Origin of the sequence: Dactylosporangium cerinum (genome assembly GCF_042653625.1) — a bacterium.
GTDB lineage: Bacteria > Actinomycetota > Actinomycetes > Mycobacteriales > Micromonosporaceae > Dactylosporangium > Dactylosporangium cerinum.
In genome coordinates this window covers 115,343-225,692 of sequence record NZ_JBHSIU010000131.1, presented here as the reverse complement: position 1 = coordinate 225,692, position 110,350 = coordinate 115,343, and the positions used below count along the sequence as shown (strand labels likewise).

General features: G+C 71.6%; 120 protein-coding genes and 2 pseudogenes (2 of these 122 cut by a window edge). 48 read left to right on the top strand and 74 right to left on the bottom strand.

Going from position 1 to position 110,350, the window contains the following annotated elements; genetic code table 11:
- The 6 genes from ACFPIJ_RS63070 to ACFPIJ_RS63045 all read right to left on the bottom strand — a co-directional run.
- Positions 1–222 carry the 5' end (the start) of an amidohydrolase family protein gene (locus tag ACFPIJ_RS63070; RefSeq protein ID WP_380129179.1) on the bottom strand. The gene continues 648 nt to the left of window position 1, outside the view, so 222 of the gene's 870 nt are visible here — the first part of the coding sequence; its start codon is at positions 220–222; the stop codon falls past the left edge of the window.
- A complete protein-coding gene (locus ACFPIJ_RS63065) occupies positions 219–1,145 on the bottom strand; it encodes an aldo/keto reductase (RefSeq protein WP_380129178.1) in 927 nt (308 codons plus the stop codon). The genes ACFPIJ_RS63070 and ACFPIJ_RS63065 overlap by 4 nt, the downstream gene beginning before the upstream one ends.
- Positions 1,142–1,897, bottom strand: a complete 756-nt coding sequence (locus ACFPIJ_RS63060) for an SDR family NAD(P)-dependent oxidoreductase (RefSeq protein WP_380129177.1) — start codon at positions 1,895–1,897, stop codon at positions 1,142–1,144. Before ACFPIJ_RS63060 ends, ACFPIJ_RS63065 begins: the two co-directional genes overlap by 4 nt.
- Positions 1,898–1,972: 75 nt before the next feature.
- Positions 1,973–3,232: an RNA polymerase sigma factor gene (locus ACFPIJ_RS63055; RefSeq protein ID WP_380129176.1), complete on the bottom strand. Its 1,260-nt coding sequence runs from the start codon at positions 3,230–3,232 to the stop codon at positions 1,973–1,975.
- A 9-nt stretch (positions 3,233–3,241) separates the two neighbouring features.
- Complete coding sequence (locus tag ACFPIJ_RS63050) at positions 3,242–4,702, bottom strand: diguanylate cyclase domain-containing protein (protein WP_380129175.1); 1,461 nt, start codon at positions 4,700–4,702, stop codon at positions 3,242–3,244.
- Between the two features lie 158 nt (positions 4,703–4,860).
- A complete protein-coding gene (locus tag ACFPIJ_RS63045) occupies positions 4,861–5,532 on the bottom strand; it encodes a siderophore-interacting protein (protein ID WP_380129174.1) in 672 nt (223 codons plus the stop codon).
- 83 nt (positions 5,533–5,615) lie between these two features.
- On the opposite strand from ACFPIJ_RS63045, the gene ACFPIJ_RS63040 reads away from it, so the two are divergent.
- From ACFPIJ_RS63040 to ACFPIJ_RS63030, 3 genes are read left to right on the top strand one after another with little or no spacing between them, the layout of a single operon-like run.
- Positions 5,616–6,878, top strand: coding sequence for a glycosyltransferase 87 family protein (locus ACFPIJ_RS63040; protein ID WP_380129173.1), 1,263 nt, complete (start codon positions 5,616–5,618; stop codon positions 6,876–6,878).
- Positions 6,875–7,693, top strand: a complete 819-nt coding sequence (locus ACFPIJ_RS63035; RefSeq protein ID WP_380129172.1) for a class I SAM-dependent methyltransferase — start codon at positions 6,875–6,877, stop codon at positions 7,691–7,693. The genes ACFPIJ_RS63040 and ACFPIJ_RS63035 overlap by 4 nt, the downstream gene beginning before the upstream one ends.
- Positions 7,694–7,734: 41 nt before the next feature.
- Positions 7,735–9,000, top strand: coding sequence for an aldehyde dehydrogenase family protein (locus tag ACFPIJ_RS63030; protein WP_380129171.1), 1,266 nt, complete (start codon positions 7,735–7,737; stop codon positions 8,998–9,000).
- A 680-nt stretch (positions 9,001–9,680) separates the two neighbouring features.
- On the opposite strand, the gene ACFPIJ_RS63025 is transcribed toward ACFPIJ_RS63030, so the two are convergent.
- Positions 9,681–10,544 (bottom strand): aldo/keto reductase, encoded by an 864-nt coding sequence (locus ACFPIJ_RS63025; protein ID WP_380129170.1) that lies wholly within the window; start codon positions 10,542–10,544, stop codon positions 9,681–9,683.
- A 171-nt stretch (positions 10,545–10,715) separates the two neighbouring features.
- On the opposite strand from ACFPIJ_RS63025, the gene ACFPIJ_RS63020 reads away from it, so the two are divergent.
- Entirely contained in the window at positions 10,716–10,919 is a 204-nt protein-coding gene (locus tag ACFPIJ_RS63020) for a hypothetical protein (RefSeq protein ID WP_380129169.1), read from the top strand.
- Here the strand turns inward: ACFPIJ_RS63020 and ACFPIJ_RS63015 are convergent.
- The 3 genes from ACFPIJ_RS63015 to ACFPIJ_RS63005 are packed head-to-tail and all read right to left on the bottom strand — an operon-like array spanning position 10,898 to position 15,032.
- Positions 10,898–12,706 carry a diguanylate cyclase domain-containing protein gene (locus ACFPIJ_RS63015; RefSeq protein WP_380129168.1) on the bottom strand — a complete coding sequence of 603 codons (1,809 nt, stop codon included), beginning with the start codon at positions 12,704–12,706 and terminating at the stop codon, positions 10,898–10,900. The two genes, ACFPIJ_RS63020 and ACFPIJ_RS63015, sit on opposite strands and share 22 nt — an antisense overlap.
- Positions 12,703–13,932 (bottom strand): putative bifunctional diguanylate cyclase/phosphodiesterase, encoded by a 1,230-nt coding sequence (locus ACFPIJ_RS63010; protein WP_380129167.1) that lies wholly within the window; start codon positions 13,930–13,932, stop codon positions 12,703–12,705. The genes ACFPIJ_RS63015 and ACFPIJ_RS63010 overlap by 4 nt, the downstream gene beginning before the upstream one ends.
- On the bottom strand, positions 13,890–15,032 hold the full coding sequence (locus tag ACFPIJ_RS63005) for a hypothetical protein (RefSeq protein WP_380129166.1): 1,143 nt from the start codon (positions 15,030–15,032) through the stop codon (positions 13,890–13,892). Before ACFPIJ_RS63005 ends, ACFPIJ_RS63010 begins: the two co-directional genes overlap by 43 nt.
- Positions 15,033–15,140: 108 nt before the next feature.
- On the opposite strand from ACFPIJ_RS63005, the gene ACFPIJ_RS63000 reads away from it, so the two are divergent.
- Positions 15,141–16,028, top strand: coding sequence for a serine/threonine-protein kinase (locus ACFPIJ_RS63000; RefSeq protein ID WP_380129165.1), 888 nt, complete (start codon positions 15,141–15,143; stop codon positions 16,026–16,028).
- Positions 16,029–16,115: 87 nt separating this feature from the next.
- Here ACFPIJ_RS63000 and ACFPIJ_RS62995 read toward each other — a convergent pair whose 3' ends face one another.
- Both ACFPIJ_RS62995 and ACFPIJ_RS62990 read right to left on the bottom strand, forming a co-directional pair.
- The gene (locus tag ACFPIJ_RS62995) at positions 16,116–16,817 is read right to left on the bottom strand and encodes a hypothetical protein (RefSeq protein ID WP_380129164.1); all 702 of its coding nucleotides are present in this window, start codon (positions 16,815–16,817) and stop codon (positions 16,116–16,118) included.
- A gap of 50 nt (positions 16,818–16,867) precedes the next feature.
- On the bottom strand, positions 16,868–17,293 hold the full coding sequence (locus ACFPIJ_RS62990) for a MarR family winged helix-turn-helix transcriptional regulator (RefSeq protein WP_380129163.1): 426 nt from the start codon (positions 17,291–17,293) through the stop codon (positions 16,868–16,870).
- A 101-nt stretch (positions 17,294–17,394) separates the two neighbouring features.
- Between ACFPIJ_RS62990 and ACFPIJ_RS62985 the strand changes: the two genes are divergently transcribed.
- Together ACFPIJ_RS62985 and ACFPIJ_RS62980 are read left to right on the top strand one after the other, a co-directional pair.
- Entirely contained in the window at positions 17,395–19,182 is a 1,788-nt protein-coding gene (locus ACFPIJ_RS62985) for an ABC transporter ATP-binding protein (RefSeq protein WP_380129378.1), read from the top strand.
- A gap of 52 nt (positions 19,183–19,234) precedes the next feature.
- A complete protein-coding gene (locus ACFPIJ_RS62980) occupies positions 19,235–19,474 on the top strand; it encodes a hypothetical protein (protein WP_380129162.1) in 240 nt (79 codons plus the stop codon).
- Positions 19,475–19,544: 70 nt separating this feature from the next.
- Here ACFPIJ_RS62980 and ACFPIJ_RS62975 read toward each other — a convergent pair whose 3' ends face one another.
- The 3 genes from ACFPIJ_RS62975 to ACFPIJ_RS62965 all read right to left on the bottom strand — a co-directional run bounded on the left by ACFPIJ_RS62975 (position 19,545) and on the right by ACFPIJ_RS62965 (position 21,531).
- Positions 19,545–20,183 (bottom strand): TetR/AcrR family transcriptional regulator, encoded by a 639-nt coding sequence (locus tag ACFPIJ_RS62975; RefSeq protein WP_380129161.1) that lies wholly within the window; start codon positions 20,181–20,183, stop codon positions 19,545–19,547.
- Between the two features lie 165 nt (positions 20,184–20,348).
- Entirely contained in the window at positions 20,349–20,711 is a 363-nt protein-coding gene (locus ACFPIJ_RS62970; protein WP_203851238.1) for a DoxX family protein, read from the bottom strand.
- Position 20,712: 1 nt separating this feature from the next.
- Entirely contained in the window at positions 20,713–21,531 is an 819-nt protein-coding gene (locus ACFPIJ_RS62965) for an SDR family oxidoreductase (protein ID WP_380129160.1), read from the bottom strand.
- 83 nt (positions 21,532–21,614) lie between these two features.
- Here ACFPIJ_RS62965 and ACFPIJ_RS62960 point away from each other — a divergent pair, with 83 nt between their 5' ends.
- Positions 21,615–22,112: a MarR family winged helix-turn-helix transcriptional regulator gene (locus ACFPIJ_RS62960; RefSeq protein ID WP_380129159.1), complete on the top strand. Its 498-nt coding sequence runs from the start codon at positions 21,615–21,617 to the stop codon at positions 22,110–22,112.
- A 5-nt stretch (positions 22,113–22,117) separates the two neighbouring features.
- Here ACFPIJ_RS62960 and ACFPIJ_RS62955 read toward each other — a convergent pair whose 3' ends face one another.
- From ACFPIJ_RS62955 to ACFPIJ_RS62945, 3 genes are read right to left on the bottom strand one after another with little or no spacing between them, the layout of a single operon-like run.
- Positions 22,118–23,029 (bottom strand): glycoside hydrolase family 88 protein, encoded by a 912-nt coding sequence (locus tag ACFPIJ_RS62955; RefSeq protein ID WP_380129158.1) that lies wholly within the window; start codon positions 23,027–23,029, stop codon positions 22,118–22,120.
- Between the two features lies 1 nt (position 23,030).
- The gene (locus tag ACFPIJ_RS62950; protein ID WP_380129157.1) at positions 23,031–23,468 is read right to left on the bottom strand and encodes a nitroreductase family deazaflavin-dependent oxidoreductase; all 438 of its coding nucleotides are present in this window, start codon (positions 23,466–23,468) and stop codon (positions 23,031–23,033) included.
- A 40-nt stretch (positions 23,469–23,508) separates the two neighbouring features.
- Positions 23,509–24,837: an AI-2E family transporter gene (locus ACFPIJ_RS62945; protein WP_380129156.1), complete on the bottom strand. Its 1,329-nt coding sequence runs from the start codon at positions 24,835–24,837 to the stop codon at positions 23,509–23,511.
- Positions 24,838–25,744: 907 nt separating this feature from the next.
- Here ACFPIJ_RS62945 and ACFPIJ_RS62940 point away from each other — a divergent pair.
- On the top strand, positions 25,745–26,026 hold the full coding sequence (locus tag ACFPIJ_RS62940) for a DUF3040 domain-containing protein (RefSeq protein WP_380129155.1): 282 nt from the start codon (positions 25,745–25,747) through the stop codon (positions 26,024–26,026).
- An 84-nt stretch (positions 26,027–26,110) separates the two neighbouring features.
- The gene (locus tag ACFPIJ_RS62935) at positions 26,111–26,842 is read left to right on the top strand and encodes a 3-keto-5-aminohexanoate cleavage protein (RefSeq protein WP_380129154.1); all 732 of its coding nucleotides are present in this window, start codon (positions 26,111–26,113) and stop codon (positions 26,840–26,842) included.
- A 24-nt stretch (positions 26,843–26,866) separates the two neighbouring features.
- On the opposite strand, the gene ACFPIJ_RS62930 is transcribed toward ACFPIJ_RS62935, so the two are convergent.
- The gene (locus tag ACFPIJ_RS62930; RefSeq protein WP_380129153.1) at positions 26,867–27,676 is read right to left on the bottom strand and encodes an NAD-dependent protein deacetylase; all 810 of its coding nucleotides are present in this window, start codon (positions 27,674–27,676) and stop codon (positions 26,867–26,869) included.
- Between the two features lie 91 nt (positions 27,677–27,767).
- On the opposite strand from ACFPIJ_RS62930, the gene secA2 reads away from it, so the two are divergent.
- Positions 27,768–30,095: an accessory Sec system translocase SecA2 gene (secA2, locus tag ACFPIJ_RS62925; protein ID WP_380129152.1), complete on the top strand. Its 2,328-nt coding sequence runs from the start codon at positions 27,768–27,770 to the stop codon at positions 30,093–30,095.
- Positions 30,096–30,267: 172 nt separating this feature from the next.
- Here secA2 and ACFPIJ_RS62920 read toward each other — a convergent pair whose 3' ends face one another.
- A complete protein-coding gene (locus ACFPIJ_RS62920; RefSeq protein WP_380129151.1) occupies positions 30,268–33,477 on the bottom strand; it encodes an AfsR/SARP family transcriptional regulator in 3,210 nt (1,069 codons plus the stop codon).
- Between the two features lie 93 nt (positions 33,478–33,570).
- Here ACFPIJ_RS62920 and ACFPIJ_RS62915 point away from each other — a divergent pair, with 93 nt between their 5' ends.
- The 3 genes from ACFPIJ_RS62915 (at position 33,571) to ACFPIJ_RS62905 (ending at position 36,657) form a co-directional block, all read left to right on the top strand.
- On the top strand, positions 33,571–34,656 hold the full coding sequence (locus ACFPIJ_RS62915) for a class I SAM-dependent methyltransferase (protein WP_380129150.1): 1,086 nt from the start codon (positions 33,571–33,573) through the stop codon (positions 34,654–34,656).
- Between the two features lie 187 nt (positions 34,657–34,843).
- Positions 34,844–36,145: a ferredoxin reductase family protein gene (locus tag ACFPIJ_RS62910; RefSeq protein ID WP_380129149.1), complete on the top strand. Its 1,302-nt coding sequence runs from the start codon at positions 34,844–34,846 to the stop codon at positions 36,143–36,145.
- A complete protein-coding gene (locus ACFPIJ_RS62905) occupies positions 36,145–36,657 on the top strand; it encodes an FMN-binding protein (protein ID WP_380129148.1) in 513 nt (170 codons plus the stop codon). The genes ACFPIJ_RS62910 and ACFPIJ_RS62905 overlap by 1 nt, the downstream gene beginning before the upstream one ends.
- Before the next feature lie 37 nt (positions 36,658–36,694).
- Here the strand turns inward: ACFPIJ_RS62905 and ACFPIJ_RS62900 are convergent, their stop codons facing one another.
- From ACFPIJ_RS62900 to ACFPIJ_RS62890, 3 genes and pseudogenes are all read right to left on the bottom strand, one after another.
- Positions 36,695–37,174 (bottom strand): GNAT family N-acetyltransferase, encoded by a 480-nt coding sequence (locus ACFPIJ_RS62900; protein WP_380129147.1) that lies wholly within the window; start codon positions 37,172–37,174, stop codon positions 36,695–36,697.
- Between the two features lie 13 nt (positions 37,175–37,187).
- A pseudogene (locus ACFPIJ_RS62895) lies at positions 37,188–37,610 on the bottom strand (ATP-binding cassette domain-containing protein); the annotation flags it as partial.
- The gene (locus ACFPIJ_RS62890) at positions 37,610–37,774 is read right to left on the bottom strand and encodes a hypothetical protein (protein ID WP_380129387.1); all 165 of its coding nucleotides are present in this window, start codon (positions 37,772–37,774) and stop codon (positions 37,610–37,612) included. The pseudogene ACFPIJ_RS62895 and the gene ACFPIJ_RS62890, both read right to left, overlap by 1 nt.
- 174 nt (positions 37,775–37,948) lie before the next feature.
- On the opposite strand from ACFPIJ_RS62890, the gene ACFPIJ_RS62885 reads away from it, so the two are divergent.
- Both ACFPIJ_RS62885 and ACFPIJ_RS62880 read left to right on the top strand, forming a co-directional pair.
- Positions 37,949–38,443 (top strand): type 1 glutamine amidotransferase domain-containing protein, encoded by a 495-nt coding sequence (locus ACFPIJ_RS62885; RefSeq protein ID WP_380129377.1) that lies wholly within the window; start codon positions 37,949–37,951, stop codon positions 38,441–38,443.
- 190 nt (positions 38,444–38,633) lie between these two features.
- On the top strand, positions 38,634–39,662 hold the full coding sequence (locus tag ACFPIJ_RS62880; RefSeq protein WP_380129146.1) for a hypothetical protein: 1,029 nt from the start codon (positions 38,634–38,636) through the stop codon (positions 39,660–39,662).
- Here ACFPIJ_RS62880 and ACFPIJ_RS62875 read toward each other — a convergent pair.
- Positions 39,652–40,314, bottom strand: coding sequence for an SDR family NAD(P)-dependent oxidoreductase (locus tag ACFPIJ_RS62875; RefSeq protein ID WP_380129145.1), 663 nt, complete (start codon positions 40,312–40,314; stop codon positions 39,652–39,654). The genes ACFPIJ_RS62880 and ACFPIJ_RS62875 overlap by 11 nt on opposite strands.
- A gap of 121 nt (positions 40,315–40,435) precedes the next feature.
- On the opposite strand from ACFPIJ_RS62875, the gene ACFPIJ_RS62870 reads away from it, so the two are divergent.
- Positions 40,436–41,407, top strand: a complete 972-nt coding sequence (locus tag ACFPIJ_RS62870) for a dipeptidase (protein ID WP_380129144.1) — start codon at positions 40,436–40,438, stop codon at positions 41,405–41,407.
- A gap of 98 nt (positions 41,408–41,505) precedes the next feature.
- Positions 41,506–43,032 (top strand): alkaline phosphatase D family protein, encoded by a 1,527-nt coding sequence (locus ACFPIJ_RS62865; protein WP_380129143.1) that lies wholly within the window; start codon positions 41,506–41,508, stop codon positions 43,030–43,032.
- Positions 43,033–43,069: 37 nt separating this feature from the next.
- On the opposite strand, the gene ACFPIJ_RS62860 is transcribed toward ACFPIJ_RS62865, so the two are convergent.
- The 11 genes from ACFPIJ_RS62860 to uraD form a co-directional block, all read right to left on the bottom strand.
- Positions 43,070–43,573 carry a flavin reductase family protein gene (locus ACFPIJ_RS62860; RefSeq protein WP_380129142.1) on the bottom strand — a complete coding sequence of 168 codons (504 nt, stop codon included), beginning with the start codon at positions 43,571–43,573 and terminating at the stop codon, positions 43,070–43,072.
- Between the two features lie 74 nt (positions 43,574–43,647).
- Positions 43,648–44,604, bottom strand: coding sequence for an allantoicase (gene alc, locus ACFPIJ_RS62855; RefSeq protein ID WP_380129141.1), 957 nt, complete (start codon positions 44,602–44,604; stop codon positions 43,648–43,650).
- Positions 44,601–45,908 (bottom strand): allantoinase AllB, encoded by a 1,308-nt coding sequence (gene allB / locus ACFPIJ_RS62850; protein ID WP_380129140.1) that lies wholly within the window; start codon positions 45,906–45,908, stop codon positions 44,601–44,603. The genes alc and allB overlap by 4 nt, the downstream gene beginning before the upstream one ends.
- Positions 45,905–47,068: a DUF6986 family protein gene (locus ACFPIJ_RS62845; protein ID WP_380129139.1), complete on the bottom strand. Its 1,164-nt coding sequence runs from the start codon at positions 47,066–47,068 to the stop codon at positions 45,905–45,907. Before ACFPIJ_RS62845 ends, allB begins: the two co-directional genes overlap by 4 nt.
- Positions 47,069–47,070: 2 nt before the next feature.
- Positions 47,071–49,323, bottom strand: coding sequence for a xanthine dehydrogenase subunit D (gene pucD, locus ACFPIJ_RS62840; protein WP_380129138.1), 2,253 nt, complete (start codon positions 49,321–49,323; stop codon positions 47,071–47,073).
- Positions 49,324–49,393: 70 nt separating this feature from the next.
- Positions 49,394–50,740, bottom strand: coding sequence for an 8-oxoguanine deaminase (locus ACFPIJ_RS62835; RefSeq protein WP_380129137.1), 1,347 nt, complete (start codon positions 50,738–50,740; stop codon positions 49,394–49,396).
- Positions 50,737–51,195 carry a (2Fe-2S)-binding protein gene (locus ACFPIJ_RS62830; protein ID WP_380129136.1) on the bottom strand — a complete coding sequence of 153 codons (459 nt, stop codon included), beginning with the start codon at positions 51,193–51,195 and terminating at the stop codon, positions 50,737–50,739. The genes ACFPIJ_RS62835 and ACFPIJ_RS62830 overlap by 4 nt, the downstream gene beginning before the upstream one ends.
- Positions 51,186–52,034 carry an FAD binding domain-containing protein gene (locus ACFPIJ_RS62825; RefSeq protein ID WP_380129135.1) on the bottom strand — a complete coding sequence of 283 codons (849 nt, stop codon included), beginning with the start codon at positions 52,032–52,034 and terminating at the stop codon, positions 51,186–51,188. Before ACFPIJ_RS62825 ends, ACFPIJ_RS62830 begins: the two co-directional genes overlap by 10 nt.
- Positions 52,022–52,879: a factor-independent urate hydroxylase gene (gene pucL, locus ACFPIJ_RS62820; RefSeq protein ID WP_380129134.1), complete on the bottom strand. Its 858-nt coding sequence runs from the start codon at positions 52,877–52,879 to the stop codon at positions 52,022–52,024. The genes ACFPIJ_RS62825 and pucL overlap by 13 nt, the downstream gene beginning before the upstream one ends.
- 3 nt (positions 52,880–52,882) lie before the next feature.
- Positions 52,883–53,173: a hydroxyisourate hydrolase gene (locus ACFPIJ_RS62815; protein ID WP_380129133.1), complete on the bottom strand. Its 291-nt coding sequence runs from the start codon at positions 53,171–53,173 to the stop codon at positions 52,883–52,885.
- 64 nt (positions 53,174–53,237) lie between these two features.
- Entirely contained in the window at positions 53,238–53,717 is a 480-nt protein-coding gene (gene uraD / locus ACFPIJ_RS62810; protein WP_380129132.1) for a 2-oxo-4-hydroxy-4-carboxy-5-ureidoimidazoline decarboxylase, read from the bottom strand.
- Positions 53,718–53,858: 141 nt separating this feature from the next.
- On the opposite strand from uraD, the gene ACFPIJ_RS62805 reads away from it, so the two are divergent.
- On the top strand, positions 53,859–55,148 hold the full coding sequence (locus ACFPIJ_RS62805) for an ATP-binding protein (RefSeq protein ID WP_380129131.1): 1,290 nt from the start codon (positions 53,859–53,861) through the stop codon (positions 55,146–55,148).
- Positions 55,149–55,354: 206 nt separating this feature from the next.
- Here ACFPIJ_RS62805 and ACFPIJ_RS62800 read toward each other — a convergent pair whose 3' ends face one another.
- Together ACFPIJ_RS62800 and ACFPIJ_RS62795 are read right to left on the bottom strand one after the other, a co-directional pair.
- Positions 55,355–56,074, bottom strand: a complete 720-nt coding sequence (locus tag ACFPIJ_RS62800; protein WP_380129130.1) for a GNAT family N-acetyltransferase — start codon at positions 56,072–56,074, stop codon at positions 55,355–55,357.
- 2,067 nt (positions 56,075–58,141) lie between these two features.
- Entirely contained in the window at positions 58,142–58,639 is a 498-nt protein-coding gene (locus ACFPIJ_RS62795) for a hypothetical protein (RefSeq protein WP_380129129.1), read from the bottom strand.
- An 888-nt stretch (positions 58,640–59,527) separates the two neighbouring features.
- Here ACFPIJ_RS62795 and ACFPIJ_RS62790 point away from each other — a divergent pair.
- The 3 genes from ACFPIJ_RS62790 (at position 59,528) to ACFPIJ_RS62780 (ending at position 62,290) form a co-directional block, all read left to right on the top strand.
- Positions 59,528–60,121, top strand: coding sequence for a hypothetical protein (locus tag ACFPIJ_RS62790; protein WP_380129128.1), 594 nt, complete (start codon positions 59,528–59,530; stop codon positions 60,119–60,121).
- A 238-nt stretch (positions 60,122–60,359) separates the two neighbouring features.
- On the top strand, positions 60,360–61,637 hold the full coding sequence (locus tag ACFPIJ_RS62785) for an AAA family ATPase (protein WP_380129127.1): 1,278 nt from the start codon (positions 60,360–60,362) through the stop codon (positions 61,635–61,637).
- A complete protein-coding gene (locus ACFPIJ_RS62780; RefSeq protein ID WP_380129126.1) occupies positions 61,637–62,290 on the top strand; it encodes an RloB family protein in 654 nt (217 codons plus the stop codon). Before ACFPIJ_RS62785 ends, ACFPIJ_RS62780 begins: the two co-directional genes overlap by 1 nt.
- Positions 62,291–62,903: 613 nt before the next feature.
- On the opposite strand, the gene ACFPIJ_RS62775 is transcribed toward ACFPIJ_RS62780, so the two are convergent.
- The 6 genes from ACFPIJ_RS62775 to ACFPIJ_RS62750 form a co-directional block, all read right to left on the bottom strand.
- Positions 62,904–63,410: a hypothetical protein gene (locus tag ACFPIJ_RS62775; RefSeq protein ID WP_380129125.1), complete on the bottom strand. Its 507-nt coding sequence runs from the start codon at positions 63,408–63,410 to the stop codon at positions 62,904–62,906.
- A 118-nt stretch (positions 63,411–63,528) separates the two neighbouring features.
- Positions 63,529–64,026, bottom strand: a complete 498-nt coding sequence (locus ACFPIJ_RS62770; protein WP_380129124.1) for a hypothetical protein — start codon at positions 64,024–64,026, stop codon at positions 63,529–63,531.
- 173 nt (positions 64,027–64,199) lie between these two features.
- A complete protein-coding gene (locus ACFPIJ_RS62765) occupies positions 64,200–64,796 on the bottom strand; it encodes a DUF6368 family protein (RefSeq protein ID WP_380129123.1) in 597 nt (198 codons plus the stop codon).
- 211 nt (positions 64,797–65,007) lie between these two features.
- Positions 65,008–65,457 carry an NUDIX hydrolase gene (locus ACFPIJ_RS62760; protein ID WP_380129122.1) on the bottom strand — a complete coding sequence of 150 codons (450 nt, stop codon included), beginning with the start codon at positions 65,455–65,457 and terminating at the stop codon, positions 65,008–65,010.
- Complete coding sequence (locus ACFPIJ_RS62755) at positions 65,454–66,302, bottom strand: hypothetical protein (RefSeq protein WP_380129121.1); 849 nt, start codon at positions 66,300–66,302, stop codon at positions 65,454–65,456. Before ACFPIJ_RS62755 ends, ACFPIJ_RS62760 begins: the two co-directional genes overlap by 4 nt.
- Positions 66,302–67,090 carry a GntR family transcriptional regulator gene (locus ACFPIJ_RS62750; protein WP_380129120.1) on the bottom strand — a complete coding sequence of 263 codons (789 nt, stop codon included), beginning with the start codon at positions 67,088–67,090 and terminating at the stop codon, positions 66,302–66,304. Before ACFPIJ_RS62750 ends, ACFPIJ_RS62755 begins: the two co-directional genes overlap by 1 nt.
- A gap of 187 nt (positions 67,091–67,277) precedes the next feature.
- Between ACFPIJ_RS62750 and ACFPIJ_RS62745 the strand changes: the two genes are divergently transcribed.
- The 15 genes from ACFPIJ_RS62745 to ACFPIJ_RS62675 all read left to right on the top strand — a co-directional run bounded on the left by ACFPIJ_RS62745 (position 67,278) and on the right by ACFPIJ_RS62675 (position 77,568).
- A complete protein-coding gene (locus ACFPIJ_RS62745; RefSeq protein ID WP_380129119.1) occupies positions 67,278–67,604 on the top strand; it encodes a hypothetical protein in 327 nt (108 codons plus the stop codon).
- Between the two features lie 208 nt (positions 67,605–67,812).
- Positions 67,813–68,679 (top strand): hypothetical protein, encoded by an 867-nt coding sequence (locus tag ACFPIJ_RS62740; RefSeq protein WP_380129118.1) that lies wholly within the window; start codon positions 67,813–67,815, stop codon positions 68,677–68,679.
- 76 nt (positions 68,680–68,755) lie between these two features.
- Complete coding sequence (locus ACFPIJ_RS62735) at positions 68,756–69,604, top strand: FtsK/SpoIIIE domain-containing protein (protein WP_380129116.1); 849 nt, start codon at positions 68,756–68,758, stop codon at positions 69,602–69,604.
- The gene (locus tag ACFPIJ_RS62730) at positions 69,601–69,876 is read left to right on the top strand and encodes a hypothetical protein (protein WP_380129115.1); all 276 of its coding nucleotides are present in this window, start codon (positions 69,601–69,603) and stop codon (positions 69,874–69,876) included. The genes ACFPIJ_RS62735 and ACFPIJ_RS62730 overlap by 4 nt, the downstream gene beginning before the upstream one ends.
- 114 nt (positions 69,877–69,990) lie before the next feature.
- Entirely contained in the window at positions 69,991–70,644 is a 654-nt protein-coding gene (locus tag ACFPIJ_RS62725; RefSeq protein ID WP_380129114.1) for a DUF6197 family protein, read from the top strand.
- Positions 70,645–71,435: 791 nt separating this feature from the next.
- The gene (locus tag ACFPIJ_RS62720) at positions 71,436–71,786 is read left to right on the top strand and encodes an RRQRL motif-containing zinc-binding protein (RefSeq protein WP_380129376.1); all 351 of its coding nucleotides are present in this window, start codon (positions 71,436–71,438) and stop codon (positions 71,784–71,786) included.
- Positions 71,783–72,205, top strand: a complete 423-nt coding sequence (locus ACFPIJ_RS62715; protein WP_380129112.1) for a hypothetical protein — start codon at positions 71,783–71,785, stop codon at positions 72,203–72,205. The genes ACFPIJ_RS62720 and ACFPIJ_RS62715 overlap by 4 nt, the downstream gene beginning before the upstream one ends.
- Before the next feature lie 32 nt (positions 72,206–72,237).
- Positions 72,238–72,474 carry a hypothetical protein gene (locus ACFPIJ_RS62710; RefSeq protein WP_380129111.1) on the top strand — a complete coding sequence of 79 codons (237 nt, stop codon included), beginning with the start codon at positions 72,238–72,240 and terminating at the stop codon, positions 72,472–72,474.
- A complete protein-coding gene (locus tag ACFPIJ_RS62705) occupies positions 72,471–72,767 on the top strand; it encodes a hypothetical protein (protein WP_380129110.1) in 297 nt (98 codons plus the stop codon). Before ACFPIJ_RS62710 ends, ACFPIJ_RS62705 begins: the two co-directional genes overlap by 4 nt.
- Positions 72,764–73,192: a DUF3307 domain-containing protein gene (locus ACFPIJ_RS62700; protein WP_380129108.1), complete on the top strand. Its 429-nt coding sequence runs from the start codon at positions 72,764–72,766 to the stop codon at positions 73,190–73,192. The genes ACFPIJ_RS62705 and ACFPIJ_RS62700 overlap by 4 nt, the downstream gene beginning before the upstream one ends.
- A gap of 14 nt (positions 73,193–73,206) precedes the next feature.
- On the top strand, positions 73,207–73,392 hold the full coding sequence (locus tag ACFPIJ_RS62695) for a hypothetical protein (RefSeq protein ID WP_380129107.1): 186 nt from the start codon (positions 73,207–73,209) through the stop codon (positions 73,390–73,392).
- Between the two features lie 5 nt (positions 73,393–73,397).
- Positions 73,398–74,282, top strand: a complete 885-nt coding sequence (locus ACFPIJ_RS62690) for a hypothetical protein (protein WP_380129106.1) — start codon at positions 73,398–73,400, stop codon at positions 74,280–74,282.
- Positions 74,283–74,448: 166 nt separating this feature from the next.
- Positions 74,449–75,984, top strand: a complete 1,536-nt coding sequence (locus tag ACFPIJ_RS62685) for a replication initiator (RefSeq protein ID WP_380129105.1) — start codon at positions 74,449–74,451, stop codon at positions 75,982–75,984.
- 136 nt (positions 75,985–76,120) lie between these two features.
- The gene (locus ACFPIJ_RS62680) at positions 76,121–76,312 is read left to right on the top strand and encodes a helix-turn-helix transcriptional regulator (protein ID WP_380129104.1); all 192 of its coding nucleotides are present in this window, start codon (positions 76,121–76,123) and stop codon (positions 76,310–76,312) included.
- Positions 76,312–77,568, top strand: coding sequence for a tyrosine-type recombinase/integrase (locus tag ACFPIJ_RS62675; protein ID WP_380129102.1), 1,257 nt, complete (start codon positions 76,312–76,314; stop codon positions 77,566–77,568). The genes ACFPIJ_RS62680 and ACFPIJ_RS62675 overlap by 1 nt, the downstream gene beginning before the upstream one ends.
- Here the strand turns inward: ACFPIJ_RS62675 and ACFPIJ_RS62670 are convergent.
- The 3 genes from ACFPIJ_RS62670 to ACFPIJ_RS62660 all read right to left on the bottom strand — a co-directional run bounded on the left by ACFPIJ_RS62670 (position 77,556) and on the right by ACFPIJ_RS62660 (position 80,010).
- Positions 77,556–77,816 (bottom strand): hypothetical protein, encoded by a 261-nt coding sequence (locus tag ACFPIJ_RS62670; protein ID WP_380129101.1) that lies wholly within the window; start codon positions 77,814–77,816, stop codon positions 77,556–77,558. The genes ACFPIJ_RS62675 and ACFPIJ_RS62670 overlap by 13 nt on opposite strands.
- Before the next feature lie 48 nt (positions 77,817–77,864).
- Positions 77,865–78,233 (bottom strand): hypothetical protein, encoded by a 369-nt coding sequence (locus tag ACFPIJ_RS62665; protein WP_380129375.1) that lies wholly within the window; start codon positions 78,231–78,233, stop codon positions 77,865–77,867.
- A gap of 346 nt (positions 78,234–78,579) precedes the next feature.
- On the bottom strand, positions 78,580–80,010 hold the full coding sequence (locus tag ACFPIJ_RS62660; RefSeq protein ID WP_380129099.1) for an MFS transporter: 1,431 nt from the start codon (positions 80,008–80,010) through the stop codon (positions 78,580–78,582).
- Positions 80,011–80,113: 103 nt separating this feature from the next.
- Here ACFPIJ_RS62660 and ACFPIJ_RS62655 point away from each other — a divergent pair, with 103 nt between their 5' ends.
- Complete coding sequence (locus ACFPIJ_RS62655; protein WP_380129098.1) at positions 80,114–80,503, top strand: MarR family winged helix-turn-helix transcriptional regulator; 390 nt, start codon at positions 80,114–80,116, stop codon at positions 80,501–80,503.
- Here ACFPIJ_RS62655 and ACFPIJ_RS62650 read toward each other — a convergent pair.
- From ACFPIJ_RS62650 to ACFPIJ_RS62635, 4 genes are all read right to left on the bottom strand, one after another.
- Positions 80,485–81,183: a class I SAM-dependent methyltransferase gene (locus ACFPIJ_RS62650; protein WP_380129097.1), complete on the bottom strand. Its 699-nt coding sequence runs from the start codon at positions 81,181–81,183 to the stop codon at positions 80,485–80,487. The genes ACFPIJ_RS62655 and ACFPIJ_RS62650 overlap by 19 nt on opposite strands.
- 336 nt (positions 81,184–81,519) lie before the next feature.
- Positions 81,520–81,957, bottom strand: coding sequence for a hypothetical protein (locus tag ACFPIJ_RS62645; protein ID WP_380129096.1), 438 nt, complete (start codon positions 81,955–81,957; stop codon positions 81,520–81,522).
- A gap of 80 nt (positions 81,958–82,037) precedes the next feature.
- The gene (locus ACFPIJ_RS62640) at positions 82,038–83,300 is read right to left on the bottom strand and encodes a sensor histidine kinase (RefSeq protein WP_380129095.1); all 1,263 of its coding nucleotides are present in this window, start codon (positions 83,298–83,300) and stop codon (positions 82,038–82,040) included.
- Positions 83,297–83,989: a response regulator transcription factor gene (locus tag ACFPIJ_RS62635; RefSeq protein WP_380129094.1), complete on the bottom strand. Its 693-nt coding sequence runs from the start codon at positions 83,987–83,989 to the stop codon at positions 83,297–83,299. The genes ACFPIJ_RS62640 and ACFPIJ_RS62635 overlap by 4 nt, the downstream gene beginning before the upstream one ends.
- Before the next feature lie 49 nt (positions 83,990–84,038).
- Here ACFPIJ_RS62635 and ACFPIJ_RS62630 point away from each other — a divergent pair, with 49 nt between their 5' ends.
- Positions 84,039–84,512, top strand: coding sequence for a hypothetical protein (locus tag ACFPIJ_RS62630; protein ID WP_380129093.1), 474 nt, complete (start codon positions 84,039–84,041; stop codon positions 84,510–84,512).
- A gap of 38 nt (positions 84,513–84,550) precedes the next feature.
- On the opposite strand, the gene ACFPIJ_RS62625 is transcribed toward ACFPIJ_RS62630, so the two are convergent.
- Positions 84,551–85,423 carry a LysR family transcriptional regulator gene (locus ACFPIJ_RS62625; RefSeq protein WP_380129092.1) on the bottom strand — a complete coding sequence of 291 codons (873 nt, stop codon included), beginning with the start codon at positions 85,421–85,423 and terminating at the stop codon, positions 84,551–84,553.
- 76 nt (positions 85,424–85,499) lie between these two features.
- Between ACFPIJ_RS62625 and ACFPIJ_RS62620 the strand changes: the two genes are divergently transcribed.
- Positions 85,500–86,243 (top strand): CTP synthase C-terminal region-related (seleno)protein, encoded by a 744-nt coding sequence (locus ACFPIJ_RS62620; protein WP_380129091.1) that lies wholly within the window; start codon positions 85,500–85,502, stop codon positions 86,241–86,243.
- Positions 86,244–86,467: 224 nt separating this feature from the next.
- Here ACFPIJ_RS62620 and ACFPIJ_RS62615 read toward each other — a convergent pair whose 3' ends face one another.
- The 10 genes from ACFPIJ_RS62615 to ACFPIJ_RS62570 form a co-directional block, all read right to left on the bottom strand.
- Positions 86,468–87,208, bottom strand: a complete 741-nt coding sequence (locus ACFPIJ_RS62615) for a metallophosphoesterase (RefSeq protein ID WP_380129090.1) — start codon at positions 87,206–87,208, stop codon at positions 86,468–86,470.
- Positions 87,209–87,381: 173 nt separating this feature from the next.
- Complete coding sequence (locus tag ACFPIJ_RS62610) at positions 87,382–88,167, bottom strand: endonuclease/exonuclease/phosphatase family protein (protein WP_380129374.1); 786 nt, start codon at positions 88,165–88,167, stop codon at positions 87,382–87,384.
- Between the two features lie 201 nt (positions 88,168–88,368).
- Positions 88,369–89,085: an alpha/beta fold hydrolase gene (locus tag ACFPIJ_RS62605; RefSeq protein ID WP_380129089.1), complete on the bottom strand. Its 717-nt coding sequence runs from the start codon at positions 89,083–89,085 to the stop codon at positions 88,369–88,371.
- Positions 89,086–89,295: 210 nt separating this feature from the next.
- Positions 89,296–89,928, bottom strand: a complete 633-nt coding sequence (locus ACFPIJ_RS62600; RefSeq protein WP_380129087.1) for a CG0192-related protein — start codon at positions 89,926–89,928, stop codon at positions 89,296–89,298.
- 16 nt (positions 89,929–89,944) lie between these two features.
- Complete coding sequence (locus ACFPIJ_RS62595) at positions 89,945–90,397, bottom strand: GNAT family N-acetyltransferase (protein ID WP_380129086.1); 453 nt, start codon at positions 90,395–90,397, stop codon at positions 89,945–89,947.
- Position 90,398: 1 nt separating this feature from the next.
- Positions 90,399–91,421, bottom strand: coding sequence for a hypothetical protein (locus ACFPIJ_RS62590; RefSeq protein ID WP_380129084.1), 1,023 nt, complete (start codon positions 91,419–91,421; stop codon positions 90,399–90,401).
- A gap of 65 nt (positions 91,422–91,486) precedes the next feature.
- Positions 91,487–92,593, bottom strand: coding sequence for an amidase family protein (locus ACFPIJ_RS62585; protein ID WP_380129083.1), 1,107 nt, complete (start codon positions 92,591–92,593; stop codon positions 91,487–91,489).
- 79 nt (positions 92,594–92,672) lie between these two features.
- On the bottom strand, positions 92,673–93,485 hold the full coding sequence (locus ACFPIJ_RS62580) for a GDSL-type esterase/lipase family protein (RefSeq protein ID WP_380129082.1): 813 nt from the start codon (positions 93,483–93,485) through the stop codon (positions 92,673–92,675).
- 1 nt (position 93,486) lies between these two features.
- Positions 93,487–94,002, bottom strand: a complete 516-nt coding sequence (locus ACFPIJ_RS62575; RefSeq protein WP_380129081.1) for a hypothetical protein — start codon at positions 94,000–94,002, stop codon at positions 93,487–93,489.
- Positions 93,989–94,498 carry a GNAT family N-acetyltransferase gene (locus tag ACFPIJ_RS62570; protein WP_380129080.1) on the bottom strand — a complete coding sequence of 170 codons (510 nt, stop codon included), beginning with the start codon at positions 94,496–94,498 and terminating at the stop codon, positions 93,989–93,991. Before ACFPIJ_RS62570 ends, ACFPIJ_RS62575 begins: the two co-directional genes overlap by 14 nt.
- Positions 94,499–94,693: 195 nt before the next feature.
- Here ACFPIJ_RS62570 and ACFPIJ_RS62565 point away from each other — a divergent pair, with 195 nt between their 5' ends.
- Entirely contained in the window at positions 94,694–95,119 is a 426-nt protein-coding gene (locus tag ACFPIJ_RS62565) for an SRPBCC family protein (protein WP_380129079.1), read from the top strand.
- Here ACFPIJ_RS62565 and ACFPIJ_RS62560 read toward each other — a convergent pair.
- On the bottom strand, positions 95,116–96,123 hold the full coding sequence (locus ACFPIJ_RS62560; RefSeq protein ID WP_380129077.1) for an LLM class flavin-dependent oxidoreductase: 1,008 nt from the start codon (positions 96,121–96,123) through the stop codon (positions 95,116–95,118). The two genes, ACFPIJ_RS62565 and ACFPIJ_RS62560, sit on opposite strands and share 4 nt — an antisense overlap.
- 92 nt (positions 96,124–96,215) lie before the next feature.
- Entirely contained in the window at positions 96,216–96,572 is a 357-nt protein-coding gene (locus tag ACFPIJ_RS62555; RefSeq protein ID WP_380129386.1) for a choice-of-anchor P family protein, read from the bottom strand.
- Between the two features lie 143 nt (positions 96,573–96,715).
- On the opposite strand from ACFPIJ_RS62555, the gene ACFPIJ_RS62550 reads away from it, so the two are divergent.
- Positions 96,716–96,997 carry a hypothetical protein gene (locus ACFPIJ_RS62550; RefSeq protein ID WP_380129385.1) on the top strand — a complete coding sequence of 94 codons (282 nt, stop codon included), beginning with the start codon at positions 96,716–96,718 and terminating at the stop codon, positions 96,995–96,997.
- Here the strand turns inward: ACFPIJ_RS62550 and ACFPIJ_RS62545 are convergent.
- Positions 96,937–97,548 (bottom strand): annotated as a pseudogene (locus ACFPIJ_RS62545) (VWA domain-containing protein); the annotation flags it as partial. The gene ACFPIJ_RS62550 and the pseudogene ACFPIJ_RS62545 overlap by 61 nt on opposite strands.
- Before the next feature lie 416 nt (positions 97,549–97,964).
- Positions 97,965–99,551 (bottom strand): methyl-accepting chemotaxis protein, encoded by a 1,587-nt coding sequence (locus ACFPIJ_RS62540; RefSeq protein ID WP_380129076.1) that lies wholly within the window; start codon positions 99,549–99,551, stop codon positions 97,965–97,967.
- 109 nt (positions 99,552–99,660) lie between these two features.
- Here ACFPIJ_RS62540 and ACFPIJ_RS62535 point away from each other — a divergent pair, with 109 nt between their 5' ends.
- Positions 99,661–100,425: a VWA domain-containing protein gene (locus ACFPIJ_RS62535; RefSeq protein WP_380129075.1), complete on the top strand. Its 765-nt coding sequence runs from the start codon at positions 99,661–99,663 to the stop codon at positions 100,423–100,425.
- 91 nt (positions 100,426–100,516) lie between these two features.
- Here the strand turns inward: ACFPIJ_RS62535 and ACFPIJ_RS62530 are convergent, their stop codons facing one another.
- Complete coding sequence (locus ACFPIJ_RS62530) at positions 100,517–100,807, bottom strand: hypothetical protein (RefSeq protein WP_380129074.1); 291 nt, start codon at positions 100,805–100,807, stop codon at positions 100,517–100,519.
- An 86-nt stretch (positions 100,808–100,893) separates the two neighbouring features.
- On the opposite strand from ACFPIJ_RS62530, the gene ACFPIJ_RS62525 reads away from it, so the two are divergent.
- On the top strand, positions 100,894–101,049 hold the full coding sequence (locus ACFPIJ_RS62525) for a hypothetical protein (protein ID WP_380129073.1): 156 nt from the start codon (positions 100,894–100,896) through the stop codon (positions 101,047–101,049).
- 432 nt (positions 101,050–101,481) lie between these two features.
- Here the strand turns inward: ACFPIJ_RS62525 and ACFPIJ_RS62520 are convergent, their stop codons facing one another.
- Complete coding sequence (locus tag ACFPIJ_RS62520; RefSeq protein ID WP_380129072.1) at positions 101,482–102,630, bottom strand: carbohydrate ABC transporter permease; 1,149 nt, start codon at positions 102,628–102,630, stop codon at positions 101,482–101,484.
- On the bottom strand, positions 102,627–102,977 hold the full coding sequence (locus ACFPIJ_RS62515) for a hypothetical protein (protein WP_380129071.1): 351 nt from the start codon (positions 102,975–102,977) through the stop codon (positions 102,627–102,629). The genes ACFPIJ_RS62520 and ACFPIJ_RS62515 overlap by 4 nt, the downstream gene beginning before the upstream one ends.
- A 16-nt stretch (positions 102,978–102,993) precedes the next feature.
- Here ACFPIJ_RS62515 and ACFPIJ_RS62510 point away from each other — a divergent pair, with 16 nt between their 5' ends.
- Positions 102,994–103,449: a DeoR/GlpR family DNA-binding transcription regulator gene (locus tag ACFPIJ_RS62510; RefSeq protein ID WP_380129070.1), complete on the top strand. Its 456-nt coding sequence runs from the start codon at positions 102,994–102,996 to the stop codon at positions 103,447–103,449.
- 12 nt (positions 103,450–103,461) lie between these two features.
- On the opposite strand, the gene ACFPIJ_RS62505 is transcribed toward ACFPIJ_RS62510, so the two are convergent.
- The 3 genes from ACFPIJ_RS62505 to ACFPIJ_RS62495 all read right to left on the bottom strand — a co-directional run bounded on the left by ACFPIJ_RS62505 (position 103,462) and on the right by ACFPIJ_RS62495 (position 105,236).
- Complete coding sequence (locus tag ACFPIJ_RS62505; RefSeq protein ID WP_380129069.1) at positions 103,462–103,980, bottom strand: gluconokinase; 519 nt, start codon at positions 103,978–103,980, stop codon at positions 103,462–103,464.
- An 85-nt stretch (positions 103,981–104,065) separates the two neighbouring features.
- Positions 104,066–104,818, bottom strand: coding sequence for an SDR family NAD(P)-dependent oxidoreductase (locus ACFPIJ_RS62500; protein WP_380129068.1), 753 nt, complete (start codon positions 104,816–104,818; stop codon positions 104,066–104,068).
- A 58-nt stretch (positions 104,819–104,876) separates the two neighbouring features.
- Positions 104,877–105,236, bottom strand: coding sequence for a hypothetical protein (locus tag ACFPIJ_RS62495; protein WP_380129067.1), 360 nt, complete (start codon positions 105,234–105,236; stop codon positions 104,877–104,879).
- 124 nt (positions 105,237–105,360) lie between these two features.
- On the opposite strand from ACFPIJ_RS62495, the gene ACFPIJ_RS62490 reads away from it, so the two are divergent.
- The gene (locus ACFPIJ_RS62490; protein ID WP_380129066.1) at positions 105,361–106,359 is read left to right on the top strand and encodes a GNAT family N-acetyltransferase; all 999 of its coding nucleotides are present in this window, start codon (positions 105,361–105,363) and stop codon (positions 106,357–106,359) included.
- 12 nt (positions 106,360–106,371) lie between these two features.
- Here the strand turns inward: ACFPIJ_RS62490 and ACFPIJ_RS62485 are convergent, their stop codons facing one another.
- Entirely contained in the window at positions 106,372–106,701 is a 330-nt protein-coding gene (locus ACFPIJ_RS62485; protein WP_380129065.1) for a DUF952 domain-containing protein, read from the bottom strand.
- A 96-nt stretch (positions 106,702–106,797) separates the two neighbouring features.
- Here ACFPIJ_RS62485 and ACFPIJ_RS62480 point away from each other — a divergent pair, with 96 nt between their 5' ends.
- Positions 106,798–107,127: a hypothetical protein gene (locus ACFPIJ_RS62480; RefSeq protein ID WP_380129064.1), complete on the top strand. Its 330-nt coding sequence runs from the start codon at positions 106,798–106,800 to the stop codon at positions 107,125–107,127.
- On the opposite strand, the gene ACFPIJ_RS62475 is transcribed toward ACFPIJ_RS62480, so the two are convergent.
- A complete protein-coding gene (locus ACFPIJ_RS62475) occupies positions 107,114–108,877 on the bottom strand; it encodes a thiamine pyrophosphate-dependent enzyme (protein ID WP_380129062.1) in 1,764 nt (587 codons plus the stop codon). The two genes, ACFPIJ_RS62480 and ACFPIJ_RS62475, sit on opposite strands and share 14 nt — an antisense overlap.
- A gap of 63 nt (positions 108,878–108,940) precedes the next feature.
- On the opposite strand from ACFPIJ_RS62475, the gene ACFPIJ_RS62470 reads away from it, so the two are divergent.
- Positions 108,941–110,122: a DUF1444 domain-containing protein gene (locus tag ACFPIJ_RS62470; protein ID WP_380129060.1), complete on the top strand. Its 1,182-nt coding sequence runs from the start codon at positions 108,941–108,943 to the stop codon at positions 110,120–110,122.
- On the opposite strand, the gene ACFPIJ_RS62465 is transcribed toward ACFPIJ_RS62470, so the two are convergent.
- A protein-coding gene (locus ACFPIJ_RS62465; RefSeq protein ID WP_380129059.1) for an SDR family NAD(P)-dependent oxidoreductase crosses the window boundary here: on the bottom strand, positions 110,112–110,350 show its final stretch. The gene runs 538 nt beyond the window's last position; only the last 239 of its 777 coding nucleotides appear in the window; the start codon falls outside the window, past its right edge; it ends in the stop codon at positions 110,112–110,114. The two genes, ACFPIJ_RS62470 and ACFPIJ_RS62465, sit on opposite strands and share 11 nt — an antisense overlap.

The following is a 110,350-nucleotide window of genomic DNA, read 5'->3' as shown; positions in this document are numbered from 1 at the left end:
CTGCGGCACCGCGGCCGCGTGCCGGAACAGCAGTGCGGCCTCCCCCTCGTCACACCGGCCGCCCTCGACGAGGACCGTGTGCGTGACGCCCGCCGCGTCGAGCTCGGCCCGCAGGTCGTCCGGAGTGAACGTGCGGCGGATCGGGGCGAGGGCGGGTTCGTCGAGCCAGTCGTAGCCGCCGCCCAGCTGCCACAGGTGGTGGTGCGCGTCGACCACGGTCACAGCAGGCCGGCTTCCCGCAGCGCCGGCCACAGCGCGCCGGGCGGCGGTGCGATCGCCAGGGCCGCGTTGCGGCGCACCTGCTCCGGCGAGTCGGCGCCGACGACGACCGCGGTGATCGCCGGGTGGCCGGCCGCGAACGCGAGCGCCGCCGCCGGCAGCGTCGTGCCGTGCCGGTCGCAGACGCCGGCGATCGCGCGGGCCTTCGCGACCAGGGCGGCCGGTGCGGCGCCGTACTCGTAGGGCAGGTCGGCGCCGGGGTCGTCGACGGCGAGCAGGCCGCTGTTGAACACCCCGACGTTGAACACCTCGACGCCGGCCGCCGCGCACGCGGGCAGCAGCGTCTCCCGCGCCGGCTGTTCGAGCAGGGTGAACCGGCCCGCGACCATCACCACGTCGGGCGCGTACTCGGTGACCAGGCGGGTCAGGATCGCGGCGTCCTTCGACCCGGCGCCGATCGCGCCGACCAGCCCCTCGTCGCGCAGCTCCGCCAGGGCCGGGAACCCGGTGCGCAGCGCCACTTCGGAATGCTCCTCCGGGTCGTGCAGCAGCGCCACGTCGACCCGGTCGAGGCCCAGCCGCGCCAGGCTCGCCTCCAGGGACCGCCGGATGCCGTCGCGGCTGAAGTCCCAGACCCGCCGGTGGGTGGCCGGCACCACGAACCCCTCGGTGTCCATGCCGCCGGCATAGGACGGGTCGCCGACCAGGAGCCTGCCGACCTTGGTGCTGATGGTGTACTGGTCGCGCCGGCGTCCCCGCAGCGCTTCGCCGAGTCGCCGCTCCGAGAGCCCGAGGCCGTAGTGCGGCGCGGTGTCGAAATACCGCACACCGGCGTCCCACGCGGCGTCGACGGTCGCGTGGGCCCGCTCGTCGTCGATCTCGTGATACAGGTTGCCCAGCTGCGCGCAGCCCAGCCCGAGTCTCATGCCGGCGGCCTGACCCGCAGCCCGTGCATGCCGCCGTCGACGGCCAGGACGGTCCCGGTCGTGGCGCCGGCGAGCGGGCTGGCGAGATACGCGATGGCGGCCGCCACCTCCTCGGCGCTGACCAGGCGGCCGGTCGGCTGCCGTGCCTTGAGCGCGGCGAGCTCCGCGTCCGGGTCCGCCGCCTGGGCGAGCAGCCGGCGCACCCACGGCGTGTCGACGGTGCCGGGGTTGACGCAGCAGACCCGGATACCCTCCCGCACGTGGTCGGCGGCCATCGCGGCGGTCAGCGCCTGCACGGCACCCTTGCTGGCGCTGTACAGCGCCCGGTTGGGCAGCCCGGCGTGGGCGGCGATGGAGCAGGTGTTGACGATCGCGGGATGCGCGGACCGGCGCAGGTGCGGCAGCGCGGCCCGGCTCACCCGGACCAGCCCGACGACGTTGACGTCGAGGACGCGGTGCCACTCGTCGTCGGCGTTGGTCTCCACGGTGCCGATGGCGCCGATGCCCGCGTTGTTGACCAGGATGTCCAGCCCGCCGAGGTGTTCGGCGGCGGCCTCGATCCCGGCCCGCACGGTGCCGTCGTCGGACACGTCGGCGGCGATCCCGTGCAGCGGCTCGGGCAGCCCGTCCGGGCGCAGGTCGAGGCACGCGACGCGGGCGCCACGGGCGGCCAGGTGCAGGGCCGTGGCCAGACCGATCCCGGAGGCACCGCCGGTGACGACGGCCGCGAGACCGTCGAATTCTCCTTGCACAACTCCCCCAATACATCGGAGGTCTGTTGTCTACCAGTCCTCACCTACGAAACACAAGCGCCGAAGGTCCAACATTCATCCGACCACTCCCCCATCCGGATCTTGGGGAGGGGCGGCGGCGCGGGCGCGGAACAGGTCCCGCTCCCGCTCGTTGCCGGTCAGCGCCGCGGCCCGGGCGAACTCGGCCCGGGCCTCGTCCCGCCGGCCGAGCCGGTCGAGCAGGTCACCGCGGGCCGCCGGCAGGTACGGGTAGGACGGCAGGGCACCGGCGGCCGTGAGCTCGTCGAGCAGTTCCAGGCCCGCCGCCGGCCCGGACGCCATCCCGACCGCGACCGCCAGGTTCAGCCGCACCACCGCCGACGGCGCGACGTGCGCCAGCAGCCGGTACAGGGCGGCGATCCGCGCCCAGTCGGTGTCGCCAGGGTGCAGCGCCCGGGCGTGGCAGGCGGCGATGGCGGCCTGCAGCCCGTAGGGCCCGAGTGTGCCGAGGGTCTCCGCCGCGGCGAGCGCCGCCAGGCCACGGCGGATCAGCAGCCGGTCCCACAGCCGCCGGTCCTGATCCATGAGCAGCACCGGCGCGCCGTCCGGGGCGGTCCGGGCCCGGATCCGGGCGGCCTGCAGCTCCATCAGCGCGCACAGCCCGTGCACTTCCGGCTCCGACGGAAGCAGTCCGGCCAGGACCCGGCCGAGACGGATCGCTTCCTCGCAGAGTTGCGGGCGGGCCCAGTCGTCGCCGGCGGAGGCCGAGTACCCCTCGTTGAAGATCAGGTACACGACGCCGAGCACGGCCGACAGGCGCACCGGCAGCTGCGCCGGGGGTGGCAGCTCGAACTGGACCCGCTCCGCCGCGAGGGTGCGTTTCGCCCGCAGGATGCGCTGCGACACCGTCGCCTCCGTGGTCAGGAACGCGCGGGCGATGGCGCCGGTGCCGAGGCCGCCCAGGGTCCGCAGGACCAGCGCCACCTGGGACTCGGTGCTCAGCGCGGGATGGCAGGCGGTGAAGATCAGGCGCAGCAGGTCGTCCTGGATGTGGTCGTCGAGGTCGGGCTCCTCGTCCACGACCGGCTCGGCCGCGGCGCCGAGGACCGCCAGCTTGCGGTCGTAGGTGGCACGGCGGCGCAGCACGTCGACGGCCCGGTGCTTCGCGGTCGCCATCAGCCACGGGCCGGGGTCGTCCGGGACCCCCTTGACCGGCCACTGTTCGAGGGCGATGACCAGGGCGTCCTGGGCCAGCTCCTCGGCGAGGCCGACGTCGCGCACGATCCGGGCCAGCCCGGCGACCAACCGGGCCGACTCGATCCGGAAGACCGCCTCGACCGTGTCGCGAACGTCCACAACCGGTGATTATGCGGCCATCGGCGACGCTGACTCCAGCTCGGCGGTGAACGCGACCGCGCGGCTGCGGCCACGCAGCTTCGCCGCGTACATGGCGAGGTCGGCGTGGCGCATCAGGTCACCGGCGCGGAACCCGCCGCCCCTGCCGCCGTTTCCAGGGTGCCGGGCGATGCCGACGCTGGCCCCGACGACGACCACGGCGCCCCGGACCGGGACGGGTCCGGCGACCGCGGCGATGATCCGCCACGCCACGTCCTCGGCGGTGCCGGGCGGCGTGAGCACCGCGAACTCGTCGCCGCCCAGCCTGGCGACGAGGTCGCCGCCGCACGCCTCGAGCCGGCCCGCGATCGTGGTCAGGACCCGGTCGCCGGCCTCGTGGCCGTGACTGTCGTTGACCGGTTTGAAGCCGTCGAGGTCCACGTACAGCAGCGCGACGGGCCGGCCGGCGTCGAGGCGCCGCTCGAGGGTGTCCAGCAGCAGCGCCCGGTTGGGCAGGCCGGTCAGCGGGTCGTGGTAGGCGCGGTGGCGCAGGTCGGCGACGACCTCGGCGAGCCGCCCGTTGAGCAGCCGGTTGTCGCGCAGGGCGAGCAGCTGCCGGACCAGGATCAGCACCGTCATCAGGATCATGAGCAGGAACAGCACCCCGTCGACCCGGCCGCCCTGCACGGTGAACGCGACGACGCCGGTGCACAGCGCCGCGCCGAACGGCAGGTACGGCAGGTGGTCCCAGGTCCGTCCGTCGGTGACCATGGCGGCGCTGCCGGCGATCTCCGCCGGCCGGGGTGCGCCGACGCCGACGATCGCGAACCCGAGGAACCAGCCCAGGTCGGCGACGTGCCCGGCCCGGTAGGTGCCGGCGAACACCTGCGAGGCGTACGCCGTGTCGGCGGCGAACACGAACAGCAGCCCGGTCGCGGCGACCGCCACCGAGCGGCGCCGGGGACCGCGGGTCTCATACAGCATCAGCAGGGTGATGCTGCCGATGAGCACGTCGCCGATCGGATACACGGCGGCACCGAACACGGCCGTCCCGCCGGCGCCGGCGCGGTACAACGGGCCGAGGATCACGACCCAGCTGATGAAGCACAGGCTGGCGGCCATGATGAGCCCGTCGAGGGCGGCGCGGATCGAGCCGAGCCGGCGGGTCGCCGCCATCCACGCCGCGCCGGTCGCCATCAGCACCGCGGCCGCGTTGAACACCACGGTCGCCAGCTGCGGCGGGCCGACCAGCCACGCCAGCTGCCCCATGGACCAGGCCATGAGCCCCGCGCCGAGCAGCCGCAGCCCGACCCGGATCCGGCCCTGCGCCGGGCGGGCGGACTGCAGCCAGCGCAGCCCGACGCCGAGGGTCAGCACGCAGGTGGCCCAGCCGACGAGGGTGCCGCCGGGGTGCCGGAGCACGGCGGCCAGCAGCCCGGCGGTGAGGACCAGGGCGGCCGCGGTCTGGCGGAGGCGTGGCGTCGCGTGCATGTGCTCACCTCCCCGGGTCGTCTGTCGACGGGGTCCTATCGACAGCGCGAGCGCGAACGTGGCGGAACGTGGCACGGGTCACCGGCCTGCTGCACATGTGTCCATACATAACAGTGACCAGGGTGAGCACGGAGGGTGCACTTTATGCTCACCCGCGGCTACTCCATTCCCTTCTTCCCCGGGGTCCAGAACGGCTTCGTCAGCACGGACCGGCGGGGCCAGCCGCGGTCGCGGACCAGGTGCTGCCGGACCGCCTGCACGTCGCGGGCCTCACCGGCGACGTAGGCGAGGCCGGGCCCGTCCGGCAGGGTCAGCGCCTCGACCGCGGCGAGCAGGCCGCCGCGCCCGGCCCAGTCGATGTCGCCCGGCAGCGGCAGCCGGTCGGCGTCCTCGGCGCACTCCACGACGGTGCGGGTCGGGCTGCCCGGCGGCAGCGACCGCAGCATCGCGCCGAACGCGACCGACGCGGTCTCCTCCCCGGCGAAGAGGTGCCACGGCGCCGGCCGGATCACGAAGTCGCCCTTCGGCTTGCTCAGCAGGACCTCGACGCCGGGCGCGGCGGCGGCGAGCCACCGGGCGCCGGGGCCGTCGCCGTGCAGCAGGCCCTGCAGCTCGATCGCGTCGTCCCGCCGGTCCCAGACCGAATAGGTGCGCAGCAGCGGGGCGATCGCGTTGGCCGGTCCGACGTCGACGCGGACCTGCTGGCCCGGCTGCCAGCCGGCGGTGCGCAGCGCCTCGGCGCGCAGCCGGATCCACCGGAACCGCCCGGACGTGGCGACCTCGTCGATGCGCGCGCGGACGAACAGCAGCTCCAGCAACGGGTTCCTCATGGGCCATGACGGTACGGCCGGCCGCCGGATTCCGGCCGTTGGGCTACCGCATCCCGGCATCGCCGCGTGCGACGCTGCGGACCGTGAAGCGGACCCTCCCGGACTGGCTGGTGCTGCCCGGTGCATTGACCTTCATCGTGTCGCTCGGCAGCTACCTGCAGGTGGCCCGGCTCGAAGGGCCGCAGCTCGACGACCCGGACATCGAGGTCTATGTGCAGGCCGGCGCCGCGTTCCGGCACCACGAGCACGTCTACGACCTCGCGTTCACCGCCGGGCACTGGCCGTTCACCTACCCGCCGGTGACGCTGCTCGCCTTCGACCAGCTGTCCCGGCTCGGCAGCACCCACGCCCTCGTCGCGCTCAACGCGCTGACCGTCCTCTCACTCGTCGTGGTCTGCCTGCTCAGCCTCCGGATGGCGGGCCTGCGCGGCCGGCTCGGGCTCACCGGCGCGGCCCTCACCCTCGCCGCCGGCAGCCTGTGGCTCGAACCCGTCCAGGCCAACCTCAACGACGGCCAGATCAACATGATCCTGGTGCTGCTCGTCATGGCCGACTTCGCGCTGCCCGACGGCCACCGGCTGCGCGGCGCCGCGATCGGTGTGGCGACGGCGGCGAAACTGGTCCCCGGCATCTTCATCGTGTACCTGCTGATCACCCGACGGTTCCGCGACGCGCTCACGGCCACCGGGGTGTTCGCCGCCCTCACCCTGCTCGGTTTCGCCGCCGACTGGCGGGACTCGGCCCAGTACTGGTTCACCGGCATGTTCGCCAGCTCCGGCCGGGTCACCCAGGACGCCGCGCTCGGCGGGTCCCTCGACCAGTCGCTGCACACCCTCGCCGCCCGCTGGACCGGCTCCGACGGCGTCTACTATGCCCTGGCGCTGGTCGTCGCCGTGGCCGGGTTCGCCGTCGCCCGCGCCGCCTGGCTGCGCGGCGAGGAACTGCTCGGGGTCGCCTGCACCGCGCTCACCGGCCTGCTCGTCTCGCCGGTGTCGTGGACGTACCACTACGCCTGGATCGTGCCCGTCCTCGTCGCGACCGCCGCGGTCGCCGCGCAGGTCCCGGCCCGGCTGCGCTGGCTCTCCGCCGGCCTGCCCGGCCTGCTCGTCCTGGCCTTCCTCGCCTGGCCGATGCAGGGCCGCGACGAACACGTCGCCGCCCCCCGCGGGCTGCTGTGGCACCTACCCGACATCGAGGACCCGAGCACCTGGCACGGCGTGCAGCGGGTCGTCGGCGACACGTACACCCTGGTCAGCCTGGGGCTGCTGGCCCTGGCCGCACTCTGGCTGTTCCGGGCGAAAACCACTGTCGAGCCGGCGCCGGAGATGGCAACGTCTCCCGTGTGACCTACCTTCAGCTGAACCGCGCGCAGTGGGACGAACGGGCGCCCGCACACGCCGCCTCGCCCGGTTACTCCCGGCAGCGGTTCATCGACGACCCGTCCTACCTGAGCCACGAGGTCCGCTTCGACCTGCCGCGGCTCGGGCCGATCGACGGGCTGCGCACCGTGCACCTGCAGTGCCACATCGGCACCGACACGCTGTCGCTGCACCGGCTCGGCGCCACGGTCACCGGCCTGGACTTCTCCGGCGCGTCCCTGGCCGAGGCCCGCGCCCTGGCCGCCGCGACCGGCGCCCCGATCGACTACGTCGAGGCGGACGTTTACGACGCGCCTTCGGTGCTTCGCGGTCCCTTCGATCTCGTGTACACCGGCATCGGCGCGCTCTGCTGGCTGCCGGACATCAAGCGCTGGGCCGGGGTCGTCGCCGCGCTCCTGCGCCCCGGCGGCCGGCTGTTCATCCGCGAGGGCCACCCGATGCTGTGGGCGATCGACGAGACCCGCGCCGACGGTCTCCTCGCCGTCGACCAGGCCTACTTCGAACGCGTCGAGCCGCTGGTCTGGGACGAGGACGGCACCTACGTCGAGACCGACGTGACGTTCTCGAACACCGTCACCCACCAGTGGAACCACGGCCTCGGCGAGATCGTCACCGCGCTGCTCGAGTCCGGCTTCTCGCTGACCATGCTGCAGGAGCACGACAGCGCGCCGTGGGACGCCCTGCCGGGCCGCACCGTCGAGGACCCGCACGGGGAGCACCGGCTCGCCGACCGTCCCTGGCGGCTGCCGCAGACGTACACCCTGCAGGCGGTGCTCCAATGACGCTCTAGAATCTGGTTTTCCGCCAAGGTTTGGGAGCTCGCGTGTCCGCAGACTCATCTGACGCCGTCGCGGCCGCCGCCCGCGCGGCCCGGGCCGCCGCGCCGTCACTCGCCGCGGCCCCGGCCAAGACGATCGACGAGGCGCTGCGCGGCATGGCCCGCCGCCTGGGCACCGCCCGCGACGCGATCCTCGCCGCGAACCACGAGGACCAGGCCACGGCCGCCGCCGACGGCATGAGCGGTGGCCTGCTCGACCGGCTCAAGCTCGACGAGACGCGCCTGGAGGCGATGGCCGCCCAGCTCGACATCCTCGCCGACGTCGCCGGTGAGCCGGCGCAGCGCACCATCCGCGCCCTCGACGGCGACCTGGTCCTGCAGGAGTGGCGGCGCCCCGTCGGCGTCATCGGCGCCAACTACGAGGCCCGCCCCAACGTCACCGTCGACGTCGCCTCCCAGCTGATCAAGTCGCAGAACGCAGGCGTGCTGCGGACCGGCTCGGCCGCCCTCGCCTCCGCCGTCGCCCTCATGGACACCGTCGTCGCCCCGGCCCTCGCCGAGGCCGGCCTCGACCCCGCCGCCGTCCAGCTCGTGCGCACCCGCGGCCGCGACTCCGCCGAAGCCCTCGTCTCGCAGCCCGGCCTCATCCCCCTCGTCATCCTCCGCGGCAGCGGCGACAGCACCCGCAGCCTCGCCGAACGGGCCGCCCTGCACGGCGTGCGCACCCTCGCCCACGCCGACGGCGGCGGCGTCCTCTACCTCGACGCGGCCGCCGACCCGGCGAAGGCCGCCGCCCTCATCGACGCCGGCCTCGACCGCCTCGGCGTGTGCAACCGGCTCAACCTGCTCCTCGTCCACGAGTCCCTCTGGTCCTCGACCGTGCCGGGGATCGTCTCCGCGCTCGCGGCGCGCACCCCGTCGATCGCCGCCTCGCTGCCGCCGCACAGCCACGCCCTGGGCTACGAGTGGGCGCTGGACTCGGCGGGCGAGGCGACCGTGACGATCGCGCCGGTGCCCTCTGCGTTGGCGGCGGCGCAGTTGGCCAACGACGCAACGTCCGGGCTGGCGGCGGGCATCGTCACCGAGTCCGCGGCCGCGGCGCGGGAGTTCCTGGCCGCGTATGCGGGGACCGGCGCATTCTGGAACGCAACGACCCGGCTGCTGGACGGGTTCAAGCTGCTGGCGCTGCCGGAGACGGGCATCAACATCGACCGGGTGCCTGGGCCGCGGGGGCCGGTGACGTTCCGGGATCTGTCGCTGCGGCAGTACGTGGTGGTGCCGGCGGCCCGGGCTGCTGAGCTCGCCGGGTAGTTCGGGGTTGCGGTTCGCGTAGGGATTCCGACCAGACCTTCAAATATTCACGATCGCGCAAGGGGACTTTGGGGTTCCCGCCCGGCCGCTGGCGCGTCCGTGCGACAGGGTGGCGTGGTCCCGGTCCGTGCCGTCTTGCGGTGATCCCAAGCCAGGTCCGCACTCACATGGTCCAGCGCCGTCGAGGTCGTCATTCGGTGGTGCCACACCGCCGCCGGTCACAAAAGCCGCAAATCTCCCCGCCCCGCCCTCGCCGGACCCGACGTTCGAACTACCTGGTGGATTACTGACCGCCCGCGGTCACTAATCCACCAGGTAGTTCAAGACTGCCGCTCCGGACCCGCAGAACAACCCGGTGCATCCTCGCTACCCGGTGGATCGCTGTTGTCCTACGGGGGGGTAATCCACCGGGTAGTTCAAGATTTCCGTTCCGGAGCGCTGGTACCACCCAGTCCAGTGATCGATGGTTTTCGTTTTTTGGCTGCAGACGGTGTTGTAGCACCGAATGATGACCTCGACGGCGGTAGACCATGCGAGTGCGGACCTGGCTTGGGATCACCGCGAGACGGCTATCAGGGTGACCACGCAACCCTGTCGCACGGACGCGCCAGCGGCCGGGCGGTGCCATCAAGTCCCCGCAACGTTGGGCGAATATTTGAAGGTCTGGACGACCAGAGGAGTCAGGCAGTCGCAGCGGTAATCGTCGCGATCTCAGCCGGAGTCAACGCCACCGAAGCCGCCGCCACGTTCGACTCCAGGTGCGACACCGAGCCGGTCCCCGGAATCGGCAGGATCGCCGAGGAGCGGCCGAGCAGCCACGCCAGCACCAGCTGCCGCGTCGAAACCTCGTAGCGCGCCGCGATGTCCGACACCGCCTGCACCCCGTCGAGGTTCTGGATCGGCGCCCACGGCAGGAACACGATCCCCTCCTGCTCGCAGAGGTCGACGAGCGACTCGGAGCCGCGGTCGTCCACGTTGTAGCGGTTCTGGATCGACACGATCGGCGTCAGGGCCTGCGCGACCCGCAGCTGCGCCTCGGTGAAGTTCGAGACGCCGATGTGGCGGATCTTGCCGGCGTCCTTGGCCTCGACGAGGGCGCCGATCGAGTCCTCCAGAGGCACCCGCGGGTCGGGGCGGTGGAACTGATACAGCGGGATCTGCTCGAGGCGCAGTTTGCGGAGGCTGCCGTCGATGGCCTTGCGCAGGTGGGCGGGGTCGCCGTTGGAACTCCACTCGTTGGGGCCGGACCGCTCCAGGCCGCCCTTCGTGGCGATGACCAGGTCGTCGGCGTAGGGGTACAGCGCCTCCGCGATCAGCTCCTCGCTCGTGTCGGGGCCGTAGGAGTCGGCGGTGTCGATGAAGGTGACACCGAGCTCCACGGCGCGGCGGAGCACCGCCACGGCGTCGGCGCGGCTGGGCGGGTCGCCCCAGATGCCGGCGCCGGTGATGCGCATGGCCCCGAAGCCGAGCCGGTTGACGGTCAGGTCACCGCCGAGGTCGATGGTGCCGGCCGCCCCGGCGTGCGCGCTGATCTGCTGTGACATGCGGCGGGATCTCCTTACAACAAAAAGCAGGTAACCAGCCAAACCTATCCACGGGGCGGCGGTATTCCGGATCCAGTGGGTGGGATGCGTGGTGAATTGCTTATGGATTCGCGGCGGCGGGTGTGGGTATGGTGCGCAGCACGCCAACGCCAACCCGTCTGGAGTGATCCGATGAACGCATTCGACCCGACCGGGGTGGACCCGGACAGCCCGGAGGGCCAGGCCAGGGCAGCCGCGCGGCGCGAGCACGAGCAGGCACAGAGCCGCGCCGTGCACGAGGCCCGCGGTGGACGCATCGACGACGGTGCGGTCGACTCGACCGGTCAGCTGGTGCGTGAGGCGCGCCGCGCGACTCAGCTCGACGAGGACATCTGAGTTTCGCGCTTGGTTGCGTACATGCGGGCGTCGGCGCGTTGCAGCAGTGCCTCGGCGGCCTTCGGGTCGCCGTCGACGACGCCGACGCTCGCCCGCACCAGCAGCTGGTGACCGTCGACGGGCACCGGCACCTCCAGCAGGTCCAGGAACCGGTGGGCGACGGCCTCCGCGGCGCGCACGTCGAGGCCGGGTAGCAGCACCGCGAACTCGTCCCCGCCGATGCGGGCCGCGGTGCCGCCGGACGGGACGCTGGCGGCGAGCCGTTCGGCAACGCCCACCAGCACCGCGTCCCCGGCGTGGTGGCCGTGGGTGTCGTTGACGGCCTTGAAGTCGTCGAGGTCGACCAGCAGGACCGCCGCGACCCGGTGCGACGCGGCGGCGGCGAGCCGCGCGTCGAACAGCGCCCGGTTGGCCAGGCCGGTCAGGCCGTCGTGGGTCGCCTGGTGGCGCAGCTCGTCCTGCAGCAGCCGGGCCTGGGTCGCGTCGCGGGCGTTGCTGACGTATCCGCCGACGCTCGGCAGGTGCAGCAGGTTTCGGCTGACCACGTCCAGCCAGCGCCAGGAGCCGTCGGCGTGCGCGTAGCGGACCTGGTAGCTCACCGACGCGTTCGGGGCGGCCCGCAGGGTGTCCATCGCGGTGGCGAACGCCGGCAGGTCGTCCGGGTGGACGTGGGAGACGACGGTCGTGCCGAGCACCGCCGCGGGCGACTTGCCCAGCAGCCGCTCCGTCGCCGGGGTCACGTAGGTGAGCGCGCCGGAGGCGTCGACGATCGAGGTGATGTCGGTGGAGTGCGCGAGCAGGGACCGGAAGCGTTCCTGCTGCGCGCCGAGCTCCGACAGCAGGGCCGCGTTCTCCCGGAAGGCCAGCAGCTGGCGCACGACGACCAGGGCCGTGGTCGCGGCGAGACCGCCGAGCAGCAGCCACACGTCGGGGCCGAGCCCGTCGCGCAGGACGATCGGGAGGGCCGCGAAGAGCCCGACGAGCGTCGTGTACGGCAGCAGACTGTACGGCCGCCGCGCCGGGCGCACGGAACGCACCGGGTCCAGGCGCACCGAGTGCTCCTGCAGCCGCGGCCCGAACGCCAGCAATGCCGCGGGCAGGACCTGCGCGGCCAGCAGCAGCCGCTGGTGGGTGCTGTCGGCGTTGACCAGGGCACCGACGCCGCCCTGGATGGCGGCGGCGGCCAGCATCGGCGCGGCGGCGAGCACGGTCAGCGGCGCGTTGCCGCTGAGCACCAGTTTCACCGCGGAGAACGCGGTCATGGCGATGATGACGGTGCCGAGCAGCAGCGCCACCGGCGCCCCGCCGACGCCGCCGGCGTGCGGCAGGAGCAGCAGCCAGATGAGCACGCCGGCACCGACGAGGACGGCGCCCGCGTCGAGCCAGAAGCGCACCTTCGCCGCCGTGGACGGCAGGTGCGCGGGGTGGGTGAGCATGACCCAGATCAGCCAGCAGGTGCCGGTGAGGATCGCGCCGGCCTGGAACGAGTTCGGCACCGCCGCGGCGGGTCCGGGGTGCAGCCAGGCGACCGCGGTCTGGCTGAGGTCGCCGACGACGAAGAACACCGCGGCCTGCCCGGATCGGCGCCAGAACCGCCGCGCGTCCGCGGGGACGCCCGGCATCGCCGCGACCCGCCGCGTGAAGATCCACAGCAGCAGGTCGTAGCCGGGCAGGGCGGACCAGAACAGCCGGACGCCGCCCGTGCCGGCGAGCAGCAGCGCGATCAGGAGCACCGACCCGGCGGTCAGTGCGATGAGCACGGGGTCGCGGCGTAACTGGGGTCTCACGGGGTCAGCGCCGGGTTGAGGCGCAGGAAGGCGGCGTCGACCTGGGCGACCGGTCCGGGCCGGGCGAAGTGGTAGCCCTGCGCGAGCCGGCAGCCGAGGTCGTGCAGCAGCTGCGCCTGCTCCTGGGTCTCGATGCCCTCCGCGATCGCGGGCAGCTGCCGGCTGGTGCCCAGCTGCAGCACCGCGCGGGTGAACGCGTGGTCCTCCCCCACCTCCTGGGACGTCGGCACGAACGAGCGGTCGATCTTGAGGATGTCGACGGGGAGCTGGGTCAGGTACGACAGCGACGAGTACCCGGTCCCGAAGTCGTCGATCGCGACCCGGATGCCGTGCGTGCGCAGCCCGTCGAGGGCGGCGAGCAGCGGCGCCGCGTCGTCGGCGACCCCGACGAACACCGACTCGGTGATCTCCAGGACCAGCGCGGCGGCCGGCAGCCCGGTCCGCGCCAGGGTGCGCAGCACCTGGTCGGCGAAGCCGGGTTCGGCCAGCTGCCGCACCGAGACGTTCACCGTCAGCGACGTACCGTGCCGGTCGTGCCAGTCCTTCGCGTCCCGGCACGCCTGTTCGAGGACCCACGCGCCGATCGGGACGATCATCCCGGTCTCCTCGGCGACGGGGATGAAGTCCAGCGGCGGCACCGGGCCGGTCGGCGGCGTCCACCGCAGCAGCGCCTCGACCGCCACGATCCGCGCCGACGGCAGCTCCACCACCGGCTGGTAGTGCACGGTCAGCTCGCCCCGCTCGATCGCGTGCCGCAGGCCGGCGCTGATGCGGGTGAACGTCTCCCGGGCCGCGCGCAGTTCGGGCCGGTAGACGCTGACCCGGTCCCGGCCGGCCCGCTTCGCCGCCCGCAGGGCCAGTTCGGCGTCGGCGACCGCGTCGCGGGGCGCGGCCTTCGGCGTGAGATGCACCAGTGCCAGGCTGGCGGTCAGGTGTACGGTCCGCGTCCCGATCACGATCGGCGCCTTCAGCTCGGCCCGCAGGTGCTCGGCGAGGTGCTGGGCGCGCAGCGGGTCGACGTCCTCGACGAACAGCCCGAACTCGTCGCCGCCGAGCCTGGCCAGGGTGTCGGCGGGCGCGGCGACGCCCCGCAGCCGGTCCGTGACCGCGACGAGGACCTCGTCGCCGAAGCCGTGCCCGTGCGCGTCGTTGACGTCGGTGAAGCGGTCCAGGTCCAGCAGGATCAGCGCGTGCCGGCCTGATCGTCGTTTCTCGTCAGCGCCCACTCCATGCGCTGGATCAGCAGCGCCCGGTTCGCCAGGCCCGTGGTCGGGTCGTGCAGGGCGCCGTGGCGCAACTGGTGCTCCAGTGCCTCCCGCTCGACCAGGGCCTCGGCCAGGTCCCGGCCGCGCCGCTCCAGCTCACCGGCGTGCAGGTCCAGCTCGGCGGAGCGCCGTTGCGCGACCCGGGCGAGCCCGCCGAGGCGCAGGACCAGCAGCAGCGACAGGCTCCCCGACACCGTCGCCGGCACCATCAGGTGGTCGCCGTCGCCGTCGGTGAAGGTCCGCTGGAGGACGAACATGAGCGGGCCGATCACCGCCGCACCCGCGAAGGCCACGATCCGCGCGCGGGACATCGCCTGACCGTCGCCGGACGGCTCCTGCGAGCCGGTCACCGGCAGCTCACGCCGCAGCCCGGCGAGGCCGAGCACCAGGTACGACAGCAGCCACAGCGCGTTGTCGAGCAGGTCGACCGAGCGGGTCGTGCCGGTCGCGGCGTGGGCGAAGAAGATGAAGTTGCCCGCCAGCAGCAGCCCGGCGCCCAGCAGGACGAGGCGGTTGGCCGGGCTGGACCGCGCGTCGGCGAACAGCACCCGCACCCCGGTCGCGAACAGCACCAGGTCGCACATCGGGTAGAGCAGCGCGAGGGCCGTCGCGCCGGGGCCGCCCGGGTCGGCGTGGTGCAGATACGGGTGCACCAGGAACATCCAGTCGACGAGCGCCGGCCCGGCCGCGATGATCGACGCGTCGAGCAGCGCGGTGCGGGCCCGCCCGCCGGCAGCGCGGACCAGGCCGGCCATCAGCAGCCCGTAGGACGCCAGGTAGCCGATGTCGTTCCAGGACGGGAACGGCACCGCGCCGTCGTGCCGCACATCCTCGACGCACCACATGACGTCGGACGCGAGCCGCACCGCGAACCCGAGCACGACCAGTCGCCACGGCGCGGCCACCGTGCCACGGTTTCGCCACACCCGGAGCAGCAGCGGCGACGCACACACGATCGCGGTCAGCAACCAGATCACGTGGCCGAGCCGCCCCGTCGTCAGCGACGAGGCGACGATCCCGGCCGCGCCGAAGGCCAGCAGCACCCGTTTCGTTGTGTGCACACACGCCTCCTGTCAGTGACCTCTGTTGAGTCCACCTCCGGGTGGTTGCGCGCCGGTTGCCCGGCGGGTTGCCGTGTGGTTCGCCGCCGATCCGGGAAGGAGGTGTCCATGCGGTGTCTGAGTGGGAGGTACCGCCTCGGCTCGAAACTCGGCCAGGGCGGCATGGCGAGTGTCTGGCGGGCGCACGACGAGGTCCTCGACCGGGAGGTCGCGGTCAAGCTGCTCACCTCAGAGCACGCCGCCGACCCCGACGCGTTCGACCGCGCCCGCAACGAGGCCCGCTCGGGTGCCCGCTTCGCCCACCCCAACGTCGTGGCCGTCTACGACTTCGGCACGTCCCGCCGCGGCGGGCGCGGCACCGCGTATCTGGTGATGGAGCTCGTCGAAGGGCCGCTGCTGGTCGAGGCGATGCGGGCCGGGCCGCTCGACTGGCAGGTCGCCGGCCGCATCTGCGCCGAGGTCGGCGCCGGGCTCGCCGCCGCGCACGGGCACGGGATCGTGCACCGCGACGTGAAGCCCGCCAACATCGTCCTCACGGCGGCCGGCGCGAAGATCCTCGACTTCGGGGTCGCCGCGCGGGTCGGGCACCCGTCGGAGCGGGTGCTGTTCGGCACTCCCGCCTACCTGGCGCCGGAGCGCCTCGACGGCGGCCCGGCGAGCCCGGCCGCCGACGTGTACGCGGTGGGTGTGCTGCTGTACCAGTGCCTGACCGGCCGGATCCCGTGGCCCGTCGACACCGACGAGCAGGTGCTGCACGCGCACCGGTTCACGCCGCCGGCCGAGCTGCCGCCGATCGACGGGCTGCCACCGGAGATCGCCGAGCTGTGCGCCGCCTGCCTGTCGAAGGTCCCCGAGGTCCGGCCCACGGCGGTCGCCCTGGCGCTGATCCTGGCCGCCGCGGTCGACGTGCCGGTGCACGTCCCGCCGGTCCTGACCCACCGGCCCGCCGCGCCCGCTGCGCATGCCGCGCTCAACGCGCCGACGCTCGCCGTCTGAGCCGGACGCGGTGACCCGCACCGCCCGATCGGGGACCGCCGGCGTCGTCGGCCGACCGTGACCGTCGCCGGCCGACAGTGAGCGTCCTCAGCCGACAGTGAGCAGGGCGATCACGACCAGGAGCAACAGGACCGTGGTGGCGGCCAGCCACCAGCGGCGGCGAATCCGGCGGCGGCGGGCCCGGTCCCGGCGAGCCCGGGCCCGGCGGCGGGCGGCAGTGCGCCGCGCGTCGTGCCTGCGGCGCTCGGCGTCCGCTCGGGCCGGCTCGACCTTCGCGGGCACGGCCTGGGCCGGCTCATCCCGTACCGAATCCACCGACATGGATTCAAGGGGAGCGGGGTCGGGGCGTTGGGCCGGCACGGGCGGGGTGGCCGCTTCGGCGCGGGCGATGAGCTTCGCCACGCGCAGGCTGGCCGCGCGCATCCGGGCCGCCTTCTTCGCGCTCAGCTTGCGGCCCTCGATGATGCTGCAGGCCTGGGCCACGGCGACGACCAGGACCGGATTGCTCACCAGGTCGCGGTGGCCGATGAGCAGCGCCGCGACCATGTTGCGGTCCACCCGCAGCCCAGGGGCGAGCTGGTGGGCGCGGACGACCTCGGCGATGTGGCGGCGGGTGCTCTTCGGGCGACGCTCCGGGCGCGCCCGGCCGCGGGGGCGGCTGCGGCCGCTGTGGTCCGCGGTCCGCGCGGCCGCCGCGACCAGGGCCGCGACGAGCGACTCGACGGCCCGGTCGGCCTCCTGCCAGCGCAGTGCCATCGCCTCGGTCAACTCGGTCGTCTCCTGATGCAAACGTCGATCGGCGGCTGACCGAACCGTACCCGTTCGGCCGCCCGGCGAATCTACGCCTTCAGCGTCCGCAGAATACGCGCCAGGGTCGCCCGGTCGTCGGCGTCGAGGTCGGCGAAGAACCGGTCGGCCTCGGCGGCCCGGGCGGTGCGGATCGCCTCGCCGATGTCCTGCCCCGCCTGGGTCAGCGCGACGAGCGTGGCGCGCCGGTCCGCCGGGTCGGGACGGCGCCCGACGAGCCCGCGCTCCTGCAGCCCGTCGACGACCTCGGTGGTCGAGCGCGGCGCGATGCGCAGGTGGTCGGACAGCTCGCTCAGCCGCATGACGCCGTGCCGCATGAGGACCGCCACCGCGCGGGACTGCCCGGGGGTGATCCCGATCGGCTCGAGCGTCTCGTGGGTCAGGTGCCGCAGCCGGCGGGCGACGCTCCAGAACACCTCGGCGAGACTCTCGTCACGGCCGTCGTCGGCATGCTTCACGGGAATACGGTAGCAGGGGTTAGTGTTGGAGCCTCATAGTGAGGTAACCTCAACAAAACATCCCCTACAGAAGGTGAGTTCCCTTGGAACCCCAACACCCCATGCGCCCCCAGCGCACCCGTGATCTCAGCGCCGCGGACAAGGCCCGCAACAAGGCCCAGGCCAAGGACGTCTCCCTGACCCGCATCGGCCGCCTCTTCACCGCCCACCGCGGCCCGCTGGCCGCCGTCGTCGCGATCATCGTCGTATCCTCCGTGCTCGGCGGGGCGTCACCGTTCCTGCTGCGCGAGGTCATCGACAAGGCCCTGCCCGAGCGCGACACCACACTGCTCTTCTGGCTGGTCGGCGGCATGGTCGCCGTGGCCGCCGTCACCTCGGCGCTCGGCGTCGTGCAGACCTGGATGTCGACCAGGGTCGGCCAGCAGGTCATGCACCGCCTGCGCACCGACGTCTTCACCCACCTGCAGCGCCAGTCCGTCGGGTTCTTCACCCGCACCCGGACCGGCGAGGTGCAGTCCCGCATCACCAACGACATCGGCGGCATGCAGAGCGTCGTCACCTCGACCGCGACCTCCGTCGCGTCCAACCTCACCACCACGATCACCACCGCGGTCGCCATGGCCGCGCTGTCGTGGCGGCTGTCGCTGGTCTCCCTCGTCGTGCTGCCGCCCGCGATCTACCTGACCCGCAAGGTCGCCGGGATGCGCCGCGAGATCACCGCCGCGCGCCAGCGGGAGCTCGCCGACCTCAACGTCACCATCGAGGAGGGCCTCTCGGTCAGCGGCGTGCGCCTGAGCAAGACCATGGGCGCCGGCGCCGCGCTGGTCGAGCGGTTCACCGCGTCCTCGAACCGGCTGATCGACCTGGAGCTGCGCTCCGAGCTCGCCGGACGCTGGCGGATGGCCTCGATGAGCATCATCTTCGCCGCGATCCCGGCCGTCATCTACCTCAGCGCCGGCCTGCCGCCGACCGCGGGCTCGCTGAGCATCGGCACCCTGGTCGCGTTCACCGCGCTGCAGTCCGCGCTGTTCCGGCCGCTGATGGGCCTGCTCGGCGTCGGCGTGTCACTGACCAGCTCGCTCGCCCTGTTCGCGCGGATCTTCGAGTACCTCGATCTGCCCGTCGAGGTCGACGACCCGGCCCACCCGGTGCCCCTGCCCCGCGCCACCACCCGCGGCCACCTGCGCTTCGAGGACGTCACCTTCAGCTACCCGGGCAGCGACGCGGCCGCGGTCGCCGGGGTCAGCCTCGACGTGCCCGCCGGCACCTCCCTCGCCCTCGTCGGCGAGACCGGCTCCGGCAAGAGCACCATCGCCTCGCTCGTCGCCCGCCTGCACGACCCCACCGGCGGCCGGATCACCATCGACGGCATCGACCTGCGCGACGTCCGGCTCGCCGATCTCGCCGCGGTCGTCGGGGTGGTCAGCCAGGAGACGTACCTGCTGCACACCACCATCCGGGAGAACCTGCGCTACGCGAAGCCCGGCGCCAGCGACCTTGAGCTGGTCGAGGCGGCGAAGGCCGCGCAGATCCACGACCTCATCTCCCGCCTCCCCGACGGCTACGACACGATGGTCGGCTCCCGCGGCTACCGCTTCTCCGGCGGTGAGCAGCAGCGCATCGCGATCGCCCGCACCCTGCTGCGCGACCCGCGCATCCTCGTGCTCGACGAGGCGACCAGCGCCCTGGACACCGAGACCGAGCGTGCCGTCCAGCGGGCCTTCGACGCACTGGCCGAGGGACGCACCACGATCACCATCGCGCACCGCCTCTCCACCGTCCGCGACGCCGACCAGATCCTGGTCATCGACCAGGGCCGGGTCATCGAGCGGGGCACCCACGCCACCCTCCTGGCAGCCGCCGGCCCCTACGCGGCGCTGGCCGCCTGAATCGGTGACTTCCCCGATGCGCCCGCCACCGCCGCGGGCGCATATTGGAGGCATGGGTCGAATCCTCGCAGGGATCGCTGCCGCCGTCGTCGGACTGTTCATCGTCGGCGCGATCACCCTCTGGCTGGTCAAGGTGCTCCTGGGCGCCATCGGCTACCTCATCGTCGGCGCGCTCGTCGTCGGCGGCGCCGTCTGGATCTACGGCAGGGCCCGCCGCGGCCTGTCCGGCGGCAGCCGCAACCAGCGCCGCCTCGAAGCCACCCTCGCGACCTGGCGCCAGCGCAACCGCTGACCCCCCGTGATCCGGAAGACCTTGTGCACTCCTGAGTACTCAAGGTCTTCCGGATCACGGGAAGCGGGGATCACGGGAAGCGGAGCAGGACGGCGTCGGCCATGGACTCGGCGAGCCAGCGCTCGTAGCGGTCCAGGGTCCAGCCGCACCGGTGCACGAGGCGGATCGTCACGTCCGGCGCCGTGAGGGTCCACAGCACGTCGGCCGCCTCGGCGACGCTGACCCGCAGGCCGAAGTACTCCTCCAGGTCGGCGGCGATGCCCCTGGTGCCGACCGCGCGCTCGGCCTCGGTCGTGTCGATGAACGTCCGGACCTCACGGTCGCCGGCCGCGCCCTCGCTGAGCACGATCGGCAGCAGCGGCAGGACCCGCTCGACCATGTCGCGGCCCATCTTCGCGTAGAGGGCCAGGGCCGTCCGGCCGTCCGGCGCGGTCCGCAACGCCAGGGCGGCGGGGCGCTGGGCGATCGTCAACGGTTCGGTGTCCCCGGCGAGCATCGTGTCGTAGACCGCCTTGAGGACCGCCGCCTTGCCCCCGATGGTGTTGTAGACCGTCTGGACGCTGCACCCGGCGCGACCGGCGATCGCCTCGACGGTGGCGCCGGTGTACCCGCGGCGCAGGAACAACGCCTGGGCGGCGGCGATCACCCGTTGCCGGGTGGCACGGGTCTGCTCCGCCCGGACCGCGCTGGAGTACCGCCGCTCGGTCATGCCTACAACGCGACCGGCTCGGGCAGCACCGGCACGGCGTCGAGCTCGGCACGCACGAGCCTCTCGGTGATCTCCATGGGGTTCCTCCTCAACGATTCGATAGAACCACGTTCCATCGGAGCCGGCGCCCGGCCCAAGCTCGTTGGAAGGATCGACGGCCGGGTTCTACCCGACGCTGAGTGCGGGATCCAGCGCGAGGGTCGTGGCGGCGAGCGCGAGGAGGCCGATCGCCAGGCCGAACTGTGCCGAGTAGTCGCGGGCCAGCAGGTGCGTGTACACGGCGCAGGCGAAGAACACCACCAGCCCCGCAGCCGCGGCGGTGCCGAGCCCGGACCACGTCACCAGCCCGGCGAGCAGACCGAGGGCACCGGCGAGTTTCAGCACGCCGATCGGGAACGTGAGCCAGGACGTGGGCACCCCGGCGCGGGCCATGCCGGGCAGGATCGGCCGGAAGTGCACCACCGCGCAGGTGCCGGAGAACAGGTTCGCCGCGGCGGTGACCAGCGCGACGACGGTGTAGGCGGCCATGTCAGAACGCGTCCGCGTGGTCGGCGACCCAGGTCGCGAACGGGGTCGCCGGTCGGCCGAGGACCTCTTCCACGACGCCGGTCGGCGGGTGCTGCGGCCGGTCGAGGTGCCGTTCGTAGCGCTCCATCAGCGCCCCCACGAACAGCTCCGGCATGCCGCCGACGGTGAGCTGCCAGGCGGCCACCGCGGCCGGCACCTCCTCGAACGTCAGCGGGCGGCGCAGCACGGCGCCGATGGTCGCGACCTGCTCGCCGTGGGTCAGCGACTGCGGGCCGGTCAGTTCGAGCGCCCGCCCGGCCAGGGCGTCGTCGCGCAGCGCGGCGGCGGCGACCTCGGCGATGTCCCGCTCGTCCACAAGGGACTCCTGGAAGGCGCGGAACGGGTACCGCACGACGTGCCCGGCCCGCAGCTGCGGGCCGAACGCCCGGGCGGTGTTGCCGGCGAACGAGGAGGCGCGCAGGGTGATCCACTCCAGGCCGCTGCCGCGGGCCGCGGCGTCGAGCTCCTTGTTGCGGTCACCGGCGAACCGGGACGGCTGCCGCTCCTCCGGGTCCTCGACGTTCATCGCGGTGAGCGCGACGACCTTGCGGACCCCGGCCGCGCGGGCCACGGCGAGGATCCCGGCGGCGTCCTCGCCGGCCACCCGCGGGTGCAGGAACAGGGCGGAGACGCCGTCGAGGCCGGCCTCGACGGTCCGGACGCTGTCGACGCCTGGCAGCGGGGCGCCGCGGGTGACGGCCCGGACGGGTTCGCCGGCCTCGGTCAGGATTCGCCTGAGGTGGCGGCCGATCGTGCCGGTCGCGCCGGTGAGCAGGATCATCGCGGTCCCTTTCCCAGGTATCGTGTTTTCGACAACCGATATCGTATGGATCTCATAATATATGAGTCAGGGATCGAGATGATATGAGTTCCGTATCACAGGACGGGAAGCAGGACGGCAAGCGGCAGCGGCGGCGCTCCACGACCGCGATCAAGGAGTCGCTGCGGGAGCTGTCGATCCAGCTGTCGCTGCTCAACCACCAGGTCGGCGGCCGGCTCGGGGTCAAGGACGCCGACTTCGACTGCCTCGACCTGATCAACCGGCACGGGCCGATGAGCCCCAGCGCCCTCGCCCGGCGCGCCGGTCAGCACCCGGCGACCATGACCGGCGTCCTGGACCGCCTGGAGCGGGCCGGCTGGATCACCCGCGAACGTGACCCCGCGGACCGCCGGGCCGTCCAGGTGCGCGCGCTCAAGGAGCGCAACACGGAGATCTTCCACCTGTACACCGGGATGAACGCCGCCATGGACGACCTCTGCGCCGGCTACGACGAGACGCAGCTCGAGCTGCTCGCCGAGTTCCTGGACCGGGCCACCGCGGCCGGCCGGCAGGCCACGGACGCCCTGGCCGACCAGGACTGATCACGTCACCCGGTGAGCCGGGCCGCCGCGGCCTTCGCCAGGAGATGGAAGGACTGGGCCTCGGCCGAGGTGCCGGGCCGGTCGAACGTCGGGGCGCCGCAGACCTGCGTCACCAGGCCGTCGGCGGTGACCAGCGGCGCGACCGAGGCCAGCAGCGAGCGGCCGGTCGCCGCGTAGGACGCCGGGAGCCAGCCGTCCGCGACGCCGGTGCAGATGGTGTACGCCAGCATCTGCGCGATGTTCGCCTCCGGGAACGACGCCGGGTCGTCCAGGACGTTGCCGAACAGCCCATCGGGGCGGCGCAGCGCGAGGCACGCGTCGACGACCTCCCGGGCGTGGCCGGCGAGGGCGGGCCGCAGGGACGGGTCGTGCCGCAGCGCCCGGGCGATGCCGGCGGCGACCCAGCCGCTGCCCGTACCCCAGTGCTCGGCGGCGGTGCGGGTCGCGGTGTCCTCGTCCCAGCGGGCCGAGTACAGGCCGCCGGAGCACAACCGCGCCCGGTGGCCGGCGACCTGCCGGGTGGCCTCGTCCGGGTGGCCGGTCGCGGCGAGCAGCGGCACCACCATGTAGACGGTGTCCGCCCAGACCTCGCGGCCACCGACGACGTGGAAGAGGGTGCCGTCCGTGGCCCGGGGCGCGCCGGACAGCAGCCAGTCCAGTTGTGCTTCGAGTTGGGACTCGAACGCCGGGTGACCGATCAGGGCCTCGCCGCAGGCGGCGCCGTTGACCGAACCCGACTCCTCCCCCACCGTGCCGAGCCGGCCGTCGGCGCTCTGGTGCACGACCGCGTCGAGGGCGAGCAGCCGGGCGAGGCCGGGGTGGCCGAGGTCGAGCAGGGCGTGCGAGGCGACGCCCTGCTCCCACGAGTGCCGCTGCATGGCCAGCAGCGCGAGCAGGACCGGGTCTGCGACGGTCACCTCAGCTGACGGGCGTCAGGACGAAGACGGGGATCTCCCGGTCGGTCTTGGTCTGGTAGGACTCGTAGTCGGGCCAGGTCTCGTTGGCGCGCTTCCACCACGCGGCGCGTTCCTCGCCGGTGGCCAGACGGACGCTGTAGTCCTTGCGGACCGGGCCGTCCTGCAGCTCGACCTGCGGGTGGGCGACGAGGTTGTGATACCAGACGGGGTGCTTCTGGGCGCCGCCGTTGGAGGCGACGACCGCATACTCGCCGTCGTGCTCGACCCGCATCAGCGGGTTCTTGCGCAGCTTGCCGGTCTTCGCGCCGAGCGTCGTGAGCAGGATGATCGGGCGGCCGCGCAGCGTGTTGCCCTCCGCGCCGTTCGTCCGCTCGAACAGCACCGCCTGCTCGTTGGCCCAGTCGGCGGCGCCCGGTGCGTACTCTCCGCTCAGTGGCATGACAGCTCCTCACGACGTATGACGGTGCGTTCGATCAACATTACTCGTGGGAGTCGGTGCTGCCGGAGGTGTCCGCGTCCGGCAGATCCTCCCCGGGCGGCGCGGGATCGGCGGCCGGATCCGAGGCGATGGGGCCGCCGTCGGACTCGTCGGAGGGCTGGGTGCCCGGTGGCTCCTTGTCCGGGGTCGGTTCGCCGTCCGGATGGGCGACGAGATACCGGACGGCGGTGTTGCCGACCGCCAGCAGCGGCACCGCGACGAGCCCGCCGACGATGCCGGCGGCGACGACCCCGGTGGTGATCGCCAGGATCACCGCCAGGGGGTGCAGGGAGACCGCGCGGCCCATGATGAGCGGCTGCAGCACGTGCCCCTCCAACTGCTGCACGGCGATGACGATGGCGAGCACCAGCAGGGCGTGCAGCGGGTCCTTGGTGACGAGGGCGACGAGCACCGCGACGGCGCCGGACAGGGTCGCGCCGACGACCGGGATGAACGCGCCGAGGAAGACCAGCGCGGCGAGGGGCAGCGCGAGGGGGATCCGCAGGATCGCCAGGCCGATGCCGATCCCGACGGCGTCGACGAACGCGACCAGGACGGTGGCCCGCACGTAGGACACCAGCGTGAACCACGAGTAGTGGCCGGCGCGGGCGGCGGGCAGGCGGGCCGGGCCGGGCAGCAGGCGGCAGAGGAACTCCCAGATCAGCCCGCCGTCGCGCAGGAAGAAGAACAGCGTGAACAGCACCACGAAGAAGCCGGTGAGGACCTCGGTGATGGTGGTGGCGGTGGTCAGGGCGCCGGAGGTGAGCGCGCCACGGTTCGAGGACAGCTGGCCGCCGATCCCGTCGATGGCGGAGTCGACCTGCTCCTTCGAGATGTGCAGCGGCCCCTTGGCGAGCCAGTCGCGGATCTCGTTGATGCCGCCGGCGACCTGTTCGCTGAGGCTGTCGAACTGGGCGATGAACGTCTGCACGATGACGCCGAGGCCGCCGAAGACGACGATGAGCCCGCCGACGAGGACGAGCCCGGCGGCGAGGGACCGGGGCACGCCCCGCTTGCGCAGGCCGGCCGCGGCCGGTTCGAGCAGTGCCGCGAGCAGCAGCGCGACGACGACCGGGATGACCATGAGCCGCAACGCGCCGATGAGCCGCAGCAGCAGGTACGCGGCGGCGATGAACAGCACGATCCGCCACGCCCACGCCCCGGCCACCCGTACCCCGTGCGGGATGCCGTCGTCCACAGTGGAACGCTGGTCCACCACGAGCACGTCGCGGTCGGACTCCTCGTGGCGGAACTCGGGGACCACGCCGGTCCGGCGGGCCGTGGTCAGTCGCGCCTTCGCACGGTCGGACACTTGCGCGATCCAGGTCATGCCGTCGCCTCCGCTTCGCTCCGGCGCCGGCCTGACCCCAAGGCTGCGCCCCCGATGACCGGCCCGAGCCGCTGCGCCGGCCGGTCATGCCGTCGCAGTACCCCTCGACGGGCAGCGCCAATCGAGGGGTTCGGCGCGGACTACTTGACCCGGTCGTACCGGGCGAAGGGACCTTGCCGATGCTCTCGCGCTTCTCGATGTCGGTGCCCGCGAAGTCGACGGTCTTCTGGAAACCGGTCTGGTTCCACTTGCCGACCAGGCAGGGGTCGACCGGACCGGCCTGGGACGTCGGCGCGGTGCCGGGGCCGGCAGCCGGATCGGCCTTCTTGTTCTTCGACAGCGCCACGATCACGATCGACACCGCCAGCACGGCGAGCAGGACGACCGCGGAGATCACCACCATCGGCAGCTTGCTGCGCGACGGCGGCGGCACGGGGAGCATGCCGGCGGCTGGTAGGCGTTGGCGGGCGGCCCGCTGTAGGGCAACGCCGAGTTGGGCGCGATGTTGTACGGCGCCGCCGAGTAGGGCTGATTGCCGTAGGTGGGCTGCTGCGGCGGGTGCTGCTGCGGCGCCGGCTGCTGCGGCGGGTATTGCGGCTGGCCCTGCTGAGGATACTGCGGACCCGGCTGGCCCTACTGCGGGTATGGCCACTGCTGCGACGGATCCACGATCGCCCTCCCCGTTACTGACCTGATTCGCCGTAGAGGATGGCACATCGGACCATGGCTCGCAGGACGCGAGAAGCGACATATGGTGCATTTACCAGGTCAGGTCACCACCTGGCAGGCTGGGAGTTTCCCACTGGCGCCAAATCGACCGACCCTAAACCCGCAGAAGTGTGTGACCATCGAGCGGAGCGGGTACACGTCGCGCACCGGGCAGGCCCGTCGGAGGAGGTTGAGCATCATGCTCAGCGAGAGCGAGCAGCAGCGGCTCGCGGACATCGAAGCCGCACTGCGCAATGACACGCGGTTCGTCAACGGGTTCAACCGGGCGATGACCCGCCGAGTCACACCCCGCCGCATCACCGCGGTCGCCATCGCCGTCGCCGGAGTCCTCGGCGTCGTCGTCGGCCTGGCCGCCGGCAGCGTCGCGGGCACGGTCCTGGCGATCTGTGCCGTCGGCGTCGCCGGAGGCGTCTGGACCTGGCGGTCGCCGCACCAGCCAGAGCCACCTGTCATCCCATAACCGCACCTCACGGCATCGCACGTCCGACCCCCGAAGGCCCCGCCGGCCGTCGGGGGTCCGTGCACTGCCGTTAGACTTTGTCCCGTGTTGCGCCCTATCGCCCGGATCAAGGTCGCGCTGAACGGCAGTCGCCGCCCCGGCGAGCACCCGGCCCTGCCCTGCACGCCCGCCGAGCTCGCCGTCGCCGCGCGGGAGGCGGTCGCCGCCGGCGCGGAGGCCGTGCACCTGCATCCCAGGGACGCCGACGGGCTCGAGTCGCTCGATCCGGCCGACGTGGGCGCCGCCGTCGCCGCGGTCCGCGAGGTCTGCCCGGCCACGCCGATCGGGGTCACCACCGGGCTGTGGATCACCGACCGGGACGCCGCCGCCCGGCAGCGCGCCGTCGCCGGCTGGGCGCAGCTCCCGCCGGTCCGGCGCCCCGACTTCGCCTCCGTCAACGTCGCCGAGCCCGGCCTCACCGACCTGGTCGGCACGCTGCGGTCGCTCGGCGTCGCGATCGAGGCCGGTGTCTGGTCCGTGGATGACGCCTCGGCGCTGTCCATCATGGACGACCTGCCCCGGATCCTCGTCGAGGTCATGTCGCCGCAGACCGATGCCGTGGCGGTCCTGGCCCACCTCGACGAGATCGGCGTCCGGGGTGAGCGGCTCCTGCACGGCGAGGGCGAGCGGTGCTGGCCGATGGTCGCCCTGGCCGGGCGGCTCGGGCTGCCGACTCGCATCGGCCTGGAGGACACCCTCACCGGCCCCGACGGCGCCCCGGTCAGCGGCAACGCGGAGCTGGTCCGGCACGCCCTGTCGGTCTGGGCGGCACCCTGATTTTCCTGCTGCGGCGGTACGGGCTCAGGCGACCAGTTCGGCCAGCTGGCTGAGGGTCTTGCCGAGCGGCGCGTCCACCAGTACACCGGCCAGCTCGTCGCTCTTCGTCGGACCCTGGTTGACGATCGCGATCGGCACACCCAGCTTGGCGGCCCGGATCACGAAGCGCCGGCCCGACAGGACCGTGAGCGAGGAACCCAGCACCAGCAGCGCGGCGGCGGCCTCGACCAGGGCGAAGCTCGCCGCCACCCGGGGCATCGGCACCTGCTCGCCGAAGAACACCACGTCGGGCTTGAGCATCCCGCCACAGCCCTCGCAGCCGACCGTGGCGAAATCCGCGGCCTGCTCGTCGGTCAGATCGACGTCGCCGTCGGGGTTGATCCCCCCGCTCAGCGCGGCGAACGACGGGTTCGCCGCCCGCAGCCGCACGTCGAGGGCCGTGCGCGCGGTGAGGTCGCCGCAGTCCAGGCAGACCACCCGGTCCAGCCCGCCGTGCAGCTCGATGACGGGGTCGGCGCCGCCGGCCTGGTGCAGGCCGTCGACGTTCTGCGTGATGACACCGGTGACCAGCCCGCCGCGCTGCAACCGGGCGACGGCGCGATGGCCCTCGTTGGGCGCCGCCGTGGCGATCGTGCGCCAGCCCAGGTAGCTGCGCGCCCAGTAGCGCCGCCGGGCCACCGGATCGCCGGTGAACGTCTGGTAGGTCATCGGCGCCGCGTTGCGCTGCAGCCCGCTCGGACCGCGATAGTCCGGAATGCCCGACTCGGTGGACAGCCCGGCGCCGCTGAGGACCACCACCCCACCCCGCCGGACGAGCCCGCTCAACTGCTCCACCGCATCATTGTCGCTCGCGTTTTGCCGTTGTGGCGGGCGCGGCCGTGATGGGGCGCACACGTCCGCCGGGCGGGGACGTATCGTGGGGGCCATGGGTTTGGTGAGCAAATTCAACGCGTGGCGTCGCAAGCTGCAGGAGCAGCCCGGCACCACGATCGACCTCGAGCCGATGCAGGCTCTTCTGCCGCTGATCGAGGAGCGCGAGGCCGAGCTGTCCGAGCTCACCGACGACGAGCTCCGCGCCGCCGCCACGGCGCTGCACCAGCGGGACGACCCGCAGGACTTCGTCGAGGCGTGCGCCCTCGGCCGGGAGGCCGCCAAGCGTGCCCTCGACGAGCGCCCCTATGACGTGCAGCTGCTCGGCGCCCAGGTGCTCCTCGCCGGTCACGTCGTGGAGATGGCGACCGGTGAGGGCAAGACCCTGACCGCCGCGATCGCCGCGGCCGGATATGCCGCGATGGGCCCGGTCCACGTGATCACGGTCAACGACTATCTCGCCCGCCGTGACGCCGAGTGGATGCGCCCGGTCTACGAGCTGCTCGACCTCACCGTCGGCTGGGTCAACGAGTCCTCGACGCCCGAGGAGCGCCGCGCGGCGTATGCAGCCGACATCACGTATGTCTCCGTCAGCGAGGCCGGCTTCGACCTGCTCCGCGACAGCATCGTGACGGACACCGCCGACCGGGTGCACCGCGAGTTCGGCACGGTCATCATCGACGAGGCCGACTCGATCCTCATCGACGAGGCCAAGGTCCCGCTGGTCCTGGCCGGTTCGACCATCGACGAGAAGGACTCGCCGGTCGCGATCGCCGAGATCGTCAGCGGCCTGCGGCGCGACCACGACTACGACGTCGTCGACGACGGCCGCACCGTGCACCTGTCGACGGAGGGCCTGGCCAAGGTCGAGGCGCTGCTGGAGATCGACCTCTATGCGGCCGACCAGGTCGACTCCCTCACCGCGGTCAACCTGGCGCTGCACGCCGAGGCGCTGCTGGTCCGCGACGTCGACTACATCGTCCGCGACGAGAAGGTCGAGCTCATCGACGAGTTCCGCGGCCGGGTCGCCCAGCGGCGGCGCTGGCCCGACGGCCTGCAGGCCGCCGTCGAGGCGAAGGAGAAGATCCGCAGCAGCGGCGGTGGCACCGTGCTGCAGACGATCACGGTCCAGGCGTTCCTGACGCAGTACAAGAAGATCTGCGGCATGACCGGCACCGCCCTGCCCGTCGGCGACCAGCTCCGCGAGTTCTACAAGCTCGAGGTCGCGGTCATCCCGCCGCACCTGCCCAACATCCGCAAGGACTGGCCCGACCGCGTCTACGCCTCCGCCGAGGAGCGCGACATCGCCGTCGTCAACGAGATCGTCGCGATGCACGCCACCGGCCGGCCCGTCCTCGTCGGCACGCTCAGCGTCGCCGAGTCCGAGCAGCTCGCCGCCACCCTCGCCGAGGAAGGCGTCGAGTGCGTCGTGCTCAACGCCAAGAACGACGAGAAGGAGGCCGGCATCGTCGCGGAGGCCGGCTCGTTCAACGCCGTGACCGTCTCCACCCAGATGACGGGCCGCGGCGTCGACATCCGCCTCGGCGGCAGCGACGAGAAGGACCGCGAGCGGGTCGAGGGCCTCGGTGGCCTGTTCGTCATCGGCACCGCCCGCAACGACAGCCGTCGCATCGACGACCAGCTCCGCGGCCGCGCCGGCCGGCAGGGCGACCCCGGCGAGTCGATGTTCTTCGTCAGCCTCGAGGACCAGCTCATCGAGCGCTACGGTCCCGAGCCGATGCCGATGGGCAAGGCCGACGCCGACGGCGCCATCGAGGACGAGGACGTCCGCTGGGCGATCGGCTCCGCGCAGCGCGTCGCGGAGACCGTCAACCTGGAGATCCACCGCAACACCTGGCGCTACAACTACCTGCTCGACCAGCACCGCCAGCTGCACGCGAAGCGGCGCGAGGAGCTCCTCGTCACCGACGCCGCCGGCGAGCTGCTCGCCGAGCGGGCCCCGGACCGCTACAACGAGCTGGCCGAGGAGCTCGGCGAGGAGGAGGTGCTGCGCATCGCCCGCACGATCGCGCTCTTCCACGCCGACAGTGCCTGGTCGGAGCACCTGGCCGACATGAGCGAGCTCCGCGAGGGCATCCACCTGCGGGTCCTCGGCGCTCAGGATCCCCTCGACGAGTTCCACCGCGAGGCGATCCCGGCCTTCCGCGGCCTGCTCGCCGAGATCGACGACCGCACGGTCAAGGAGTTCGAAGAGCTCGAGATCGACGGGCCGGAGTGGCAGCCCGCCGACGCCGGTCTGGTCCGCCCGAGCGCCACCTGGACCTACGTGGTCAGCGACAACCCGTTCGGCTCGGAGATGGAGCGTTTCTTCGCCGGCATGGTCAAGCTGTTCCGCAGCGGCAAGGGCGTCAAGGGCAACTGAGGTCTTCCCGGCGGCCGTCGCGGTGGAACTTTCACCGCGGCGGCCGCTTTGACGTTCGTCAGGGCGGGTGGCGCAGGGCCTCCGCTTTGACGTTCGTCAGGGCAGGGGGCGCAGGGCCTCCGCTTTGACGTTCGTCAGGGCAGGTGGCGCAGGGCCTCCGCTTTGACGTTCGTCAGGGCAGGTGGCGCAGGGCCTCCGCGGCGGCCTCGTCGGCGCTGCGGGTGCTGCCCCGGCGCCACGCCTCCTCGGCCGTGGCGACCGGCAGGCGGACCCGGACGGCGCCGAGTGCCTGGGCGAGCCGTTCCGCCTCGGCGCCGTACACCCCGGACGGCGCGTCCAACGCAGCGGCCAGCTCGATCGCGGCCACGTCCCGGCCGGTCCGGGCGAACAGCACCACCAGGTTCCGCAGCGCGATGATGAGCAGCGGCCGGCCGCCGGTGGTCCGCCAGTGCCGGATCGCGCCGGCGAACAGGGCGAGGGCCGGCCCGGGTGGGCCGTGCCGGCCGCGCAGCGCGACCATGGCGGTGCGGGTGACCCCGGCGACGAACCGGTTGCCGACCGAGTCCGCAAGCCGCAGCGCCTCGTCGAGGGCGCCGATCGCGGCGGTGGGGTCACCGTCGCCGTGCGCCTCCGCCAGGGCGAACAGGGCGAACGCGAGGGCCGACGGGTTGCCGGTGGCGCGGGCCTCGACCAGCCCGGCCTCGGCGGCGGGCCGGGCCGCGGGGTCCTGCCGGTATGCCAGTGGCAGCGCGAGGTTGGCCATCGCGACGGCCCGCGCCGCTGTGCCGATCGGGAGCACCGCGATCGCCTGCCGGTAGTGCGCCTCGGCCCCGTCGAGATCCCCTTGGATGAGCGCGATGTCGCCGAGCAGGTCCGCGGCGCCGGCGTGACCCGCGTCGACGGCACCTTGAGCGATCCGGGCGGCGGTGCCGAAGTCACCGTCGAGCCAGGCGCCGTACGCCGCGCCGACCAGCACCGCCGCCTGATCGCCCGCCTCCCGCAGGATGAGCGTCGACCAGGTGAGCAGGTCGGCACGCAGGCGCCAGAACCCGAACTCCGCGGCCGCCCCGGCGATCCGGACCGCCACCGCCGGCGCGTGCACCCGGGACCACTGCCACGCCTGCCGCGCGTCGTCGAGGGCGCCCTCGATGACCGGCACCCACGCCGCTTCGTTCGGCCCCGAAAGTCCCACTGCTGCCTCCTCCAGGACCCCGGCGAAGTAGGTCGCGTGCCGCAACCGCAGCTCCCGGTCGCCGGCCTCGTCGAGCAGTTCGGCGGCGTACACCCGCAGGCTCACCAGCATCCGGTACCGGCCGACGCCCACGGTCCCCGGCCTCGTCAGCAGCGACCGCTCGGCGAGCAGCGCGACCACATGTGCGACCTCGGCGGCGGTGAGCTCGCCGTATCCGATGACGGCCTCGGCCGCGTCCAGGTCGATCCCGGCCGCGAACACGTGCAACCTCGCGAAGGCGATCCGCTCCCGCTCTCCGAGCAGCCGCCACGACCAGTCCACGACGGCCCGCAGCGTCTGGTGCCGGGCGGGCCGGCCGCGGGGACCGGCGTCGAGCAGCACGAGCCGGGCGTCGAGCCGCCGCGCGAGGTCGTCGACGGTGAGCGCGCCGACCCTGGCCGCGGCCAGTTCGATGGCCAGCGGCAGCCGATCGAGGGCCTCGCACAGCGCACCGACCCGCTCCGTGGCCTCGACCGGCCCCGCGGCCGCGGCCCGCAGGGTGAACAGGCGCACGGCGGCCGGGCCGGCCAGCGGTTCGACGACGTAACAGCGCTCGGCGGCCAGCCCGATGCGTTCCCGGCTGGTGGCCAGCACCCGTAACCCCGGGCAGTCCTCGACCAACATCCCGCCGAGCAGCTCGTGCACCGCGTCGAGAAGATGCTCACAGTTGTCGACGACGAGCAGCCCGTCGGCGCCCCGCGCCCACGCCGCGAGCGGGTCGCCGAGCCGCCCTTCCACGACGAGCCCGACCGCCGCCGCGACCGCCGGGGCCATCGCGGCCGGGTCCCCGAGCGCGGCCAGATCGACCCACCACGTCACGGCGCACGCTGCGGCGAGACTGGTCTTACCGACCCCGCCCGGACCGATCAGCGTGACGACCCGGCCGGGTTCGAGCAGCGCGGCGACCTCGGCCAGCTCCCGCTCCCGACCGATGAGCTCCGGCGCCCGTCCCGCCGTGCCCCTGCCGCCTGTGGCGTGCCCTCCCACCGTGCCCTGGCCCTGCGCCTCCGCCGCGCCGTCACTCCTTGCCTCGCCCGCACCCCGCAGGTCCGTCCCACCCACGTCCCGCGCCGCCGCCGCGCGCGGGTCCTGCACCTCCCTCCCACCCACGACCCGCGCCGCCGCCGCGCGCGGGTCCCGCACATCCCTCCCACCCACGTCCCGCGCCGCCGCCGCGCGCGGGTCCCGCACATCCCTCCCACCCGCGTCCCGCGCCGCCGCCGCGCGCGGGTCCCGCACGTCCGTCCCACCCGCGTCCCGCGCCGCCGCCGCGCGCGGGTCCTGCCCGGCGGCCGGGCCGGCCTGCACGGCCGCCGGGCGGTCCTGCGCGGTGGTCGGGACGTCATGCACGGCTGCCGGGCCGTTCAGCGCGGCAGCCGGGCGGGGGGTGGGCAGTGCCGGGGTGCCGCGATGGGGTGGGCCGGGCGGGGCCGGTTCGCGCAGGAGGCCAGCCTGCAGGGCGAGCAGCGCCCGCGACGGGTCCAGGCCGGCCTCGTCGCGCAGCCACACCCGGTGGGCGCGGACGGCGTCGAGGGCGTCCGCGGTCCGGCCCGCGGCGGCGAGCGCCGACACGAGGGCCCGCACCGCCCGGTCCCGGCCGGGGTCGGCGGCGACGAGGGCCGCCGCCGCGGCGACCGCCTCCGCGGTCCGGCCCAGGCCGGCGAGGACCTCCACCCGCGTCTCCTCGGCGTCGCGGCGCAGCTCGGCGAGGCGGGCGGACTCGGCGCGGGCGAGGTCGGGGAACTCCGCGTAGGCCGGCCCCCGCCACAGGCCGAGCGCCGCGTCGAGCCGCAACAGCGCGTCGAGCGCCCCCTCAGCCGGGCGGGGGACGGCGAGCGCCGCGAACCGCTCCGCGTCGACCGTGCCGGCCGGCACGTCCAGGACGTAGCCGGGCGGGCTGGTCCGCAGGCACCCCGCCGCGGGGCCGAGCGAGCGGCGGAGCCGGGCGACGTACGTCTGCGTGGCGTTGCGGGCGTCCGCACCGGCCGCCTCGGGCACGACGAGCGCGGCGAGCCGCTCGACGCCGAGCACCCCTGGGCGGCCCAGCACCAGTGCGGTGAGCAGGGCACGCTGCCGGCCACCCGTGATGTGCAACGGGCGGCCGTCGAGGCTGACCTCCAGGGGGCCGAGGACCCCGATGCTCAGGTTCACGATCACCTTTCGCGGGTGCTCCCACGATCCTCGTACAGTTCACGTACTCCGGTTGTACCCGGTTCGACGGCGGACGGGGTCAACCTTGACGGCATGACTGACACCGTGACCGACGCTGGGACCGACACCGGGACCATGGACCTGACCGAGCGCCTGCTGGGGCAGCTGCTGGCCGGCACCGAGCTGTTCAGCGTGCACCTGGGCATCCAACTGGGGTTGTACCGCGTGCTGCACGAGCATCCCGGCGCCACCGACGCGGTCCTCGCCGAGCGGGCCGGAATCGACCGGCGGTATGCCCGCGAGTGGCTGGAACAGCAGGCGGCGGCCGGCTACCTGCAGTGCACGTCACTTGCGGAGCGGACGTTCCGCCTGCCCGACGGCGCCGCCGACGTGCTGCTCGACCCGGCGCACCCGGCCTCCGGGGTGGGTCTGGTCACCGTGTTCGCCGGGGTGGCGCAGGCCCTGCCGGCCCTCGCCGAGGCGTACCGGACCGGCGGCGGCGTGCCGTATGCCGCGTACGGGTCGTTCACCAGGGACGGCATCGCGGCGATGAACCTGCCCGGCTTCCGGCACAGCCTCGCCCAGGAGTGGCTGCCCGCGCTGCCTGACGTGGTGGAGCGGCTCACGAAAGCGCCCGCGCGGGTGATGGACCTGGGGTGCGGGGCCGGGGCGTCGACCCTCGCGCTCGCCGAGGCGTTCCCGCGGGCCGCGGTCACCGGCGTCGACCTGGACGAGGAGTCGATCGCCGACGCCCGGCGGGCCGCGGCGGCGGCCGGGCTCGCGGACCGGGTCACGTTCCTGCGGCAGGACGCGGCGGCCGCGGAGGGCGACTACGCGCTCGTCACCATCTTCGAGGCGCTGCACGACATGGGCGACCCGGTCGGGGTGCTACGGACCGTGCGGGGGCTGCTCGCGCCCGGTGGTGTGCTGCTCGTCGCGGACGAGAAGGTCGCCGACGAGTTCACCGCGCCGGCCGATGAGATCGAGCGGCTGCAGTACGCCTTCAGCGTGCTGCACTGCCTGCCGGCGACGATGGCCGAGCATCCGGTGGAGGCGGCCGGGACCGCGCTGCGGGCGCCGACGGTGGCCCGGTGGGCGGCGCAGGCCGGATTCGCCAGCACGGTGCTGCCGATCGAGCACGACTTCTGGCGCTTCTACCGGCTGTCCGTTCTGGACTGAGTCCAGTGTGGACGGCCGTTGGATTAGGGTTGCTTGAAAAGCACCTAAAGTTGTCGTCATCTGACACGTGCGGTTGGTATGACCGTCCCCGGTGGACATTCAAGGGGCAGTCTCAGACGTTGCGCACATCCCGCGCGAGTTTCGCCGGCCGTACCGGCGCCGGAGGTCCGTCGATGCCTGGCGGGCATTGACGATCGCCGCATTCTGGCTGGGGTTGGCCGCGACCCTGCTGCCCTGGTGGTGGAACACACCCGCCGGGTTCCTGCGTGACCCGGCGACGTCGCTGACCGCCGTCGGGCGGATCACCGGTCTCGTCGCCGGCTACGTCCTGCTGGTGCAGGTGCTGCTGATGTCCCGGGTGGCCTGGCTGGACCGCTGGCTGGGGGCCCGGGACCTGCTGCACTGGCACCGGGACCTCGGCGTGTTCGTCGTCGCCGCGGTGGTCGCGCACGCCGCGTTCATCGTCCTCGGGTACGCGAAGCTCGAACGCGTCGGCCCCGCGCGCGAGGTCGTCAGGCTGCTCACCGTCGACAAGTACACCGGGATGCTGGGCGCATTCGTGGCCACCGGGATCCTCGTCGCGCTCGCGGTGCTGGCCCTGCCGTTGCTGCGCCGCCGGATGTCCTACGAGGTCTGGCACCTGCTGCATCTGACGTCCTACCTGGTGCTGGTGCTGTCGGTGGGGCATCAGTTCGCGGTCGGGCAGGAGATGTCGGTGCCCGGGTTCTCCCGCTGGTTCTCGCTGCTGCTGTGGTGCGCGGTCGTCGCCGCCGTCGGCTGGGGGCGGGTCGTCGCGCCGGTGCGGATGAACCTGCGGCACCGGTTCCGGGTCCGGGCCGTCGTCGCCGAGGGCCCCGGCATGGTCTCGATCTACATCGGCGGCGAGCGGCTGCCGGAGCTGCGGGTGCGGGCCGGCCAGTTCTGCCGCTGGCGGTTCCTGGACCAGCGCAACTGGTGGCAGGCGCACCCGTTCTCGATGTCGGCGGCCCCGAACGACGAGTGGTTGCGGCTGACCGTGAAGGCGGTCGGCGATCACACCGCGGGCCTGCGGCGGTTGCGCCCCGGCACGCGGGTCTTCGTGGAGGGCCCGAGCGGCGACTTCACCGCCGACCGCCGCCGGCAGGCCAGGGCGCTGTTGATCGCGGGCGGCAGCGGGATCGGCCCGATCCGGGCGCTGCTGGAGGAGCTGCCGCCGCGCACGGTCGTGCTGTACCGCGCCCGCAACGCCGATGAGCTGGTGTTCCGTTCGGAGCTGGAGCTGCTCGCCGAGGCCCGCGACGCGCAGGTCTGGTATGTCACCGGCGGCCGGGACGACCCCGGCCCGCGACGTGCGTTCAGTCCGAGGGGACTCGTGGAGCTGGTGCCGGATCTGACCCGCCGGGATGTGTACCTGTGTGGCTCCGCCGGGCTCGTCGACGCGTCGGTGGTGGCGTTGCGCCGGGCCGGGGTGCCGCCGCGGCAGATCCACCTCGACCCGTTCGAGTTCTGATGCGCCGCATCGGGTTCGCCGTCCTCGGCACCGGGGTGCTCACCGCGGTCCTGGTCGCGGTGAAGTCCCAGCTGCCACCGGCCACCGGGCCGGCGCCGGCCGCTGCCGTGACCGGCGCGACGACCAGCCGGCCGGCCGGGCCGTCCACGGCCCGCGCGCCGGGTGCGACGGCCACGTCGCGGGCGCCGGGCGTCGGGGTCGTGGATCCCAGCCGCATGATGGACGGCTCGCACCTCGGCGCGGTCGTCACCAACCCGTTCGGTCCCGTCCAGGTCCGCATCGACGTGCGGGGCGGGCGGCTCGTCGACGTGGTAGCGGTGCAGCTGCCGACGGCCGCGGCGCGCGGCATCGAGATCGGCATGCGGGCCGCGCCGGTGCTGCGGGAGCAGGCCCTGCAGCGGCAGAGCGCCGACCTGGACACGGTGTCGGGTGCCACGTACACGAGCGACGGCTACCGGCGGTCGCTGCAGTCGGCGCTGGACGCCGCCCGGACCGGCCGGCCGGGCACGTGACGCCCCGCTGGTTACAGAGGGCGGTGACCATCGACTTTCAGAGGGCGATGACCATCGACGCGTGATCCACGTCGCGGAACCCGAGCCGGCGGTAGAGCTCGTAGCCGTTGTCGGTGGCGTGCAGCTGCACCCGCGCGACCCCGCGGTGCCGGAACCAGTCCAGCATCGCGGTCACGCACGCCAGCGAGTAGCCGCGCCGCCGGTACGCGCCGTCGGTGGACACGTTGTACAGGTAGCCGCTCAGGCCGGCCGGGTTCGACGGCGAGCCCAGCCGCACGTCGATCTCGCCGACCGCGCACGCCGCCAGCCGTCCCGGCTCGTCGGGCCGGTCGACGACGAACGCCGCCGTGCGGGCGTCCGGCTCCGGCAGCCGCTCCCGCAGCGACCGCGCGGCCTCCCGCGACCACTCCCCCGGCTCGACCGCGGCGCCGTCCATCGACCCGAACATCACCATCCGCAGCCGGACCAGTTCGCCGGCGTCCGCCGCGGTGGCCCTGCGCACCTGTACCTCGATCACGCCGCGAAACGTATCAAGCGGCCGTGTACCCCGTCGCCTGCAATGCGAACAGCTCCGCGTAGGTGCCGCCGGCCGCCAGCAGGTCGAGATGGGCGCCGTGCTCGACGATGCGGCCCTCGTGCAGGACGTAGATGTGGTCGGCGTGGCGGACGTTGGCGAGGCGGTGCGTGATGAGCACCGTGATCCGGTCGGGCGCGCCGGCCCGCAGCGCCGCGAACAGCGCGTGCTCGGCCCGCGCGTCCAGGGCCGCGGACGGCTCGTCGCAGATGAGCACCGGGGCGTCGCGGTAGAACGCGCGCGCCGCCGCGAGACGCTGCCACTGGCCGCCGGAGAGGTCCTGCCCGCCGGCGAAGTTGCGCGACAGCAGCGTGCCGTAGCCAGCCGGCAGCCCGGCGATCATCTCGTGGGCGCCGGCCTTGCGCGCGGCGACCTCGATCAGCCCGTCACCTGCCGCAGGACGGTGGGAAGGCGCCGCGCCATCGCCCCGAACCGCACGTTGGCCAGCGCCACACTGTGCGACTCCCACCACGAGGCTTTGAGCTCCGGCAGCGGCGAGCTGCCGGAAGGGCGCGACAACGTGGCGGCAGTCGCCTTGGCCATTGACCCTCCTCGACATCCCGGTTCCGAGGATAGCCGCGTCCCGGCGCCCCCGGGTGGGCCGTCACACGCTTGGGTGGTCCCCAACCGGGTAGTGGAGGGCGGAACGGAAGTGCACAGCGGCACAGAAGGAGGACATCAGCGATGAATGTCGCGTTTCTGGTTGCCAAGTAGGGCATCGAGCAGATTGAGCTCACCGAGCCGTGGAAGGCCGTCGAGCACGCCGGCCATATGCCCCGGCTGATCTCGCCCGAGCCGGGCCGGGTCCAGGCCTACCACCACCTGGACAGAACAGATGCGTTCGACGTCGATGTGACCGCGGCCGACGCCCGCGCCGAGGACTACGCCGCGCTCGTCCTACCCGGTGGCGTCGCCAACGGTGATCTGTTGCGGTGGCAGCGGCCGGCGGTGGACCTGGTCCGCGATTTCGTCGCGGCCGGCAAGCCGATCGCGGTCATCTGTCACGGGGGCTGGGTCCTGATCGAGGCCGGCGGGGTCACCGGGCGCCGGGTCACGTCGTGGCCGTCGATGCAGACCGACTTCCGCAACGCCGGGGCCACCTGGGTCGACGAGGAGGTCGTCGTGGACGGCCCGCTGATCAGCAGCCGCAAACCGGACGACCTGCCGGCGTTCTGCAAGGAACTGGTGGAGACCCTGGCCGACGTCCGCTGACCACACCCGAAGTGGTTTTGCACGGTTTGTCGGTGTCTACAGTTGATCTTTCGGTGATCAGCGGCGCGTTCTGGTCGTTCACGCGGCCGGAACGCGCCTCTCATGACACCAGGATCGACGCGGCCGGCTCGCGCGGACATGACGGTGGCCGGTCCTGCGGGTTGGTGGCCGGCGTTAGAGTCGGCGGGCGATGCTGGAGATCACCCGTGAGCTGATCGACCGTCACGCCCGCGGGGCGGCCGGTGGGTATGACGTCTGGGTCCGGGCCGCGGGCCGGGCGATCCGGCGCAACGGCGGCGCCGGCGACGCGGCCGCGTTGCTGCCCGTGTTCCTCCGCGACCCGGCCGCCGGGCACGCGCTGCTGCCCGTCCTCGCCTGCCACGGCGACCCGGCCACCGCGGCCGCGCTGCTCGGCGCGCGCGAGCGCAACCCCGAGGTGCTGCACGCCGTGGGCTATCTCGGGCACGAGGACGCCACGCTCATCCTCTGGGACCAGGCGCTCCACGGCGACTGGGACGCCCAGTGCGCCGCGGTCCTCGGCCTCGTCCACCTCAGGTGCGACGGCGTCGACGTCGGGGCGGAGCTGCGCCGGCACGAGGGCCGCGGACTGTTCCCCGAACTGCTGCCCGCTCTGGCGGTGAAGACCGGCGACCCGACCTGGGCGGAGCGGCTCCTCGACTGGGGCACGGCCTGGGCGTCGACGGACTGCAACGGTGGCCTGCTGCTGGGTCTGGCCCTGCTCGGCGACGCCGGTCGGGAGGCGTTCGACCTGGCGTTGTGGAGCCCCGGGTGGGAGACGTGGTCGGGCTCGACCGGGACGGTCCGCTGGGCACTGCGCGGCGCCCTGGTCGCCGGATTGGGTGTCGCCGGTCTGCGCGAACGGTTCGACGCCCACGTCACCGCCGCGACCGACCCGCACGACCGGGCCAACGCGGTGCTCGTGCTGACCGGCGTCCTGGACTGCTGGCTGGACGACCAGTGGACCGGGCTGCGGGCCGCCGCGCCGCCGCCGGAGACGAAGGAACGCGCCTACCGGCTGCTGTTCGAGGGTGACGCCCCGCTGGACGGGCTCGCCGAGCGGCTGGTCGAGGAGGCCCGCGACAGCGGCCACACCGAGGTCGAGCCGGGCCTGCCGATCGGCGTCGTCCTGCGCCGGGTGCACGACCTGCGCCGCCGCCTCGACGACGCCGTCCGGCACGAGGCGGAGCTCACCGCTTGAGCGTGCTCCTGGTCACCAGCCGCAGCACCCGGGCCGCGACCGACATCCGCCGCGGGTAGGACACCACCGGCCGGCGGCTGCGAACCGCGTGCATGAGCACGTCCACCGCGCGGTCGACCCCGACCATCATGGGCTTCGCGGCACCCTTGGCCATCTTCGTGTCGACAAAGCCGAAGCGGACCGCGGTGACCGCGACGCCCTTCGGGCGCAGCGCGGCGGACAGCCCGAGCAGATACGAGGTGAGCCCGGCCTTCGAGGCGGCATACCCGGGTGCGTCGGCGGAGATGAGCACGTCGGCGAGGCTCGACAGGCCGATGAAATGCCCACCGCCGGCCGCGAGCATGCCCGGCACGACGGCCTCGACGGTCCGGGCCGCGCCGATCAGGTTCACCTCGAGGGCCCTGGTCTGCGCCGCCAGGTCGGCCGGGTCGAACAGCTCGCCGACGCCGGCCGCGTAGACGCACAGGTCGACCGGCCCGACCGCGGCGAGGACCTCGGGATACTCCGCGGCGGTGACGTCCACGACGTGCTGGACGAGGTCGTCCCTCGGGCTGCGGGAGACACCGACGACGCTCCAGCCCTCGGCGACCAGCCGGCGGGTGAGGGCCAGGCCGATGCCGTCGCTGTTGCCGACCACCAGGGCGCGTCTCACCCGACGAGCGTACCGACCGCCGGCGGCCCGCAACGCGTCGTGGCGCACCGCCCCGCCGGCGGCATGCAACGCCGCGACGACCGACGCTGCCCTCCGCCGCCCGCACGGTACCGTTCGCGGCGTGACGAGCGACCGGCTGCTCTGGGAGCAGCACACCTGCCTGCCACTGTCCGCCGAGGCGCGGCTCGGTGAGCTGCGCCGCTACCGGCGGGCCGGCGGGACGTTCGCGTCGGTCAACGTGGGCTACGCCCCGCACAGCGCCGACGACGTCCGCACGCTGCTTGCGGCGTTCCGCACCGGCGTGGCACTCGAGGATGACCTGGTGCTCGGCGACACGCTCACCGCCGTCGACGGGGTGCGCCGCGACGGCGGCGTCGCGGTCGCGTTCGACCTGGAGGACTCCGGGCCGCTCGGCGGCGACCTGGGGCTCGTCCGGGAGTTCTTCGACCTGGGCGTGCGCACGATGCTGCCCACCTACAACCTGCGCAACGCCGCCGGCTCGGGCTGCCTCGACCAGGTCGACGAGGGACTCACCGCATACGGCCGGGCCCTGGTGCGGGAGATGAACGCCGTCGGCATGGTCGTGGACGGCTCGCACTGCAGCGTCCGGACGGGCCTCGACCTGGCCGAGGCCACGACCCGCCCGATGGTCTACAGCCACTCCTCGATGCGCGGCCTGTGGGACCACCCACGCAACGTGACCGACGAGCAGGCCGAGACCTGCGCCGCGACCGGCGGGGTCATCGGCATCACCGGGGTCGGCATCTTCCTCGGCCCGAACGACGCCTCCGTCGACGCGCTGGTCCGGCACATCGACTACGCCGTCGACCTGGTCGGACCCGAGCACGTCGGGGTCGCAAGCGACTTCCCGTTCGACCACGAGGACTTCAACCTGGAGATGACGAGCAACCCGGGCCTGTTCCCGGAGAGCTACACCCGCTGGGGCCCGATCGAGTTCATGCCGCCGGAGGGGCTGCTGCGGGTCGAGGCGGCCCTGGAGGCCAGGGGCTACCCGCCGGACGCCGTCACCGCGATCCTGGGCGGCAACTTCCGCCGCGTCGCCGAGCAGGTCTGGGGCGCACCGCCCACCTGACCGACCCCGCCGACGAGGTCCACCGCGCACCGCCGGTTTCGTCGAGTGGCACCGACGCGTTCACCTGGGCGTCGACTCGGTTCGATAGATCTCGGTACATGACGAAATCCGTAAGCCGGCGCCTGGTCCTCGGCGCGACCGCCGCAGCCGCCACCGGCGTCGCTGCTCCCAGCATCCTGACCGCGAAACCCGCCGCGGCCTTCGTCCCGTCGGGTCGTCCGGTGCTCACCCACGGCGTGCAGAGCGGCGAGGTCACCGGCGGCTCGGCGTACGTGTGGACCCGCGCCGACCGGGCCGGCCGCATGTTCGTCGAGCTCAGCGACCGTCCCGACTTCAAGCACGCTCGCACGCTGCGCGGCCCGGTCCTCGACGCGTCCGGCGACTTCACCGGCAAGCTCAAGGTTCCCGGCCCGCGGTCCGGCGGGCGCACCTACTACCGGGTGCGGGTCGAGGCGGAGCACGCCGGTGCACCCCTCACCGGTTCGTTCAGCTTCCCGGAGCGCCACCGCCGGATCCGGTTCGTCTGGACCGGAGACATCAACGGGCAGGGCTGGGGCATCAACCCCGACATCGGCGGGATGCGGATCTTCCAGGCGATGCGCGCCGTCAAGCCGGACTTCTACCTGTGCAGCGGCGACACCGTCTACTCCGACGGCCCGCTCGCCGAGACCGTCACCCTGCCGGACGGGCGGGTCTGGCGCAACGTGGTCACGCCGGCCAAGTCCAAGGTCGCGGAGACGCTCGACGAGTACCGGGGCCAGTTCGCCTACAACCTGCTCGACGCCAACTACAAGGCGTTCCTGGCCGAGGTGCCACAACTGAACCAGTGGGATGACCACGAGGTCCTCAACAACTGGTACCCGGGTGAGATCCTTGACGACGCCCGGTACACCGAGCGCCGCGTCGACGTGCTCGCCGCCCGCGCCAGGCAGGCGTTCTTCGAGTGGGCGCCGCTCGCTCCCGGCCCGGTGTACCGCAAGTACGCCTACGGCCCGCTGCTGGACGTGTTCAAGCTCGACATGCGCACGTACAAGGATCCCAACGACGCCAACACCTACGCCGATCCCCGCCGCGGCCTGCTCGGCGCCGAGCAGCGGGCCTGGCTGATCCGGTCGCTGCGCGCGTCGACCGCGACCTGGAAGGTCATCGCCGCGGATCTGCCGCTCGGCCTGGTCGTGCCCGACGGACCGGCCGCGCAGGAGGGTGTCGCGCAGGGCGACGGGGGTGCCCCGCTCGGCCGTGAGCTGGAGTTCGCCGAGGTGCTGCGGGCCGCGCACCGGGCCGGTGTGCGGGGCATCGTGTTCCTCACCGCCGACGTGCACTACACCGCCGCGCACCACTACGACCCGGCCCGCGCCGCCGTGCAGGACTTCACGCCGTTCTGGGAGTTCGTCTCGGGTCCGGCGAACGCGGGCGCGTTCGGCCCCAACGCCCTCGACGGCACGTTCGGGCCCCAGGCGGCGTTCGTGCACGCGCCGCCGGTCGCCAACACCTCGCCGATGGGCGGCTTCCAGCACTTCGGCGAGGTGGAGATCGACCCGTGGAGCCGCGACCTCACGGTGCGGCTGCGCGACCTCGACGGCGCGGTCCTGTGGACGACCACCCTGGACGCCGGCCACCGCTGACCGCGCAACCCGGCAGATCACGGCCCACAGGAAGGAGTCAGCGGTCCAGCGCCAGGTACGCGCCGTCGTGGTACACCAGGGGCGTCGCCGTGCTGTCGGCGTGATGGGTGGCGTGCACCGGTGAGGCGACGACGATGACGTGGTCGCCGGCCTCGACGTGGTTGACGACCTCGCAGATGAGCACGGCGAGGACGTCGTCGAGGAGGGGCACGCCGTCGGGACCGGGGGTCCAGGTGCCGCCGGCCGCGGCATGCGAGGCGAACCGGTCCGTGCCGCGGGCCGCGAAGGTGCGGGCCACCGGCTCCTGGCCGGCGGTGAGGACGTGCACGGCGACCAGGCCGGCGCCGCGGACCGTCGGCCACGCGGAGGCGGCCTTGGCGACGCAGAAGGAGACCAGCGGCGGGTCCAGCGAGACGGATGTGAAGGAAGTGGCGGTGAACCCCGTCGACGGCTCGCCCGGTGCGGTGACCACCACCACAGCGGCGGCGTGACGCCGCAGGACGCGCCGGAACAGGCCGGAGTCGATCGCGGTAGCCGTCACCCCGTCCTCCCGTCACGGGCCGGTGCCCTGGTAAGCAGAACCTTACCCGCGGGTACCGGATGCAACCACCGACGTCAGGCGGCCTCGCCGAACAGGCGGAGCCGGGCCATGCCGCCGTCGGGGTAGACGTCGAGGCGGACATGGGTGGCCGGGGTGGTGCTGTCGAGGCGGAAGCGGTGCCGGGTGTCGGGTTGCAGGTCGACCCGGGGCAACAGATCGAACCAGGCCGATTCTGAGGTCGGGTCGACGGTGCCCCGCAGCCGGGCCGCACCGGGGGCGTTGCCCTTGAAGTGGGTGGTGTCGAGCTCGGCGAGGCGGATCGTGCCGGGCGCGGCGAGCCGGACGAGGACCCAGTCGTTGCCGTCGTCGCGGCGGCGGGCGGTCTCCCAGCCCTCCCCCATGACGCGGGCGTGGCCGGGCAGGATCAGGTTGTTGGCGGAGCCGTAGAAGCGGTTGCTGCAGTCCACGACGAGGCCGCCGAGCTCGAGCGCGGCCAGGTCGACGGTCATGCCGTGCAGCAGCGCCGGGTCGGGTTCGACGACGCCGTGGACGCGCAGGCGGGCGACGCCGCCGTCGGGGAAGATGTTGAGCCGCACGTGGGTGACCCGCCGGTGGTCGGTCACCTCGAACAGGTTGCGCGTGTCGCCCTTGACGGTCGACCGCTCCACCAGCGGGAACCAGCCGGTCAACGCCGCGGGCGCGGGGTGGCCCGCGACCTCGCAGCCGTCGACCGAGACGTGCGGCGGGTAGTTGCCGGTGAAGTGGGCGGTGTCGACGACGACGCCGTGGACGGCACCGGGGGCGCCGAGGCGCACGACGGCCCAGTCGTGCAGGTCGGCGCCGAGGGTACGGCGGCGGCGGGTCTCCCAGCCGTCGTAGACCTTGCCTTTGGGCCCGAACGTCCACGTCTCGAACGTCGACGGCTCCGGGTTGACCAGGTTGTCGCGGGCGGCGAAGAACTCGTCGTTGGCGTCGACGACCCCGCCACCGAGCAGTCTGGACGCCAGGTCCGGCAGCTCCGTGAATGTCATCGGTCATCCTCCCGCCGCAGGAACGTCCCGTGTGGAGTGTCCCCGACCGGTGCCCCCCGCAGCCAGGTGGTGTGCACCACGCCGCGCAGCGTGGTGCCGGCGTAGGGCGTCACCGGATGCTTGTGGTGCAGGGCGGCCCCGTCGACGACGAAGGACTCGTCGGGGGCGAACGCGACGAGGTCGGCGTCGGCGCCAGGTTCGATGCGGCCCTTGTGGCGCAGGCCGACGAGGTCGGCGGGGCCCAGCGCCATCCACCGCACCACGTCGGCGAGGGTGAAGCCGCGGTCCTGCGCCGCCGTCCACACGGCGCTGAGCCCGAGCTGCAGGGAGGCGATGCCGCCCCATGCGGCGGCGAAGTCGCCGCTGTCGCGTCGCTTGAGGTGGGGGGTACTGGGTGAGTGGTCCGACACGATGATCGAGATCGTCCCGTCGGCGAGCCCCGCCCACAGCCCGTCCTGGTTGGCGGGGTCGCGGATCGGCGGGCAGCACTTGAACTCGGTGGCGCCGTCGGGGACGGCCAGACCGTCGAGGGTGAGGTAGTGCGGGCAGGTCTCGGCGGTGACCCGCACCCCGCCGGCGGCGGCCTCGCGCAGCAACGGCAGCGCGTCGGCGGCCGACAGGTGCAGGATGTGGACCCGGGCGCCGGCGGCCCTGGCGACGGCGAGGGCCGTGCCGACGGCGGTGACCTCGGCCGCCGGCGGGCGGGACGCGAGGAAGTCGGCGTAGGCGCGGGACGCGGCCGCGTCGCGCAGCTGCCCCGGGTCCTCGGCGTGGACGATGAACAGCGCGTCGACGGCGGCGAACGCGGCCGCGAGCCCGGCCCGGTCCAGCGGCGGGAACTCCGGGACGCCGGAGTCGACGAGGAAGCTCTTGAAGCCGAAGACCCCGGCGTCGTGCAGCGCGGGCAGGTCGCCGGCGTTGCCGGGGATCGCACCGCCCCAGAAGCCGACGTCGACGTAGCACTGGCCGGTCGCCGCGGCCTGCTTCTCGCGCAGCGCGGCGACGCTCGTGGTGGGCGGCAGCGAGTTGAGCGGCATGTCGACGATGGTGGTGACGCCACCGGCGGCCGCGGCCCGGGTGGCGGTGGCGAAGCCCTCCCATTCGGTGCGGCCGGGCTCGTTGACGTGCACGTGGGTGTCGACCAGCCCCGGCAGCAGCACGAGGTCGCCGAGGTCTCGCAGCTCACCGTCGCACGGGTCGTCCACCGCGCCGACGGCGGCGATCCGACCGTCGTGGACGGTGACGGTCGCCGGGCGGGGACCGTCCGGCAGGTACACCTGCCGCGACCGCAGCGTGAACGTCACAGTGCCTCCAGATCCTCGATCGGTCGCCCGACGGACGACGCCGACAATGCTCCACAGTGGACGCCCCGGAGCAGGAAGCGGGCGATGGCGCGGGCGGTGGCGGGCTCGTCGAGGATGCCGCTGTCCCGGCGGGACAGGTAGGCGTCGAGGCGGCGGCGGGCCTCGACCAGCCCGTCGAGGTAGAAGGAGAAGGTCGCCGCGTAGCGGGTCGGCAGCTGCCCGGGGTGCAGGTCCCAGCCCTGGTAGATGCCGCGTTCGAGGCCCCGGCGGACGAGCCGGGCGTGCAGCCGCCAGGCGGCGTGCACGGCGGCGGTGTCACCGACCGGGAGGATGTTGGTGGAGCCGTCGGCGACGTGCACGCCGGTGCCGGCGACCGCGACCTGCATGACCGACTTGGCGTGGTCGGCGACCGGGTGGTCGAGCGCCTGATGCGCGGGGGCGACGCCGAGGGCGGTGCTGTAGTCGTAGGTGCCGTAGTGCAGCCCGCTGAGCCGGCCGTGCGCGGCCAGGATCATCTGCGGCAACGGCGAGCGGCCGTCGGCGCCGAGGACCGCCTGCGGGGTCTCGACCTGCAGCTCGAAGCGCAGCCGCCCCTCCTCCAGGCCGTGCGCGTGCTCCAGCTGCCGGCACAGCAGGACCGCGGTGTCGACGTGCGCGACCGACGTCGGCTTCGGGATGGTGACGACGAACCCGGGCGGCGGCGGGCCGAGCGCCGTCAGCACCAGGTCGAGGGTACGGGCGCCGCGCAGCACCGTCGCCGGTTCGAGGCTCTTGATCCGCAGCCCGCTGAACGGCGTCGCCGCCGAGCGCAGCGCGGCACCGGCGGCCAGGGCGTGCGCGTCCTCGACGTCGTCAGGACGGAAGCCGTAGCCGTCCTCGAAGTCGACCCGCAGGTCCTCGACCGGCTCGACGGCGAGCTTGGCCCGTACCATGTCCACTGTGGACTCGGCGAAGTCCGGCAGGCCGTGCGCCTCGATGGATTGCAGGGCCTGCGCGCCCCAGTCGGTGACGGTGGACGGCCCGAAGCGGTCTGCGGGCACATAGCAGGTGTGCACCGGGCGCCGCGACAGGGATTCGGGCACCTGGCCGGGCAGGGCGAGGCGGTCCAGGTGCTCGGCGTGGGCCAGGAGCTCCTCGAGGTCGAGGTCGGTGAGTCCCATGGTCAGGTCCCCGTCAGGTGTTCGGGCCGCACCGGGACGCGGTTGAGCGCGAGTCCGGTCGCGGCGCGGATCGCGGCGACGATCGCGGGCGTGGACGAGATGGTCGGCGGCTCACCGACGCCGCGCAGACCATACGGTGCCGAAGGGTCGCCGAGCTCGAGCACGTCGATGTGCATCGGCGGCACGTCGAGGATGGTCGGGATGAGGTAGTCGGTGAACGACGGGTTCCGGATCAGCCCGTCGACGACCTGGATCTCCTCCATGACCGCGAGGCCGAGCCCCTGCGCGGTGCCGCCGGCGATCTGGCCGCGCACCGACTGCGGGTGCAGGGCCCGGCCGACGTCCTGGGCGGTGGCGATCTCGACGACCCGCACCAGGCCGAGCTCCACGTCGACGTCGACGGTGGCGCGGTGCGCGGCGAACGCGTACTGCACGTGCGCGTCGCCCTGCCCGGTGCGCGGGTCGAGCGGGTGGGTCGGCTTGTGCCGCCACTCGACGGTCTCCTCGATCGGCCGGTCGCCGAGCACGTCGACGAGGTCCGCGACGACCTCGCCGCCCTCGGTGACGAGCCGGCCGCCGCGCAGCGTGACGTCGTCGCGCCCGGCGCGGCGCAGCACGGCCGCCCGGACCGCCTCGCAGGCGGCCTTGACGGCACCACCGGTGACGTACGTCTGCCGTGACGCCGAACTGGACCCCGCGCTGCCGACGGTGGTGTCGGCGGTGGCGACGGTGACCTGCTCGACGCCGAGTTCGGTGCGCACGATCTGGGCCTGGATCGTCACGAGGCCCTGGCCGACCTCGGCGGCGGCGGTGTGCACGACGGCGGCCGGTTCGCCGCCGACGACCTCGAGCCGGACGCGGGCGGTCGAGTAGTCGTCGAACCCTTCGGAGAAGCCGACGTTCTTGATGCCGATGCCGTACCCGACACCGCGCCGGACCCCCTCGCCGTGGGTGGTGTTGGCGACGCCGCCCGGCAGCTCGCGCAGGTCGTCGCCGCGCGGCCGGGGCGGCTCGGCGGCGCGGACCCGGTCGAGCAGGTCGGCGACGGGTGCCGGGCCGTGCACGACCTGGCCGGTGGGCATGGTGTCGCCGGGTTCGAGGGCGTTGCGCACCCGCACGTCGACGGGGTCGAGGCCGAGCGCGGCGGCGAGCTTGTCCATCTGGGACTCGTAGGCGAAGCACGCCTGGACCGCGCCGAAGCCGCGCATGGCACCGCACGGCGGGTTGTTGGTGTAGACCGCGTAGCCGTCCATGACCACGTTGGGCACCTTGTACGGCCCGATGCCGAGCGTGGTCGCGTTCGCCACGACGGCCATCGACGTGGACGCATAGGCACCGCCGTCCAGCACGATGCGGGCCTTCACGTACACCAGCCGGCCGTCCGCGTCGGCGCCGTGCTCGTACCACATCCGCGCCGGATGCCGGTGCACGTGGCCGTGGAAGGACTCCTCGCGCGAGTAGACCATCTTCACCGGACGGCCGGTGTGCAGGGCCAGCATGCACGCGTGGACCTGCATGCTGACGTCCTCGCGCCCGCCGAACGCGCCGCCGACCCCGGCGAGGCTCAGCCGGACCTTCGACGGTGGCAGCCCGAGACAGTCGGCGACCTGGCCGAGGTCGCCGTGCAGCCACTGGGTGGCGATGAACAGGTCGACGCCACCGTCCTCGGCCGGGATGGCCAGGCCGGACTCGGGGCCGAGGAACGCCTGGTCCTGCATGCCGACCTCGTAGTCGCCGGTGACGACGATCGCGGCACCGGCCGACGGGTCGCCCTTGCGGATCGGCACGTGCCGCAGCAGGTTTCCCCGGTCGTGGACCCGCTCCGACGCCTCGTGCATGGCGAGCACGCTGTCCACGACGGGCGGCAGCACCTCGTACTCCACCACGATCGCGGCGGCGGCCCGGCGAGCGGTCTCGGGGTGGTCGGCGGCGACGATCGCGACGGGCTCACCCGCGTAGCGGACCTGGCCCATGGCGAGCACCGGCTGGTCGGCGTGTTCGAGGCCGTACAGCTTCTTGCCCGGGACGTCCTCGGCGGTGAGCACGGCGTGCACGCCGGTGGTGGCGACGGCGCCGGTGAGGTCGATCCCGACGATCCGGGCCCGGGGGTGCGGGCTGCGCAGGGTCGCGCCCCACAGCATCCGGTCGGCCCACAGGTCGGAGGAGAACGCGAACTCGCCGGTGACCTTCAGCGTCCCGTCCGGCCGCAGCGGCGACGTGCCGATGCCCGCGCTGGTGCCTACCGCGGTGGTCATCGGGCCACCACGTGCGGGCAGGCGGCCCTCGGCACCGACGGGCGAGGCCCGGTCGAGCTGGAGACAGTGCTCATCGGCGCTCCCTGAGCGTGCGGGCGGCCCGGGTCAGCGACGCCGCCACCACTGATTCGTCCACCGTGGACAGCGTGCCGTCCTGCACCACCGCGCGGCCGCCGACCAGCAGCAGCCGCAGTGGTGCGGGCGGGCCGAAGACCAGTGCCGCGACCGGGTCGTCGATGCCGGCGTGGCCGAGCCCGTCGAGGCGCCACAGCGCGATGTCGGCGAGCTTGCCGACCTCCAGGGAGCCGAGCTCGTCGTCGCGGCCGAGGCAGCGGGCGCCGCCCATGGTGCCCAGCGCCAGGGACTCCCGGGCGGTGAGCGCCGCCGGCCCGCCGCGCAGCCGGGCCAGGTACAGGGCCTGGCGCAGTTCGGCGCCGAGCTGCCCGGCCTCCTGGGACGCGGCGCCGTCGACGCCGAGACCGACGGGGACGCGGGCGTCGAGCAGGTCGCGGACCCGGGCGATGCCGGCCCCGAGGCGGCCGTTGGAGCTGGGGCAGTGCGCGACGCCGGTGCCGGTCGCGCCGAGTTTCGCAATCGCGTCGGAGTCCAGGTGCACGGCGTGGGCGAGCCATACGTCGTCGCCGAGCCAGCCGAGCGACTCGGCGTACTGCACCGGGGTGCAGTTGTGGACCTTCTGGCAGTACACCTCCTCCTCGACGGTCTCGGCGAGGTGCGTGTGCAGCCGCACGCCCTCGGCGCGGGCCAGGGCCGCGGCCTCGCGCATGAGTCGCGGCGTGACGGAGAACGGGCTGCAGGGCGCGACCGCGATGCGCACCATCGCGCCCGGCGACGGGTCGTGGAAGCGGTCGATCGCGTCCTTCGTCGCGGCGAGGGCCGCGTCCGTGTCCTCGACCACGCTGTCCGGCGGCAGGCCACCGTCCTTCTCGGACAGATCCATCGACCCGCGGCACGGGTGGAAGCGCAGGCCGACCGCCGCGGCCGCGTCGATCTCCGCGGCGAGCAGGTCGCCGCCCTCGCGGGGGAACACGTAGTGGTGGTCGGTGCTGGTCGTGCAGCCGGACAGCGCGAGCTGGGCCAGGCCGGCGGCCGCGGCGGCGTGCACGATCCCCGCGTCGATGCGGGCCCAGACCGGGTACAGCTCGGTCAGCCAGCCGAACAGGATCTCCTGCTGGGCGTAGCCGCGGGTGGCGGACTGGTACAGGTGGTGGTGGGTGTTGACCAGCCCGGGCGTGGCGAGGCAGCCCGTGCCGTCGACCCGGGTCGCGCCCGGTGCCCCCGCATACCGGCCGGGGCCGACCGCGACGATCCGGTTGCCCTCCACGACGATGTGGCCGTCGGCGTGCTCGGTGCCGGCCGCGTCCACCGTGGACACCGCGCAGTGCTCGATGACGATCATGCGCCGGCCGCCAGCTTCACCGCGGCGACGATGTTCTCGTAGCCGGTGCAGCGGCACAGGTTGCCGGCGAGCGCCTCACGGATGTCGGGGTCGCTGGGGTTCGGGTTACGGGCCAGGAGGTCGTGGACCGCGACGACGAGGCCGGGGGTACAGAATCCACATTGGACGGCCCCGGCCGACAGGAACGCCTGCTGCACCGGGTCGAGGCCGTCGGGTCCCGGAAGTCCTTCGACGGTGCGCACGTCGCGGTGCTCGGCCTGGCCGGCGGCGACGAGGCAGGCGCACACCGGGGTCCCGTCGAGGTAGACGGTGCAGGAGCCGCACTCGCCCTGTTCGCAGGCGTTCTTCGCGCCGGGCAGGCCGAGCCGTTCGCGCAGGACGTACAGGAGGCTCTCCCCCGGCCAGACGTCGTCGGCCTGGCGGGCCTCCCCGTTGACGGTCAGGTTCACGCGCATCGGTGCTCCTCCCATGCCCAGCGCAAGGTCCGGCCACCCAGCACGGCCAGGGCGTGGCGGCGGTACGCGGCGCTGCCACGCACGTCGTCGATCGGGCGGGCGGCCGCGCCGACCAGCTCGCCGAAGCGCCGCACGACCGCGTCGGGCAGCACTTTGCTTTCCCAGGGCAGTTCGGCGGCCAGGGCCTCGGCTTCCATGGCACGCAACGGGGTCGGGCCGGCCGAGCCGATCCCGGTGCCGATGGTGCGCCGGACCGGATCCAGCGCCAGGGCGAACGAGCAGACGGCGATGACCATCGCGTTGCGGGTGCCGACCTTCGCGAACTGCTGCGGGCCGGTCGCGGCCGGGACGAGGAACGCGGCGATGAGCTCGTCCGGCGCCAGGACGCTGCGTTTGGGACCCTGGAAGAAGTCGGCCACGGCGACGGTGCGGACGCCCCGCACGGACCCGACCTCGACCTCGGCGCCGGTGGCGAGCAGCGGCGGGTGGGCGTCGCCGGCGGGCGAGGCCGAGCCGAGGTTGCCGCCGACGGTGCCCCGGTTGCGGATCTGCGGCGAGCCGACGGTCCTGGCCGCCATCGCCAGGCCGGGCAGGCGCCCGCCGAGCTCGTCGATGATCCGCCGGTAGGTGACCCCGGACCCGATCCGCAGCCGGTCGCCGTCGGCGGCCCAGTCGGCGAGCGGCGCGACACGGGTCAGATCCAGCAGCGCCGGTGGGCGGCGGCGGTCGAAGTTGAGCTCGACCATGACGTCGGTGCCACCGGCGATCGGCACGGCGTCGGGGTGTTCGGCCTTCGCGGCGAGGGCCTCGTCCCAGGTGGACGGTCTTAGAAACTCCACGCGACCTCCTCGGCGACGTCGTCGTCGCGCCGGACGGACCCCTCGATCAGCCCGTAGGGCCGGTCGGCGGCGTAGTACACCTCGTTGGGATTGTCGAGCCCGAACGGCGTGAGGTCCACCAGGAAGTGGTGCCGGTTGGGCAGCGACAGCTTCACCTCGACGACCCCCGGGCAGGCGGCGAGGACCCGTTCGCCCATCGCGTACAGGGTCTGCTGCAGGGCCAGGCTGTGGGTGTCCGCGAACGCCTCGATCAGGGCGGCGCGCGCGGTCCCGTAGGCGTCGCCGGCCGGCCCGGCGTGCCGCCAGGTGGCGTTCACGCTGGTGGCGAGGATCCGGTCGCGGGTCTCCGGCAGGGTGGTGTACCGGTCCTGGACGAAGCCGTGGAACTCCGAGTCGGTCGTCTTGAGCAGCACCAGATCCCGGACGCCCGACACGACCTGGGTGCCGGCGTCGTCGTGGTGGACGGTGGCGGTGCGGATCTCGCCGCCGTCGCGACGGAAGCTGTGCCTGCCGTCGACCGGCTGCCACGGGTACTGCTCGACGGCGACCCGCGCGCCGTGGATGCTCGGCTGCGACTCGACGAAGTGCCGGGCCAGGCGGGTCGCGAACGCCTCGATGCCGTCGATCCCGTGCTCGCGGGCAAACGCGTACACCGTGTTCTTCTGCGTGTCCGTCGGGAGGACCGCGGCGTTGTCGCCGGTGAGGTGGCTGGCGGCCAGGTCGCCGCGCAATGAGACGCTGACGTTGAGGTCGGTGATCTCGTCGCCGCCTGGCCCGCGCGTGACGCGCACGATGCGGGTCTCGGCCTTGCCGTACTGGTTGGGCCCGAGCGCGAAGGTCGGCACGTCTCAGCTCCCTCGGTAGGTCGAGTATCCGAACGGGCTCAGCAGCAGCGGCACGTGGTGGTGCCGGTCGTCGGCGACGGCGAAGACGATGGTGACCTCGGGGAAGAAGTCGGAGGCGAACTCCGTCTCAAGGACGAGGCGGTGCCGACCGGCCTGCAACGGTGTTTCGAGCCGCCACCGGCCGTCCGTGTCGGTGACTCCGCTGTGCGCACCCGACGGGGTCTCCAGGCGCACCGGCACACCGGCGACCGGCAGTCCCTTCGAGGTGTCCAGGACGTGGGTGGAGAAGCTCACGCCGCCACCTCCGCCGCGCTCCGGCGGCGGACTGAGCGCGGCGCGGCGCTGCGCTCCGGGCCGCTCATGTGACGAGCCGCTCGAGGCGCAGCTCCACGATCTTGCGCAGTTCGCCACGCACGACGCGCCGCTCGGTCTCCTCGTCGTTGCCGAGCCGGCCGCGGGCGGCGTCGAGGATCTCGTCCGCCGACTTGCCGCTGGCGAAGACGAGGAACAGGTGGCCGAAGCGGTCCTCGTAGGCCCGGTTGGCCGCGACGAGTTCGGCGTCCGCACCCTGGACGCCGGACTGCTCGCGGCGTGACCAGGCGGCCTCGGCGCCGTCACCGGTGGGCCGCTCGCCGATGCGCGGGTGCGCGGCGAGGACCTCGGCGAGGTCGGGCCAGGTCAGCTCGTCGAACGCGGCGACGCCGGCGACGATGAGGTCGGCGGACGTCGGATATGGGCGGTGGTCGGCCACCCTGGCGGCCCAGCCGGGCGACGCACAGCAGGCCAGCAGCGCCTGCTGCGCCGCGGCGGGCGGCAGACCGTTGAACCGGTCGAGCATGGCCCCCCTCTCACTATCCCCGGCACCCTACTCCGGGGATGTTTCATGTCTAGATCTTGTCGCTTTTCTTGTTTTTTATCCACGTTTTCTCCGGTACCTTCGAACCCTGCCGCTGCACCCGGCGCGTGGCAGACTCGAAGGATGCAGTTGCGGCCGGAGATCGAGCTCATCGAGGTGTCGGGCCGCTCCCTGCGCATCGTCGACGCGCACCTGATCACCGCCGGCGACCCGCCCCGGTCGATCGGCCACGACCTGCCCGACCGCGGGGTCGAACTGACCGCCGGGCCCGACGGCTACACGGCCCGCTGGTCGCGGAACTCGGTCAGCCTGCCGGGCATCGCCCGCGCGTTCGTCGGTGGCGCCGCGGGCGGGGCGCTGTTCCGGCTGCTCGGCCTGCCCGGCGCCGTCCTCGGCGCGGTGATCGCGGTCGGCCTGGCCCGCAGCGCCCGGGAACGCCCGACGACCGTGCCCGACCCGACCGTCTCCGTCGTGGAGGAGGGCGCCGACCTGGTCCTGCGCTCCGCCGACCTGCCGTCGCTGGTCTTCGCCGTGATGGAGCTGACCGGCGCCACCGGCCCGGTCACCGTGAGCCCCGCTGCGAAAACCGCGGAGCTGACCGACGGTGGCTCGGAGACCGTGCGGCTCGACGACGTCGGCGGTCTGGACGAGGTGGTCGCCCAGTTCCGCGACGTGGCCGTCTCGTTCCGCCACCCGGAGGTCATGGCCCGCTGGGGCGCCACCCGCCCCCAGGGCATCCTGCTCTACGGCCCGCCCGGCACCGGCAAGACGATGCTGGCCCGCGCCCTCGCCAACGAGATCGGCGGCGACCTGCGCGAGATCCGCACCCCGGAGATCCTCGACAAGTGGGTCGGCAACTCCGAGAAGAACATCCAGCGGATCTTCGCCGACGCCCGCCGCCTGCGCCACCCGACGGTGCTGCTCTTCGACGAGTTCGACTCGATCATCAGCTACACCGGCGGCGGCTTCGACGCCGCGGGCCAGATGATCAACGCGGTGGCGGGCATCTTCAAGCAGGAGATGAACACCCTCATCGAGCACAACCCCAACGTCATCGTCGTGGCCACGACCAACTTTCCCGACCGGGTCGACGCGTCCCTGGTGCGCTCCGGGCGCTTCGACCTCAAGCTTTCGGTCCCGCCGCCCGGCCCGCAGGCCCGCGCCGACATCCTCACGAAGCTGCTGCGGCGGCTCATCGCGCGGCATGAGGTCGGTGGGTTCCGGCTGTTCGCCGACGACCTGGACGTCGCCGCCCTCGCTGCGGCGTCGACGGGGATGACGGGCGCGGACTTCAAGGAGGCGCTGCGGCGGGCGCAGTTGGACAAGGCGATGCACGAGGCGCGGCACGGCTCGGCGGCGTCCCCGATCACGCACGCCGACCTCCTCGCCGCGGTGCGCGCCGTCCGCACCTGACGGCGCCGCGCCCGCGCGGGCCGGCGCGCGTGGTCGTCGCAGGTCGAGCGCCGGGTTGACCCGCGCCGTTGCCGGTCGCTCGACGTAGCCCGTGCTGTTGCCGGTCGCGGTCCGGCCGGCCGAGATCACCGCCGGCCCGGAGATCGGTCGCGTCCGAACGATCAGGACGCGCCGATGCCACGGCGCCCTCCGGAGCGCGGACCGGCTCAGGGATTGCGGACGAACGGCGTCGTGGTGGCGAGTTGCTGGAAGCCGAGCCGGCGCAGGATCGGCCGGCTGTCCGCCGACGCGTCGACCTGCAGGTACCGGTAGCCGGCCGCGGCGGCGAGGGCGGCCCGGTGGGCGACGAGGGCGCGGAAGACACCACGGCCGCGCCAGTCCGCGACGGTGCCGCCGCCCCACAGGCTGGCGAAGCCGGTGCCGCCGTGGAACTCGATCCGGCCGGCGCAGATCGGGCGGTCGCCGGCCATGACGACGGCGGCGGCGATCGAGCCGGGACGCTCGGCGAGCCGGGCGGTGAGATCCTTGCCGATGCGGGAGTGATCGCCGCCGAAGACCTCGTCGTGGACGGCGACCACGAGGTCGACACCGGCGGCGTCGGTGACCGCCTCGAGCCTCGTGCCGGCCGGAAGGCGCACGTCCAGCGGCAGGTCGGGCCGCCCGGCGAGGTCGGCGATCTCGGCGAAGAGCAGGCCCTCGACCGGGTCGGGCTCGAACCCGGCGGCGAGGAGCCGCTCGGGAAGGTCCGCGGGACGGTCGTGCGAGTAGTGCTTCCACTCCCACGGCTGGCCGAGCCGGCCGAAACGCTGGATCTGCGCGGCGATGACCGCGTCCGCGTCGAGTCCGTCCAGGTCGCACCAGGAGATGCCGTGCCAGCCGTCGCTGGCCGACACGACCCGCACGATGCCGGGCTCACGCTCGACCACGCTTCCGTTGGTAGCACTAGGATTCCGGCGGATGTTCCGGTCGAACAGTGCGAGGATCTTCTCGGCGTCCACGACGCAAGACCACACCGTCCTGAGTCGCGGCGCAACCCATTTGCCGTGCCAGCCGGTGAGGGTGACGCATCGGTCATCGTTGGTCGACCTCGGTCGGCATTGGTCGACATTGGACGGCCTACCGACGGCCTGACGGCCCACAGACGGCCTGAGCCCCCGGCAGGATCCGAACCTGCGACACACGGTTAGGAACGGACGAGCCTCCCGGTGATATCACGCTGCCGGCCTGCATGAACGTGGAGTGCGCCGCCGCGCCCACCCAAGATCATGACACTCATTTGCCAGACCTGACCTCGCGGACGACCCGCGGATTAGAAGACACGATCCTGGCGTCAGTCGGGCGGCTGTTGCGCCAGTTCGTGGATGCGGACGCAGTCGTAGCCGACCGCCGTTGTTGGGCGCGGTTGCTGTCGTCGGATGTCCGGAGTTTCTTTGACCCGCGCTGCAACGCGAGTGAGCCACTGTCGAGGTTGGCCCGTGCCAGTCCAGATACCCGGCCGTGCCGCGATCCGCTCGTATTGCCTTGACCGGACTCCGTTGCGTCACAGGCCCTATGCTGTCCACGCGAAAGGAGGGGCGTGGGCATGGCTGAGTCGCAGCGTTTTGCAAAGTTGTCCATTTGGCTCGCAGTGGTGGGCACGATTGTAGCTATAGCGGGTCTCGTCCCGCCATGGGCGGATTGGATCGATTCGCTGGATAGGCCCGAGCCCGGGAGATCGCAAGCTGCTGGTGGCGCTACAGTTGCGGCAGCAGCTTCATCGTCGCCTCAAAACGGTCGATCTACGGAGACTGGGCCAGGTTCGACCGCTCCGTCATTTCCTCGACGTGTCACCGTGACCCTCAAGCTCGGAGAAGGCATTGACCTAGATAGAGTTACTCCAACACCATCCGGCGGTTTCAACGACGATGGGTCGACCAACTTGGATGTCGGATTCTCGCCGGTAGGTACGGTTAGTGTCAATGAATCCCTGCGGTCAGACGTGCCCCGATCAGGTAATACGGCCCAGCCCGAATTACGTGATTGCTGGCCGCTTCCCCAAAGCAGAACGTGGGATATAAAGATTTGGCACGCCGATGGACCCGGTGACTTGGTTTGGTTCTGCATGACTACGTCAGACGGCTACCCTGCCGCCGTGCACATCGACTCATACTATAAAGCAGAAGCGAATTCGCGCGATACGGTCACTATTACCAGCATTCTATGGAATAAGCAAAGCAGCCCGCAGTAGGCCGCCTCGGTGCTGCATCCCGAACAAGGCACGGTTCGAATGCCCCGGCTTCGGCCGGGGCATCTCTGTACCTAGAACGGCGATCTCCTCTGCGTCATGCACCGGCCTCGGCGGGCGCGATGCGGTTCCGTACGAGGTCGGGCAGAGCACTTCGGCCTGCTGTGGTCGGGTTCGTCGGGCGCGCCTGATCCAGTACGCAGATGGCGTTGGGTCTGAACGGCGTGGATCGGGGCGGTTGCCGTCGATGCACCCGTAGCTTCCGAGTACAGGCAGTGAGGTCGGCAGTGGTCGGGTGCGAGGTGACGCGGACCGTCTCGATCTCCTGCGGTCTGGCTTGGTACGACGGGTTGCTGTACCTCGCTGCTGTACGGCACTGGCCGCTCCACATCCTGACCTACGCGTTACGGGTCCGTCGCGGCCTGCCGGGCGGCGTGGTCCTGGTCCTCGCCTACCTACGCCTGCGGTCTGTCGGTGTCCGCCGCCGTTCGCCGGCTTGGCTGCTCGGCTGCGACACACGGTTTAGGAACGGACGGGCGGCTCGATCACGGCGGCCTGTTGACCTGCGCGATTGAAGGTACTGCTTGCCTCGCACCCAAGGTCAAGACACGCATTTGCCGGGCAGGCCGTGTCCCAGATTAAGAGGCGCGGCGGCGGCTCGCTCCCGATTGCTGGGCGCACGCTCTCTGGATGGGTATTCGTTGGCGCGGTTGGCCGTCTGTCAGCCTTCGGTGTGGTTGCCGTCATGGCGGGCTACCTCTTGGGTCCATCAATGCCCGTTGAGGCGCCGCTCAAGTTGGGCGGCAATTGCGTTCAGCTCAATCGCAGTGCGCTGGATGGAACGGACGCGATTACCCGGATCGGTCGTCAGGCGCTGCTTGTCCCTCGTTTTCCTGACCGGCTGCTCGTTCCAGCCTGTGTTGTGCAGTGGAACCAGGTCACCGTTCCTCGTCACGCCGGTTGGGAGGAGCCGTTCACCGCCGCCGTCCTGGCGCGATTCCGGGACGTCCCACGTACAGTCAGTCACCGGCCAGGCCGGCTCCAGATCGTCGTAGAGGGTTTCGTGGCTGAAGAACGCCTTTCGTACACCGGCGAACTGCTGCCGGGCGGTAAGCCCCGGCGCATCGGCATCGGCTAGGGCCTGGGCCGCCGAGCGGACCCGATCCCAGGCGGCCTCGACCTGATTTGCGCTCGACTGCCTCGCTTGCGTTAGCCGTTGCTCCTGCTCCGCCTGGCACGGCGCGCAGCGATCGGTGTATGCGGTCATCGGGGTCCGCGCCTGATGCGTCAGACAGAAGGCCTTATGGCAGGTGGCGCACCGTCCCATCGCTGCGACGCCGCAAGGACCCAAGCCGATGCTGGTAATCGTCGAGACTTCGCAACCCAACACCTAACCAGTCCTCTCGTCTTTGTGACCCAATGGTGTCGCCGCAGCAGCCGGCAAGTAAGACCTAGTGGACCGATGCTGACTCGCCCATACGGTGGAGCAAGAACGCCAGGCTGGGAGTGGCTGCTGTACCGGTCTGGCTGTCGTATCGGTACAGGTTGTACCTTCAGCGCTGACCTGGTCACCTGGGCAAGCGGGTGCGCGAGGGTCCCTGACCTGCCGATTCGAATCGCATCGTTTCTCATCAGTTCCGGGCGATGCGGGCCGCGTTCCGTACCCGCCGCATACCTGTCGATCTTGGTGGCCCCTCTATGGCACGCGGTTTAGGAACGGAAGAGTGGCCGGGACGCACGATGCCATTGACCTGCAGCCTCACGCCTCGCAGGGTTGCCGTATCCAAGGTCAAGACACGCATGTGCCGCAGCCGTTGAAGTTGGCAACCGGCGACCAAGGGGCGCGATCCGCGATGTGGGTACAGTGTCGGCAACCATGGGATCTTGGTCATAGCCTCATGCAGAGCCGACGTGGTTGGTAGATCATGACCGCGGACTGTAGGCCAGCGGCGCAAGAGGAGGTCCGTTGGGCAAGAAGGCGCCATGGTGGGTGTACGGCGGTGTCGGGGCAATCGTTCTCATTTTCGGGAGCCAACAGGGGTCCTCTGAGCCTGAGTTGGCGTCGCCTGCATCTACGCGGTCGCCGCTAGCCGTGCCGGCCACGACCAAGCCGGCGCCTGCGCCAACGGCGCTAGCCTTGCCAGCCGGGCACAAGATGACGCCGGCCGACTGGTGCACCACCTACGCCGAGGCGTTCATGCAACTTGAGGCAAAACGCGACCAGATCAACGAGCTGCGCGGGACCCAGTACAAGAACGGCGTTGCGCTCGACAACACCGGGCGGAAGGCCCAAGCTGACGCGCTGTGGGCTGAGGTTGCGGCGTTCGATCCTGGGCAGGCGATCGCCGATGCGCTCGTGTCGCTTCCGCACTCCAGCTACAAGGAGGCGGCGCTTGCTGCGCCGGATGGCGCGGACGCCAACCCCGTGAACGTCGCCATGTGGCGCGCCTACGACCACGTTGGCCGGGCGCGAAACTACTACGTGGAGAAGTGGAATAGCTCGCTCCTCGGGCCGGATGATGCCGCCGGTGCCCGCAGCTACGCGTCGAGCACACTCACCGACGCTATCGGCAAGCCGTCGACCGGAAAGCCCGGCTCGGGCAAGACAGGCCTGTGCTACGTGCAGCAGCCGTACGAGGACCAGGCGGGCGGCATCGGCGGCGCAGGCGGTGGCAGCGTTGGCTGCGAGTATCGCGGTCGGCCTAGGGCCACGTGGAAGGTCTGGCGCTGGGGCGACTGGAGCTGCTGAAACGATCCACGACTAGCGCGTCTTGACGCCCTGGTCGACGCTGTTGGTTACGTCACGCAGCCGACGGTTGAGGTGCGTGCCTCCCGTCGACACCCGACTCGTGCAGCGACGCGCCAACTGTGCGGCAGCATGAGAATCCTCGGGCGTGAGCTGCCCGCCTACAACTTCGACGTCGTCGGCGTCAAATCCTGACGTAGAGTGTCGTCTGCATGCACCGCTAGCGCGAGGAGACAGGCCAGTGCTACTGCGCTTTGAGGTCTCAAACCATCGCTCGATCTACGAGCCGGTGGAACTGTCGATGGTTGCTGTCGATGAAGACAGGCCAGCGGCTCGTTCCTTCGATCTTATAAACGAGCAGGTATTGACAGTCGCGGGTATTTATGGACCGAACGCATCGGGGAAATCGAATTTAATAGATGCGCTGGGATGGCTTTCGTCCGCTGTCGGTCGCTCGCTAAGGACGTGGGATAAGGCTATTCCGCGAGATCCGTTCAGGTTCAAGCGTGGTCCAGAAGAGCCTTCGACCTTCGAACTTGAAATGATGGTTGACGGGGTCCGCTATACCTATACGTTAACACTAGACCACACTAACGTTATTTTCGAGGGGCTCTATAGCTACCCCGAACGACGTCGCAGGATTCTCTTTGAGCGCGAAGGTCTAGAGATCGCGTTCAGGCGGGGACTGGGCGGGATATCGGGCACGCGAGACCTCCTGACTCCCAACACCCTGGCGCTGTCGGCTGCAATGCGTTTCGATGCGCTAGAGGTAAGTCCTTTCGGCCGACGGCTTGCCAGCTTTGGCTACCTTGGGCAGCCACGCCGACGCCGGAGACTGGGTTTCACTGGCGTACCAACGTATTCAACAGAAAGAATGTTTATCGACCTCAGTGACCCCGACGCCTTGTTTGACCTTCAGGACATGGAACAGTTTGGGGGGTATGGCTCTGCGCTGTCATTACTCCGTTTCGCCGACCTGGGCATTGACAATGTAGAGATCGTCGAAGAGCAACTGTCCGACCCGGCGGGCGACCCTAGACTTCGTCGGTACGTACGCCTGATCCACCGGGTGGCCGGGGAGCAGCTTGCCTTCAATATGGCAGAGGAGTCGGAAGGTACTCAAACTTGGTACAGGCTTATTGGGCCAACGTTGCAAGCGCTTCAAAATGGTCAATTGTTGCTCTTTGATGAGATTGATGCAAGCTTGCACCCGCGCCTGTCCGCGCGGCTCCTCGAGCTATTTCAGGATCCCGTAACGAACCCACGTGGCGCTCAGTTGATCTTTACTAGCCACGATACAAGCCTTCTTAATCACCTAAACCGAGACGAGGTATGGCTCACCGAAAAGAATGAGGAAGGTGCCACAGTTCTAACCGCCCTGGCCGAGTATGGCGGCGATAAGGTCAGGCGGTCTATGAACCTTGAGCGCGCGTATCTCCAGGGCCGGTTTGGCGCCGTGCCCGAAGTGGATCAGATACTTCTTCGTCAGGCGCTCGGAATTGCCACGGGGGATTCCTGATGTCACCCTATCGCCCCGTCGCGGGGAAGTCGCTAAAGCGAAAAGTAGAAACGCGAAGACCGCGTCGAACTTTTGTCATTTTTTGCGAAGGTGAACGTACTGAGCCAGAGTACTTTAACGCTCTCAAGAGGGAGCCTGAGGTACGGGACGCTGCAGCCGTGGATATTCGCGTCGAAGCGGGGGCCAGCGGGTCAGTTCCTTTGACTCTAGTTCGGCTTGCGATCGAGGCGCGCAGTCGGTCGAGCGATGAGAGAGGCGAGGTGGACGAATTCTGGTGCGTCTTCGACGTTGAATGGCCCAGGAACCATCCACGGCTCAGAGAAGCGATGGAGCTTGCCGCGCAGAACCAGATTAAGGTGGCCGTCTCAAATCCGTGCTTTGAGCTTTGGTTGGCATTGCACTTCGCCGATCATCGAAGCTTCTTGTCCAACACTCAGGCGCGCCGACTGCGCCGCTCGCATGATGGGCAGTCGGACAAGGGCTTAGCTGGCGGAAAGTATATGCCCAACAAGAAGGTTGCTGCCCAGCGGGCGGCTAGCCTCGATCGGTACCATTTAGGTAATGGTACGTCGTTTCCCCACAACAATCCGTCTTCGGGGATGCACCAACTTCTCTCGGCGATGCTTCCGGCGAGCGATGAAGAGCGGGATTGACACGTACGTGTCACTCGGACGGGAGCAGGCCGCGCTCAGACAGCGGCGGCGCCCTCACCGATGCCAGGTTCTCGTGATTGCCGACCTTGTCAAGGTGGAGCGCCCTGCTGGACGAACGACCTTGACAAGGTCGGCAATCACGTAAGAGAAAATGGCGGCGGGGAGGGTGTTGCCGCACCGCAAGTTTCGCTCGGACCCTCCGTTGCTCCACCCATCGACCGTCACGCCCGGGTCCTCGGCTTCGCCGGCGGCTGGGGCTTCGTTGTGTCTGTCGGCTGCTCCTTGCGTCGCTGATTCCGGTGCGGGCGCCGGGGCTTGCCTGCGTGTCGCCGCCAGGCGTAAGCGCAGGTCGCGGAGCGACCCCGTGGCGCCGCGGTGCGCCGCGTCAGCGGCGCCTTGATCCCGTACAGAAAGTTCTCACACGCTTGATGTGCTCAGCTGTCGCACTCCGCTTGATCCATTACACGGTGACTCCAGTTGACTGGTTACACCTGCCTTGAGCATGCGGGACACGGAACGTAACGCCGGCCGTCCACGACGCTGGTGTCCGAGGCATCCGCTTCTGCCGATGAGCGCGCACGTGATCATGGTCCTCGGAGATCGTTGCTAAAGGTCACCAGGGCCAGTCGTCCTCCAACTCGCCAGCCTCTTCCCCGGGCCAGGCGGCGAACGCCTGGCCCGCCGACTCGTCGAACACCAACTGAGGGCCTGCAAACGATGCCAAGGCACATACCGCTCTCAACACCGCGGAGGGATTCGGCTTTCGAAAGGCCACCGTCTCCACCGCCGCGTCCTCCGGGACAGCCAGCAGGCTACTTGTCTCGCCGGTCGAGTACACACTTACCTCACCGAGGTCCAGCCCTCCGGTGCTCGCGCAGGTACCCGGACTCGGGCACTCCGGTAGCCGTGAGCCTGCGTCTTCACCGACGACCTCGAACCAGTTTGTCCCGTGGCAGCCCGCCGCACGGAACGCGTCCAGGACCTCGGCGACCGAGGGCAGGGGCAGCGCCTGTGGAACCTGTTCGGGTATGCCTCGCGTAAACTCGGCCGACGCAATCCAGTCGGACATGCCGTCCCGGGAAAGACGATCCAGCGGCACCACTAAGAGCGACCAACTCACCGCCGCAGTGTCGCATCCGTGGACCGCCTCGGCGAAGGTCAGCCGTACTCTTCTGCCGCGATCCGGGCGTCGGTTGCTGCGGTGACAACTGTTGCTCCGCAATGGACTGCGGAGCGGCTCAGTCCCCCGAGAGGCCGCCGAAATGGATGTGTGCCGGTTGGCCGTCGTCATAGCTGATGATGTACGTCCCGACCCAGCGATCCCGTTCATCCGCGATCTCGGTGCTCATCCAGGTTTCCACCTGATCCGCCGAAGGCGTCAGCGTGCCGAAGGTGTACATCAGGTTGTCGGGCGACAATGGGGACACCGTCGCGAATGCTGGCTCGGCGGACACGCCGTTGATCATGTCGATGACGGAGTGGGTTCCCGCGTGCGGCTGCGCCGCGACCAGGTTGTTCAGGTCGGTCGGCACAGGTCGGGACCTACGTTCCAGCCAGTCCTCAACGATGGCGTCGTACCGCTCGGGGTCGGTGTCGCGCGGGGCCAGGCTCGCCCGGAACTCTGCTTCCGCCATGTCCAGGTCGGGATCGCGGGACTCCCGGTAGTAGTCGCCCCGCTCATAGACCTGCTGCCGCAACAGCTGGAGCGCGGCGTTGACATCGGGCTGGTAGTCCACGGTGTACCACCACGCAGACGAACCCATCAACGCGCTCCTTCCAGAAGCCCCACACCGACGATCTTCCCACGCGACCTGGCGGCCTCGGGCGTACGCCCGAGATCCGGTGCGCGGATCTGCCGATGTGCGCGCACCCGATCGTGCAGGTAGGCGGATTGCCGCAGGCATGGCGACTACCTCACCATGCGGAAGCGCGGATGTGCCAACCAAGCAGTGAGGAGATCGGCGTCGACGACGTGGTAGATGGCGGTGGTCCCGCCGGCAGTGACGTATGGAATCTCATGCCACGCTCCGCCGAGCGCGGCAAGGGTGTCCCGGGAGGTGGCCCACCATTGTTCAATCCCGGCACCGGAGTCGACAGCTTCGAGAGCGTTGACCCCGGCAGGTGGCGGGACTGGCAGCGGGCCGGTCAGATCGATGAGGCCGCGGTGCCGTCGGGCCAACGCCACCGCAAGATGAGCAAGGAAACGGTGATCGTCCACGCCGTTCGTTGCCGAGGCCAGGACCACCTCTGCGCCCGGCAGGAATCCGACAGCACTCGCCAGACGCACCGCCTCGTCCGGGTCTTCGGGGTCCCAGGCGCCGGGCTCGACCAGCATCGGCCCAGTGGCCAGTGACGCAGTCTGCCAGCCCACCTCGGACGGCTCTCGCAGCAGCCACCAGTCATCGATGTCATTCGTGAGCATCTCAGCCAACCACGCCCGGAACAGCTTGACGTCCGAAGCAGTCCACGGGTCGGGCAGCAGAACCGCGGCAGAAGGTCCGGTCACGGCACCATCATGCACGCCCGGACGCCACCGCCGGCATCCGCTTCTGCCGCGATCCGCGCGTCTTGACCCGGCATTGAAGGCCGCATGTTCCAGCAAAGGCGGCACACCAGTTACGCAATGTGACAGCAGGTCCCGAGAGAGTCGGCCGACTGTCATCCTTCAAGTGAAGCTGATGTGTAACGGATCAATTGGAACCCGACATTTGATGTGCTCAGCTTGTAGCCGGGCTCTGCTCGTCCAACAGCAACTTGGTGCCATCATGCATCCTTACGGCTGTGTCGTGGCTGTCCAGAGCATCGAGAACTCGGATGGCGAACACCTCGTCCATCTCAGCCTCGACGCGTGCTGGCTCCCACCACTCGACTGCTGCGGATTCCTCGGTCGGACCGATGTGGCCGCTGATGACCACGCCACGGAAAACGAGGGCTACGACACCGAGTTTGATGTTCTTGTAGATGCCGGTGAGTCGGTACGGGTCGATCTGCACGCCGGTCTCTTCGAGAACCTCTCGTCGTGCGCCCGCCTGGGGCGATTCGTCCAACTCAAGGATGCCGCCGGGGATCTCCCACTTGCCGTTGTCGCGGCGCTGGACAACCAAGACACGGCCGTCGTCATCCGTGACAACGGCGGCGACAGAAACTGAGTGAAGCGGTCGACTCACGATTTGCTCCCGTCGAAGAGGCACAGGGCTGCGGTTGCATCGTCATGGCGTTTGTACCTGGGTCGGTCATGGCCGCCGCTGTCGGCATCCTCGACCGAACGGACCTGGCCAATGAGTGCCTGGGGTCCTGAGTCGGTCAGCGCATCGAGCAGACCACGCCAGTCATAGAGGTGGAATGAGTCGACTGCGCACGAGGCACCATCGGTGAGGAGCGCCGCCCTGCGCACACGGGCGGATCCCGTGATGGGCAACGTTCCCGTCACGGCCTGGTATGCGGCTTGAGGGTCGGCGGCGGCAATCCAGTAGCCGTCTGGGCGGTTGGTCCTTGTCCGCTGCTGCATCACAGCGTTTCGTACTCCAGCGGCGTGTTCGGGGCTGCCGATGGGATGTGTGCCCGTCAGTGCGGCGGCCCGGAGATCCGCTACTGCATGTTCAAAGCGGGAGTCGGTGATAACCGAGACCTCGGTGCCCCGGTCGAGGACCAGAGGGCTGTCGCACAAAACAAGGTACTCAAGGTGCTGATCCGTCAACTGCACCATGCAGACAGTGCTCGCCGGCGTCCCTGGGTGCGAGAGGTCGCAGCTGTCTGTGTGGTCGCCGCGGACTAGATGAATGGCCTCCGCGAGCAACTCGGGCAGCCCTGTCGCTGGTCCCTGCTTGTGCAGCACCGCAAGGTATCCGCCTAGCCGCCGTACGTACCAGGAAGGCCCATGGATACATCCGGTGTCCAGGGTGGGCGGCACGGATACCCCGTCGAACACAGCGACCAGGTCGGGCAGCGCGAACGCGAAATCCTCGTTCACCGAGCGGCCCGGTGCTGCCTGGGAGGCGATCCTGACCTCCATCACTTCGCTGCCCCATGTGCCGCGATTGGGTCGTCCCATCCGTATCGGAGCGTCCAGAGGTGGCCTGGCATGACGTGGATGCAGACCTCCACCACCGTGTCGTCGGCAGCAAAGGCTACGTGCCAGATCTCGAAGACGGGCTGGCTGGCCTCAAGCTCTAACGTCCGCTGCTCGGCATCCGTCGGCATCCGGACGTTGACGTCCTCAGTGAATCGCACCGGTCCGTACCCGAGGTCCGCCAGTCGGCTGTAGGAGCCACCCTGGCCGGCGTCTCCGTGCATCAGGGCTTCGCTACGCCCGGCGATCGACCACGGGAGATATGAGTCCGCGATTTGCGTTGGCTCGTCGTTGGCGTACAGCACCCGAGGACGAAGCAGTACATCGTCGGTCGTCTCGATCTGCAAGGTCTTCGCGATGTCAGGTCGGGGAACCTGCATCCGTCGGATGTTGCCGTAGTCGGTGCGAGAGCGCAGGTTGAGCTCGGTGACTTCTACCTGCCCCGCACCGGTGCCCTTGTCGCGTGCTGCATAGCGGCGTTGAGCGTCGCGCGGGATCTTCGGCAGGCTCCGGACGAATGTTCCAGCGCCGCGCCGGACCTTGACCAAGCCCTCTGACCGCAGCATGGCCACTGCCCTGTTGACGGTGACACGAGAGATACGCAGCTCGTCGGCAAGCGCAGGCTCGCTCGGCAACACAGAGCCAGCGGGGTACGTCCCATCGTCAATCCGCGACCGCAGCAACGCTGCGATCTGGGCGTACTGCGGCTTCGGCGCTTCGATGCTCGTCACTCGCGTTTTCCCTGCTTGTAGGACGTCTTACAGCCGAGTCTAGACGTCCCGATTCATGGTCACAGCTCAGGATGTAAGACATCTTGCCGTCACCCTTGATGCACGGACAGTCGCATGTAAGATGTAAGACATCCTTCAGGAGAAGGAGTCGCTGGGCCGCAGAGGCCTCTACGTCTGAGGAGACGTCATGCGTTTGCTTATCAACACGGATGCCGTGCAGTTCACGGTGACGAAGAACCCGGAGCCGAAGCTGGATGGCAAGCGTCAGCAGCGGTTTGAGCGTGGCAGCAACACGCCGATGTGGACGGTGCAGCTCATGGCGCTGGACAGCAACGGCGCTGAGGTGCTCAACGTGACGGTGGTGGCGGAGGACCGTCCGCAGGTGTCGGTCGGTCAGACCGTGGTTCCGGTGGACCTGGTCGCGCTGCCGTGGGCGAACACCGAGGACGGCAAGATGCGTTCCGGTGTCGCGTTCCGCGTGGAGTCGCTGCGGGTGCTGGTGCCGTCGGCGTGATGCCGCCTGGTTGACACGTAGGTGTCAACGTTCGTTGCAGTGGACTGCGGGGTCGCCGTTGATTGGCGTCGTCTGCGACCCCGGGTCCGTTCTCTTCCAACAGTCCCTCATGCCCTTGTTCAAGGGAGGACCTGTCGTGTCCAAGTCTACCGGTCAGAAGTCTGGCCGTTCCACCTCTCGTCTGTTCGGTGGCGGCCAGTCCGTCACGGTGATCGAGGCGCCTACCGCTCGCACCTACCGCCGTCGGGCGGTCATCGCGTTCTGGGTCGTCTCCGGTGTTGTCGGTCTGTTGACCGGCTGGGTCTGCTCGTCGTTCTGGCCGCCGGTCGGGGCGTTGTTGTTCGGGCTGCTCGTGGGTGCCGTCTGCGGTGCTGTGGTGTTCGCGCTGATCGTGGCGTGGCCGGTGCTGCGGGTGTTCTGGCATTGGCTGCCGGAAATCGGCATCGCGGTGCTGCTCCTGCGGGGCTGGTCAACGCTGATGGCCTCGGCTGCTCCGCTCGTGTCGCTGCTGGTCCTGCTGACGGTCGTGGGTGTCCCCGCGGCTGTGGGTCCGCTGCGCCGTGGCGTGGTCGGCTGGTTCCTGTGCCTGGTCGTCCGGCACCGGCTGCGGGTGTGCTTCTCAGCGTTCGTGAAGTCACGTGGCCGTGAAGCCTTCCCCCTGATCCTGTGGGCCAGGCCGACGCCGGCTGGTGAACGGGTCTGGGTGTGGCTTCGCGGTGGCCTGTCGTTGAAGACCTTCGCCGATGAGGGTCAGACACAGGTGCTCGCGGTGGAGTGCTGGGCCAAGACGGTCCAGGTCGCTTCGGCCTCTCCTCGGTACGCGGCGCTGGTGCGGTTCGACGTGACCCGCCGCGATCCGCTGCGTGACGTGGTGGTGTCACCGCTGCCCGGCAACCTGCCCGACGACTTCGAGAGCGTCGCACCACCGTCGTCCACCACACCGCCGTTCGGACTCGACCTCGATGAGGTCGCCGAGGTCCCTGCGGCTGCGAAAACGTCCGGCACGCGCAAGCCGCGTAACCAGCCGGACTCCACGGTCTCCTTCTCCGGGACCGACAACTCCGACTACGCCTGATGGACAGCGCGGGCGTCTTGTCCACCGTGGACGTTCCCGCCCGCGCTTCCCGTCCTGATCTGTTGCGGGAGCAACGATGACCCTTCTTACGGCGCCTGCGCCTGGTGAAGGTTCAGGCGGGCGCACACTGTCAATCTTCGACCCGATCTTCCTCGGCATCGATGAGTTCGGTCAGCCGGTCCACCTGCCGATGATCTACCGCAACATCCTCATCGGCGGCGAACCCGGCGCGGGCAAGTCAAGCCTGCTCAACACGGTCGTTGGTCATGCGGCGTTGTCGCCGGATGTGCGGCTGTGCCTGCTGGACGGCAAACAGGTCGAACTCGGCCTGTGGCGTGACGCGGCTGACGTGTTCGTCGGCCCTGACATCGAGCTGGCGATCCGCACCCTGCGGCGGGTGCAGACGGTGATGGACAACCGTTACGCGTACCTGCTGGCGCATCGTCGCCGGAAGATCGGCCGGGACGATCTGTTCGGGCAGATCCTGGTAGCGCTCGATGAACTCGCCTTCTTCTCCGCAACGATCGGCACCAAGGAGCAACGGGAGGAGTTCTCCTCCCTGCTGCGGGACATCGTGTCCCGGGGACGCGCGGTCGGCATCATCGTCGCCGCCGCGACGCAACGCCCGTCGTCGGACATCATCCCGACGAGCCTGCGGGACCTGTTTGCCTGGCGGTTCGCGGGCCGCTGCACCAATGACTCGTCTTCCGACATCGTCCTGGGCCACGGCTGGGCCGCGCAGGGCTACTCCTCCAACACCGTCGACCCGAGCAACCAAGGCGCCGGCTACCTCATCGCTGAGGGTGGCGTCCCGATGCGGGTCAAGGCGGCGTACCTCACCGACATCGACATCATCCGCCTGGCCGACTACGCAGTGCAGATCCGTGCCGAGGCCAGAGCACGCGCGAAGGAGCAGGCGTCATGAACCGTGTCCAGCACACCGCCTGGTGCGCGAAAGACCACTCCTGCGGCATGCAGGAACACCGCAGCGACCCGTACCGGGCTGTGCATCCCGGTCTCGGCACCCTGGTTGTCACCCGGGTACAGCACGCCGACGGTCGCCAGTTCGCGGAGATCCGTCTCAGTGTCCCGCTGGTGTCCACGGATCGCGTTGCCCGCAGGCAACTGCAGACGGCGCTGACCGAGCTGCATCACCTGCTGCGCTACTTCCGGCACATCGGCCGCAGCGCGGCGTAACCCCAACGGCACCACCAGTACGGCTCATAGGCCGTCGACGGAACCGGCTCAAAGCCCTGAGAAGCAGACCGGTCCCGCCGACTCCCACCAACGCCCCGAAAGGACGTGGCGTCCATGAACCCTACCCAAAAACTGGCCACGCACGACGGCGTCCCGCTGTCGGAGTACCTGCGCGGCGCCGCGACGTATCTGACGACTCGCGGCTGGGTCAAGCGTCAGCTCTTCGTTGACCTCACCGGCCCGTTCCCGCCGGCGGATATCGCCGGTGCGCTCATCATGGCCACCTACGGCCGCATGGTGGACCTGTCCACCTCAACCGACCCGGCCGACTTCACCGGCCCGGCCCACGAGACGTGGGAAGCGGCGCTGCTGCTGCTGGAGGACCACCTCGGCCTCCGCGCGCCTCGGCGGGCGCAACACCTGATGCAGCCCGGTGACCTGTTGTTCGGCTGGAACGACGAGCCCGGCCGGACCATCGCCGAAGTCCTCTCCGCGCTGCGGGACACCGCCGACATCTACGACGGCGCTGCGACCGTTGAACGCGCTCGCGAACTCGCAGAGAAGGACCCGGCGGACTGGACAGACGCTGACCTCGCGGACTGGCTCGGCGAGCAAACCGACAACGACAACTCAGTGCCCGCCCAACCGGTCACCTACAACCCGAACACCGACCGGTACGAGACGCCGGACGGCCAAGAGGACCCGGGGTGTCGTGCTCGACGCCTCATCGAGGAGTCCAGCCCTGCCGCGTTGTGGGGTGAGCGATGAGCATCGCAACCGTCCCCACCACCTCTGACACGTACGTGTCAATGCCGTTCTCCACCGCGACCCTCGTCGCCACGCTGGAGTCCGCGTGGGCGGCTATCCGCCGTCAGCACCCCGAGGTGCCCGCGGTCGTCATCGTTGTCGGGGACGGCTCGCCGAAGAAGCCGAACGAGAACCTGCGGTACGGCCACTTCGCGCACGCCCGCTGGCAAGCCGGTGACACCCGGTTGCCTGAGGTCATGGTCTCCGGTGAGGGACTGTCCCGCGACGCCGCTGCGGTGTTCACGACCCTGCTGCACGAGGCGGCCCACGGGCTCGCCGCTGTCCGCGACATCCAGGACACGTCACGGCAGGGACGCTGGCACAACAAGCAGTTCGCGAAACTCGCTGCCGAACTCGGCATGACCACCACCAAGGACGACAAGCTCGGCTTCTCGCCGTGCACCCTGACCGACATCGCCCGGCAGCGGTACGCGCCGTCCATCAACGCCCTCAACACCGCGATCGGTGCCTTCCGGCACCGCAACGAATTCGGTGAGGGCAAGACCCGCACGAACAACAACAACGGCGTCTCGTGCGAGTGCGAATGCCCCCGCAAGCTGCGGGTCAGCGTCGCCGTGTTCGAAGCGGGCGGCATCTTCTGCCCCGTCTGTGACGCCTGGTTCCTGCCCGAGGACACCGACCGGCAGGACTTCACCGACGCCAACCCCATCCCCGGCACCTCCGCCGGCGGCGTCGACCACGACAACGACGACCAGGACGACGACACCGACGCCGAACTGAAGGGCGAGGACGTGACCGTCTACTACGACCCGACCGGCGCCAAGTACGGCCTGCCTACCTACCCGTACAAGTTCGCCCCCGAAGGGCTCGCCACGGTGCGGCAGCTCCGCGCCGACGGGCTACGCCCGGGCGGCCAGGACATCGCCGCTCAGATCCTGTGGCGTCGCGGCAAGCGCCGCGCCTACCTCTACCGCATCGACCTCGCGCTGCCCAAGCGCACTGCAACCCCCGCACAGCGCGAAGCCCTGGACAAGGCCATGCGCGTCCGCCGCACCTGCACCACCTGCGGCACCACCAAGAACTACGTCATCCCCCGCTCGCTCGGCGAGTGCCTCGACTGCGCCTCTGGAGGTGCCTCATGACCACCACCGAACCGAACGCCTGCCCCACCTGCGGCACGCCCGACGTCACCTTCGTCCTGTTCGGCGTGTGCTCCACCTGCGACTTCTGGCAGTGGCAGTTCAACCTCCCGGGCGGCCTGATCATCAACGGTGAGCACTACCGCATCGGCGAGGAACCCACTGCTGATGCCCTCAACAACAACCCGAGCCAGTTCGGCAGTTACGGCCGCCGCTACGTCATCCGGTTCTTGGACGGCCGTGAGGTCGTTACCCACAACCTGTGGCACCAGGGCGCCATCCCGGACGCGCTACGACGCCCGGACAGCGCCGCTTTCGTATGGCACTGCATCGTGTGCGGCGCCGAACTGGCCGCCACTGATACCCGTCGGCGATGCGCAACCGACCAAGCGTCGGTGGATGCCGCTTGGGGTGAGTGGTGATGTTCGCTACCGCTCGACGGCACGACTGTCCGATGTGTATCGACGGCTGGCAGCCCGAAGGGATCCACCCGATTCTCGGGCCGGTCTTCGTCGCCTGTGAGTTCGCCCTCGCGTGCACCGTGTGCGGCGGCTGTTCCTGGTTCCCGACCGACCGCACGGCCCTTTACCTGCAGGTCCGCCGCCTCGAAAAGGCCGGCTACCGCATGACCTGCTGCCTGGCCTGCCTCGGCATCACCAACATCATCCCACTCAAGGGAGGCTCTCGATGAGCCACACAACCAACGACATCATCACCAGCCCGACCGTCAGTCGGCTCACCCGCACCCTGGACCGTCTGCGTACCGAGCAGACCACACTGCTGTCCGCACACAGCTCCCTGCTCGCTTACGGCATCGGCTCGGCGACCGAAGAGGTCCACGACCGGCTGCGCGCCATCCGGGACGACGCCCGCACCATCGCAGCATCCCTGGACGCCCTCGGCGCCACCGAACAATCCGCAGAGGCCCTCCAAGGGTGGGCGGTCATCTCGCACACTCGCCGTGCCTCGGCGGTGACGTCATGAACGACGCAACGGTGTTCGCGGCGATGGCCGCAACGCTCTACGCCGGTCACCAGCTCGCCGACCACGTCCTCGGCCAGACCGACACGCAGGCCGCGCACAAAGCCCTGCCGGGCTGGCACGGCTGGCGGCATCTGCTCGGACACGTGGCGATGTACCACGCGGTCCTCACCGCGATGGTCCTGACCACCGTCCTCGCACTGCACATCCCGGCCAGCCCGGCCGGACTCATCACCGCACTGACGGTCTCCGCCGTCACCCACGCGTTCCTCGACCGGCGTTGGCCGGTCCGTTGGCTGCTGGAGCACACCGGCTCCACCCCGTTTTCACGCCTGGCCGACCACGGCCTCAACGGCATGTACCTCGCCGACCAATCCCTGCACTACGGCTGCCTCTGGCTGGCCGCACTCCTCATCGCTGCGCTGTAAAGGAGAGCCTCACCATGTCCAAGCACTACATGTTCGCCACCCGCAACGGGACGTCCACCGAAGTCAGGGTCGACCCGGCAAACATCCGCCGCCAGCAGCGCGACCTGGAAGCCCAGGGCTACACCGTCACCGTCCTCGATGAGGACGAACGCATCAACATGGGCCGCATCGCCAACTGGCTGCGCGACAGGAACCGGTAGCCGCCATGGCCACCATCACCAACACCCAGCCCGCCGCGAAACGCGGCACCGACCGTCTCACCGACGGTCTGCTCATCTGCATCGTGCTGCTCGTCGGCGTCATGGCCGGCGCAGCCTCCTTCACCCACGTCCACGACTGGACGATGCACAACAGCCCGGACGGTACGAAGGACTGGATCGGTTGGGCCAACGCGGTCATCACCGAACTCATCCCGACCGCCGCGCTGATCGTGATCGCACGCCGACGCAAGACCGGCGCGTCGATCGGATACCCGATGTTCCTGCTCGTCGCCGCTGTCGGCGCCTCGCTCACCGCGCAGCTCGCGGTCGCGGTTCCGACCGTCTTCGGCTGGCTCGTCTCGGCGCTGCCCGCACTGGCGTTCTTCGCCCTGTCCAAGCTGGTGTTCTCCGTATCCCGGCCGCACAACGAACCTCTGGCACCTGCACCGGCCCCCATCGCCCCGGCACCGTCCAATCCGGACACTGCCCCCGCGACGGACGCTCCGGTCGCCAGCAAGCCCGCGGCCACCGTTGACCCGAAACCCGAAATCGCGGTCGACACCAGCACCGACACCGGCGAAGTCACGCCCGTGCCCGCACCGCCGATCCTCGAGCCACGCCCGGAGCCGGTACCGGTCACCGTGCCCGCGCTGCCTGCCCGGCCGGACGAGACCGCCGAACTGCGGGACCTGCTGCCCGGAGCACGGCTCATCACGACCGCGCACCGCAATGCGAACAACGTCGCGATCACACCCAACCAGCTCGCCACCCGGATGCGCGTGTCTACCAACACCGCCCGGGAGCTGCTGGACCTGCTCAACGACCAGCTTCACGACCAGGCGCCCATCACGCACCCGCACAACGGGGTACGGATCGGAGCCAACCAGTGAGCGTCTCGACGCTTCCTCTCGTCCCCGGAACCCTTCACAGGGTCCCGGGCACGGGAGCCTCCGCCGAAGCCGCAACCAACACCGCCGATCGTCACGCTGCGTCGACCAACACCAGCTGGCCGGCGTCGACACACCGTCACCACCACCCGCTCGCGGCGGTGACCGGATGAACACCGCCGACGAGTACTGGCCGTGGGCGGCGCCGACAAAACCCCTGCCGACCCCAGGCGTCAACGACGGGACCGTGCACGGGCACACCGCCCGCACCCGCGCCACCGCCCTGGACCGCGTCGCCACCGACGACTACCCCGAATGGCTGCACCACGTCCGGGGCGCCTCCGCGTGCCGCCGGCCGATCCGCCTCGCCGGGCAGATCCACGTCAACGACCGCACCGGGCAACGCGTCGCCACCTACGACACCGCCGACATGCCCGACGGCGCCATCTACACCCCGTGCGGCAACCGACGCGCCAACGTCTGCCCATCCTGCGCCGAGGTGTACCGCCGCGACATGTACCACCTCATCAAAGCCGGACTCCAGGGCGACCGCTGGGGAATCCCGCCCCTGAGCGAACACATCGCCGTGTTCCTCACCGCCACCGCACCCTCATTCGGGCCGGTGCACCACCGCGCAGTGAAGGTCCACGCCGCCGACTGCCGCCGCAAAGACCGCTGCACCTGCCGCCCCGCCCGCTGCCGCCCGTTCGGCCGCGCCTGCCCCCACGGCGTCGTGATGCGCTGCACCGACCGGCACACCACCACCGACAACTGCCTCGGCCAGCCGCTGTGCCTGGACTGCTACGACCACCCCGCGCAGGTCGTGTGGAACCACGAAGCACCCGAACTGTGGCGGCGCACCATCCAACAAGCCGACCGGCTCCTGCAACGCCTCGCCCGCCGCCTCGGCGTCGACGTGCGCCGCAAATACCTCAAGGTGTACGAGTTCCAGGTCCGAGGCGTCATCCACTACCACGCCCTGATCCGCCTCGACGGGATCAACCCCGACTGCCCCGACGCGATCACCCCACCACCCACGCAGATCACCCGCCGGATGCTCGCCGACATCCTCAAAGCCGCGTTCGCATCCACCGCCTACACCTCCGCACCACACCCCGCCAACAACGGCCACGGGTGGCGGATCGCGTGGGGCGACAAAGGCCTCGACATCCAGCACGTCAACGCCCCCAGCAGCAAACTCACCGAATCGCAGATCGTCGGCTACATCGCCAAATACGTCACCAAGTCCACCGAAGTCACCGGCCTGGACCTGCGCCGCATCGACGAGATCACCGTCGACCTGCACGCCGACCCGACCACCCACGTCGGACGGCTCATCCGCGCCTGCTGGGACCTCGGCGCCCACCCCGACTGGTGGCGGCTCCGCCGCTACGCCCACCAATACGGCTACGGCGGCCACATCGCCACCAAAAGCCGCGGCTTCTCCGCCACCCTCGGCCACCTCCGCCACCAGCGCACCATCTGGCGCCGCACCGAAGGCCACCCCCACACCTGGGACGACGACCAGGCCGACCTCGTCATCTACCAACTCGGCTACGAAGCCACCGGCTGGATCACCACCGGAGACGCCCTCCTCGCCAACACCGCCGCCGCCCTCGCCCGCTCCCGAGCAGACACCCTCCACGACGTCCTGCAGGACGAGCACGCACAGCGCACCACCAGCGCCGCACCCCTCGCGGCATGACACGTACGTGTCAACTGCTCGTATCCATAGTGGACAGTGAAGGAGGCTCGGTCGTGCGCGCCGAGTTGATGACAGCTCCGGAGGTACTCACTGAGAACCCTTCGGACAGTAACGACACACGAACGAAGGGGCACCAGTGAACGCGGCGTCACCGGAGGATCGGCTCTGGCACGTCCAGGATGTATCGGCCTTCCTCGGCGTGCCGGTGGAGACCTTGTACCGGTGGCGGAAGTACGGGAGCGGTCCGCCAGGTGCGCGTGTCGGCCGGTTCCTGCGGTACGACCCCGCCAAGGTCCGGGCTTGGGTGCGCGATCGTGAGGCCGCCTGATGGCTCATGTCGAAGATCGCTGGTACAAGGTCGTGCGTCTGCCGGACAACAAGACCGTTCGGGTCAAGACCAAACTGTTCGGCAAAGGACTGCGGTACCGCGTCCGGTACATCGCGCCGAACGGCAGAGAGCGCAGCAAGTCGTTCCCGGACCGCGCCAAAAAGGCTGCTGAGGAGTTCCTCGTCTCGGTTGAAGCGGACAAGTTCCGGGGTGTCTACGTCGATCCAGGTGCCGGCCGGATCACCTTTCACGCGTACGCGGAGAAGTGGATGCGGACGAGCCGGATGAAGGAGTCGACGCGTCAGGGATGGGAGATCAAGCTCCGCCTGCACATCCTTCCGTTCTTCGGCGCTCGGCAACTGGGCTCAATCCGACCGGAGGACATCCGGGAGTGGGATACGGAGCTGACGCCGCGTTACGCGCCCTCGACTCGTGCCGTTACGTGGGACGTGCTGCACGCGATTCTCAACGCGGCCGTGGACGACAAGAGGATCGGGACCAACCCTTGCGCTGCAACGTCGGTGGTGGCGCCAAAACCGGATGCGCGGAAGGTCGTTCCGTGGAAGGTGGACAGGGTGATCGCGGTCCGGACGGGCCTCAGCACACGCTATCGGGTCACCGTCGACGTTGCGGCCGGCTGCGGTCTCCGTGTTGGCGAGGTCTTCGGCCTGGCCGTCGATGACCTCGACCTTGACGGTGGTTGGCTGCACGTGCGCCGACAGGTGAAACGGGTCCGCTCGCGGCTCGTCTTCGGCCTGCCCAAGAGCGACAAGGAGCGCAGGGTTCCGCTTCCTGGACACGTTGCCAGTGAACTGCAGGGACACATGGCGGCGATCGCGCCCGTAGCGGTCACCCTGCCCTGGGAAAGTCCCACGTCGACGCAGCTCGTTACGGCACGGTTGGTCTTCACGAACGCGCTCGGCAAGGCAGTCAACCCGGCTGTCTTCGACCTGAATCACTGGCAGAAAGCGCTTGCCGCGGCGGGCGTCGACCGTGGTTCCACCCGATCGAACGGCATGCATGCGCTGCGCCACTTCTACGCCTCGGCGCTGCTCGACGCGGGCGAGACCATCCGAGCGGTGTCTGAGTACCTCGGCCATGCCGACACGGCGTTCACACTGCGGACGTACACCCATCTGATGCCCGCAAGCCAGAACCGGACGCGCGGCGCCATCGACGGTCTGCTGGGTGGCTCACGGCCTGATGACGGCCTGGCGGAGGATACGGACGCTGAAACACCAGGTCAGGGCCGATGAGTGTGCGAGTAGTGCTTCCACTCCCACGGCTGGCCGAGCCGGCTGAACCGCTGGATCTGCGCCGCGATGACGGCGTCGGCGTCGAGGCCGTCCAGGTCGCACCAGGAGATGCCGTGCCAGCCGTCGCTGGACGACACGACCCGCACGATCCCGGGCTCACGCTCCACGACGGAGCCGGAGTCGGCACCGACGCTGGGCTCCTGACGGATCTTCCGGTCGAACAGGGCGAGCACCTGCTGGGCATCCACGCCTCAAGACCACACCGTCGCGGACCTGTGTGCAAGCGGTTTGCCGAGTCAGCCGGTGTAGGTGCCGATCAACTCGATCGTGCCGACGAGATGCTCGTTGAGGGCGGCGACATCCTCGGCGGGGATCCACAGCTCCAAGATGTGCCCGCCTCCCGCGCGTTGGGTGGTGTACCGCCGGGCAAACGCCGTCTCGACCCTGAACCGCGTCACGTGACCGACCCCGGACGCGGGGATGTTCCACTCGCGGGCGATCTGCGTGGCGTAGGCCTCGTTGAGCACCGGGTAGAAGATCGGCTGGTCCGGCAGGCGCGGCGGCCATTCGCGCCACCCGGAGTCCGCGACCAGCCGCAGCTCCTGCGGCCCGACGGGACGCCAGAGCGTGGTGGTGCCGTCGGCGTTCTCGACCCGCCCGGCCAGCAGGTGGGCGGCGAGCCTGACCGCGTCGGGGTCCGCGCCCGGCGCGGCGAGGTCGTCGACGAGGACGGCCAGCACGCTGTCGCCGTTGGGCCGGGGCGGTGCGGCGGCGTCCTCGGGGTCCGGAGGTTCGACGGCCGCGGCGAGCCAGCGCAGCGCGACCGCGTCGTCGGGGTCCGAGTGTTCGATGAGGCGCGCGAGGGCCGGCCCGTCGAGCCGGAACGAGGCGCTCCCGGCGGTGTGCCCGCAGGCCGCCGCGAGGGCCGGGGGCCAGCCGGCATCGGCCCGGACGAACTCGCCGCCGACCGGGCCGATGCCGTATGCCTTCACCATGGCGTGCAGTGTCGCATCAAGCGTGCCGGCCGCGCGGCCGGTTGAGCACCGGCACGAGGCTGAGCGCCAGGCCGGCGAGCGCGATCCCGGTGACGAGGTTGACGCCGGGGTGGAACTGGGTGAAGTCGCCGGTGCCCGAGCCGCTGGTGGCGACGAGGGCGGTGACCACCGCGAGGATGAGTGCCGCCCCGACCTGGCCGGAACTCTGCACCAGACCGGAGGCGAGGCCCTGCTCCGAGTCGGCGACACCGTCCGTGGCCTGGGCCATGATGGAGCTGAACCCGAACGCGAACCCGCCGCCCAGCAGCAGCATCGTCGGCAGGATGGCGACCAGGTAGTGCGGTGCGCTGCCCGCGGTGAGCAGGAACCAGCCGTAGCCGAGGCTCATCGACAGCATCGAGGCGACGATGAGGCGCGGCGTGCCGTAGCGGTTGATGAGCCGGCCCACGAACGGCGAGCCGAACGCGACGAGCAGGCCGGCCGGCAGCAGCGCGAGCGCCATCTTCAGCGGCGACCAGTGCAGCACGTCCTGCAGGTACAGCGTCATCATGAACTGGAAGCTCAGGTATGACCCGAACAACGCCACCATGCTGAGGTTGGCCCGCACGATCGAGCCGACCCGCAGGATGCCGAGGCGGATCAACGGGTGCGCGACCCGCTGCTCGATGATGACGAAGCCGACCAGCAGCACCGCGGCGATCAGGGCCGAGGCGAGCGTCACCGGGTCGAGCCAGCCGCGGTCCGGCGCGGAGACGACGGTGTAGACGGCCAGGAGCATGCCGCCGACGAGGGTGGCCGCGCCGGCAAGGTCGTGCCCGCCGTCGGCGGCCGGCTCATCCCTGGGGATGAGAGCGACGCCGGCGACCAGGGCCGCGATGGCGAGCGGCACCGGGATGAGGAACGTCCACCGCCAGCCGACACTGGTCAGCAGGCCGCCGAGGATCAGCCCGGAGCTGTACCCGCTGGCCCCGAAGACGGAGAACACCGACAGTGCCCGGTTGCGGGCGGGTCCCTCATGGAACGTGGTGGTGAGGATCGACAGGGCGGTCGGCGCGGTGAACGCGGCGGCGAGGCCCTTCACGAAGCGGGTGGCGATGAGCAGGGTGCCGTCGTCGACGAGGCCACCGATCAGGGACGCGACGGCGAAGACGCCGAGCGCGATGAGGAAGACGCGGCGCCGGCCGAGGAGGTCGGCGGTGCGCCCGCCGAGCAGGAGCAGGCCGCCGTAGCCGAGGACGTAACCGTTGACGATCCACTGCAGCGAGGTGGTGGACAGGCCGAGCTCGGCGCCGATGGACGGCAGTGCGACGCCCACCATCGACACGTCGAGGCCGTCCAGGAACAGCACGGCGCAGAGCACCGCGAGGACTCCCCATAGTCGCGGGGTCATCGTCGCGTGGGTCTCCGGCGTGGTGGTGATGCTTGAGGCCGGGAGGGTCGTAGTCACGGGACGGAACACTAGATGCGTGTGCATTCAATGTCCATGCACTAAATGCGGGTGCAAATAATGTAGGTGCATTCGGGCGGGGTGCGAGGGTAGGATGCGCGGCATGACGTCGGAGGCCGCGCTGGTAGAGCACTGGCGCTCGCTGCTGACCAGCTACAACGAGGTGGCATGCCATCTGGAGCGCGCGCTGTCCGAGGCGCACGGCCTGAGCATGAGCGAGTTCGAGATCCTCGACCGACTGGTCGCGCAACAATGTGAGAAGCGCCGCATGCAGGATCTGGCGGCGGACATGTACCTCAGCCAGAGCGCGCTGTCGCGGGCGGTCGCCCGGCTGGAGAAGAGCGGCCTGGTGTCACGGGCCCTGTGCGAGGCCGACCGGCGCGGGGTGTTCGTGACCCCCACCACCGAGGGTCTGCACCGTCACACCGCCGCCCGGAAGACCCACCTGGCGGTCCTCGCAAGCCACTTGCAGGCTCAGGACACCCGGCGATAGTAGGAGTCGACCGCCGGCTGGCCGGTGTAGTTGGCACCCGCCTTGTCGTCCGCACCCAGGTACTCGTAGGGCAGCGTGACCTCGCCGCGGTCGTCCCGGCCGATCCGGCGGCGCCGGCCGTCGTAGTTGAAGCCCGCGTCCCGCAGGTGCGCGGCGAGACGCCGGCCCGCGGGCCTGCCGTCCTCGAGCCGGACGCTGTCGAGGTCGATGTCGGCGACGAGCCGTCCGCCACCGGTCAGCCAGCCCGCCGCCTTGACGAGGAGGCCCAGTTTGTCGCCGACGTAGTGCAGGCCGTGCACGCTGGTGATGAGGTCATACCGCCGCTCGGGCTCCCAGTCGGCGACCGACGCGGTGGTCAACCGCAGCCACGGCACGTCCGGCGCCGGGTCGAACGCGTCGACGAGGTCCACCCCGTGGACGAGGATCCGATCGCCGACCCCGGCGGCGCGCACCCGCTCGGCCGCCTCGACCAGGGCCCGCCCGGTGCCACAGCACAGGTCGAGCCACGCGACGGTGTCGGGGGCGCCGGTCACGGAGACCAGTGGCAGGAGCGCCTCGACCGGGTTGAAGCCGAGCTCACGGTCGTAGCTGTTGACCCCGGCGAGGGCACGCTCGCGGTTCATCGCGGAGTTGGCCACCACTGCCGAGCCGGCGAGCGTGTCGTCATCGAGCAGGGTCACCGAACCATGATCGCAACCAGGACGCGGGAAGCCAACACCCGGCCGCCCTTCCGGAACCCTCGCCCCCGCTCGAATCTCATGCTCTGGGATGACTGACCGGCGTAGACGCTGAAACCCCGTTGCAGAGATCGACCCCGCCCTGCCCGCACCCGGTCCCCACGCCTCCGAAGGCAGTCCCGCCAGATGGGACGGAGGCCGGCCGGCACCGAGGCGCAGTGACGGCCGGCGATCAATGCGGGCTAGTGACCGTCGTCCACGCCGGGCGGGGACGGCCCCGGTGGCGATCTGCCCGGAGGCCGTCAGCGCGGTCGCCGCCACCACCCCGGTTCGGGTTCGTCAGCGGTCGCCGCCGTGGTCGTCGCCCGCGTCGTGGCCCGGCCCGTCGTCCGAACCGTGACCACCGCTGCCGTGGTCGTCGCCGACGTCGTGGCCCGGCCCGTCGTCCGAGCCATGGCCGCCGCTGCCGCCGGACCCGCTGTTGCCCGACCCGCTACCGCCGGAGCCGCTGTTCCCGGAGCCCGTGGTCCGGTTGCCGCCGTGGTCGTCGGCGGACGGAGACGCGGACGGGGACGCGGTTGCGTCGTCGCTGGACGCCGACGGGGACGCCGAGGGATCTCCGCCGTGGTCGTCCGCCGACGCCGACGCCGACGGACTGTCCGAAGTGGACACGCGAGCCGGCCGGTCGTCGCCCGACGGGCCTGACGCCGCGAGCGCCGTGCCGCCGATGGCGAGGGCCGCCGTCACGGTTGCGGTGATGATGAGGAGCTTGCGCATTGCCGTACACCTCCGTGGTTGTTCTGCTCTTGCAGGAACCACGTTCCAGCGCCCGGCGATATCGGGGTGCTGTGGCAACCCTAAGGTTCGGTTAACGCGCTCAAGGTGACCGTGACCCGCGCGCCGCCGAGCGGTCCACGGTCCACGGTCAGCGTGCCGCCGGCAGCCTCCGCGGTGCGCCGCGCGATGTCCAGGCCCAGGCCGGTGGAGCCGGCACCGCTGACCCCGCGCGCCCCGGCGGCCGGGTCGAAGCCGGGGCCGGCGTCCTGCACGGTGAGGACCCGGCGCGGGTCGAGGGTCACCGCGACGGCGACGCCCTCCTCGGTGTGGGCGAAGACGTTGCCCAGCAACGCGTCCACGCACGCGGCCAGGTCGGCGGCGGAGACCGCGACCGGCAGCGGGCCGGCCGGGAGGTCGGTCTCGACCGGCCGCTGCTGGTCCTCGGCGAGCACGGTCCAGAACCGGATCCGCTCGGCGACGACCGCGGTCGCGTCGCAGGACGGCAGGTCACGCTCGCGGCGGGCGTCCTCGATGACGGTGGTGACGGCGTCGTCGAGGGCGGCGACATGGGCGAGGATGCGGGCCGCCTCGGCCTGGTCACGCAGCCCTTCGGCGTCCAGCCGGAGCGCGGTCATCGGGGTCCTCATCCGGTGCGACAGGTCCGCGACCCGCTCGCGTTCATGCTGCAGGAGGTCACGGATCCGGGCGGCGAGCTGGTTGAGGGCCGCGGCGACCGCCCGCACCTCCGGCGGTCCCACCGCGGCCGGCGCCCGGCGGTCCAGGTCCCCACCGGCGAGCGCGTCGGAAACCGTTGCCAGGGTCCGGATCGGGCGCACCACCATGACGGCGAGCCGGTCCGCGACGGCGACCCCGACGGCGAGCAGGCCGACACCGAGCAGCGCGAGGACCAGCCACGCGCGGGCCACCCCCTTGCGCAGGTCCGCCAGCGGCACGAAGACCCGGATGACGGCGGTGCCCTCCGGCAGGCCCTGCACGACGACGAGGACCTCCCGGCCGTCGGCGTGCTCGACGGACAGGGTCGTGGTCCGGGCGGCGAGGGACACCGCCGGGGTGCGGCCGACCGCCGGACCGACGACCGTGCCGTCCGGCAGGTACACGGTGACGGGCCGCCGGGCATCCACATTGACCTGCTCGACGGCGAGGCGTAACGACTGCGGGTCGGCGGTGGCGACGAGCACGCCCAGGGACTGCGCCTGGGTCGTGGCCGCCGACACGGCCCGGTCCGCGGCGACACCGCGCAGCAGCAGCGCGAGCGGGACCAGGAACGCGAGCAGCACCAGGGTCATCGCGGCCGCCACGAGCAGCGCCAGCCGCCACCTCACGGCTGCAGCCCGTACTTGACGCCGACCCTGCGCACCGTGTGCAGGCGGCGGGGCTCCTGGGCGGTCTCCCCCAGCTTGCGGCGCAGCCACGACAGGTGCACGTCGACGGTCTTGTCCGCCGTGGTGTACGGCAGCTGCCACACCTCGGTCAGCAGTTCCCGCTTGCCGACCACCTCGCCGGCCCGCGACACCAGGTGGTAGAGCAGGTCGAACTCGCGCGGGGTCAGGTCCAGCGGCACGCCGTCCAGGGTCGCCGTCCGGGCCCGCGGGTCGATGCGGACACCGTCGACGTCGAGCGCCGGGTCCCGTTCGGGCCCTGACGACCCACCGTCGGCGCGGCGCAGCACGGCCCGGATCCGGGCGTCGATCTGTTCGGCGCCGTACGGTTTGACCACGTAGTCGTCGGCGCCGGCGTCCAGCGCGCGGACCATCTCCCCCTCGGTGCGCCTCGCGGTGACCACGATGATCGGCACCCGGCTGACCGCGCGCAGCATCCGCAGCACCTCCCGGCCGTCGAGGTCCGGCAGGCCGAGGTCGAGCAGCACCACGTCGGGCGCCTCGGCCACGGCGAGCTTGAGCCCGTCCATCGCGGTCGCGGCGGGCACCACGACGTGGCCGCGCCCGGTCAGCGCCCGCACGACGCCGGTGCGGATCGTCCCGTCGTCCTCCACGATCAGCACCTTCGCCATAGCCCGAGGTTAACCATCTCTTAGCCATCGGCGGTGGATAGTGGTCAGCATGGCGACGACGGTGGTGCGACGGTGGATGCTCGCGGGCGCCGCGTGGCTGCTGACCGTCGCGGTGGCCACAGCGGTGGCGACCTGGGCGGTCGGCTCGATGCGGCAGGGTATCTTCGGCACCTCGGACGCGCCGTACAGCGAGGCCGACGTCGAGGCGCGGCTGGCCGCGTCGTCCTCAGGTCCCACGGTCGCCCCGCCGACGCCGGCCCCGAGCTCTGCGCCCGCGTCGTCGCCGGCCGGGGTCGTGCGTGCCCTGACGACCTCCGGCGGGACGATCGTGGCGGTGTGCGAGGCGGGGCTGGTGACGCTGCGCTCGTGGACGCCCAACGCAGGGTTCGAGGCCGAACGCGTCCAGCGGGGACCGGCGGCCGTCGCCTCGCTGCGGTTCAAGGCCCGTAGCGGTGGCGGTGACGTCCGTGCCCAGGTCGTCTGCTCCGGCACGGAACCCCGCATCGTCCTCGAGGACGACTAGGTCTGGAACGCAACCCCCGTGGTCGTCCTCGAGGACGACTACGGCTGGAACGCCTCGGCGAGGGCGCGGGCCGGTGGGGTGAGCGAGCCGTGCACGAGCTCCACCCGGTGGACGAGCCGCGGCAGCGTGACCGCGACCCCCGCGACGCCCGGGTGCGTCACCGGGCCGGGCAGCAGCGCCAGGCCGGCACCGGCCGCGACGAGGGCGAGCAGGCCGCCGGTGTCCGTGCCGGGGTAGCAGAAGCCGTCGCGGAAGCCGCCGCTGTGGGCGAGGGCCCGCAGCTGGGGCAGCGGTGTGGCCGCGTCGGGCGCGTCGATCCAGGTCGCGTCGGCCAGGTCGGCGAGCCCGAGCGAGCGGCGACCTGCGAACGGGTGGCCGGCGGGGAACGCGACGACAGCGGTGTTCTCCACCAGCACCGACGTCGCCAGCTGACCCGCATCGGGCAGCGGCAACGGGTCGCTGGGCGCGGTCACACCGTCGACCAGCCCGACGTCGAGGGTGCCGGTGGCGACACCGGCGGCCACCGCGTCACGGCCGGTGAGCAGCAGCGTGAACCGCACGCGGGGCATCGCCCGCTGGACGGAGGCGAGCACCGCGGCGACCCGGGTGCTGCCGGCGAACGGGGTGGCGCCGAGCACGACCGTTGCGGCGGGCGCCCCCGACAGCCGGACCACGTCGGCGCGGGCGGCGCTCAACCGCAGCAGGATCGGCCCGGCGTGCTCCAGCAGCCGCGCGCCCGCATCCGTCGGCGCGACCGGCCGGCGGTGCAACAGCGTGGCACCCAGGTCGGACTCCAGCGCGGCGATCTGTTGCGACACCGCGGACTGTGTGTAACCCAGCTCCTGCGCGGCGGCGGAGAACGACCCGGTGCCGGCGACGGTGACGAAGGTGCGCAGCAGGTGAGGGTCCACGACATCAGTATTGCTTATCTCGGTAGGCGAATGTGTTGTTGGACTGATGGACCCCGCGGGCGGGACAGTGAAAGACATGACAGCGACCCGCACGGCCCGCATCGCCCTCGTCGGCGACCGTTCCCCTCATGTGCGTTCCCACACCCGGATCCCGGGGCTGTTCGAGGTGCTCCGCGCTCAGCACGGCATCGGCCTTGACGCGTACTGGGTGCCGACGCCCGACGCGGCGGCGACCGACCTGGCCGGGTTCGACGGGATCTGGCTGCTGCCCGGCAGCCCGTACCACAGCGAAGAGGGTGCCCTGCACGCCGTGCGGATCGCCCGCGAGCGCGGCATCGCCTTCCTCGCCACGTGCGCCGGGTTCCAGCATCTGCTGCTGGAGTTCGCCCGCAACGTGTGCGGCATCGCCGATGCCAGCCACGGCGAGACCGACCCGGACTCGGACCGGCAGGTCATCGTGCCCCTCGCGTGTTCGCTCGTCGGCCATGAGGGAGCGGTCAACCTGACCCCCGGCTCGCTGGCCGAGCGGGTGTTCGGCGTCGAGCGGTCCGTGGAGCGGTACCACTGTGCGTACGGACTGGACCGTGGCTACCTGCCGGAGCTGACCCGGCACGGGCTGAGGTTCACCGGCTTCGACGACGACGGCGAGGTCCGGGTCGCTGAGCTGGACGGGCATCCGTTCCTGCTGGGCACGCTGTTCCAGCCGGAGCTGGCCGGCGACGGGACCCGATGCCACGTCGTCATCCGCGCCTTCGCCGAGGCCGCCGTGGCAGCCGCCGGGCGGCTGGCCGCCATGGCCGTCGGCGGGCGCCCGCGGTAACGACGAGACCGGGTGGCACCGGTGCCCGGACGGCGATCTTCGGTGCTCGCGCTTGGTCGAGGGAGCGCCGTGGTCGTCCGGGCGACCACCCGGCTCCTTCGATCAGGCGTGCAAGATCGACAGGCCTCTCCGCGGGCCACGCCGCGCCCGATCTGGGTTATTTGTCCGAAGTTCTTGAAGGGCTGGTCGGAGACCTTGTCCGGCCGCCACCGAGGCCGCGGCGGTCAGAGCAGTTCGGCCCCGGCCAGCACCAACGGCGCCCAGGCCGGCGCGCCCTGCCGGCCGTGCTTCGGGTCGACGCCGACGACCCGGGCGCCGCTCACCCTGGTCGTCGTGTGCCGTGCGGCCCAGTCCACGGTGGACCGTTGCCGGACCCGCTCCGGGCAGCGCCACACCCGGCGCTGATGGTCCACAATGGACGAATGGCCGTGGACCTGCGAGAACGGCATCGGCTCGTGCTCCTCCAGCCACGACGCGGCGACGTGCTCCGCCCACAACGGGCCCCGGTCCGCCCACAGCAGCGGCTCCGGCCTGGTGTTGAGCAGGTCAGCGGCGGTCGCGGCGGTCACCGGCCCACCGAGCTCCCGCCACGCCGCCACGGTGAGCCCGGCGTGCGTCACGAGCAGTTCCTCCCCCGCGGCGGTGCGGACCGCGGCCGCGACCCGCATCCGGTCCCGCAGCCACCAGGCGCGCAGCCGCTCGGCGTCGGCGTCGCCGAGCCGCTCGGGCCAGAAGGTCACCCCGCCGATGTACTGCGCCTCGTGGTTGCCCGCAAGCTGGATCCAACGGCCCGGCGTCGTGTCGATCCTGGGTTGGACGAGGTCGAGCACGCCGGTGCTGTCCGGCCCGCGGTCGACGAGGTCGCCGACCTGGATGATGACGGTGTCGCCGTCCAGGCTTTCCAGCGCGGTGGCGAGTTGCAATGCGCAGCCGCCCACGTCACCGATGATCGCGATCGTCGCCATGCCGACCTCCCGTGGGCCCGACCATAGCTCGCCGCGCCCGCGAGCCACGGCCGGCGACGCGGGCCTCGGCGCAGGGTTCAGCGCGGGGTTCAGCGCGGGGTTCAGCGCGGGGTTCAGCGCGGGGTTCAGCGCGGGGTTCAGCGCGGGGTTCAGCGCGGGGTTCAGCGCGGGGTTCAGCGCAGGTCGGCGACCACGGCGAAGTGGTCTGACGGCCAGACGCCCTGGTGCGGGCCGGTGCCGGCCAGGTGGACCCGGTCGACGCAGCCGCGCCCGGAACCCCGCAGCTCGACCATGATGTAGTCGATCCGGGCGTTCGGCGTCCCGTGGCCGGCGACGTGCGGGTTGCGGCGGTCCCAGGTCCAACCGGGTTCGGTGCCGTCGTGGTAGCGCCATGCGTCCACCAGCACGAACCCGGGCACGATCGGCGCGGTCAGGTGCCCGCCGGCGCGGCGTACCTCGTCGGAGTCGGGTTCGGCGTTGAAGTCGCCGGTGAGGACCGGCGGGTGGTCGCCGGCACCGTGCGCGGCGACGAACGGCAGGAGCCGCTCGACCTGCGCGCAGCGGCCCGCCGAATCGGCCGGGCTGGAGTCCAGATGGGTGGTGAACACAGGGATCGGGCCGTCGGGCGCGTCGACGCGGGCGTGCAGCACGGTGCGGCCCTCGCCGCCCAGGTCCCCGATCGTGGTGGCGCCGATCGGCCACCGGCTCAGGATCGCGTTGCCGAAGTCGATGCCCGGGTCGCCGATCCGCGATTGCCAGCGGCCGGGCCTGGGCGACGGGCTGTACGCCCAGTGCATGCCGAGCTCGCGGCCCAGCAGCTCAGCCTGGTGCTCGCCGTCGCGGACCGCCCAGACCTCCTGCAGGCCGCACACGTCGGGGCGCTCGGCCCGCAGCGTCGCGAGGATCGCCCCGTGCCGGGCTCGCCAGTCGCCGAATCGCCACCACACGTTCCAGGACATGACCCGCACCGGCACGATCGTAGATCAGACGGTCCGCGGCACGGCGCTGCAAGCAGGCACGGATCTGCAAGCAGGCGCGGCGCTGCAAGCACCTGCGCGGCCGCCCCGCCACGCCGGATGCGCGGCCCGGACTGATGCGCGGCCCGGACTGATGCGCGGCCCGGACTGATGCGCGGCCCGGACTTCAGTGGCCCCGGGACCTCAGTGGTGGGGAGCGAGGAGGGGCAGCAGTGCGGCGGGGGCCTCGACGTGGGCGTTGTGGCCGAGGCCGGGAAGGTCGACGGCGTCCGGGACCAGCGCCATGAGCTGGTCGCGGCTGACCATGGGGTCGTGCTCGCCACGGGCGAGGACGACCGGGACGGGCGCGTCGGCCAGCAGCGCGGCGACGGCGGGGTCACCGACCGCGAACGTCCTCGGGTCGTGGGTGGTCCGCCAGCCGTCGCCGTCCCGGGTGAGCGCCGCGCCCGGCGCGTCATCCTTCAGACCGACGAGACCGGCGACCCGTTGGAAGCGGGTTGCGGCGTCCTCCCGGGTCGGGTGGATGACCGGCGGCTTCCTGGCCAGGGCGGCGGCACGGTCGAGTTCCTCGCCGGTCCAGGCGACCTTGATCCCGAGGCCGACGACGGCGCGGACCCCGGGCACGCGGGCGAGGTGCAGCCCGATCACCCCGCCGAACGAGTGCCCGACCACGACGGTGCCGCGCGGGTCGACCAGCCCGGCGACGGCATCGGCCACCGCGGCGAACGTGTACCCGTCCAGCCACGCCGATCCCCCGTGCCCCGGCAGGTCGGGTGCCACCCAGGCCCGGTCGAGCAGCGTGGTCAGGCCGTCCCATACGTCCGCCGTCGCGCCGAGGCCGTGCAGCAGCAGCACCGTCGGCGTGCCGGAGCCGCCGCGGAGCACTCGAAGTTCGGTCACCCCGACAGCATCCCGCACACGGGCCCGGCCGCGGGCCACCCGGCACCCGCTCGCCGCCGAAACGGGTGCCGCGAAGGGCGGCGCGACGCGGGCCGCACGACGCGGGCCGCACGACGCGGGCCGCACGACGCGGGCCGCACGACGCGGGCCGCACGACGGAACGTTGCCGGGGCGGTGGAGCAGTCGGTCCCGCGGGCGGAGCCGGAAAACCTACCCGGCGTAGGCGAGCAGGCGCGCAGTGGGGCTGCCCGGCCAGGTGGCGGTCAGCGTGGGCGCGCCGCCCGGAACCGCCGGGTCGTCCGTGAGGACCCTGATGACGGTCAGGCTGAGGGAGTCCGTTGCGATGCGGGTCGGGTCGGTGTCCACCACGCGGAGGACATCGCCGAGGACCGGGACCGTGGCGCCGGCGTAGCCGCTGCCGGTGACCTGCAGCTCGTTGGGGCGGACCTGCCGGACGCCGTCGACCTCGAACTCCTCGGCGGCCTGGCCGGCCCCGGTGAGGATGGTGGCGGCGAGCACGGCGGCGTAGACCGGGTCGCCGACGGCGTCGTACACCCAGCGGGGGCCCAGGACCGAGTGCTCGGTGGTGCCGATGAGCCAACCCTCGGCGCCGGCCAGCGGGGCGCCGCGGTAGGTGAGCGGGAGCTGCAGCACCGGCCCGTCGCCGGCCCGGACCAGCATCGTCTCGACGCCGACCGCACCGGCGGGGTCGTCCAAACGGAACGCGCCGACCTTCGCCAGGTCGGGTTCGGCGGGGCCGGTGTACCAGCTCCGGGTGGGCAGCCACGCGTTCAGCAGTTCGAGTTTGGAGGGCGTCAGGTCCGCCCGGTGCAACAGCGCCATGATCGCATGGTAGCGATCACCCGAGGGTGAACAGCAGCTCCGCGATGCCGTCGTCGGCGGTGACGGGCGGGCCGGCCTGGTGGAAGCCGCACTTGCGCAGGACCCGGATCGAGCCGGCGTTGGCGACGGCCACGTACGCGTGCACCGGGCGGTCCGGCAGCACCTCCAGCAGGCGCCCGAGCGCGGCGGTGGCGATGCCGCGGCCCCAGTGTTCCCGGCCGATCCAGTAGCCGACCAGTCGCTGTCCCGACTGCTCCCAGCTCACGACATTGCCGGCCACCGCGCCGCCGGCGAGGACCGTGCGCAGGACGTTGGCCGGATCGGCGCGGATCCGGGTCCAGTGGGCGAGGAACGCGGCGTGGTCCCGTGGGGTCATCGCCGCCATCGCGGCGGCCGACGGGTCCTGCTGGTGGACGAAGAACGTCTCCACGTCATCGTCCTGCACGGCCCTGAGCTCGATGTCGTCCATGTCAGGCTCCCGGAGCTGGGGTAGGCGTGGAGAGGTGGCAGTCGTCGGCGATGTCCAGGGAGTGGTCGGCCCGCAGGTAGGCGTCCGGGTCCTCGGTGTCGCTGGGGTTCGCGGCAGGAGCGCCGGAGCCCGCTCGGAACGGGGCCAGCAGTCCCTTGCGGGCCGCGGCGCAGTCGATCTGGGCCAGGTAGGAGTGGATGTCACCGATCCACATGCCCTTGTCGGCGGCGCGCAGGCGGCCGGTCGCCGGGAAGTCCCAGCGGATCTGATCGTGCACGGCCGCCAGGGGGTTCCGGGCGTTGCCGGTGAAGGCGTAGACCCAGACGAAGTTCGTGGTGACCTGCAGGGTCTGGATTCCCTCGACGACGGCGGACCCCAGGGTGACCCGCCCGCTGACCCGGACCTCCTCGTCGGGGTCGAGGTGGGCGGCGGGGTCGATCCAGGTCGCGACGGAGCTGAAGCTGGCGTCGTCGAACCATGCCTTGACGTGCTTCGCCGGGTTGGGGGCGAGCAGCGCCAGGAGCGTCGAAGGGTCGTGGCCGACGAGCATCTTCTGGTCCAGCCGGCCAGCGACGAGCGCCTTGCGGACCTGCTGCAGGGCGGCGTCGACCTGGGCGGCGGTGAACCCGGTGACGGCGGTCGCCGGCGGCATGGTGATGCCGGCCTCACCCTTCGGGTAGGTCGCGGCCGGGGTGCCCTCGAAGGGGTCGGTGGGTGCGGCGCTCGCCGAGGTGGTCGCCGAGACCCCGGACGGCACCGCCTGCGTGGCATAGGCAGAGGAGCCAGCGGAGGAACCAGCGGGAGAGCCGCCCGGAAGGTATGCCTGCACCGCGGCCGCGAGCAGGAACACGACGATCACGATGCCGGCGACCCACGCAATGGCCGGCGGCCGCCAGCGGCGCAACCCCGGGCGGGGCCGCCGGAAGCGGAACATCAGGCCGAGCCGCCGTCGGCGATCGGCCCGTTTCGCCCGGCGTTCGGCCTGCTTGGCCCATTCTTCCAGCCCGTCGAAGGGGTCGCTCATCATGTGCTCCGGACAGAGGGTCGGCGGCACAGTATGCACGAGTCGATCTCCGCCGGACGCCCCCGTCAGGAGGCGAGCGCGAGCAGCCCCAGATCGTGCCCGGGCGGCGCGATGACGGCGATCCCGGCCGGCGGGTCCGCCGAGGAGGGCACGGAGATGCTCGGCAGCCCGTACGCACTGGCGGGCACCGCGCACCGCAGCGTGTCCCGGCGCCACGTGTCGCGGGCCAAGGGGCTCAGCTCGCGCGGGTGGCCCGGCCCGCCGGCCGGCAGGACCAGCCAGGCGTCGCGGTCGGCGAGGAGGTCCAGCAGCGCGGCCCGCTGCTCCGCCAGGTAGGCCCGGGCCGCGCTCTCCTCGGCGGCGGTGATGCTCGCGCCGAAGCGGAACCGGTCCTCGATGTCGACGGCGAGGGCGCGCGGATGGGCGGCGATCCAGTCGCCGTGTGCCCGCCACGCCTCGGCCGCCTGCACCTGCCGGAACGCCAGCAGCAACGGGTCCGGGTCGTCCCAGGTGGACAGTGTGACGGGAGCGACCGGCAGCCCGAACTGGGCGGCCGCCGGCGCGGCGGCGTCGACGGCCAGCAGCCGGGACGGCGGCGAAGCCGGGCCGTCGGGCAGCAGCACGGAGCCGACGAGGGCCAGGGTCGCGGCGGAGGCGGTGATCCAGCCGACGGTGTCGAACGACGGTGCGAGCGGCAGGACGCCGTCGGTCGGCACCGCGCCGTGGGTGGGGCGCAGGCCGTAGAGGCCGCAGCAGGCGGCGGGGACCCGGATCGAGCCGCCGGTGTCGGTGCCGAGGCCGATGTCGGCGTGGCCGGTCGCGACCGCCGAGGCCGGGCCGCTGGAGGAGCCGCCGGTGACCAGGTCCGGGGCCGCCGGGTTGGGCGGGGCACCATAGTGGACGTTCGTGCCCGACAGGGAGTAGGCGAGCTCGTCGGTGTGGACGATGCCCTGGATGGTGGCGCCCGCGGCGCGCAGCCGGGCGACGGCGGGGGCGTCGGCCGCGGCGGGCAGGGCGGACGCGAGCCAGGTGGGGTTGCCGCCGCCGACGGCGAAGCCGGTGACCTGGAAGAGGTCCTTGACCGCGACCCGCAGGCCGTCGAGGGGTCCGTGCCCGGTGGCCGGGGCCAGGGGCATCCCCTTCACCCGCCAGACAGAGGGGTCAGCGCTCATCGAAGCAACACCCACCTAAACCGAAACGCCGCGACGGCAAGACCTGAGCCTAGCGCCCACGGGGCGAAGACACAGCGGTTCACCAGTCGGGCGTCCCCAACCAGGTCGCTTTGGCGAGGGCGTTCTGCCCCGCGGCGTTGGGGTGGAAGAAGTCCTGCGCGCTGACCATGTCGAGGCTGAACGCGACCCGGTGCGCCGCGCCGCCGTCGTCCTTGCACCGTGCGCCGTAGGCCTTGCACGCCGCGACGAGCTGGGTGTTGTACGCGTCGATGCGCTCCTGGAACGCCTTGCGGCGGGCGGTGTCGGCGGGCGCGGTGGAGGTGGGCGCGGCGAGCAGCGCCGGGCAGATCCCGAAGGACCAGGCCTTCACCGCGACGTCCCTGGTGTGCCCGATCTCCCAGAGGCGGTGGATGTCCGGGATGCTCACCACGAGGATCCGCGCCTCCGGCAGGCCCTGCTTGAGCACGGCGAGGGCGGCGTCGACCTGGCGGCGGAAGGTGTCGACCGGCGTCATGTCGGCGAGGGCGGGGCGGCAGGCGTCGTTGGCGCCGATGAGGACGGTGACGTAGGCGGCCTTCGCGGTGACCGCGGCGCGGGCCTGCCCGGCGAGGGCGTCCGCGCGGGCCTTGCCCTCGGCGGCGTTGTGACCGCGTAGCCCGGAGTGTGCCTTCAGCAGCCGCCGGTAGTGGCTGTCGACGCGGGTGCCGTCGCCGGTCGACCAGGAGTTCCGGGGGCAGGGGGCCGGCGCGAGGCAGGAGGAGAACGCGGTGGTCACCGAGTCGCCCAGGGCCGCCATGGACATGGCGCCACCGGACGGGGCGGGTCCGGCGGTGCCGCCGCCCTCACAGGCAAGCGCCAGCACGGCGAGGCCCGCGAAGAGCAGCACCCACACATTACGTGTCCAGCTCGTGACGATTGGCTAAGCGTAGCCGCTTCAACAGCGCCATCTCCAGCTCCTCCGGCAGTTGGAAGAAGCCTTCCTCGGTGAGCAGCCGGTGCGCCTCGTTCGGCCGGTACGACATGGGCACCAGCACACCGTCGCGCACCTCGACACTGCCGATGACGTCGTGCGAGGGGACGTCGCCGGTGAGGTCGGGGGTGCGGGCGTCGAGCACGTCGACCCAGCCGTGCCCGCCGACGAGCGCGGCCTGCTCGCGGAGTCCGTGCACGACGAAGATGTCGTCCGCGATCGTCTCGTGCAGGAACCGCACGAACGCCGGGTTCTCCTCGAAGTGGTCGGGCTGCATCGCGCCCGGGCCGTCGACCCCGACGGCGAGGAGCCCGACGACGGACTCCGCCGCCAGCCCGTGCTCGGCCACGTCGTCCGGTTCGAGGGGCGACACCAGATGGCGCAGCACGGAGCCCACGTACACCTCGTACACGAAGAACGAACGCTTATCGGTCCCCACGGAGCTTCCCGTAGACCAGGACGTCGCGCCACGCACCGTCGCGGAACTCCGCGGACCGCAGGATGCCCTCGCTGAGGAACCCGACCTTCTCCAGGGCCTTCTGCTCGGGGATGTTCTCCGGCTGGGTCCGGGCCTCGATCCGCGGCGCGGCGCTGTTGGCGAACAGGTAGTCGCACAGCAGCGTCTGCGCCCGCCAGCCGACGCCGCGGCCGCGCCACTCCGGCAGCAGGATGATGCCGATGCTCCAGTACCGCGACCACCCGGTGCCGCTGGCCTCCCAGCTGACGAAGCCGGCGGCGGTCTCGTCGGCCTCGACCATGAGCCTGCCGTCGTGCTCGCCGAGGAAGCCGTCCTCCGCGAACCGCCGGGCCGGGCCGGTCGGCTCGCGGTAGCCCGACCAGGCCGGGCCGGCCAGTCCGGGCTCCGTCACGAACCGCCGGAACATCCCCAGATCGCTCTCGACCACCGGTCGCAGCCGCACCCAGGTCTTGTTCAACTCGCCTCACCTCGCTCAGCCAGTCGCTTGCGCGCCGCACGCAAGATCGTCCGCCATCCTCGCCGATGATCGCGGCGACCGCCATCCAACCAACCGCCGGGAAAGGCCACCCACCGGGAAAGGCCACCCACCGGGAAAGGCCACCCACCGGGAAAGCCAACCGCCGATAGATCGGCCACGCTACCGTCTGGGGCCATGCCCGTCGATGCCTTCGCTCACACGTTCGCCGTGGCCGCCGCGCCCGCCACGGTCTACGCACACCTGGCCGACCCGCGGTCCTACGTGGGGCTGTCCCCGCTCGTCGTCGCCGTCCGCGACGTGCAGACCGACGGCGACCAGGTCACCTATGTGGCACTGGAACGCTTCCGCTTCTACACCAACCCGATCCGCGTGACGATGACCCTCGACCCTGCGGCGCCGTCGGTGGTGAGCGCGGTGGTCTCCCCCGGCCGGGTCCGGCTGCGGGCCGCGGTGACGCTGACGCCGTCCGGGAACGGCACCGAGGTCACCGAGTCGATCACGGTCGAGTCGCCGTCGTTGTTGCGCCGGTACGTCCTGCGCCAGGCCCGTGCCGTGCAACTCAAGCGGGCCGCCGAACTGACCCGCAGGATGGCCGCCTAGCGGGTGAGGTGCGGGGCGACGTGCTCCCGGATCAGCTCGAACGAGCGGGCGCGGGCGTCGACGTCGTACACCATGCAGGTCAGCATGAACTCGTCGGCCTGGGTGCGATCGAGGAGCTCGGTCAGCTGGCCGCGGACGGTCGAAGGGGAGCCGAGCGCCTGGCCGTCGCGGCGCTCGAGGATGAACTCGCGCTCCCGGTCGCTGTACGGGTACGCCGCCGCCTCCTCCGGCGTGGCCATGGCCTCCGGGCGGCCGGAGCGCAACCGCAGGAACGACAGCTGGCTCGGCCCGGCGAGGAACTCGGCCTCCTCGTCGGTCGGGGCGGCGACCGCGCTGACCGCGACCATCGCGTAGGGGGCGTCCAGCCACTGCGACGGCCGGAAGCTGTCCCGGTAGAGCTTCAGCGCCGGCAGCGTGTTGGCGCTGGAGAAGTGGTGCGCGAAGGAGAACGGCAGCCCGAGCAGGCCGGCCAGCTGCGCGCTGAAGCCGCTCGAGCCGAGCAGCCACACGTCGGGCTTGTCGCCGCGGCCGGGTGAGGCGAGGATGCGCTGCTGCGCGTCGTCGCCGGTGAAGTAGGCGATAAGGTCCTGCAGCTCCTCCGGGAAGTTCTCCGCCGACAGGCCGTCCATGGTGCGGCGCAGCGCGAGCGCCGTGTACTGGTCGGTGCCGGGTGCCCGGCCGATGCCCAGGTCGACGCGGCCCGGGTGCAGCGCCTCGAGGGTGCCGAACTGCTCCGCGACCACGAGCGGTGCGTGGTTGGGCAGCATGACCCCGCCGGAGCCGACGCGGATCGTGGACGTCGCGGCGGCCAGGTGCGCCAGCAGCACCGCGGGTGAGGAACTCGCGATCGCCGGCATGTTGTGGTGCTCGGCGACCCAGAACCTGCGGTATCCGAGTGCCTCGACGCGTCTGGCCAGCTCCGTCGTGTTGCGCAGGGCATCGCCGGTGGACGCGTAGGCGGCCCGGGGCGCGACGTCAAGGACGGAAAGCGGAATCTCGGTCACAAGTCATGGTCAACAGCGGCGGGCCCGCAAATGTTCCCGTGACGAAGACCACGCACGGCCCGCCCCTGGCTGGGACGGGCCGCACGGGAGCGTCAGACGCGGCAGGGGTTGCCGGTCGGGTTGACGGCGCTGCCGTGGATGTCGGCGTGCGCCTCACTGATGACCACGTCGGTCAGCAGCGTGTCGAGGACGACGGCCTGCTGGGTGACGCTGGTCGGGGTGGTGGTGGTCGCGTTGAGCTTGAGCGCGCCGACCACCAGGGGCACGGTGAGCGGCGCGCTGCCGACCGCCACTGAGAGGCCGTTGATCTTCAGGTACGCGATGCTGGACGCACCGGTGAGCACCGGCGCGAGACCGCCGGGGCCGGACGCGCAGGTCGCCGTCGCGGTGGCCTGGATGAGCCCGAGCTCGATCGTCACCGGGGCGATCCCGCCGACGGTGATCTTCACCGACTCGACCGTGGCCTTGGCCGTGCCGTTGTCCCCGGCCGCGGGTGCGGTGTTGAGGTTGTCCGGGGTCAGCGCGGTGTTGGCGTCCAGGGTCTTCGACTCGACCTTGATCAGGCCCGAGTTGAGGGTGAGCTGGGCGGACCTTGCTGTCGTCGGCGCAGGGGACGTTCGCCGGGTTCGCCACGGGCGAGGACAGCGGGCCGACCCGCAGCACCTGCGCCGTGCAGGAGAACGTGCCGTTGCGGTCGGCGTCGACGATCGTGCCGAGGCCGCTGCCGTCGGTGATCCCGGCGCCGACGGCCCCGGACAGGTTGACGGTGAACGTCTCGTTGAGCTCGTTGACCGCGTCGTTGATGATCGGCACCGAGATGGGCAGGCTGGTCTGCCCCGGCGTGAACGTCACCGTGCCGGCACTGGCGGTGTAGTCCGCACCGGCGGTGGCGCTGTGACCTTGACCTGGATCGCCTGGATGCCGGCGAGGATCGCGGCGCTCACCTGGTCGGTGGGCACGTCCCGGCAGGTACACGCCGCCGGTGCCGGAGGTGATCGCCTGGGCCTGGCCGCCGGCGTTCATGCCGCCGACGTCGACGGCCACGACGCGGATGTGCGCGGCGTTGAGCGCGGCGACGGTGTCGGTGAGGCTGTGCCCGAGGCTCGGGTCGTGCGACGGGGCGTCGCCGAAGATGACGATGATGCGGGTGCCGCCGTCGCGGAAGTGCACGGCGCCGTTGGCGAGCTGGAACAGCGCGTTGAGGTTGTCCTCGGGCAGGTCACCGCCGCCGTCGGCGTTCCACAGGTCGATCCCGGCCTGGACCACGGCCTGGTTCGCGGTGATGTCCTGGCGGACGGTGAACGGCGCGGAGTCATCGACGTCCTTGTACTCAGCGACACCGAACTGCGCGTTCGGCTGCGCCGCCGCGATCTGGCCCATGACGGATGCGGCGTTGGTGCGCACGTCCGTGATCGGGTCGAACATGCTGCCGGTGGTGTCGGCAAGGAACACGACGTCCGGCTTCGGCGGCACCGGCGCGGTCTCGACGTGCTTGGCGACGTCGGCCGACTGGCCGGGCCCGAGCGTCAGACTGACGTTGGGCGGGGTCACACCTGGAGCGGCCTGTGCGGCGGTGCCCGTCGCGACGACGGTCACCGCCCCGGCGGTCAGCACCAGGCTGAGTAATGACGCGAGTTTCACTGCTCCTCCTTGAGGACGGCGGTTGCCGAGGAGAAGCAAACAATGGCGATGTCGGTGTGAAACAGGACTTGCCCGCCGTACCCCACGTGCAGTAGGCAGCGCTCAACTGCCTCTAGAAATTCACTCCTGTGAGTTTACTTTCGAATTGGTCTCACATTCAATTCAGTCCACCGGAAGGGTGGGCTGGGCTGTACGAATGTTTACACCAGTTGGAATTGGGCCACGACCGTGCGCAGTTCGCTGGACATGCGGGCCAGGTCCTCCGCGGCGGCGCGGGCCTCGGTGACGCCGGACGCGGTCAGCTCCGCGGCCTCGGCGAGCCCGCCGACGGTGCCGGCGATGCGCTCCGCCCCGCCGCTGGCCTCGCCGACGTTGCGGCTCATCTCGGCCGTCGTCGCGCTCTGCTGCTCGACCGCGGCGGCGATCGTCGTCGCGTACTGGTTGGTCTCGCTGATCACGCCGGCGATCTCGGCGACCGCGGACGCCGCGGCCGAGGCGTCCCGCTGGATCGCCTCCACCCGCCGGGAGATGTCCTCGGTCGCCTTCGCCGTCTCCTGCGCCAGGTCCTTCACCTCGCCGGCGACGACCGCGAACCCCTTGCCGGCGTCGCCGGCCCGGGCCGCCTCGATGGTGGCGTTGAGCGCGAGCAGGTTCGTCTGCTCCGCGATCGCGGTGATGGACTTGAGGACGGTGCCGATCTCCGCGCTGGACACCCCGAGCTGCGTGATGGTGCTGCTCGCCGACTCCGCGCTGAGCACACCGAGACCGGCGACCCTCGCGGCCTCGGCAGCGCTGCGGGCGATCTCGGCGATGGCGTCGCCCATCTGCACCGTGCCCGCGGAGACGGTCTGCACGTTCTGCGAGACCTCCTCGGCGGCGGAGGACACGGTGGTTGCCTGGGCGCTGCTGCGCTCGGCCGACTCGGCGATCTGGTTGCTAACCGCGGACAGCTCCTGCGCGGCGCTGGCCAGGGCGCCGCTGTTCTCCTCGACGGCGGTGACCCCGGCGCGCAGCTTCCCGGTGGCGGTGTTGAGGCCGGCCGCCATCGTGCCCAGCTCGTCGCCGCCCCGCACGTCCGCGACCCGGGTCAGGTCGCCGTCGGCGAGGCCGGAGACGACGTGGGACACCGTGCGGACGGCGCGGACCAGTTGACCCGCGACGGCCAGGGCCACCGCGACGGCCAGGACCAGCCCCACGGCGAGCAGCCCCCAGGTCCAGACCTGTGCCTGGCGGTACTCGGACCGGGTCGCCTCCAGGCGGGCGAGGGACACCTCCCGTTCGGCGGCGCCGATCTCCGTCACCACGTCGATCGCCTGCGCCACCAGCGGGCCGGTGACCTCGTCGCGGATCCGGGTCACCTCGGCGTCGTCGCCGGCCCGGCTGGCCGGCAGGAACTGCTCGTCGATCACGGCCCGGAACTGCGCGAACAGGTCCCGCAGCTGCCCGACGAGCTGCGGCATCGACGAGGTGTCCTCGTAGACGGCGAGCCGCTGGTCGAACGTCTCGTAGCCCTGGTCCAGCAGTTCCTCGTAGCGGGCCATGCCGGCGCCGCCCGAGGAGATCCCGTGGTTGAGCACGTTGACGCGCACGTCGGTGAGCGCCGACAGCACGTCGTTGATCTCCTGGATCGGCACCAGGCCGTCGTTGTACAGCAGTTCGGCCTCGTGGTTCATCTGCGACATGCGCGCCGTCGACTGCACGCCCGTGCCCAGCGCCACCGCGCCGAGCACAGCGACGACCAGGAGCACCTTGGTGCGGACCGAGCGGTTCGCGAGCCAGGTTCTCATATTTACCATTTGAGCAGTTCAGCGCGGTACCCACGGCGAAAGCCCGCAGATCCGATGGCGCCCGTCTGGGTTACGGTCATGGACGACGGGTCTCCAGGAGGGCAGCATCATGGCAGGCAGGACACAGTTGACTGCGGCGCGGGCCGTGACCCTCGTCAAAGAGCCCTCCGGCGCGCCCGCCATCAACCTCGCCAAGGTCCGCGAGTCCGGCCACATCGACCTCGCCAAGCGGGCCGACAAGGCGGGCCTGGCGCTCAGCAAGCGCGGACTCGGCGGCATCCGGGCCCAGGCGATGCTCGTGCTGGACCACTCCGGCTCGATGCGCGCCGACTACAACTCCGGCGCGGTGCAGACCCTGGTCGAGCGCGCCCTCGGCTTCGCGCTGCAGATCGACATCGACGGCACCGTCCCGGTCATCCCCTTCGACACCGCCGTCCTGCCGACCGTCAACGTGACCGTCGACAACTACAGCGGCGTCGTGGACCGCGAGATCCACCGCGGCTGGATGGGCACGACCAACCTCGCCGACGCGCTCTCGCTCGTCCTCGCCGAGGCGGAGAAGACCACCGCGCCGATCTTCTGCATCGTCGTCGCCGACGGCGGCCCCGACAGCAAGCGCGCCACCACCAAGGTCGTGTGCGAGCTGTCCCGGTTCCCGGTGTTCCTGAAGCTGCTCGCGATCCGGCCGGTCGACTACTTCCAGACCCTCGACGACCTCGACGGCTCGAAGCGCCTGCTCGACAACGTCGACACCAAGTCCTCAACCGCCGAACTCGACCTGCTGACCTGCACGGACCTGCAGTTCGCCGAGGCCATGGCCGACGAGTGGGACACCTGGGTCGCGGCGGCCACGGCGGCCGGGGTCCTGACCTGACCCTCCGCCGCAGCGGCCCGCACCGCCGCAGCGGCCCGCACCGCCGTAGTGGCCCGCGTCGCCGCCGGCCACCGCGAGCGGAAGGCGCCGGTCAGCCGGTCTCGTGCATCCGGTAGTCGTACAGGCAGGGCAGCGGATGCTCCCGGCGGATCCGCACGCGCGCGGCCGGATCGAGCGGGCCGATCCCGGCGGCCGCGCGCTTCTCGTGGTAGGTCCACCAGAGCGTGTCCAGCGCGTCCTCGCCCTCGCGCAGGTCATCGACGACGATCCCGTCGTCGAGCAGGCGCTTGGCCCGGGCCAGGTCGCCGAAGTCCAGCGCGGCGTGGCACTCCAGCAGCCGGATCCGCCCGTGCCACCGCTGCTCCTGGTCGAGCCGGTCCACCGTGACAACGCGTCGCCGGGCCGGCCGGCGATGATGAGCGCCTCCAGGGTCTCCACCGTGAGCGCCCGCAGCCGGGGCGCCATCCGATGGGCGGACAGCAGCCGCTCGGCGGCGGCCATCGTGTCGCCGCCCAGCAGGTCCAGGACCGCGAGGTTCCGCTGTCGATGAGCCGCACCCACGACTGCTGGTCCCGGCCGATGGTGTCGTCGCCGAACGGCGTGCCGGTGAACCGCAACGAGTGATCGCCGTGCTGCTCCCGCAGGCGCCGCTGGAGCGCGCCCCAGCCGGTGCCGCGGTGCAGGAGCCGGCCCGGTGCCTCGCCGGCCTGTCCGGTGGCCAATGCCAGGGCGGCGTCGAGCGCGTCGCCGACGGCGGCGCGGCTCCCGGCCCACCGCCCGTGCACGTGCGCCGGATCGCAGGTGAGCAGTCCGTACGCCTCGACCCAGGACCACGTCGCGCCCGCCGGCATGCGCAGATGCTCCAGCTGGGTCCGGGCCGGACTGGCCTGGACCTCCAGGTAGCCGGCGCCCGGACCGGACAGCCACTCCTGCCAGTTCCGCCCGCCGATCGAGGTGCCCCAGCGGAACAGCTTGCGCCCGCGCAGCCCGGCGGTCGAGGTCTGCACGAAGCCGGCGCCGTCCGCGTCCAGCGCGGCGATGTACGGGCGGCCGTGGTCACCGAGGTCGTAGAAGAAGTCGGCGGCCGGTCCGCGGCGACCCGGGTAGGTCTCGTCGATCCCGCCGGCGACCGGCACCCGGATGCGGTGCAGCACGTTGTCGTAGGTGAAGTGGTACGCGCTGTCGGCCGGCGTGACGATGCGCGTGTTCGCGGTCTCGGGGACGGCGATGTTCGTCCACCAGTACAGCGGGGCGTCCTCCTGGTTGGGTTGACCACCCGGACGTGGGCGTAGAGGACCGGCGAGCCGTCCGGCAGCCAGAGCTCGACGCTGTACACCAGCTCGCGCAGCCGCTCGAACTCCCACATCCGCAGCACCGGCGTGGCAACGTGCGCGTGTCCGGCGCCGGCGAGTCGCCGGTGCCGGTGAACGCGTAGATGAACTCGAAGATCTTGAGCGAGTTGATGACCCACAGGACCGCGGCGACCGACACGACGTCCCACGACAGCGGCAGGGTGACGTGGCGGAACTTCTGCAGCGGCGTCGCGCCGGCGAGGTCGGCGTCCTCGTAGAAGTAGGCCGGGATCCGGTCCATGCCGGCCATGAGGATGACGACGTAGAAGCCGCTGGACACCCAGACGATGCCGACGAGGATGGTGGAGAACAGCCGGTCGGGAGCCAGCCACGGCTGCGCCAGGCTGTCCAGCCCGACGCTACACAGGGTGGCGTTGGCCAGGCCGCGCGGGTCGAGCAGCAGGCCGAGCGCGACGCCGATCGCGATGGGCGACACGATGTAGGGGAAGAACAGCAACGACCGCAGCAGGCTGCGGGCGCGCATCTCCCGCAGCGCCATCGTGAGCACGAAGGCCAGGGCGAAGACGGCCACCCCGCACACGGCCAGGATCGTGAGCGAGTTGAGAAACGCCGTCCGGAAGATGTCGTCGGCCCACAGCCGCCGGTAGTTGGCCAGGCCGACCCAGCGCATCGGGTCCCCGGCGCCCCGCCACGAGTGCAGGCTGATCCAGATCCCGGCGATCGCCGGGCCGGCCACGAAGGCGAGGTACACCGTGAGCGCCGGCCCGACGAACAGCCAGTACCACCGGCGGCGCCGCCGGCCGAGCGGCCCGTCGGAGGCTCGGGGCCGGCGCCGGCGCCGGGTCACCGCCGGCGCGGGCGTCACTGTCGCGGTCGTCACTGTCGCGGTCATGCGTTCTTGTGCAGCTTGACGGTCTCGGACTTGAGCTTGGCGATGAACCCGGCGGCGTCGAGCTTGCCGTTGAAGAAGTCCCCGTTGAGCGGCTCCCACACGTTGGACACCCACTCGGGGGCGACCGCACCGGCGTCGTCGTAGGGCAGGAACAGGTTGTCCCCGGCCGCGATCAGCTCCTTCTGGTAGTCGGCGAGCACTGCCGGTGCCGGGATGTCGCTGCGCGGGGTGAGGTTCTTGGTCTCGGTGCTGATCTTCGCCAGCCGGTCCTTGTTGAGGAAGAAGGCGATGAACTTCTCGGCCGCGTCGGCGTGCCGCGCCTTCGCCGGGATCGCGAACCCGATCACGCCCGCCTCCGCCGCGGTGTTGCGCGCCGACCTCAACAACGACCAGCGCGGCCCGGCCGTCACGGTGGTGACCAACGCCCTCAACATCGCCAACGAGCTCGTCGTGCGCCCGCACGTGCGGGTCGTGGCGACCGGTGGTGCCGCGCGCCCGCAGTCCTATGAGCTGATCGGCCCGATCGCCGCCGCCATGTTGCAGACCGTCGCGGTCGACGTGGCCGTGCTCGGCGTCGACGCGATCGACCACCAGCACGGTGCCAGCGCGCACAACGACGGCGAGGCGGCGATCAACCAGATCATGGCCGACCGGGCCGACCGCGTCATCATCGTGGCCGACAGCTCGAAGCTCGGCCAGCGCGCGTTCGCCCGCATCTGCACGATCGCCGCCGTCGACACGCTGGTCACCGACAGCACGGCGACGGACGAGCAGATGGCCGTCTTCACCGACGCCGGGGTCAAGGTCATCCGGGCCTGAGCCCGGGCACGCTCAGCGGGCGTGCAGGTGCGACCGCTGCACGATCTCGTCGACGATCTGCTCGGGGGTGGCGTCGATCGACACCTCCGTGACGTCCTCGTCCGGCTGGGGCGGCTCCAGCGCGGCGAACTGGCTGTCGAGCATCTCCGCGCGCATGAAGTGACCGTGCCGGGCGGCGAGCCGGCGCATGATCAGGTCGCGGGAGCCCTCGAGGAACACCAGCCGCACCTGCGGGCGGCCGTCGCGCAGCTGGTCGCGGTACACCCGGCGCAGGCCCGAGCAGGACACGACGCCGGGGATGCCGTCGGCGGCACACCCGTCGATCCACTGGCCGATGGCGGCGAGCCAGGGGCCGCGGTCCTCGTCGGTGAGCGGCTCACCGGCGGCCATCTTCGCCACGTTGGCGGCGGAGTGGAAGTCGTCGGCCTCCGCGTAACGCCAGCCGAGCCGGCCGGCGAGCAACGCCCCGACCGTGGTCTTGCCGGTGCCGGCAACGCCCATCACGACGATCACTGGTGGTGTCTCCGGCATGGCGCCACCGTACCCAGCCGCCCGTTTCGCCGCACACGGCGGGCCGGCCGCTGTGATCATCGGCCGGCCCGCACGGTGCCACCGCTCAGGACGCCGCCATGGCCACCAGCGGTGGGAAGTGCCGGGCGACGAGCTGCTTCGCGACCGTCTCGGGGTCGCCGATGTCGCCGGAACGGTGCCGCTCGACCAGCCGGGCGTGCCCGGGCAGGCCGGTGCCGCGCTCGCGGAGGGTCCGCTGCATCTGCGTCTCGATGGCGCCGGGGTCGACGATCTCCACCGTGCAGGCGCGGCTGGACGCCTCGCTGACACAACGCATGAACGCCTCCGCGCCCGCCTTCGTCGCGCAGTACGTGGCCCAGCCCGGGTAGCTGCGGTGCGCCGCCGCGGAGGCGACGTAGACGATCCGCAGCTGCGCGGCCCGGTCGCGGGCGAAGGCGGCCAGGAAGACGTTCGTCAGCAGGATCGGCGCGACCAGGTTGACCTGGACCGCGCTGAACACCTCTTCGGGTGCCAGCTCGCCGACGAGCCCGATCGGCTCGACGGTCGCGGCGTTGTGCAGCAGCACCACCTCGTCGCCGGGGCGGGACTCCCCGACGAACGCGGCCAGCTCGACCTCCGTGGGCAGGCTGACGGGTTCGGCGAGGTCGGTGGAGCGCAGCCGCACCGACGCCGGATGCCGGGCGGCGAGCACCTGCTGCTCGGAGGGGAAGGTGCGGGCCAGGCCGAAGACCCTGGCACCGTCGGATTGCAGCGCATGGAACAGGGCCGCGCCGAGCCCACGGGAGGCGCCGGTGACGAAGACCGAACGCAGGGGGGAACCGTCCGCGATCGCGGACATGACATCACTCCAACCGTGTCGAGCTGACCGACAACAACGACGGGGGTGAGCGATCGGTCTACGTGCGCCAGACCTGCAGCACGCAACGGTCGGGTGCGTGGTCCGTGGGAGCACCCGTGGGCGGTTCGGCGAGCGCTGCCGGCATCAGGTGGGCGGCGGTGCCGGCGGGCAGCTGTGCGAGCGCGTGGCCCGCGGCCTCCGGGGTTTCCACCTGCTCGCCTTCGGCGTGCAGCATGAGGGGAGCCTGCTCGCCGCCGTCCCCGCCGGACCAGGAGTGGTGGTCGGGCGCGAGCAGCTGGTGGGCGACACCGGCGTGCGACGTCGGCGCGCCGACGGACGCGCCGAACAGCATCGCAAGGACGAGGGCAACGATGCCGACGGCCCAGCTGGGCGTGCGAGCCCGCGCGAGTCCGTCCAAGTCCGCCCTCTTCCCCGGTGATGCCCGGTAATGCCCTCCGTCATCATGGCCCAACGCACCGCGCATTGCAGTGTCGCGAATTTGGCAGCATCCGCGAAATTCGATTCCCCGATAGGGTGCCCGAATGCGCGTGCGAGCCGTCGTCGGCGACGATTTGCCCTGGATTCAGGAACTGCTCACGAATTCGTGGGGAGCGGTCCACGTCATCACGGGAGGAAACGGTCGCGACGCGGACCGGCTACCGGGACTGGTCGCCTGTGACGACACCGGGACACGGGTGGGATTGCTCACTTTTGAAATTGCCGCGACCGGTCTCGAAATCGTCACGATTGACGCCGTGCGTCCGCATCGCGGGATCGGCACCGCCCTGCTCGAGGCGGCGCGAGCGGTCGCCACCGACGCCGGCTGCACCCGGCTGTGGCTGATCACCACCAACGACAACCTCGACGCGTTGCGCTTCTACCAGCGTCGCGGGCTGCGCATCCGGGCCGTGCACCCCGGTGCCGTCCAGCGGGCCCGGCTCCGCAAGCCGCAGATCGCCGAGACCGGCGAGTTCGGCATCGCGCTGCACGACGAGCTGGAGCTGGAGCTGCCGCTGCTGGCCCCGGACGCGCACATCCGCCCCGGCGGCCTCGCCGACGTCAAGCCCGTCCTGGGGCTGCTCGACGGCGCGACCCGGTGGCTGGTCGGGCTGGGACGCACCGGGCAGTGGGGCACCGAGCCGCACTCGACCAACCCGCGCCGGCTGACCGCGATGATGCGCTGGGTCCCACAGGGTCACCTGCACGTCGCCGAGATCGGTGGGGCCGTGGTGGGCGCGCTCGTGGTGGGCGAGGCGCCGGAGAACATCCCGGTCGTCTACGAGCCCGAGCTGTACGTGAACCTCCTCGTCACCGATCGGGCCCGGCAGGGCCGCGGGCTGGGCTCGGTGCTGCTGGACCACGCCCGGGTGCTCGCGGTCCGGCGCGGGATCGGCCTGCTGCGGGTCGACTGCTACGCCGGGGACGACCGGGCGCTCGTCGACTGGTACCGCCGGCAGGGCTTCACCCCGACGGAGACCTTCACGGTCCGGCTGTCCACCGGCACCGACTGGCCCGGGCAGGTCCTGGAGCAGCGACTCTGAGGGTCTCCAAGGTCAACCCGGGACCACCTCGTCCACCGACGACGCGCCGGCGATGCGGTGCACGGCGACCACGGCGGCCCGCGGCAGCGGTGCGTAGATGTGCGGGAACCGGCCGTTGCCCGAGGCCTCCCAGCGCAGCCACATGCCCATGGTCTGCGCGTCGATGGCGATGACGACGAGGTCTGGCTCGGTGCCGAAGTAGCGCTGCGCGGTGCCGGCGACCTGGTCGCGGGACGAGCAGTGGATGTAGCCGTCGCGCAGGTCCAGGGGCGAGCCGTCGAACCGGCCGTTCGCCTCGAAGCTGGCCCACTCGGCCGGCAGCAGGATCTTGTAGATCAGCACGGGCCCACAATGCCACGGGTGAGAGGTTCCTTCACCTCCCGCAGGTGAGACGGGGGGAGCGACGAGTCACCCGTTTACGACCTAGCGTGCGCGAATATGAGAACTCGGGCATGGGTGTGCGTCGCCGGCGCCGCCATCGCGGTCGGGTCGCTGAGCGCCGCGCAGGCACGAAGACCGGACGTCCCGATGGTCCGCACGGCGCAGACCACGGGACAGCAGAGCGTCACGCAGGAGCAGGACGCGACGGTGTACCTGCTGACCGGGACCGGCCTGCTCGCGATCGGTGGGGTCGTCCTCGTCGGGGGTGTCGCCGGGCTCGGCGGCCTGGACATCCCCGGCGGCATCACGATGACCGTCGGGCGGACCCGTCTGTGGGCGCGTTCGCTGCGGGTCCAGGGCCGGCACCGGCGGCTCACAAGCGGGTGATGCGGTCCTTCAACAGGGTGGTGGCGATCGCGGCCTTGTGCGGCTGGCCGCGCACGAACGCCTCCGCGAACTTCACCGCCTGCTGGTAGGTGACCTTCGCCGGCATCGGCGGCTCGTCGGCGTCGACCGCGACGTCGACGAGCGCCGGGCCGTCGTAGGACAGGGCCTCCCCCAGGATCGACTCGAGGGCCATGGGGTCGGTGACGCGGGCGCCGTACCCGCCGCATCCGCGCGCCCACGCCGCGTAGTCGGGCTGCGGGTCGCCGTAGCGGACGCCGTACTCCGGGAAGCCGTTCACCATCTGCTCCCAGACGATCATGCCGAGCGCGTTGTTGTCGTTGATGACGACCTTCACCGGCAGCCCGTAGCGGGCCGCGGTGTGGAACTCGGCCATGAGCATGCCGAACCCGCCGTCGCCGACGAACGCGATCACCTGGCGGCGGGGGTACTCGTGCTGCAGCGCGATCGCGTAGGGCAGGCCGGGCGCCATCGAGGCGAGCGTGCCGGACAGGTAGAACTCGCGCTCGCCGGTCGCCTCCCAGTGCCGGGCCGCCCAGGTGGTGACGGTGCCGGAGTCGCAGGTGAGGATCGCGTCCGGCGCGGCGACGCGGTCGAGGGTGCGGGCCAGGAACTGCGGTGCGATCGGGTCCCGGTCGGATCGTTCCGTGTCCGCCAGCCGCTCGCGCCAGTCGCGCATCTTCTCCTGGTACCGCTGCAGCAGCCGCCGATCCGTGCGCCGCCGCAGGCGTGGCAGCAGCGCCTCCAGGGTCGCCGCTGCGTCGCCGACCAGCGGGACGTCGGTCGGTATGCGGGTGCCGACCCGCGACGGCTCGACGTCGATCTGCACGACGTGCGCCTGACCGGGCGCCGGCAGGAACTTCGTGTACGGGAAGTTCGTGCCCACCATCAGCAACGCGTCGCACTCCTGCATCAGGTCCTCGCTCGGCGCGGTGCCGAGCAGCCCGAGGCCGCCGAGCGCGAACGGCGAGTCGTCCGGCACGACCATCTTGCCCATCAGCGACTTCACGATCGGCGCGCCGAGCACGTCGGCGACGAGCTCGACGAGGGGACCGGCGCCGCGGGCCCCGGCACCGGCCAGGATGGCCGGCTTGGTGGCGTTGTTGAGCAGGTCGGCGGCCGCCTGCAGGTCGTCGTCGGCGGGCCGGACCGGCGGCGCGACCCACACCGGGGCGGTCGCCGGCTCGCGGACCGGGCCGACCTCGTCGAACGGGTTGTCCCCGGCGGTCGCGACCTGCACGTCGTTCGGGACCGTCAGATGGGCCACGCCCCGGCGGGCCAGGGCGGTGCGGACCGCGATGTCGACCAGCGCCGGCACCTGCGCGGGATTGGCGACCGTCTCGTTGTACTCGGCGACGTCGGAGAACAGGTGGTCGAGGTGGACCTCCTGCTGGTACGCCGTGCCGATGACGCTGGACTCCTGCATACCGGTGATCGCCAGGACCGGCGCGTGGTCGAGTTTCGCGTCGTACAGCCCGTTGGCGAGGTGGATGCCGCCGGGACCGGAGGTGGCCAGGCACACGCCGAGCCGGCCGGTGGCCTTGGCGTGCGCGACCGCCATGAACGCGGCCGCCTCCTCGTGGTGCACCAGCACGAACCTGATCCGGTCGGCGTTGCGGCGCAGGCCTTCCATGATCCCGTTGACCCCGTCGCCGGGCAGGCCGAACACCGTGTCGACGCCCCAGTCGGCCAGCCTCGCGATCAACGCCTCTCCGACAGTCGGTTTGCTCATACGCCTGTGCTTTGCCGGTCCGCATGGAAACAAACCCGCCGCGGACGGGTAGCGTGCCTGCCCATGGGGATCTTCGGCAGCCGGGAGGACCGTTTCGCCCGGCAGGTGCTGACCGCGCTGCGCGACGCCGGGGTCGCCGACGCCCGCTATGACCGCGACCAGTTCGCCATCCACGTGCGGCACCCCATCGCCGGCGGGTCCCCGTCGATCGCGTACCTCGGCAACATCTTCCGCGAGTGCCGCGACGCCGGCCGGGAGGAGCGGCGGGAGCGCATCGCCCGGTACCTGTCCGCGGTGGTCTTCCCCTCCGGCGCTCCCGAGACGTGGGACGAGGCGGCGCCGCTGCTGAGGCCCCTGCTGCGGGCGGTGACGTTCGGGCTGGGGGTGCCCGCGGGGTCGCCGGCACTGGTGCGCCGCCCGGCGCTGCCGATGCTCGACGAGGTCGTCGCGGTCGACCAGCCGACGTCGATGATGTACGTGACCACGCGGCAGCTCGAGCAGTGGGGCGTTCCGGCGTCCGTGGTCCACGACCGCGCGCGCCGCAACCTGCCGTGGTCGCCGTCCACGCCGTCCACGCCGGCCGCGGGGGCTGACGCGAGGGCCGGCGCGGCGGTCATCCGGATGGTGGACGACGGCGACGCGTACTGCGCCTCGCACCTGCTCCTGCCCGGCTGGCTGGCCGCGCAGGCGGGCCGGGTCGGCGGCCCACCGGTCGCGTTCGTGCCCGACACCACCGGGCTGCTCCTGGCCGCCTCCGCCGACGGCATCGGACCGCTGTTCGCCGCGGTCGAGGAGGAGTACCGCGACGCGGCCCGGCCGATCTCGACGATGGCCTACACGGTCGACGCCACCGGCGCGGTCGTGCCCTACGAGGCGCCGCCGGGCCATCCGCTGCACGCCGTGGTGCACCGCTCGGAGGTCCTCATGGCCGCCGCCGAGTACGGCACCCAGGCGGCGCACCTGGGCCCGGACACGGACACGGACCCGTTCGCCGCGACGTTCACCGTCGCCGAACGCCCGGACCGCTCGGTGTTCTCCGTCGCCACCTGGACCGAGGGCGTCGACACCCTGCTGCCCCGGGCCGACTACGTGTCGTTCGGGTCGTTCCTGGTCACCTGGGACACCCTGACCCGCGAGGTCGACCTGGACCCGGCGCCGGGCCTGGCCCCGGAGCGGTTCCGCCTGCGCGGCTGGCCCCACCCGGGCGTGGTCGCCCGGCTGCGGGCGGCCGCCGTCACGCCGTGAGCGCCGCGATCCCGCGCCTGACCTCGGGGTCGTACGCGTCCGGGTGGGCCCTTGCCGGGCGCATGCCGTCGAAGAACCCGCCGGTGCCGCGCTGCTCCAGGATCAGCCGCAGCGTCGCCTCGCCGCCTTCCCGCACCGTCGACAGCGGCGCGGCGCCGTAGTCGCGAACCATCTGGGTGTCCATGAACGTCGCCGGGTGCAGGCAGTTGACGCTGACTCCGCGGCCGT

Coding starts and splice junctions, on each gene's coding strand:
- ACFPIJ_RS63065 (WP_380129178.1), bottom strand. CDS start 1,145: ATGAGACTCGGGCTGGGCTGCGCGCAGCTGGGCAACCTGTATCACGAG.
- ACFPIJ_RS63050 (WP_380129175.1), bottom strand. CDS start 4,702: ATGCACGCGACGCCACGCCTCCGCCAGACCGCGGCCGCCCTGGTCCTC.
- ACFPIJ_RS63045 (WP_380129174.1), bottom strand. CDS start 5,532: ATGAGGAACCCGTTGCTGGAGCTGCTGTTCGTCCGCGCGCGCATCGAC.
- ACFPIJ_RS63025 (WP_380129170.1), bottom strand. CDS start 10,544: ATGTCACAGCAGATCAGCGCGCACGCCGGGGCGGCCGGCACCATCGAC.
- ACFPIJ_RS63020 (WP_380129169.1), top strand. CDS start 10,716: ATGAACGCATTCGACCCGACCGGGGTGGACCCGGACAGCCCGGAGGGC.
- ACFPIJ_RS63000 (WP_380129165.1), top strand. CDS start 15,141: ATGCGGTGTCTGAGTGGGAGGTACCGCCTCGGCTCGAAACTCGGCCAG.
- ACFPIJ_RS62985 (WP_380129378.1), top strand. CDS start 17,395: ATGCGCCCCCAGCGCACCCGTGATCTCAGCGCCGCGGACAAGGCCCGC.
- ACFPIJ_RS62980 (WP_380129162.1), top strand. CDS start 19,235: ATGGGTCGAATCCTCGCAGGGATCGCTGCCGCCGTCGTCGGACTGTTC.
- ACFPIJ_RS62975 (WP_380129161.1), bottom strand. CDS start 20,183: ATGACCGAGCGGCGGTACTCCAGCGCGGTCCGGGCGGAGCAGACCCGT.
- ACFPIJ_RS62970 (WP_203851238.1), bottom strand. CDS start 20,711: ATGGCCGCCTACACCGTCGTCGCGCTGGTCACCGCCGCGGCGAACCTG.
- ACFPIJ_RS62965 (WP_380129160.1), bottom strand. CDS start 21,531: ATGATCCTGCTCACCGGCGCGACCGGCACGATCGGCCGCCACCTCAGG.
- ACFPIJ_RS62960 (WP_380129159.1), top strand. CDS start 21,615: ATGAGTTCCGTATCACAGGACGGGAAGCAGGACGGCAAGCGGCAGCGG.
- ACFPIJ_RS62950 (WP_380129157.1), bottom strand. CDS start 23,468: ATGCCACTGAGCGGAGAGTACGCACCGGGCGCCGCCGACTGGGCCAAC.
- ACFPIJ_RS62945 (WP_380129156.1), bottom strand. CDS start 24,837: ATGACCTGGATCGCGCAAGTGTCCGACCGTGCGAAGGCGCGACTGACC.
- ACFPIJ_RS62940 (WP_380129155.1), top strand. CDS start 25,745: ATGCTCAGCGAGAGCGAGCAGCAGCGGCTCGCGGACATCGAAGCCGCA.
- secA2 (WP_380129152.1), top strand. CDS start 27,768: ATGGGTTTGGTGAGCAAATTCAACGCGTGGCGTCGCAAGCTGCAGGAG.
- ACFPIJ_RS62915 (WP_380129150.1), top strand. CDS start 33,571: ATGACTGACACCGTGACCGACGCTGGGACCGACACCGGGACCATGGAC.
- ACFPIJ_RS62905 (WP_380129148.1), top strand. CDS start 36,145: ATGCGCCGCATCGGGTTCGCCGTCCTCGGCACCGGGGTGCTCACCGCG.
- ACFPIJ_RS62890 (WP_380129387.1), bottom strand. CDS start 37,774: ATGGCCAAGGCGACTGCCGCCACGTTGTCGCGCCCTTCCGGCAGCTCG.
- ACFPIJ_RS62880 (WP_380129146.1), top strand. CDS start 38,634: ATGCTGGAGATCACCCGTGAGCTGATCGACCGTCACGCCCGCGGGGCG.
- ACFPIJ_RS62865 (WP_380129143.1), top strand. CDS start 41,506: ATGACGAAATCCGTAAGCCGGCGCCTGGTCCTCGGCGCGACCGCCGCA.
- alc (WP_380129141.1), bottom strand. CDS start 44,604: ATGACATTCACGGAGCTGCCGGACCTGGCGTCCAGACTGCTCGGTGGC.
- ACFPIJ_RS62845 (WP_380129139.1), bottom strand. CDS start 47,068: ATGGGACTCACCGACCTCGACCTCGAGGAGCTCCTGGCCCACGCCGAG.
- pucD (WP_380129138.1), bottom strand. CDS start 49,323: ATGACCACCGCGGTAGGCACCAGCGCGGGCATCGGCACGTCGCCGCTG.
- ACFPIJ_RS62835 (WP_380129137.1), bottom strand. CDS start 50,740: ATGATCGTCATCGAGCACTGCGCGGTGTCCACGGTGGACGCGGCCGGC.
- ACFPIJ_RS62830 (WP_380129136.1), bottom strand. CDS start 51,195: ATGCGCGTGAACCTGACCGTCAACGGGGAGGCCCGCCAGGCCGACGAC.
- uraD (WP_380129132.1), bottom strand. CDS start 53,717: ATGCTCGACCGGTTCAACGGTCTGCCGCCCGCCGCGGCGCAGCAGGCG.
- ACFPIJ_RS62805 (WP_380129131.1), top strand. CDS start 53,859: ATGCAGTTGCGGCCGGAGATCGAGCTCATCGAGGTGTCGGGCCGCTCC.
- ACFPIJ_RS62795 (WP_380129129.1), bottom strand. CDS start 58,639: ATGACCGCATACACCGATCGCTGCGCGCCGTGCCAGGCGGAGCAGGAG.
- ACFPIJ_RS62790 (WP_380129128.1), top strand. CDS start 59,528: ATGACGCCGGCCGACTGGTGCACCACCTACGCCGAGGCGTTCATGCAA.
- ACFPIJ_RS62780 (WP_380129126.1), top strand. CDS start 61,637: ATGTCACCCTATCGCCCCGTCGCGGGGAAGTCGCTAAAGCGAAAAGTA.
- ACFPIJ_RS62755 (WP_380129121.1), bottom strand. CDS start 66,302: ATGGAGGTCAGGATCGCCTCCCAGGCAGCACCGGGCCGCTCGGTGAAC.
- ACFPIJ_RS62745 (WP_380129119.1), top strand. CDS start 67,278: ATGCGTTTGCTTATCAACACGGATGCCGTGCAGTTCACGGTGACGAAG.
- ACFPIJ_RS62735 (WP_380129116.1), top strand. CDS start 68,756: ATGACCCTTCTTACGGCGCCTGCGCCTGGTGAAGGTTCAGGCGGGCGC.
- ACFPIJ_RS62730 (WP_380129115.1), top strand. CDS start 69,601: ATGAACCGTGTCCAGCACACCGCCTGGTGCGCGAAAGACCACTCCTGC.
- ACFPIJ_RS62725 (WP_380129114.1), top strand. CDS start 69,991: ATGAACCCTACCCAAAAACTGGCCACGCACGACGGCGTCCCGCTGTCG.
- ACFPIJ_RS62715 (WP_380129112.1), top strand. CDS start 71,783: ATGACCACCACCGAACCGAACGCCTGCCCCACCTGCGGCACGCCCGAC.
- ACFPIJ_RS62710 (WP_380129111.1), top strand. CDS start 72,238: ATGTGTATCGACGGCTGGCAGCCCGAAGGGATCCACCCGATTCTCGGG.
- ACFPIJ_RS62705 (WP_380129110.1), top strand. CDS start 72,471: ATGAGCCACACAACCAACGACATCATCACCAGCCCGACCGTCAGTCGG.
- ACFPIJ_RS62700 (WP_380129108.1), top strand. CDS start 72,764: ATGAACGACGCAACGGTGTTCGCGGCGATGGCCGCAACGCTCTACGCC.
- ACFPIJ_RS62695 (WP_380129107.1), top strand. CDS start 73,207: ATGTCCAAGCACTACATGTTCGCCACCCGCAACGGGACGTCCACCGAA.
- ACFPIJ_RS62690 (WP_380129106.1), top strand. CDS start 73,398: ATGGCCACCATCACCAACACCCAGCCCGCCGCGAAACGCGGCACCGAC.
- ACFPIJ_RS62685 (WP_380129105.1), top strand. CDS start 74,449: ATGAACACCGCCGACGAGTACTGGCCGTGGGCGGCGCCGACAAAACCC.
- ACFPIJ_RS62675 (WP_380129102.1), top strand. CDS start 76,312: ATGGCTCATGTCGAAGATCGCTGGTACAAGGTCGTGCGTCTGCCGGAC.
- ACFPIJ_RS62655 (WP_380129098.1), top strand. CDS start 80,114: ATGACGTCGGAGGCCGCGCTGGTAGAGCACTGGCGCTCGCTGCTGACC.
- ACFPIJ_RS62645 (WP_380129096.1), bottom strand. CDS start 81,957: ATGCGCAAGCTCCTCATCATCACCGCAACCGTGACGGCGGCCCTCGCC.
- ACFPIJ_RS62635 (WP_380129094.1), bottom strand. CDS start 83,989: ATGGCGAAGGTGCTGATCGTGGAGGACGACGGGACGATCCGCACCGGC.
- ACFPIJ_RS62630 (WP_380129093.1), top strand. CDS start 84,039: ATGGCGACGACGGTGGTGCGACGGTGGATGCTCGCGGGCGCCGCGTGG.
- ACFPIJ_RS62620 (WP_380129091.1), top strand. CDS start 85,500: ATGACAGCGACCCGCACGGCCCGCATCGCCCTCGTCGGCGACCGTTCC.
- ACFPIJ_RS62615 (WP_380129090.1), bottom strand. CDS start 87,208: ATGGCGACGATCGCGATCATCGGTGACGTGGGCGGCTGCGCATTGCAA.
- ACFPIJ_RS62610 (WP_380129374.1), bottom strand. CDS start 88,167: ATGTCCTGGAACGTGTGGTGGCGATTCGGCGACTGGCGAGCCCGGCAC.
- ACFPIJ_RS62600 (WP_380129087.1), bottom strand. CDS start 89,928: ATGGCGCTGTTGCACCGGGCGGACCTGACGCCCTCCAAACTCGAACTG.
- ACFPIJ_RS62595 (WP_380129086.1), bottom strand. CDS start 90,397: ATGGACGACATCGAGCTCAGGGCCGTGCAGGACGATGACGTGGAGACG.
- ACFPIJ_RS62590 (WP_380129084.1), bottom strand. CDS start 91,421: ATGAGCGACCCCTTCGACGGGCTGGAAGAATGGGCCAAGCAGGCCGAA.
- ACFPIJ_RS62585 (WP_380129083.1), bottom strand. CDS start 92,593: ATGAGCGCTGACCCCTCTGTCTGGCGGGTGAAGGGGATGCCCCTGGCC.
- ACFPIJ_RS62565 (WP_380129079.1), top strand. CDS start 94,694: ATGCCCGTCGATGCCTTCGCTCACACGTTCGCCGTGGCCGCCGCGCCC.
- ACFPIJ_RS62540 (WP_380129076.1), bottom strand. CDS start 99,551: ATGAGAACCTGGCTCGCGAACCGCTCGGTCCGCACCAAGGTGCTCCTG.
- ACFPIJ_RS62535 (WP_380129075.1), top strand. CDS start 99,661: ATGGCAGGCAGGACACAGTTGACTGCGGCGCGGGCCGTGACCCTCGTC.
- ACFPIJ_RS62525 (WP_380129073.1), top strand. CDS start 100,894: ATGGGCGGACAGCAGCCGCTCGGCGGCGGCCATCGTGTCGCCGCCCAG.
- ACFPIJ_RS62520 (WP_380129072.1), bottom strand. CDS start 102,630: ATGACCGCGACAGTGACGACCGCGACAGTGACGCCCGCGCCGGCGGTG.
- ACFPIJ_RS62505 (WP_380129069.1), bottom strand. CDS start 103,980: ATGCCGGAGACACCACCAGTGATCGTCGTGATGGGCGTTGCCGGCACC.
- ACFPIJ_RS62500 (WP_380129068.1), bottom strand. CDS start 104,818: ATGTCCGCGATCGCGGACGGTTCCCCCCTGCGTTCGGTCTTCGTCACC.
- ACFPIJ_RS62490 (WP_380129066.1), top strand. CDS start 105,361: ATGCGCGTGCGAGCCGTCGTCGGCGACGATTTGCCCTGGATTCAGGAA.
- ACFPIJ_RS62480 (WP_380129064.1), top strand. CDS start 106,798: ATGAGAACTCGGGCATGGGTGTGCGTCGCCGGCGCCGCCATCGCGGTC.
- ACFPIJ_RS62475 (WP_380129062.1), bottom strand. CDS start 108,877: ATGAGCAAACCGACTGTCGGAGAGGCGTTGATCGCGAGGCTGGCCGAC.
- ACFPIJ_RS62470 (WP_380129060.1), top strand. CDS start 108,941: ATGGGGATCTTCGGCAGCCGGGAGGACCGTTTCGCCCGGCAGGTGCTG.